Annotated in this window: 108 protein-coding genes and 1 other RNA gene (2 of these 109 only partly in view); 29 read left to right on the top strand and 80 right to left on the bottom strand. The window is 56.0% G+C overall.

The window, feature by feature from the left end; translation table 11 throughout:
* Positions 1-318, bottom strand: the 5' portion of a protein-coding gene (locus YERSI8AC_RS09615; RefSeq protein WP_041158158.1) for a YceD family protein. It extends 213 nt beyond the left edge of the window; the window shows 318 of its 531 coding nt (coding positions 1-318); the start codon lies at positions 316-318; its stop codon lies beyond the left edge, outside the window.
* A 202-nt stretch (positions 319-520) separates the two neighbouring features.
* Between YERSI8AC_RS09615 and YERSI8AC_RS09610 the strand changes: the two genes are divergently transcribed.
* Positions 521-1,162, top strand: coding sequence for a Maf family protein (locus YERSI8AC_RS09610; RefSeq protein ID WP_171051135.1), 642 nt, complete (start codon positions 521-523; stop codon positions 1,160-1,162).
* Between the two features lie 22 nt (positions 1,163-1,184).
* Here YERSI8AC_RS09610 and sppA read toward each other — a convergent pair whose 3' ends face one another.
* From sppA to YERSI8AC_RS09595, 3 genes are read right to left on the bottom strand one after another with little or no spacing between them, the layout of a single operon-like run.
* Positions 1,185-2,306, bottom strand: a complete 1,122-nt coding sequence (sppA, locus tag YERSI8AC_RS09605) for a signal peptide peptidase SppA (RefSeq protein ID WP_159176650.1) — start codon at positions 2,304-2,306, stop codon at positions 1,185-1,187.
* Positions 2,307-2,315: 9 nt separating this feature from the next.
* Positions 2,316-2,960, bottom strand: a complete 645-nt coding sequence (locus YERSI8AC_RS09600) for an HAD family hydrolase (RefSeq protein WP_159176649.1) — start codon at positions 2,958-2,960, stop codon at positions 2,316-2,318.
* A gap of 38 nt (positions 2,961-2,998) precedes the next feature.
* Entirely contained in the window at positions 2,999-3,940 is a 942-nt protein-coding gene (locus YERSI8AC_RS09595; protein WP_071692872.1) for an RluA family pseudouridine synthase, read from the bottom strand.
* Positions 3,941-4,647: 707 nt separating this feature from the next.
* Between YERSI8AC_RS09595 and rne the strand changes: the two genes are divergently transcribed.
* On the top strand, positions 4,648-8,088 hold the full coding sequence (gene rne / locus YERSI8AC_RS09590) for a ribonuclease E (protein ID WP_159176648.1): 3,441 nt from the start codon (positions 4,648-4,650) through the stop codon (positions 8,086-8,088).
* Positions 8,089-8,179: 91 nt separating this feature from the next.
* Here the strand turns inward: rne and murB are convergent, their stop codons facing one another.
* The 7 genes from murB to YERSI8AC_RS09555 form a co-directional block, all read right to left on the bottom strand.
* Positions 8,180-9,190 carry a UDP-N-acetylmuramate dehydrogenase gene (gene murB / locus YERSI8AC_RS09585; protein WP_138800088.1) on the bottom strand — a complete coding sequence of 337 codons (1,011 nt, stop codon included), beginning with the start codon at positions 9,188-9,190 and terminating at the stop codon, positions 8,180-8,182.
* Between the two features lie 25 nt (positions 9,191-9,215).
* Positions 9,216-9,680: a low molecular weight protein-tyrosine-phosphatase gene (locus YERSI8AC_RS09580; RefSeq protein ID WP_041158064.1), complete on the bottom strand. Its 465-nt coding sequence runs from the start codon at positions 9,678-9,680 to the stop codon at positions 9,216-9,218.
* 74 nt (positions 9,681-9,754) lie between these two features.
* A complete protein-coding gene (gene kdsB, locus YERSI8AC_RS09575) occupies positions 9,755-10,543 on the bottom strand; it encodes a 3-deoxy-manno-octulosonate cytidylyltransferase (protein ID WP_009286405.1) in 789 nt (262 codons plus the stop codon).
* Complete coding sequence (locus YERSI8AC_RS09570) at positions 10,543-10,776, bottom strand: Trm112 family protein (RefSeq protein ID WP_022523886.1); 234 nt, start codon at positions 10,774-10,776, stop codon at positions 10,543-10,545. The genes kdsB and YERSI8AC_RS09570 overlap by 1 nt, the downstream gene beginning before the upstream one ends.
* A gap of 13 nt (positions 10,777-10,789) precedes the next feature.
* A complete protein-coding gene (gene lpxK, locus YERSI8AC_RS09565; RefSeq protein WP_009286404.1) occupies positions 10,790-11,818 on the bottom strand; it encodes a tetraacyldisaccharide 4'-kinase in 1,029 nt (342 codons plus the stop codon).
* A gap of 38 nt (positions 11,819-11,856) precedes the next feature.
* Complete coding sequence (gene msbA, locus YERSI8AC_RS09560) at positions 11,857-13,593, bottom strand: lipid A export permease/ATP-binding protein MsbA (protein WP_041158063.1); 1,737 nt, start codon at positions 13,591-13,593, stop codon at positions 11,857-11,859.
* A gap of 55 nt (positions 13,594-13,648) precedes the next feature.
* Positions 13,649-15,928, bottom strand: coding sequence for a DNA internalization-related competence protein ComEC/Rec2 (locus YERSI8AC_RS09555; protein ID WP_041158062.1), 2,280 nt, complete (start codon positions 15,926-15,928; stop codon positions 13,649-13,651).
* Between the two features lie 95 nt (positions 15,929-16,023).
* Here YERSI8AC_RS09555 and YERSI8AC_RS09550 point away from each other — a divergent pair, with 95 nt between their 5' ends.
* On the top strand, positions 16,024-16,581 hold the full coding sequence (locus YERSI8AC_RS09550; protein WP_009286403.1) for a DUF2062 domain-containing protein: 558 nt from the start codon (positions 16,024-16,026) through the stop codon (positions 16,579-16,581).
* A gap of 16 nt (positions 16,582-16,597) precedes the next feature.
* Here the strand turns inward: YERSI8AC_RS09550 and YERSI8AC_RS09545 are convergent, their stop codons facing one another.
* The gene (locus YERSI8AC_RS09545; RefSeq protein WP_022523890.1) at positions 16,598-17,311 is read right to left on the bottom strand and encodes an ABC transporter ATP-binding protein; all 714 of its coding nucleotides are present in this window, start codon (positions 17,309-17,311) and stop codon (positions 16,598-16,600) included.
* Between the two features lie 25 nt (positions 17,312-17,336).
* On the bottom strand, positions 17,337-18,578 hold the full coding sequence (locus YERSI8AC_RS09540; protein ID WP_022523891.1) for a lipoprotein-releasing ABC transporter permease subunit: 1,242 nt from the start codon (positions 18,576-18,578) through the stop codon (positions 17,337-17,339).
* 179 nt (positions 18,579-18,757) lie between these two features.
* Here YERSI8AC_RS09540 and YERSI8AC_RS09535 point away from each other — a divergent pair, with 179 nt between their 5' ends.
* Together YERSI8AC_RS09535 and YERSI8AC_RS09530 are read left to right on the top strand one after the other, a co-directional pair.
* Positions 18,758-19,825, top strand: coding sequence for an agmatine deiminase family protein (locus YERSI8AC_RS09535; RefSeq protein ID WP_159176646.1), 1,068 nt, complete (start codon positions 18,758-18,760; stop codon positions 19,823-19,825).
* A 10-nt stretch (positions 19,826-19,835) separates the two neighbouring features.
* Positions 19,836-20,738 carry a carbon-nitrogen hydrolase gene (locus YERSI8AC_RS09530; RefSeq protein ID WP_159176645.1) on the top strand — a complete coding sequence of 301 codons (903 nt, stop codon included), beginning with the start codon at positions 19,836-19,838 and terminating at the stop codon, positions 20,736-20,738.
* Positions 20,739-20,852: 114 nt separating this feature from the next.
* Here YERSI8AC_RS09530 and YERSI8AC_RS09525 read toward each other — a convergent pair whose 3' ends face one another.
* The 4 genes from YERSI8AC_RS09525 to YERSI8AC_RS09510 all read right to left on the bottom strand — a co-directional run bounded on the left by YERSI8AC_RS09525 (position 20,853) and on the right by YERSI8AC_RS09510 (position 26,412).
* Positions 20,853-21,809: a Nudix family hydrolase gene (locus YERSI8AC_RS09525; RefSeq protein WP_138800082.1), complete on the bottom strand. Its 957-nt coding sequence runs from the start codon at positions 21,807-21,809 to the stop codon at positions 20,853-20,855.
* Positions 21,810-21,930: 121 nt separating this feature from the next.
* The gene (gene argJ / locus YERSI8AC_RS09520) at positions 21,931-23,160 is read right to left on the bottom strand and encodes a bifunctional glutamate N-acetyltransferase/amino-acid acetyltransferase ArgJ (protein WP_027959100.1); all 1,230 of its coding nucleotides are present in this window, start codon (positions 23,158-23,160) and stop codon (positions 21,931-21,933) included.
* A 67-nt stretch (positions 23,161-23,227) separates the two neighbouring features.
* Positions 23,228-25,960 carry a preprotein translocase subunit SecA gene (gene secA / locus YERSI8AC_RS09515; protein ID WP_159176644.1) on the bottom strand — a complete coding sequence of 911 codons (2,733 nt, stop codon included), beginning with the start codon at positions 25,958-25,960 and terminating at the stop codon, positions 23,228-23,230.
* A 101-nt stretch (positions 25,961-26,061) separates the two neighbouring features.
* Positions 26,062-26,412, bottom strand: coding sequence for a hypothetical protein (locus tag YERSI8AC_RS09510; protein ID WP_022523897.1), 351 nt, complete (start codon positions 26,410-26,412; stop codon positions 26,062-26,064).
* A gap of 110 nt (positions 26,413-26,522) precedes the next feature.
* Between YERSI8AC_RS09510 and YERSI8AC_RS09505 the strand changes: the two genes are divergently transcribed.
* Entirely contained in the window at positions 26,523-26,984 is a 462-nt protein-coding gene (locus YERSI8AC_RS09505; RefSeq protein ID WP_009286397.1) for a DUF721 domain-containing protein, read from the top strand.
* Positions 26,985-27,120: 136 nt separating this feature from the next.
* On the opposite strand, the gene lpxC is transcribed toward YERSI8AC_RS09505, so the two are convergent.
* The 17 genes from lpxC to rsmI form a co-directional block, all read right to left on the bottom strand.
* Complete coding sequence (gene lpxC / locus YERSI8AC_RS09500; RefSeq protein ID WP_159176643.1) at positions 27,121-28,032, bottom strand: UDP-3-O-acyl-N-acetylglucosamine deacetylase; 912 nt, start codon at positions 28,030-28,032, stop codon at positions 27,121-27,123.
* A 134-nt stretch (positions 28,033-28,166) separates the two neighbouring features.
* Positions 28,167-29,342 (bottom strand): cell division protein FtsZ, encoded by a 1,176-nt coding sequence (gene ftsZ / locus YERSI8AC_RS09495; protein WP_022523898.1) that lies wholly within the window; start codon positions 29,340-29,342, stop codon positions 28,167-28,169.
* A 34-nt stretch (positions 29,343-29,376) separates the two neighbouring features.
* A complete protein-coding gene (gene ftsA / locus YERSI8AC_RS09490) occupies positions 29,377-30,666 on the bottom strand; it encodes a cell division protein FtsA (RefSeq protein WP_022523899.1) in 1,290 nt (429 codons plus the stop codon).
* 313 nt (positions 30,667-30,979) lie between these two features.
* A complete protein-coding gene (locus tag YERSI8AC_RS09485; protein ID WP_009286395.1) occupies positions 30,980-31,693 on the bottom strand; it encodes a cell division protein FtsQ/DivIB in 714 nt (237 codons plus the stop codon).
* A 40-nt stretch (positions 31,694-31,733) separates the two neighbouring features.
* Positions 31,734-32,675 (bottom strand): D-alanine--D-alanine ligase, encoded by a 942-nt coding sequence (locus tag YERSI8AC_RS09480; protein ID WP_159176642.1) that lies wholly within the window; start codon positions 32,673-32,675, stop codon positions 31,734-31,736.
* Positions 32,672-34,117 carry a UDP-N-acetylmuramate--L-alanine ligase gene (gene murC, locus YERSI8AC_RS09475; protein WP_159177922.1) on the bottom strand — a complete coding sequence of 482 codons (1,446 nt, stop codon included), beginning with the start codon at positions 34,115-34,117 and terminating at the stop codon, positions 32,672-32,674. The genes YERSI8AC_RS09480 and murC overlap by 4 nt, the downstream gene beginning before the upstream one ends.
* 17 nt (positions 34,118-34,134) lie before the next feature.
* The gene (murG, locus tag YERSI8AC_RS09470; RefSeq protein ID WP_138800078.1) at positions 34,135-35,232 is read right to left on the bottom strand and encodes an undecaprenyldiphospho-muramoylpentapeptide beta-N-acetylglucosaminyltransferase; all 1,098 of its coding nucleotides are present in this window, start codon (positions 35,230-35,232) and stop codon (positions 34,135-34,137) included.
* Between the two features lie 33 nt (positions 35,233-35,265).
* Entirely contained in the window at positions 35,266-36,447 is a 1,182-nt protein-coding gene (gene ftsW, locus YERSI8AC_RS09465; RefSeq protein WP_022523903.1) for a putative lipid II flippase FtsW, read from the bottom strand.
* Positions 36,444-37,832 carry a UDP-N-acetylmuramoyl-L-alanine--D-glutamate ligase gene (gene murD, locus YERSI8AC_RS09460; protein WP_022523904.1) on the bottom strand — a complete coding sequence of 463 codons (1,389 nt, stop codon included), beginning with the start codon at positions 37,830-37,832 and terminating at the stop codon, positions 36,444-36,446. Before murD ends, ftsW begins: the two co-directional genes overlap by 4 nt.
* A gap of 72 nt (positions 37,833-37,904) precedes the next feature.
* The gene (gene mraY / locus YERSI8AC_RS09455) at positions 37,905-38,987 is read right to left on the bottom strand and encodes a phospho-N-acetylmuramoyl-pentapeptide-transferase (RefSeq protein ID WP_022523905.1); all 1,083 of its coding nucleotides are present in this window, start codon (positions 38,985-38,987) and stop codon (positions 37,905-37,907) included.
* 14 nt (positions 38,988-39,001) lie between these two features.
* Entirely contained in the window at positions 39,002-40,354 is a 1,353-nt protein-coding gene (locus YERSI8AC_RS09450; protein WP_159176641.1) for a UDP-N-acetylmuramoyl-tripeptide--D-alanyl-D-alanine ligase, read from the bottom strand.
* Positions 40,354-41,847, bottom strand: coding sequence for a UDP-N-acetylmuramoyl-L-alanyl-D-glutamate--2,6-diaminopimelate ligase (locus YERSI8AC_RS09445; RefSeq protein ID WP_159176640.1), 1,494 nt, complete (start codon positions 41,845-41,847; stop codon positions 40,354-40,356). Before YERSI8AC_RS09445 ends, YERSI8AC_RS09450 begins: the two co-directional genes overlap by 1 nt.
* A gap of 17 nt (positions 41,848-41,864) precedes the next feature.
* Positions 41,865-43,571: a peptidoglycan D,D-transpeptidase FtsI family protein gene (locus YERSI8AC_RS09440; protein ID WP_022523908.1), complete on the bottom strand. Its 1,707-nt coding sequence runs from the start codon at positions 43,569-43,571 to the stop codon at positions 41,865-41,867.
* Entirely contained in the window at positions 43,568-43,903 is a 336-nt protein-coding gene (gene ftsL / locus YERSI8AC_RS09435) for a cell division protein FtsL (protein WP_022523909.1), read from the bottom strand. Before ftsL ends, YERSI8AC_RS09440 begins: the two co-directional genes overlap by 4 nt.
* Before the next feature lie 8 nt (positions 43,904-43,911).
* Positions 43,912-44,868: a 16S rRNA (cytosine(1402)-N(4))-methyltransferase RsmH gene (rsmH, locus tag YERSI8AC_RS09430; protein WP_159176639.1), complete on the bottom strand. Its 957-nt coding sequence runs from the start codon at positions 44,866-44,868 to the stop codon at positions 43,912-43,914.
* Positions 44,869-44,942: 74 nt separating this feature from the next.
* Positions 44,943-45,301: RNase P RNA component class A (gene rnpB, locus YERSI8AC_RS09425), an RNA gene on the bottom strand.
* Positions 45,302-45,333: 32 nt separating this feature from the next.
* Positions 45,334-46,191, bottom strand: coding sequence for a 16S rRNA (cytidine(1402)-2'-O)-methyltransferase (gene rsmI / locus YERSI8AC_RS09420; RefSeq protein WP_159176638.1), 858 nt, complete (start codon positions 46,189-46,191; stop codon positions 45,334-45,336).
* Positions 46,192-46,305: 114 nt separating this feature from the next.
* Between rsmI and YERSI8AC_RS09415 the strand changes: the two genes are divergently transcribed.
* The 4 genes from YERSI8AC_RS09415 to YERSI8AC_RS09400 all read left to right on the top strand — a co-directional run bounded on the left by YERSI8AC_RS09415 (position 46,306) and on the right by YERSI8AC_RS09400 (position 49,489).
* Positions 46,306-47,814, top strand: a complete 1,509-nt coding sequence (locus YERSI8AC_RS09415; protein ID WP_159176637.1) for a penicillin-binding protein activator — start codon at positions 46,306-46,308, stop codon at positions 47,812-47,814.
* The gene (locus YERSI8AC_RS09410) at positions 47,804-48,175 is read left to right on the top strand and encodes a YraN family protein (protein WP_022523915.1); all 372 of its coding nucleotides are present in this window, start codon (positions 47,804-47,806) and stop codon (positions 48,173-48,175) included. Before YERSI8AC_RS09415 ends, YERSI8AC_RS09410 begins: the two co-directional genes overlap by 11 nt.
* Before the next feature lie 86 nt (positions 48,176-48,261).
* On the top strand, positions 48,262-48,852 hold the full coding sequence (locus YERSI8AC_RS09405) for a phosphoheptose isomerase (RefSeq protein ID WP_007114714.1): 591 nt from the start codon (positions 48,262-48,264) through the stop codon (positions 48,850-48,852).
* 64 nt (positions 48,853-48,916) lie between these two features.
* Entirely contained in the window at positions 48,917-49,489 is a 573-nt protein-coding gene (locus tag YERSI8AC_RS09400) for a BON domain-containing protein (protein ID WP_022523916.1), read from the top strand.
* Positions 49,490-49,577: 88 nt separating this feature from the next.
* Here YERSI8AC_RS09400 and YERSI8AC_RS09395 read toward each other — a convergent pair whose 3' ends face one another.
* The 8 genes from YERSI8AC_RS09395 to zapE all read right to left on the bottom strand — a co-directional run bounded on the left by YERSI8AC_RS09395 (position 49,578) and on the right by zapE (position 55,973).
* The gene (locus YERSI8AC_RS09395) at positions 49,578-50,084 is read right to left on the bottom strand and encodes a ClpXP protease specificity-enhancing factor (protein WP_009287785.1); all 507 of its coding nucleotides are present in this window, start codon (positions 50,082-50,084) and stop codon (positions 49,578-49,580) included.
* A 66-nt stretch (positions 50,085-50,150) separates the two neighbouring features.
* Complete coding sequence (gene sspA / locus YERSI8AC_RS09390; RefSeq protein ID WP_007114711.1) at positions 50,151-50,777, bottom strand: stringent starvation protein SspA; 627 nt, start codon at positions 50,775-50,777, stop codon at positions 50,151-50,153.
* Between the two features lie 149 nt (positions 50,778-50,926).
* Positions 50,927-51,694, bottom strand: a complete 768-nt coding sequence (locus YERSI8AC_RS09385) for a cytochrome c1 (RefSeq protein WP_159176636.1) — start codon at positions 51,692-51,694, stop codon at positions 50,927-50,929.
* Positions 51,694-52,953, bottom strand: coding sequence for a cytochrome b (locus YERSI8AC_RS09380; RefSeq protein WP_009287783.1), 1,260 nt, complete (start codon positions 52,951-52,953; stop codon positions 51,694-51,696). Before YERSI8AC_RS09380 ends, YERSI8AC_RS09385 begins: the two co-directional genes overlap by 1 nt.
* The gene (gene petA, locus YERSI8AC_RS09375; protein WP_022523917.1) at positions 52,953-53,552 is read right to left on the bottom strand and encodes a ubiquinol-cytochrome c reductase iron-sulfur subunit; all 600 of its coding nucleotides are present in this window, start codon (positions 53,550-53,552) and stop codon (positions 52,953-52,955) included. Before petA ends, YERSI8AC_RS09380 begins: the two co-directional genes overlap by 1 nt.
* Positions 53,553-53,760: 208 nt before the next feature.
* A complete protein-coding gene (gene rpsI, locus YERSI8AC_RS09370; RefSeq protein ID WP_022523918.1) occupies positions 53,761-54,150 on the bottom strand; it encodes a 30S ribosomal protein S9 in 390 nt (129 codons plus the stop codon).
* Between the two features lie 13 nt (positions 54,151-54,163).
* Positions 54,164-54,592: a 50S ribosomal protein L13 gene (gene rplM / locus YERSI8AC_RS09365; protein ID WP_022523919.1), complete on the bottom strand. Its 429-nt coding sequence runs from the start codon at positions 54,590-54,592 to the stop codon at positions 54,164-54,166.
* A gap of 184 nt (positions 54,593-54,776) precedes the next feature.
* Complete coding sequence (zapE, locus tag YERSI8AC_RS09360) at positions 54,777-55,973, bottom strand: cell division protein ZapE (protein WP_138800073.1); 1,197 nt, start codon at positions 55,971-55,973, stop codon at positions 54,777-54,779.
* A 210-nt stretch (positions 55,974-56,183) separates the two neighbouring features.
* On the opposite strand from zapE, the gene YERSI8AC_RS09355 reads away from it, so the two are divergent.
* Entirely contained in the window at positions 56,184-56,642 is a 459-nt protein-coding gene (locus YERSI8AC_RS09355) for a YhcB family protein (RefSeq protein ID WP_022523921.1), read from the top strand.
* A gap of 54 nt (positions 56,643-56,696) precedes the next feature.
* On the opposite strand, the gene YERSI8AC_RS09350 is transcribed toward YERSI8AC_RS09355, so the two are convergent.
* On the bottom strand, positions 56,697-57,458 hold the full coding sequence (locus YERSI8AC_RS09350; RefSeq protein WP_022523922.1) for a Nif3-like dinuclear metal center hexameric protein: 762 nt from the start codon (positions 57,456-57,458) through the stop codon (positions 56,697-56,699).
* Positions 57,459-57,586: 128 nt separating this feature from the next.
* Here YERSI8AC_RS09350 and YERSI8AC_RS09345 point away from each other — a divergent pair, with 128 nt between their 5' ends.
* A complete protein-coding gene (locus YERSI8AC_RS09345; RefSeq protein WP_022523923.1) occupies positions 57,587-58,852 on the top strand; it encodes a Do family serine endopeptidase in 1,266 nt (421 codons plus the stop codon).
* Between the two features lie 46 nt (positions 58,853-58,898).
* On the opposite strand, the gene hisD is transcribed toward YERSI8AC_RS09345, so the two are convergent.
* The 9 genes from hisD to YERSI8AC_RS09300 form a co-directional block, all read right to left on the bottom strand.
* Complete coding sequence (hisD, locus tag YERSI8AC_RS09340) at positions 58,899-60,215, bottom strand: histidinol dehydrogenase (RefSeq protein ID WP_236557280.1); 1,317 nt, start codon at positions 60,213-60,215, stop codon at positions 58,899-58,901.
* 25 nt (positions 60,216-60,240) lie between these two features.
* Positions 60,241-60,894 (bottom strand): ATP phosphoribosyltransferase, encoded by a 654-nt coding sequence (hisG, locus tag YERSI8AC_RS09335; RefSeq protein WP_022523925.1) that lies wholly within the window; start codon positions 60,892-60,894, stop codon positions 60,241-60,243.
* Between the two features lie 61 nt (positions 60,895-60,955).
* Positions 60,956-62,218, bottom strand: coding sequence for a UDP-N-acetylglucosamine 1-carboxyvinyltransferase (murA, locus tag YERSI8AC_RS09330; protein ID WP_027959090.1), 1,263 nt, complete (start codon positions 62,216-62,218; stop codon positions 60,956-60,958).
* 10 nt (positions 62,219-62,228) lie between these two features.
* A complete protein-coding gene (locus YERSI8AC_RS09325) occupies positions 62,229-62,480 on the bottom strand; it encodes a BolA family protein (protein WP_022523927.1) in 252 nt (83 codons plus the stop codon).
* 93 nt (positions 62,481-62,573) lie between these two features.
* On the bottom strand, positions 62,574-62,912 hold the full coding sequence (locus YERSI8AC_RS09320) for an STAS domain-containing protein (protein ID WP_159176632.1): 339 nt from the start codon (positions 62,910-62,912) through the stop codon (positions 62,574-62,576).
* On the bottom strand, positions 62,909-63,550 hold the full coding sequence (locus tag YERSI8AC_RS09315; protein WP_081742670.1) for an MlaC/ttg2D family ABC transporter substrate-binding protein: 642 nt from the start codon (positions 63,548-63,550) through the stop codon (positions 62,909-62,911). The genes YERSI8AC_RS09320 and YERSI8AC_RS09315 overlap by 4 nt, the downstream gene beginning before the upstream one ends.
* A gap of 90 nt (positions 63,551-63,640) precedes the next feature.
* On the bottom strand, positions 63,641-64,105 hold the full coding sequence (gene mlaD / locus YERSI8AC_RS09310; protein WP_022523930.1) for an outer membrane lipid asymmetry maintenance protein MlaD: 465 nt from the start codon (positions 64,103-64,105) through the stop codon (positions 63,641-63,643).
* 16 nt (positions 64,106-64,121) lie between these two features.
* Positions 64,122-64,922 carry a lipid asymmetry maintenance ABC transporter permease subunit MlaE gene (gene mlaE / locus YERSI8AC_RS09305; protein ID WP_035539165.1) on the bottom strand — a complete coding sequence of 267 codons (801 nt, stop codon included), beginning with the start codon at positions 64,920-64,922 and terminating at the stop codon, positions 64,122-64,124.
* A gap of 67 nt (positions 64,923-64,989) precedes the next feature.
* The gene (locus YERSI8AC_RS09300; RefSeq protein ID WP_159176631.1) at positions 64,990-65,802 is read right to left on the bottom strand and encodes an ATP-binding cassette domain-containing protein; all 813 of its coding nucleotides are present in this window, start codon (positions 65,800-65,802) and stop codon (positions 64,990-64,992) included.
* A 325-nt stretch (positions 65,803-66,127) separates the two neighbouring features.
* Here YERSI8AC_RS09300 and YERSI8AC_RS09295 point away from each other — a divergent pair, with 325 nt between their 5' ends.
* From YERSI8AC_RS09295 to YERSI8AC_RS09250, 10 genes are all read left to right on the top strand, one after another.
* Positions 66,128-67,114, top strand: coding sequence for a KpsF/GutQ family sugar-phosphate isomerase (locus YERSI8AC_RS09295; RefSeq protein ID WP_022523933.1), 987 nt, complete (start codon positions 66,128-66,130; stop codon positions 67,112-67,114).
* Positions 67,115-67,166: 52 nt separating this feature from the next.
* Positions 67,167-67,709, top strand: a complete 543-nt coding sequence (locus YERSI8AC_RS09290; protein WP_159176630.1) for a KdsC family phosphatase — start codon at positions 67,167-67,169, stop codon at positions 67,707-67,709.
* Positions 67,710-68,279, top strand: coding sequence for an LPS export ABC transporter periplasmic protein LptC (gene lptC, locus YERSI8AC_RS09285; protein ID WP_159176629.1), 570 nt, complete (start codon positions 67,710-67,712; stop codon positions 68,277-68,279).
* An 11-nt stretch (positions 68,280-68,290) separates the two neighbouring features.
* Positions 68,291-68,809 carry a lipopolysaccharide transport periplasmic protein LptA gene (gene lptA / locus YERSI8AC_RS09280; protein ID WP_159176628.1) on the top strand — a complete coding sequence of 173 codons (519 nt, stop codon included), beginning with the start codon at positions 68,291-68,293 and terminating at the stop codon, positions 68,807-68,809.
* Between the two features lie 11 nt (positions 68,810-68,820).
* The gene (lptB, locus tag YERSI8AC_RS09275) at positions 68,821-69,570 is read left to right on the top strand and encodes an LPS export ABC transporter ATP-binding protein (protein WP_022523936.1); all 750 of its coding nucleotides are present in this window, start codon (positions 68,821-68,823) and stop codon (positions 69,568-69,570) included.
* Positions 69,571-69,699: 129 nt separating this feature from the next.
* Positions 69,700-71,115, top strand: a complete 1,416-nt coding sequence (locus YERSI8AC_RS09270) for an RNA polymerase factor sigma-54 (RefSeq protein ID WP_159176627.1) — start codon at positions 69,700-69,702, stop codon at positions 71,113-71,115.
* A 97-nt stretch (positions 71,116-71,212) separates the two neighbouring features.
* Positions 71,213-71,521: a ribosome hibernation-promoting factor, HPF/YfiA family gene (gene hpf, locus YERSI8AC_RS09265; RefSeq protein WP_007114683.1), complete on the top strand. Its 309-nt coding sequence runs from the start codon at positions 71,213-71,215 to the stop codon at positions 71,519-71,521.
* A gap of 4 nt (positions 71,522-71,525) precedes the next feature.
* The gene (locus YERSI8AC_RS09260) at positions 71,526-71,996 is read left to right on the top strand and encodes a PTS sugar transporter subunit IIA (RefSeq protein ID WP_039859784.1); all 471 of its coding nucleotides are present in this window, start codon (positions 71,526-71,528) and stop codon (positions 71,994-71,996) included.
* 87 nt (positions 71,997-72,083) lie between these two features.
* Positions 72,084-73,016 carry an RNase adapter RapZ gene (rapZ, locus tag YERSI8AC_RS09255; protein WP_159176626.1) on the top strand — a complete coding sequence of 311 codons (933 nt, stop codon included), beginning with the start codon at positions 72,084-72,086 and terminating at the stop codon, positions 73,014-73,016.
* Positions 73,017-73,061: 45 nt separating this feature from the next.
* Positions 73,062-73,331: an HPr family phosphocarrier protein gene (locus YERSI8AC_RS09250; RefSeq protein WP_027959080.1), complete on the top strand. Its 270-nt coding sequence runs from the start codon at positions 73,062-73,064 to the stop codon at positions 73,329-73,331.
* Positions 73,332-73,347: 16 nt separating this feature from the next.
* Here YERSI8AC_RS09250 and pmbA read toward each other — a convergent pair whose 3' ends face one another.
* Positions 73,348-74,688, bottom strand: a complete 1,341-nt coding sequence (gene pmbA, locus YERSI8AC_RS09245) for a metalloprotease PmbA (protein WP_027959079.1) — start codon at positions 74,686-74,688, stop codon at positions 73,348-73,350.
* A 123-nt stretch (positions 74,689-74,811) separates the two neighbouring features.
* On the opposite strand from pmbA, the gene yjgA reads away from it, so the two are divergent.
* A complete protein-coding gene (gene yjgA, locus YERSI8AC_RS09240) occupies positions 74,812-75,333 on the top strand; it encodes a ribosome biogenesis factor YjgA (protein WP_159176625.1) in 522 nt (173 codons plus the stop codon).
* 37 nt (positions 75,334-75,370) lie between these two features.
* Here the strand turns inward: yjgA and tldD are convergent, their stop codons facing one another.
* From tldD to YERSI8AC_RS09205, 7 genes are all read right to left on the bottom strand, one after another.
* The gene (gene tldD / locus YERSI8AC_RS09235) at positions 75,371-76,822 is read right to left on the bottom strand and encodes a metalloprotease TldD (RefSeq protein WP_041158047.1); all 1,452 of its coding nucleotides are present in this window, start codon (positions 76,820-76,822) and stop codon (positions 75,371-75,373) included.
* On the bottom strand, positions 76,819-80,670 hold the full coding sequence (locus tag YERSI8AC_RS09230) for a YhdP family phospholipid transporter (protein WP_159176624.1): 3,852 nt from the start codon (positions 80,668-80,670) through the stop codon (positions 76,819-76,821). The genes tldD and YERSI8AC_RS09230 overlap by 4 nt, the downstream gene beginning before the upstream one ends.
* Positions 80,671-80,672: 2 nt before the next feature.
* Positions 80,673-82,136, bottom strand: coding sequence for a ribonuclease G (gene rng, locus YERSI8AC_RS09225; RefSeq protein WP_022523945.1), 1,464 nt, complete (start codon positions 82,134-82,136; stop codon positions 80,673-80,675).
* A gap of 71 nt (positions 82,137-82,207) precedes the next feature.
* Positions 82,208-82,789: a Maf family protein gene (locus YERSI8AC_RS09220; RefSeq protein ID WP_022523946.1), complete on the bottom strand. Its 582-nt coding sequence runs from the start codon at positions 82,787-82,789 to the stop codon at positions 82,208-82,210.
* Entirely contained in the window at positions 82,786-83,274 is a 489-nt protein-coding gene (mreD, locus tag YERSI8AC_RS09215) for a rod shape-determining protein MreD (RefSeq protein WP_022523947.1), read from the bottom strand. The genes YERSI8AC_RS09220 and mreD overlap by 4 nt, the downstream gene beginning before the upstream one ends.
* Entirely contained in the window at positions 83,274-84,236 is a 963-nt protein-coding gene (mreC, locus tag YERSI8AC_RS09210; protein WP_009287769.1) for a rod shape-determining protein MreC, read from the bottom strand. Before mreC ends, mreD begins: the two co-directional genes overlap by 1 nt.
* Before the next feature lie 24 nt (positions 84,237-84,260).
* Positions 84,261-85,298, bottom strand: a complete 1,038-nt coding sequence (locus YERSI8AC_RS09205; RefSeq protein WP_007114671.1) for a rod shape-determining protein — start codon at positions 85,296-85,298, stop codon at positions 84,261-84,263.
* Between the two features lie 229 nt (positions 85,299-85,527).
* On the opposite strand from YERSI8AC_RS09205, the gene gatC reads away from it, so the two are divergent.
* The 3 genes from gatC to gatB all read left to right on the top strand — a co-directional run bounded on the left by gatC (position 85,528) and on the right by gatB (position 88,814).
* Positions 85,528-85,815: an Asp-tRNA(Asn)/Glu-tRNA(Gln) amidotransferase subunit GatC gene (gene gatC, locus YERSI8AC_RS09200; RefSeq protein ID WP_022523948.1), complete on the top strand. Its 288-nt coding sequence runs from the start codon at positions 85,528-85,530 to the stop codon at positions 85,813-85,815.
* Between the two features lie 84 nt (positions 85,816-85,899).
* A complete protein-coding gene (gatA, locus tag YERSI8AC_RS09195) occupies positions 85,900-87,360 on the top strand; it encodes an Asp-tRNA(Asn)/Glu-tRNA(Gln) amidotransferase subunit GatA (RefSeq protein ID WP_039859774.1) in 1,461 nt (486 codons plus the stop codon).
* Complete coding sequence (gatB, locus tag YERSI8AC_RS09190; RefSeq protein ID WP_009287767.1) at positions 87,360-88,814, top strand: Asp-tRNA(Asn)/Glu-tRNA(Gln) amidotransferase subunit GatB; 1,455 nt, start codon at positions 87,360-87,362, stop codon at positions 88,812-88,814. Before gatA ends, gatB begins: the two co-directional genes overlap by 1 nt.
* Positions 88,815-88,865: 51 nt before the next feature.
* Here the strand turns inward: gatB and sixA are convergent, their stop codons facing one another.
* The 4 genes from sixA to YERSI8AC_RS09170 all read right to left on the bottom strand — a co-directional run bounded on the left by sixA (position 88,866) and on the right by YERSI8AC_RS09170 (position 93,020).
* Positions 88,866-89,348, bottom strand: coding sequence for a phosphohistidine phosphatase SixA (gene sixA, locus YERSI8AC_RS09185; protein WP_141441284.1), 483 nt, complete (start codon positions 89,346-89,348; stop codon positions 88,866-88,868).
* Positions 89,341-90,471: an NAD(P)H-dependent glycerol-3-phosphate dehydrogenase gene (locus YERSI8AC_RS09180; RefSeq protein ID WP_159176623.1), complete on the bottom strand. Its 1,131-nt coding sequence runs from the start codon at positions 90,469-90,471 to the stop codon at positions 89,341-89,343. Before YERSI8AC_RS09180 ends, sixA begins: the two co-directional genes overlap by 8 nt.
* Positions 90,472-90,600: 129 nt before the next feature.
* Complete coding sequence (gene htpG, locus YERSI8AC_RS09175) at positions 90,601-92,535, bottom strand: molecular chaperone HtpG (protein ID WP_022523953.1); 1,935 nt, start codon at positions 92,533-92,535, stop codon at positions 90,601-90,603.
* A gap of 152 nt (positions 92,536-92,687) precedes the next feature.
* Positions 92,688-93,020 (bottom strand): YkvA family protein, encoded by a 333-nt coding sequence (locus YERSI8AC_RS09170; RefSeq protein ID WP_022523954.1) that lies wholly within the window; start codon positions 93,018-93,020, stop codon positions 92,688-92,690.
* Between the two features lie 139 nt (positions 93,021-93,159).
* Here YERSI8AC_RS09170 and YERSI8AC_RS09165 point away from each other — a divergent pair, with 139 nt between their 5' ends.
* The gene (locus YERSI8AC_RS09165; RefSeq protein WP_138800066.1) at positions 93,160-95,109 is read left to right on the top strand and encodes a transglycosylase SLT domain-containing protein; all 1,950 of its coding nucleotides are present in this window, start codon (positions 93,160-93,162) and stop codon (positions 95,107-95,109) included.
* 35 nt (positions 95,110-95,144) lie between these two features.
* Here YERSI8AC_RS09165 and YERSI8AC_RS09160 read toward each other — a convergent pair whose 3' ends face one another.
* The gene (locus YERSI8AC_RS09160) at positions 95,145-95,801 is read right to left on the bottom strand and encodes a LysE family translocator (protein WP_159176622.1); all 657 of its coding nucleotides are present in this window, start codon (positions 95,799-95,801) and stop codon (positions 95,145-95,147) included.
* 133 nt (positions 95,802-95,934) lie between these two features.
* Here YERSI8AC_RS09160 and YERSI8AC_RS09155 point away from each other — a divergent pair, with 133 nt between their 5' ends.
* Positions 95,935-96,138 carry a cold-shock protein gene (locus tag YERSI8AC_RS09155; RefSeq protein ID WP_007114660.1) on the top strand — a complete coding sequence of 68 codons (204 nt, stop codon included), beginning with the start codon at positions 95,935-95,937 and terminating at the stop codon, positions 96,136-96,138.
* A gap of 58 nt (positions 96,139-96,196) precedes the next feature.
* On the opposite strand, the gene YERSI8AC_RS09150 is transcribed toward YERSI8AC_RS09155, so the two are convergent.
* The 4 genes from YERSI8AC_RS09150 to YERSI8AC_RS09135 form a co-directional block, all read right to left on the bottom strand.
* The gene (locus YERSI8AC_RS09150) at positions 96,197-97,057 is read right to left on the bottom strand and encodes a hypothetical protein (RefSeq protein WP_159176621.1); all 861 of its coding nucleotides are present in this window, start codon (positions 97,055-97,057) and stop codon (positions 96,197-96,199) included.
* Positions 97,058-97,101: 44 nt separating this feature from the next.
* The gene (gene yegS, locus YERSI8AC_RS09145; protein ID WP_022523958.1) at positions 97,102-98,061 is read right to left on the bottom strand and encodes a lipid kinase YegS; all 960 of its coding nucleotides are present in this window, start codon (positions 98,059-98,061) and stop codon (positions 97,102-97,104) included.
* 55 nt (positions 98,062-98,116) lie between these two features.
* Entirely contained in the window at positions 98,117-100,747 is a 2,631-nt protein-coding gene (gene pepN / locus YERSI8AC_RS09140) for an aminopeptidase N (RefSeq protein WP_027959069.1), read from the bottom strand.
* A gap of 67 nt (positions 100,748-100,814) precedes the next feature.
* Positions 100,815-101,300, bottom strand: coding sequence for a YajQ family cyclic di-GMP-binding protein (locus tag YERSI8AC_RS09135; RefSeq protein ID WP_007114656.1), 486 nt, complete (start codon positions 101,298-101,300; stop codon positions 100,815-100,817).
* A 248-nt stretch (positions 101,301-101,548) separates the two neighbouring features.
* Here YERSI8AC_RS09135 and cobO point away from each other — a divergent pair, with 248 nt between their 5' ends.
* A complete protein-coding gene (gene cobO / locus YERSI8AC_RS09130; protein ID WP_141441287.1) occupies positions 101,549-102,148 on the top strand; it encodes a cob(I)yrinic acid a,c-diamide adenosyltransferase in 600 nt (199 codons plus the stop codon).
* Positions 102,149-102,227: 79 nt separating this feature from the next.
* Here cobO and YERSI8AC_RS09125 read toward each other — a convergent pair whose 3' ends face one another.
* The 11 genes from YERSI8AC_RS09125 to YERSI8AC_RS09075 all read right to left on the bottom strand — a co-directional run.
* Positions 102,228-103,523 carry an adenylosuccinate synthase gene (locus YERSI8AC_RS09125; RefSeq protein ID WP_022523961.1) on the bottom strand — a complete coding sequence of 432 codons (1,296 nt, stop codon included), beginning with the start codon at positions 103,521-103,523 and terminating at the stop codon, positions 102,228-102,230.
* Positions 103,523-104,719 carry an ATP phosphoribosyltransferase regulatory subunit gene (locus tag YERSI8AC_RS09120; RefSeq protein ID WP_022523962.1) on the bottom strand — a complete coding sequence of 399 codons (1,197 nt, stop codon included), beginning with the start codon at positions 104,717-104,719 and terminating at the stop codon, positions 103,523-103,525. The genes YERSI8AC_RS09125 and YERSI8AC_RS09120 overlap by 1 nt, the downstream gene beginning before the upstream one ends.
* Before the next feature lie 143 nt (positions 104,720-104,862).
* Entirely contained in the window at positions 104,863-105,759 is an 897-nt protein-coding gene (gene hflC / locus YERSI8AC_RS09115; protein WP_009287760.1) for a protease modulator HflC, read from the bottom strand.
* On the bottom strand, positions 105,760-107,031 hold the full coding sequence (gene hflK / locus YERSI8AC_RS09110) for an FtsH protease activity modulator HflK (RefSeq protein WP_159176620.1): 1,272 nt from the start codon (positions 107,029-107,031) through the stop codon (positions 105,760-105,762).
* 149 nt (positions 107,032-107,180) lie between these two features.
* The gene (gene hflX / locus YERSI8AC_RS09105) at positions 107,181-108,491 is read right to left on the bottom strand and encodes a ribosome rescue GTPase HflX (RefSeq protein WP_009287759.1); all 1,311 of its coding nucleotides are present in this window, start codon (positions 108,489-108,491) and stop codon (positions 107,181-107,183) included.
* A 37-nt stretch (positions 108,492-108,528) separates the two neighbouring features.
* Complete coding sequence (gene hfq / locus YERSI8AC_RS09100; protein WP_007114649.1) at positions 108,529-108,777, bottom strand: RNA chaperone Hfq; 249 nt, start codon at positions 108,775-108,777, stop codon at positions 108,529-108,531.
* 192 nt (positions 108,778-108,969) lie between these two features.
* On the bottom strand, positions 108,970-109,908 hold the full coding sequence (gene miaA, locus YERSI8AC_RS09095) for a tRNA (adenosine(37)-N6)-dimethylallyltransferase MiaA (protein ID WP_009287758.1): 939 nt from the start codon (positions 109,906-109,908) through the stop codon (positions 108,970-108,972).
* Positions 109,909-109,968: 60 nt separating this feature from the next.
* Positions 109,969-111,876 (bottom strand): DNA mismatch repair endonuclease MutL, encoded by a 1,908-nt coding sequence (gene mutL, locus YERSI8AC_RS09090; protein ID WP_159177921.1) that lies wholly within the window; start codon positions 111,874-111,876, stop codon positions 109,969-109,971.
* Between the two features lie 18 nt (positions 111,877-111,894).
* Complete coding sequence (locus YERSI8AC_RS09085) at positions 111,895-113,358, bottom strand: N-acetylmuramoyl-L-alanine amidase (RefSeq protein WP_159176619.1); 1,464 nt, start codon at positions 113,356-113,358, stop codon at positions 111,895-111,897.
* Positions 113,349-113,864, bottom strand: a complete 516-nt coding sequence (gene tsaE, locus YERSI8AC_RS09080; protein ID WP_039859770.1) for a tRNA (adenosine(37)-N6)-threonylcarbamoyltransferase complex ATPase subunit type 1 TsaE — start codon at positions 113,862-113,864, stop codon at positions 113,349-113,351. Before tsaE ends, YERSI8AC_RS09085 begins: the two co-directional genes overlap by 10 nt.
* A gap of 11 nt (positions 113,865-113,875) precedes the next feature.
* On the bottom strand, positions 113,876-114,789 hold the 3' portion of the coding sequence (locus tag YERSI8AC_RS09075; RefSeq protein ID WP_159177920.1) for an NAD(P)H-hydrate dehydratase. Its footprint extends 559 nt past the window's final position; only the last 914 of its 1,473 coding nucleotides appear in the window; its start codon lies beyond the right edge, outside the window; its stop codon occupies positions 113,876-113,878.

Genomic DNA, 114,789 nt, shown 5'->3' with positions numbered 1-114,789 from the left:
ATGACTAGCAGGCAACTCGGCCGCCAAGGCTTCATCAGTGACCATTCCAAGCAGAAAGTCACTACTCACCTCTTGAGGCAGCGGCACTAGGCAGCGTCGGCAGGCAAGCGCCAACGTCGCTTGCAAGTGGCCACGAATTTCACGACGGCCTTGAGCATCGACACCAAACTCAAGCACGACATGACAGTCGCCGGTTTGGTCACCCGCTTCTTCGGCAAGACGTGGCAGCTTATCCAGCGCTACCAAGCCTTCGATTCGTTCGTGGCGGGCTGCGAGCTTATAAGGCTCCACCCGACTGGGGAGTTGTGAGGTCAACATAGGCGCGCAATGATAGGCACTCCCCCTGCTGGTGTCAAAGCTGTCGGTGTATTTCTTCATCGCTTCCTCAATAAATAACCAACATAGGCCTCAATAAACAGCCGACATGGGCACAATTCGCAGCTTTCGCTACACTCTACTGCTTTGCCGTCCCACTAGCGCAACCACATTAGCCAGGAGTTATACTGTGACCTCACCCGCCATGACCGAGCCATCAAGCACTCAGTCATCAACTGCGCAGTCCTTAAGTACAGAAAATACAGAGCTAGTGCTTGCTTCAAGCTCACGCTGGCGGCGTGAGCTGCTGGATCGCCTACAACTCCCCTACCGGTGCCATTCACCGGATATTGATGAAACGCCGCATAATGGCGAAACACCACACGCACTGGTACATCGCCTAGCACTTAGCAAAGCCAACGCCGTGTCGGCTCACTTCCCCCACCACTGCATTATAGGCTCCGACCAGGTTGCGGTATTTGAAGGCGATATTCTTGGCAAACCACATACCACAGAAAAGGCCTGCGCTAACCTTGCCCGCTTTTCTGGCCAGCGCGTCACCTTCCTGACCGGTTTAGCGCTACTGGATACTCGCCACCAGCGCCATCAAGTCCATGTCGAGCCCTTCGAGGTCGTGTTTCGCACTCTTAGCACGCAGGAGATCGAAAACTATGTGGCCAAAGAGCAGCCCCTAGATAGCGCTGGCAGCTTTCGTATGGAAGGCCTTGGCATTGCGCTGTTTGAAAGACTGGAAGGCCGTGACCCCAACGCGCTGATTGGGCTACCGCTGATCGCGCTCTGCGACATGTTGCGCCAAGCGGGCTTGGATCCGCTTGGCGCGCCCTAGGGCCCAGGACGTGAATTGGCGATCAGAAACGAAGCGGGGTGTTAGGCGCCCTAATACCTAGCACTTCAGCGGCAACCTCGGTAAAACGCCGAGTAAAGCGCTCAAATGGATCAAGACTCGGCGTATAGTCCACCCAGTCGATGTTACCTACTTGATCGCGAGACAGCTGTTCGAGGCTACCCAACTGATCGACCAACCCTAGCTCGATGCTCTGCTCGCCACTCCAGATCAGGCCTGAGAAAATGTCCGAGCTATCACTGAGCCGCTCGCCGCGCCCCGCGCGGACGTCATCGATAAACTGGCGGTGAGTTTGGCTCAGCACGCCTTGCCAAAACGTCTCTGCATCATCGTCCAGCGGCTGGAATGGATCTAAGAAGGCCTTATTCTCTCCTGCCGTAAGCACGCGGCGCTCCACGCCAATGCGCTCTATCGCCTCCTCAAAGCCAAAACCAGCGTAAATCACACCAATCGAGCCCACTAAGCTCACTGGCGACGCAATAATCTCATCTGCCGCTGCAGCTATGTAATAAGCGCCGCTGGCACCGACATCCTCAATCACCGCGATAATCGGTTTATCACCCTGCTCGCGCAGGCGCATGATTTCCGCATAGATACGCTGAGACTGAACAGGGCTACCACCGGGGCTATTAATGTGCAGCACCACGGCTGCAGCGCTTTCGGCATCCCAGGCTCGGTTTAACCCTTGGATGATGCGCTCCGCATTGGCTGGCGAATCGCTGGCGATTACGCCATTAACCTCAACAATGCCCAAGTGGCGTTGGGCGGGTGTTGCGACACTCGGCGAATCCCAGAACAGGCTATAAAGCGCAGCAGACAGCGCCACCAGCACAACAGCGAGAAACATCAGCCGGAAAAACAGCTTCCAGCGGCGGGTACGCCGTTGCTCGGTCAAGACACCGCCTATCCAGTGATCCATCATTTCCAGCTGCGCTAATCGCTGGCGTTCGCGCAGGGTTTCGGCATCATCACCTGGCGCCCCAGGGGGCTGCTTAGCCCCCTTACCAGGCGATACCTCGGCCCCTTCAGTCCAAGGATCTTCCTTGAACTCGTTGGGCTGGTCGCTATTAGCCGGGCCATCACGCCCCTCTTGTGCACCCTCTTGGCGGGTTGGATCGTCACTCATAAAATGTCCTTATAACCGATCAAAAAGCTCGTCAACGCTATGGGCAATCCACTTTGGCTCGCTCATTGCCAGGCGCTCAGGCGTATGTACCCCATAGCTTACCCCCACCCGATCCATTCCCACTGCCCTAGCCATTTCCAAGTCATACTCGGTATCGCCGACCATTACCGCTCGCTCGACCGGCACTGCTAGCTCAGCCAACAACTCTGAAAGCATCTGCGGGTGCGGTTTGGAACGGGTTTCATCCGCGGTGCGGCTGGCATGAAACCACGCGCCGCTGCCGGTCTCAGTAAAAATACGGTCAAGCCCGCGACGGCTTTTACCTGTTGCGACCGCTAAACGCTGCTGCTCATGCCCGCGCAAACGGGCGATATGAGCTTCGACACCGCCAAAAAACGCCATCGGCGTGGCGTCGGCCTGCACAAAGTGGTGCGCATAACGTTCGCGAAGCCGCTCGGCCTGGGCAGGTAAAATACCTGGACAAAGCTGGGCAATTGCCTCGGGTAGCCCCAGGCCAATAATATCTTCCACCTCAGCCGCTGTAAGCGCGCCCCACTCGGCTTCCAAAGCAGCCGCCTGCATACACGACACAATCCGCGGCACCGAGTCCATCAAGGTGCCGTCCCAATCAAATATAATTAACTCATACTGCATGGCAGCTCCCTGTAAAAGGCAACGCGGTGAAAAAGAAGTTATTGACGGGCGCGCTTGAGCGTTTCTTCCAGAGCTTCTGGCAGCGGCGCTTTGACGGTAACCGGGCGGCCGTTAGTGGGCTCTGGAAAGGTCAGCGCTCGCGCATGAAGGAACAGACGCCCCAGCCCTAACTGCTTGGTGAGCAGACCACTTTCACGGGTAGCGTACTTATCGTCACCTAATAACGCATGGCCTGCGTGGGCGGCATGTACGCGAATCTGGTGGGTACGGCCCGTGACCGGCTCAGCCTCTATAAGGGTTACTTTTTCGAAGGTTTCGACCACCGAAAAATGGGTGCGCGACACTTTCCCGTTGGGATCTACCCTTACCCTCCGCTCGCCGTTACCGGCATCAAAGCGGTCTAACCGAGCACTCTCATAGGTTTTCCGCGCTGGCCAGCGCCCACTGACCAAGGCCAGATAACGCTTATCCATACCGTGCTTTTTCAACGACTCGTTCAGCGTCACCAGCGCATCGCGCGACTTGGCCAGCAGCAAACAGCCAGACGTATCGCGATCCAAGCGGTGAACCAATTCTAGAAAGCTCAGATCATCGCGCACTTGACGCAGCGCTTCTATTAAACCAATTTTAACCCCGCTACCGCCATGCACTGCCAAACCAGAAGGTTTATTAAGCACCATCCAATCGGGGCCTTCCATAATAACGCTGCCTACCAGGAGGTCGCGCAAATTATCACTGACTTCCTTCACCGCTTCGCGAGGCGCCAAACGCAGCGGCGGAACGCGTACTAAATCCCCCGCTTGCAAACGGTAATCCACCTTCACGCGTTTTTTATTAACGCGCACCTCGCCTTTACGTACGATGCGATAAATAAGCGCGCGAGGCGCCCCTTTAAGCCGCGTCATGAGAAAATTATCAATTCGCTGCCCTGCTTGCTCCGGGGCGATATCCACCCACTGCACTTCACGCCCTTCGGACATTACTACTTACTCCTGCTTAAAAACGGCATTCTAGCGTAGACCCAAGGGCATTGCGTCAATTGCTGGTCGTAGTCTTTACTGTTATATTCGAAATCGTTCACCAGCTAAGCGCAGAAAGCTGTCTTGTCTAGCGCTAGTGACTAGCTGTTCGATAGCTAATTGATTAAATTTGTTAGCAGAGAGCATCACCGCTGAGCTTGGTTAATGCGCCTGCCCGACTAACACGCAGGCCTGAACGCAAAAACGGCACCAGTGTACGCATTGCCCGTTTTCCAGTATTAAAACTGATCTTAAAAATGCAGTAACTCTGCCGCCCGTTTTTTATGCCGGCAGAGGAAAATAAGCCTTGCCCTCAACGGCAGGCAGCAACTAAACAACGCCACGTCCTGAGCAGCTCCGCCTTATTCGTCACAAGGCGATGACTGTCTCCGGGCGAAAAGTTCAACGCTGTGCCGGTGGCCGGCGTTGGTGAATCGATGAATGCCAGGTGTTGGCGGTGTCAGCAGGGCCGGATGGACGTGACAGCCACCGGAACACGTCCTGCCTCCGCCACGTACTCAACGCCCTATCGGCCGGGTTGGCGATGATGCCTTCCCGGCTTGACGCGTCAGCATTGCAATGCGCCGAGCACAAGCACGCAGCACCCAGCGATTCGCCTACGTCACCCAATAGGCAGTTCGCCGGCACGCAACGCTATGCGAGACACTATGAAACGGATGCTTATCAATGCGACCCAGCCCGAAGAGCTGCGTGTCGCTTTAGTTGATGGACAACGCCTATACGATTTAGATATCGAATCCGGCGCAAGAGAACAGAAAAAAGCCAATATCTATCGCGGTAAAATCACCCGCGTAGAGCCCTCCCTGGAAGCTGCCTTCGTTGACTACGGCGCCGACCGTCACGGCTTTTTGCCCCTCAAGGAGATCTCTCGCGAGTACTTTGTCAAAGACGTTTCCGGACGTCCGAGCATTAAAGAAGTGCTTAAAGAAGGCCAAGAGGTCATCGTCCAGGTCGATAAAGAGGAGCGTGGCAACAAAGGTGCCGCGCTAACCACCTTTGTCAGCCTGGCTGGTCGCTTTTTGGTATTGATGCCCAATAACCCGCGTGCAGGTGGCATTTCTCGCCGTATCGAAGGCGACGAGCGCAGTCAGCTCAAAGACGCCATGGGTCAGTTGACCGTGCCGGATAAAATGGGCCTGATCGTGCGCACTGCAGGCATTGGTCGCAATCCGGAAGAGCTCCAGTGGGACTTGGACTACTTGGTTCAGGTGTGGGAATCGATCACCACCGAAGCTGCCAAGCGCCCTGCCCCGTTCCTGATCTACCGTGAATCCAACGTCATCATTCGCGCCATGCGCGACTACCTACGCCAGGACATCGGCGAAGTATTGATCGACAGCCCCGAGATTCACGCCGAAGCGCTGAGCTTTATTCGCCAGGTAATGCCCTCGTATCAACAGAAGATCAAGCTCTACGCGGACGAAGTACCGCTATTCTCGCGCTTCCAGATCGAATCACAAATCGAAACCGCCTATCAGCGCGAAGTGAAGCTGCCTTCTGGCGGCTCGATTGTGATCGATCACACCGAAGCGCTAGTCTCCATCGATATCAACTCCGCCCGCGCCACCCGCGGCAGCGATATCGAAGAGACCGCCCTACAGACCAACTCTGAAGCCGCCGATGAAATCGCCCGCCAGCTGCGCCTGCGTGATATCGGCGGTTTGGTGGTTATTGACTTTATCGACATGGGGCCTGCACGCAACCAGCGTGAAGTTGAAAACCGCATGCGCGATGCCCTCAAGCTGGATCGCGCACGGGTACAGATTGGGCGTATTTCACGCTTTGGCCTGATGGAAATGTCCCGCCAGCGCCTGCGTCCCTCGCTGGGAGAAACCAGTGGCGTGGTCTGCCCGCGCTGTAATGGCCAGGGCACCATTCGCGATGTTCGCTCGCTCTCCCTCTCTATCATGCGCCTGATTGAAGAAGAGGCGATGAAAGAGAATAGCGCACAGATTCGCGCCATTCTACCGGTACCCGTGGCGACTTACCTGCTCAATGAAAAACGCAGCGTGTTGGCAGATCTTGAGTCTCGCCAGAATGTTCGTGTGGTACTGCTGCCCAATCCTGATATGGATACGCCCCACTACGACGTGCAGCGGCTGCGTGATGACCACCTGGACGAGGATGACACTCAAAGCCTATCGAGCTTTGAGCTCTCCACCGACACCGAAGTAGGCAAAGAGCCGACACCTAGCTTCGTGCCGCCCGCTCAACGCGCCGAAGCCGCCGTCAAGAGTGTCACCCACAACGCTCCCGCCCCGGCATCGCTGCAAACGGAAGAGAAAGCGCCCGCTGCAGCCCCAGCGGCCAAAGCAGCACCTGTAGCCAGCGAGCAACCCAGCGTTATTGGGCGCTTTATCCGCGGCTTCGCCAAACTGCTTGGTAGCGACGAAAGCGGCGCCGAAGCCACACCAGAGCCCAAGGTTGAAACACCGGCGCCGCGCAAATCAGGCGAGCGCAAAACCAATCAGCGCAGCAGCGAGTCGCGGCAAAAATCGTCGCGTGGCGACAACGCCAGCCGTAACGAGTCACGCAGCGATAATAGCGCCCGCCCTGAGCCAAAAGCTGAACAAAAAGCCGAGCAGCGCAGCAGCACACCGCGTCCTGCCAGTGACGACAATAGCGATAAGCGGAGCGGCCCCAGCCGTACCCGCAACCGCCGTCGCCACCCCCAGCAGGACGATGCTAACGGTCAAGAGTCAGCCAAAGCGCCTCGTAAAGAGAACCAGGCTGATAGCTCTTCCAAAGACAGCCCTAGCAAAGACAGCTCCACGAAAGAGGGCTCTAAAGAAAGCACCAGCGGCAAAAGTGCAGCGCAGAAAGAGTCGCGTCGTGATGGTGGTGACAAAAACCGCGACAGCCAGCGCGATGCAACGGCCAAGAGCCCAGAGTCCAAGAACTTAGAGACCAAGCAGGATGACAGCAAGCCGAAGCGTACGCGTAACAACCCGCGTAACCGCACGCGCACCCAGGCGATCAACCCTCAGGCAGAAGCTGAGCAGTTAAAACTGCAGGCCGAGGCTCAGAATGAAGCGTCAGCAGTAACACCAGAGCCGGCCGAAGCCCCTGAGGCAGAAGAACAGGCACAGGTGGCTAAAGCAGCGACAAATGACACAACGATTGCACTAGGATCGGACTCGGACGTCACCGCTCAGCCAGAAGCGGCAGCAGCCGATGCGCCTGAGTCCGACGCCGAGCAAGCGGACGACGCAACGACCGCCGACCGCCCCGTGGCAGAAAACGCTAAAGCGCGCAAGTCGACGCACCAGCGCCGCCAGCCTAAAGCGGCTTCACCGGCGGAGCAAACGTCAACTGCCAGCACCGTTGAGCAGGATGAGGCCGCCGCCAAGCCAAGCGAACCGGAGGCCACAGCCAGCGAAGAGCCGTCAGCGCCATCTGAGGTGACCTCAGCAACGGCCAAAGCCAACGCCGAACCAGCTGAAAGTAAGAAAACCGCCGATAGTCAACAGCCCAGTGCTAACGAACAGGCAGCGCCTGAAGCCGTCGAACCGCCTGCGGCCAACGCCGTTGATCCAGCCGCACCTATTGAAGAGGCGGCCTCCCCTGCACCTTTCAATAGTGCGGATACGGATCAAAGCAGCGACGAGCATCAGCCCGAAGCGCCAGCTAGCACCCAAACCCGCCAGGAAGCAGCAAGCCCAGGTGTTTCTGAAAGTACTTCTGAGAACGCTTCTGAGAGTGTCGCCGCAGCCCCTTCAACTGAAGAGCCTGCCAACAGCGAGCCAAAGCAAGACAGCGCAGAAAAAGGTGATGAGCCTAAGAGCGTTAAAGACACAAACTCTGAAGACAGAAGCGTTGAAGAAAGGAGCATTGAAGAGAGTAGCGCTGAACCGAATAGTTCTGAAGACAGTTCTGAAAATAGCTTTGAAAAGAGCAGTGACGAACTAGCAGCGACTGAAACACCTGCGACTGAAGCTGAAGCAGACGCTCAACCGGTCGCCAGTGAAGCACCCGTTGAAGCTGCTGTAACTGAAGAAGCGCCTAAACCGCGTCGCCGTCGCACAAGGGCCCACAATGACCCGCGTGAGAAGCGCAAACAGGCGCAGCAAGACACACGCTCCGAATAGATCGGTTCGCGCGTATTGTAGTAACAAAAATCCCCGCTTCGGCGGGGATTTTTGCGTTATGTGCACCTTAGAGACAGGGCCTAGAGATTAACTAACAGGGATTAATTAACCGCGGCTCGGGCTCTAAACGCACCCCAAAGCGTGCCTCGACCTGGTCCGCGATATAGCTAGCTGTTTTCATTAGCCCCTGACGATCACCGCCGCCAAAGTGCACCAGCACCAGCGCTTGATGCTGGTGTACTCCGAAGGCACCATCACGCATCCCTTTCAAGCCACACTGGTCGATTAACCACCCCGCCGCCAGCTTTGTTTGCCCTCCTTCCTGGGGGAAATGGGGCATAGCAGGATACTGCTGCAACAACTGCGCTGCCAGCACATCAGCTACCAGCGGATTTTTGAAGAAGCTCCCCGCATTGGCCAGCACCTGTGGGTCGGGCAGCTTCTCGCGTCGAATACCACATACCGCTTCGGCTACCGCGAGCGGTGTGGGAGGGCTTGCTAAGCGTGCAGCGAGATCGCCATACCCTAGCCGGGGTGCTGGCGTGCGTGACAAACGCAAGACTAGCTGAGTGATCACAATGCTACCTGCCAACTCGCCTTTAAAAATACTCTCACGGTAACCAAAGGCGCACTCTTGCGCGCTTAGCCAATTCACCCGCCCGGTGGCGAGCTCCATTACCTGCACCGCTTGCAGCGTATCGGCAAGCTCAACACCGTAGGCACCAATGTTCTGCACCGGCGCAGCACCACAACTGCCAGGGATCAGCGCCAGATTTTCAATGCCCCACAAGCCGCGTGCAGCAGTCGCCATCACCAGCGTATGCCAATTAACCCCCGCCCCTACATGGGCAAGCACATGCCCTTGACGCTGACTGAGCCAGTGCTGTTGCAAATCAGGCCGCACCACCAAACCTGGTAGTGCCTCGGGAAGCAGAACATTGCTGCCGCCACCTAGCAGCGTGACGGGCCAGCCTTCATGGCGTGCCTCTGCTAGTGTTTGGCGTAGAGCTGTTAATGTCTTTGGTGACGCGAAGCGCTCTGCTTGGCAGGGGAGCCTAAGTGTATTAGCGGCGGACAAATCCACATTGCTGAGAATATTCATCTGTGCAGCCACACCATTAGCCCCATTACAGCTCTCGCTTAAGGTGTCGAATCAGCCCTTCTGATGCAGCTTCAATCATATCCAGAGCCTTCTCAAATCCCTCATCCCCGCCAAAATAGGGGTCTGGGACTTCAGCACCGGGGGTACCAGCAAAATCTAAAAACAGCCCAACATGCGCCTGGCTATTGGCAGGCTTCAGCTCGCGCATGGCGCGTAAATTGTCCTGATCCATGCCTAGCACGTAGTCGAATTGGGTAAAATCGTGTTCGCTTAGCTGGCGGGCATGCAGGTCGCTTATATCGATACCGCGCAGTAGTGCCGCCTGCTGCGCGCGGGCGTCTGGCGCTTTGCCGACATGCCAACTGCCGATGCCGCAGGAGTCTATCTCGACCTCATCGGCCAACCCTGCTCGCTCAAGAGCACGACGAAAAACACCTTCGGCGGTCGGTGAACGGCAAATATTGCCTAAACATACAAATAATACTTTCACGATAGCTCCTTAAAAACTGAGCTGCCCAAGCAAGCGCCCGCCCCTGCGCTAAACCGGCAACGCCCGAACCCGCGCTAGGCCAGCAGCGCCCGAATCCGCGCTAGATCCTCGGCCGTATCAACACCGGCAGGGTTTACTTCGCAGGCCAATGCCACTTGAATAGCGTGACCATTCTGCAGCGCACGCAACTGTTCAAGCTGTTCAAGCTGTTCGAGGCTTGAGGCTGGCCAGTCTCGGTAGGCAGCTAGAAAACCGGCACGATACGCATAGAGACCGATATGGCGCAGCCAGGCATCGGTTGCCAGCATGGTCGGTGGCGCTTTGAACTGCTCACGATCCCAGGGGATAGGGGCCCGTGAGAAATACAGCGCGCGGCCTTGTAGCGTTCGCACCACCTTGACCACGTTGGGATTAAACAGCGTGTCCACGTCATTGATAGGCTCCGCCAGCGTGGCTATCGACGCTCCGGGATCGTCGGCTAGGCGCAGAGCCACCTGGTCGATCAGCGCGGGAGGAATCAGCGGCTCATCGCCCTGCACATTCACCAGCAGCGCATCATCCGTCAATGCCAATATACCAGCCACCTCGGCTAATCGGTCGGTGCCCGAGGGGTGATCGTCGCGGGTCATGATCACTTCGGCGCCGTAGGGCAGCATGGCATCACGAATACGGCTATCGTCTGTTGCCACGACCACTCGGCTGGCGTGGCTTTGGCAAGCACGGCGCCATACGTGAGCGACCATCGGTTCCCCGGCAATATCAAGCAGTGGCTTGCCGGGCAGCCGGGTAGAGCCGTAGCGAGCAGGTACGACGACGGTAAAATCAGGCACCTTGAAATCAACCATGTCATCAAAGACAGCCATTAAGCGTCTCCTAAACGCTCTTGTGAACGTCCTGGAGAGCGTCCTGGAGAAGTAGGCAGCTTTTCATCAGCATCCATCACGCGAGCCTCTTCCGGCAACATCACCGGAATCCCCTCTTTGATCGGATAGGCAAGGCCATCGTAGTGGCAGCGCAGCTCTTGAGCATCGCGATCATACTTCAGCTTACCGTTACACAACGGGCAGACCAGCATTGCCAGCAGTTCCTTATCCATGCGCTTATCTCCTTTAGGAAAGTGCCGACAGCCGCGCTGCCAGCCAGTGCTCAAATTCGGGTGGAAGGGATGCCTCCACATCTAATACCCAACTGTTAGGCGGGGCCAGGGCGTAACACTTAACGGCGTCTTTAGCGGTCATAATCACTGGGCGGGTATCTGCAAAGCTTAGCGCGCCCGCACTAAAGTGCTGGTGGTCGGCCAACGGGTGCCACTCGCCCTCAACACCCAACGCGGAGAGTGTACGAAAAAAGCGCTCGGGATGCCCGATACCTGCCACCGCGTGCACCGGCAGCGTAAACGGCAGCGGCGCAAGCGGAAAACGTGCGCCGTCATCAAGGCGGCGCCAGCGCAGCGGCGCCAGCTGCATAGTAGTGGCTGCCTGCATAATAGACGGAGTAAGCGACAAAGAGGGCTGTGAGTCGCCGTTAATGATCACCGCGTCAACACGCTGCAACCGGCTGGGCGACTCGCGCAGCGGCCCGGCGGGCAGGCAGCGCCCGTTGCCCAATCCACGGTCACCATCCACAACCACCAACTCAATATCTCGATCCAGTGCCAAGTGCTGTAAACCGTCGTCGCTCAAGATAATATCGCAGCCCTTCTCGATCAGTGCCTGAACACCGCGCACGCGATTGGGGTCTGCGGCCACTGGCAGTCCCGTCTGCTGTGCCAGCATCAGCGGCTCATCACCGCTTTCGACAACGTTCGTGTCGGCGGTGACCAGCAGCGGGTAACTGGGCGCATTTCCGCCATAGCCGCGGCTAACGATACCTGGCGACCAGCCTTGGGCCACCAGCCAGCCAGCTAGCCACGCCACCAGCGGCGATTTACCCGTCCCCCCCAAGGTGATATTGCCTACCACGATAACCGGCACCGGCGCCTTCCAAGTAGCTTTTTGGCCGCTAGAGTATTCCCGCTCCCGCCGCGCCATGGCCCACTGATAAAGCGCCCCTAAAGGCCTCAACGGCGATAGCCAGCGGCTGCCCTGGTAAGCGCCTTGCAGCCAGCGCTCCGCCAGCGTTCTCTTGGCAAAGCTCATAACGATAGGCTCATATCAAAAGGCTCATATCGATAGCCTCATGGCGCTTCTTGAAACTGCAGTTGATGCAGCGCCGCGTAGGCGCCATCGGCATCAAGCAGCGACTGATGCGACCCCTCTTCGATAATGCGCCCCTGATCCATCACCACAATCCGGTCAGCCCGCTCTATGGTAGAGAGGCGGTGGGCGATGACCAGCGTGGTGCGCCCTTCACAGACTCGCTCAAGGGCTTTTTGAATATAGCGCTCGGATTCTGTATCCAACGCAGAAGTGGCCTCATCCAGCACCAGTAGCGGCGCGTCCTTGAAGATCGCCCGGGCAATCGCCAGCCGCTGGCGTTGGCCGCCCGAGAGCATCACGCCATTTTCACCCACGGTGGTAGCATAACCATTGGGAAGCTTATCGATAAACTCATGTGCATAGGCGGCTTCAGCCGCAGCCTGAACAGCCTGGGGATCAGGATTGGCCACCCCGTAAGCAATATTATCGGCAATCGAGGCGTTAAATAGCGTCACCTGCTGCGACACCAGAGCAATCTGCTGGCGCAGTGGGCCAAGCGCGTATTCATCAACATTAATGCCATCGATAGTAATACTGCCTTGAGTGGGGCAGTAAAAACGCGGCAGCAAGCTGACCAGAGTGGACTTGCCGCTCCCCGAACGCCCGACTATCGCCACCAGTTCGCCCGGTGCTATGCGTAGATTAATATCGTGCAGGACTTCGGGCTGGTCGTCGGCATAGCGGAAGCTAACATGATCGATCACGACATCGCCGTTTAAACGGCTGGCAATATGTTTGCCACTATCCTCTTCAGGGGTCATATCCAGCAATCCGAAAAGCTCTGACGCGGCCGCCAGGCCTTTCTGAATTTCACCGTTAATCTCGGTCAGTTGACGTACCGGCTTGATCATCAGGGCAGCCGCGGTAATAAAGGCCACAAACTCACCAGGCGTCATGTTCTCCATCAGCGAGGGTGCCATGGCCAGCCAGACCAGTAGCGCCATGGAGATGGCCACCAACATCAGAATCACAGGGGAACTGACCGCACGGGTCATGGCTTCTTTCATACTTTGGCGGCGATTCTCTTCACTGACCCGCTCAAAGCGCTGCTTTTCATACGGCTCTGCGCCGTGGGTGCGCACTACCCGATAGCCCGACAGCGCTTCCGAGGCAATATGGGTGACATCGCCCATGGAGTGCTGAATGCGTTTTGAAATGCGTCTAAAGCGCTTGCTGACGTAGCTTACCACCACGGCAATGATCGGCGTCACGCCCAAAAACAGCAGCGTTAGCATCCAGTTAGTCCAGAGTAGATAGAGCACCAAGCCGACGACGAACAGGCCTTCCCGAAGAATAATCGTCACCGCTTTGGTGGCCGCCCCCGCGACTTGCTCAACGTGGTAGGTCACCCGTGATACCAGTTGACCGCTGGAGTGATGGTCAAAAAACCAGCCCGGCAGATGGAGTAGATGGGCAAACACGTCGCAACGCAGGGTATGAATCACGTAGCGGCCCACATAGGCCATGAAGTAGGTGCTTAAAAAAGTACCTAACCCCCGGGCGGAAAACATAATAATTACAAACAGCGGTAGAAAGAACCGAAACGCCGCATCTGGGTTTTGAATGCCATCAATTAATCGCTTCATCATTTCCGCCAGCGCGGTACTCGACGCGGCGTAAACCACAAAGCCCACTATCGCTAGCGCAAAAGCTCGCCAATGCGGCTTCACATAGCCCAACAACCGCTTATAAATACCCCAACCTGAATCAGTCACACGCGCTCCTGGCCATAGTGTGCAATCGGAGAATTCTACCTGATGGCGACGCGCTTCAACACTGGTTGCGTCGCCCTGGCAATGGTCGCGTTGTTTCAACCTGGATGGGCTGGGCCGCTTTTAGCCAAAAACGCAGTGCGCCGTCATGCGCCGTGTTCCATAGACAGCTGCCCTGCTGGCGAAAACGGCGCACGACAGAATCTACCGGATGTTGAAACGCATTACTCCGCCCGGCGCTAAATATCACATGCTCAGGAGCGATGGAACGTACGAACTGGATACCCGAGCTGGTGCCGCTGCCATGGTGCCCTGCCACCAATACACTAACAGGCGGCTCCACCTCTCGCAGAAAGCGACGCTCTACCTCAGTGCTCACATCCCCCGTAATCAGCAGTCTCTGCTCACCAGCGCTCACCTCAAGTACGCAGGAGCGATCGTTGGCAGATAAATCGTTATCACCCGCGGGCGGCCAGAGAATACGGTAACTCACCCCATCACGCTGCCATGTTTGACCACGCTGACAATCAATACCGGAAATTGGCAGCGCCTCACCTGCAGGAGCCATCCACTGTTTGACCCGATGATCGGCTAACAATGCGCTGATACCGCCCGCATGGTCATTATCAGCGTGGCTGACTAACACTTGATCAAACAACTGCCCCGGTGACCAAAGCGCCTCCAGAGGCATAAAACCACTACGAAAGCGAGGGCCGGTGTCGTAGAGCAGGCGATAATGCGCGCTGCGCAGTTCTATCAACTGCCCCTGCCCCACATCATGGACGCTGACTCTGAGCGCATTGGGGGGAATCGATGACGGAAGCGACCACCAGGGCAGCGCAACGATCAGCGCTGAGGCTGCCAGCCGTAAGCTTGGCAGCACGGCAGGTAGCCCCCAGCATAACGACAGTAGCAACAGTGCGAGGGAGAGCGGATACGTTAACGACCGATCAGGTTCCCATAGTGGCCAGTGCTGCACCACCAGCGTCAGCAACAGGTGGAAAACGCTTAGCGCCTGCTCAAACAGCCACCATACCGTCTCTCCCACCATGGGCAGAGGTGACAGCAGCCACCCCAGCAGTGCGGTCGGCACCATCACCGAGCTTACCCAGGGTACGGCGACTAAATTGATCAATGGAGCAGCGGGTGCCACTCGCCCAAAGGCCACCAATACGGCGGCGGCCATTAGCGGGGCTAGCAGCAGTTGCGATCTCACCAGCGCCCAGCACCAGCCCTTTATCCCTTGAGGGCGCCGCCGCCCCTGCCAAATAATAATCAGCCACGCCACTGCCACAAACGATAGCCACATCCCTGGACGCCATAGCGCTAGCGGATCGACAATAAGTACCAGCGCGAGTGCCAGCCACCAGCCCTGCCAAGCTCCCGGCGCATGCCGACCACTCAGCACCCACAGCCCGATCAATGTCATCACCATCGCCCGCATAGCCGGTGGCGCCATTCCGGCAAGGGTGGCGTAACTGACACAAGCTAGCGCTGCCAACCACCACGGCCAGGTGCGCATACGCCAGTTGGTGGGCGTTGCAAACCGAGCGACTGATTTGGCTAGCAGCAGTACAAATGAGGCCACCAGCCCGACATGCAAGCCTGAAATCACCACCAGATGCGTGGTTCCGGTAGCATTCAGCAGCGACCAGTCGTCTTGGGTAAGCTGTTCGCTATCGCCTAACGTCAACGCTGCCAGCCAACGTTTGGTTCGATCGTCGAGAGGCTGGCGGGCTAAAAAATCCAGCGCTAGCTGGCGCAAAGAAGGGCCCGCAGAAGAAAGCCGAACCGGCGCTGGCTCCTGGCGCAAGTAGCCGGTGGCGTGGATTCCCTCACGCCACAGCCACTGCTCATAATTGAAGGCATCAGGATTGGCAAAGCCACTTGGGGGACGCAAACGAAGCGTCATTTGCCACTGCTCGCCGGGCCTAAAGCGAACATCGCTATAAGCGGTAATGCGCACCTTGGTGAGCGCGGAACAGCTGGGCCGTTGTGCCAGGCTAGTCGAAGAGCTTTGACACTGATCAACGCTTAACAGCAGGCGCGTGGCATTACCCACCGGTTGGGCGGTCAACACGGTTGCCTCAACAGCAAGATCTTCTCCGCTTAGCCCCGTCGGTAAGCGACTCCCCCACTCTTCTTGTACGCCAGTGAAGACCCAGGCGCCGATCAGCAGCCATATACCAAATCGCGGGCACCGCCCCACTACCAGCAACGCGGCTACCAACACCCAGCCAAACGCATTTGGAGTCACCTCTGCGGTGTGGAAATACCAGGCAAAAATACCTCCTGCAAGTGCTGCAAGCGCCGCGGGCATGGCAACACCTAACCGCATAGAGCCCTCCAGCGAATGTTCATTAATGGCCTAGCATAGCCGAAGAGTGGCTCTATATGGATAATGAGCCACATCGATAGGCAAGAGTATCCGCCATGCCGCGCAGATTCCTGCAGCGCTACATGCCCAAACCCGACACTATCAGGAAACAGCGCTCGCTACGCTTTATTGCACCGCTGATTGCAGACCCGGGGTTGTGGCTTCTAACTCGCCGAAGCGTTGCCAATGCGTTTAGCGTGGGCGTGTTTTGCGCGATGCTGCCCATCCCCTTTCAGATGGTCGTTGCCGCGCTAGGCGCGCGCCTAACACGCTGCAATTTAGCCCTCTCGGTAGGCTTGGTATGGATTACTAATCCATTAACGATGCCGCTGATTTTTTACGGCAACTACTGGATTGGCACCTTTATCCTCGGCGCGCCCGTGCGGGAGGCCCCTTCGCGTATTTCAACGCACTGGATCGCCGAACAGATGCACGACATTATGCCGCCACTGATCGTCGGCTCGTTGGTAACAGCGATCATATTAGCCATCGTGGTCAATATTGGCATTCGCTTGATCTGGCGCTGGCACGTCTCCCATAACTGGAAACGCCGCCGCCAGATACGTCGGCAGCGGCGTGCGCAGATAGAAGCAGAATTTGACGATAAGGTTTAATGATTGAACCCGACGGTTAAAGCGCCGGCGCCTGCTCGACCAACTTACCCGCATCCAGTTTAAGCACGCGGTCTTGATGGGCCGCCAGGCTAACGTCATGGGTCACAATCACGAATGCACAGGCGCTCTCTTTGGCCAGTTCATCCATTAGTGCCAAAATAGTTGCCGCCGTGGTTTGATCCAGATTGCCCGTGGGCTCATCCATCAGCACCAAACTAGGATCGGTGACCAACGCACGGGCAATCGCCACGCGCTGGCGCTCCCCGCCGGAAAGCTCACCCGGCTTATGATCCGCCCGCGGCTGCATGCCTACCCGCTCGAGTATCTGCATGGCACGCTTCTCGGCCGCCTTTTTCGACTGACCGCGAATAATCAGCGGTAACGCCGCATTTTCGAGTGCAGTGAATTCCGCCAATAGATGGTGGAATTGATACACAAACCCGATGTAGCGGTTACGAAAGCTGCCAAGCGCCGCTTCATTCAGCCCTGATAGAGGCTCACCGGCGATAACGACGCTGCCTTCACTAGGGCGGTCAAGACCGCCCAGCAGGTTTAACAGCGTTGTCTTACCTGACCCCGAGCTGCCGACGATGGCCACCCGTTCCCCGGCGCGCACCTGCAAATTGAGCTTATCCAGTACCGTCAGATCCTGGGGGCCTTCGCTGTAGGTTCGTGTCAGCGTCTGGCAATCGAGCATGACGGCAGCTTCTTGCCCTGTATTTATCGACATCGTGTCATCCTTATTCCTGAAGCCATTATTCATAGCGCAACACATCCGCCGGCTGAACTTTTGCCGCCCGCCAAGCGGGATAAAGTGTCGACAGGAACGTCAGACCAAAGGCGGCCAATACGATACGACTGACATCATTCCACTGCAGGCGTGAAGGCAGGTCGCTAATGAAATAGACCCCAGCATCCAGGAACTGAATCCCCAGCGTTCCTTCCACCCAGCCAATCAGATCCGCAATGGTCAGCGCCAGCAGCACACCCACGGCCACCCCAACAGCGATACCAATCAGCCCGATGGCCATGCCCTGAACAATAAAAATCCCCATAATCGAGCTCGGTTTAGCACCGATAGTCCGCAGAATGGCGATATCCGCGCGTTTATCGGTGACGACCATGACCAGCGTCGAGACGATATTAAACGCCGCCACGGCGATAATCACCGTTAACAGTAGCGCGATCATGCGCTTTTCCATCTGTATCGCCTGGAAAAGATTGCCTTGAGAGAAGGTCCAATCGCTGCCCCGATACTCCGGGCCAAGCTCATTGAGAATCGCCTGGGTCTCGCTACTGGCAGCAAACAGATCATCCAGCTGGAGGCGAAGCCCGCCAACCGCATCACCCAGGCGCGCAAGAGTCTGCATATCTTCAATATTGGCGTAGGCCAAATTAGCGTCTAGTTCGGCACCGACGCTAAAAATACCGCTAACGGTAAAGCGTTTTAAGCGTGGAAAGACCCCGGCGGGGGTAATTGATGCTTCGGGTACCAGCAGCGTTACTCGATCCCCCACGCCAACGCCCAAGTTGCGCGCCAGCATTGAGCCCAGCACCACATGCCACTCTCCGGGAACCAGATCGGTCAATTCACCTTGGCGCATGTGCTCACCAATAATTGACACTCGGTCTTCCCATTCCGGGTTGATGCCATTGACCATGGCTCCCTGATTACGCCCGCCCACGGAGAACATACCTTGTTGCTCAACGTAGGGCGCCGCACCAATGACCCGCTCCCTTTGCATAAGCTCTTCAGCCAGAGCCTGCCATTCAACCATGCCCTCCCGGGACTCAATTTTAGCGTGGGGCACCATGCCTAAAATACGTGTGCGCAGCTCATGGTCGAAGCCATTCATCACCGACAGCACCAAAATAAGTACGGCGACCCCCAGCATTAGCCCCAACATTGAGGTGAGCGAAATAAACGAAATAAAGTGGTTCCGGCGTTTAGCGCGCACGTAGCGCAGCCCCACCAGAAAAGGCAAACGATCAAGCATGGCGTCATTCCTTATCAATAAGCGCTCATGGTACGGTTTTTTTAGTCTCTCTGCATGTTCAAACGGCCATTAGAGCGGCCTTCGCCGTGAGCGTTCAGAATAAAAACGTTACGCTTGCAACTTGCCCCGCCACACCCTACATTGCGCCGATTTACTGCTGACAGTGGGGCTGCGCTTTTATGACGTATCGTTTGCTACCCGAATGGTATCCCCAAGATGGGATACAACTGACCTGGCCACGCCCAGACGGCGATTGGGCGCCTCTGCTTGCGCGCATCGAAGCCACCCTCGAGCGTATCGTGATGGCCACCGCGCGCTATCAGTGTGTGCTTATTTGCGTACCAGACGAACTAACCAAGCAGCGCCTGGCCGATACTTTTCACGCCTACGGCGTGCCCGCTGAACGCCTGCAGCTTATTGTCGCACCCACTGACGATACCTGGGCACGGGATCATGGCCCGATCAGCGTGGTCGATGAAGATGGCCAATGTGTCTTGCTCGATTACACGTTCACCGGCTGGGGTGGAAAATTTCCCGCCGAGCGCGATAACTTGCTCACCCAATGGCTTGCCGATGCGGGGGCCTGGGCCTGCCCGGTGGCCTCGCGGAATCTGGTACTGGAAGGCGGCGGTATAGAAACTGACGGCGAAGGCACCCTGCTCACCACCGAAGCATGCCTGCTTAACCCCAACCGTAACCCCACGCTAACCCGAGCAGAGGTAGAAGCGCAGCTTAGCGACGACTTCGGCGTTGACCGTGTGCTGTGGCTGGCCAACGGCCATTTAGAAGGCGACGATACCGACAGCCATATTGATACCCTGGCACGCTTCTGCAACCCAACCACCATCGCCTATGTGCGTTGTGACGACCCTCACGACCCGCACTACGCGGCCTTGGCGGCGATGGAGCAAGAACTGCAGTCTTTCCGGCAACGCAATGGTGAACCCTACCGGCTTGTTCCACTGCCCTGGCCCCAAGCCTGCTTTGACCCGGAAGATGGCCACCGCCTGCCCGCCACCTACGCAAATTTCCTGATCATCAATCAGGCCGTACTGGTGCCTACCTACGGCGACCCGGCGGATGTCACTGCACTGAACGCGCTAGCGGTTGCTTTTCCTGAGCACACGCTAATTCCGATTGAGTGCGTAAGCGTTATTCGCCAACATGGCAGCCTGCACTGTTTAACCATGCAGCTTCCACAAGGCACGCTTGCCCGGGGCACGCCTGCCACGACCGCTATTTGCTAAAGGAGTCACCATGTCGACAACGCTAACCGTCGCTGTTGTGCAGCAACCCGCGTGGCCGGACAAAGCCCAAAGCCTGTCAGCAAGCGAAGAAGGTATCCGTAGCGCCGCTAAACAAGGCGCGCAGTTGGTACTGCTACAAGAACTGCACGCCACCCACTACTTCTGCCAATTTGAAGACCCTGCCCTGTTTGATCTAGCGGAACCGCTGGATGGCCCTACCGGCCAGCGCCTGGCGGCGCTCGCTAAAGAGTTGAATATTGTGCTGGTTGGGTCGCTATTTGAACGCCGCGCTCCAGGGCTATACCACAATACTGCGGTGGTCTATGACCGCGCCAAGGGCCGGGTAGGTCAGTATCGTAAGATGCACATTCCCGATGATCCCGGGTTTTATGAGAAGTTTTACTTCACGCCGGGTGATCATGACAGCACCCGCGGAGAAGGCTTTACTCCGATCGAAACATCCGTGGGCCGTCTCGGCGTCTTGGTCTGCTGGGATCAGTGGTACCCCGAAGCCGCCCGTCTTATGGCGCTAGCCGGTGCCGATTTACTGCTCTACCCCACGGCGATCGGCTGGGATCCCAGTGACGACGGGGAAGAAAAGAGCCGCCAAAAAGATGCCTGGACAGTGATTCAGCGCGCCCACGGTGTCGCCAACGGCTTGCCGGTTCTAGTCGCCAACCGGGTTGGCTTTGAGGCGGATCATTCTGGGGTGGGAGACGGCATTCAGTTCTGGGGCGGCAGCTTCGTCTGCGGACCACAAGGTGAACTATTGGCCCATGCGGGGGAAGAGACTGAACAGTTAGTCGTTCAGCTGGATATGGCGCGCAGTGAAAATACCCGCCGCATCTGGCCCTATCTGCGCGATCGTCGTGTGGACGCTTATGGGGATCTGACTCGCCGCTACCGCGACTAGTAGGCTTGGCCTTAGTCTTAAAGATGAAAACGTAAAAACGCCTGCCTTGGCTAAATACCGAGGCAGGCGTTTTTCATTATATAACGCTCTTTTTATGCGTTCTGGCTTGGCGTGTTATTTCCAGAAATCGCGGATCGATGCGATTCCTTGAGCGCCCACGGCACGGGCATGATTGGCATCAAAGCGCGTCATGCCACCCAGTGCGAATACCGGCATGCCTGCGCGCTCTACCAACTGCTGGAAATCATGCCAGCCGAGCGGGAATACTTCCGGGTGTGACGGTGTGGTGCGCAGCGGCGATAAGCTAACAAAGTCGCAGCCTAACACCGCCGCCTGGGTAAGCTGCGTTTGGTTGTGTGTTGATGCGGACAGCCACTTGCTTTCGGCAATCGGACGACGCTCGAGCTGCATCAAACGCTCGCTGGTCAAATGAATGCCATCGGCGTCAATGTGATCAAGCAGCGTCGGCTCACCATTGAGCAGCAGTCGCGCGCCGTGCTCACGACACAGGCTCAAGGCACGCTGGGCACGAGCCAGATAAGCCGCTTCATCCAACTGCTTGGCGCGCAGTTGTACCAGGCGAATTTTGTCTTCACGCAGCGCGCGTTCCAAAAACGCATCGAAACGCGCCTCATCCAACTCTTCCCCGGTAATTAAATACTCGGTAGGCAACCTTACCGCTCGCAGAATCGGCAAATTAGCCGCCGGGAAGGGGTAGTTGGAGAGCTCGCTCATGGGCACCCAGCGCACCGCCTGCCCTTCACGACCAAAGGGCTCGCCAGCAAACTCATGCACTTGCCATACATCGAGCAAGATATGCTTGTCGGGGTACTCATGGTGGACGCGAATCAACGGCTGGGCACAAACAATCTCAACGCCTAGCTCTTCGTGCAGTTCACGCTTTAACCCTTCGAGACCTGTTTCATAAGGGGCCAGTTTGCCGCCTGGAAACTCCCAAAGCCCGCCATGATCTACGTTTGATGGCCGACGAGCGATCAGTACTTGCTGTTGATCGGCGCTGATAATCGCTGCCGCCGCGACGTGAACCCGTCGTTTTACCTTTATGCTCATAGACTCATATACTCGTTACGTCTTTATCCACTGCGTGCACCAATGCTAAAGGCATCGGTGCTATATCGCTGCGTGTGCCCACTACCCCTGCCAACCAACGCCCCACACAGGGGGAGACTGATTAGCTGCGGTAATCCGCGTTAATAGACACATAGTCATGGGAGAGGTCGGAGGTCCATACCGTGGCACTTTCCTCGCCGCGCCCCAAGTTAATGCGAATGGTAATTTCTGACTCGGCCATGACGGCGCTTCCTGCCGCTTCGGTATAGCCTGCAGCACGCCCGCCATTTTCAACTAGACGTACATCGCCTAAATCAATCACCACACGGTTGACATCAAAGTCGCTTACAGGCGCTCGTCCTACCGCGGCCAAAATACGCCCCCAATTAGCATCTGAAGCGTAAAGCGCTGTTTTGACTAGCGGTGAGTGCGCAACAGTAAAGGCCACATCGAGCGCCTCTTGACGACTTTTCGCTTCGTCGACCTGAAGGGTAACGAATTTGGTTGCGCCCTCGGCGTCGCGAATAATCGCCTGCGCCAGCTCGGTCATTACCCGCTGCAAGGCGTTGCTGAAAACGGCAATCTGCTCATCATCGGCAATGCGGGGGCCTGTGCCGGTCGCTGCCAACATACAAGCGTCATTGGTAGAGGTATCGCTATCCACCGTGATGCAGTTAAACGAGCGATCGACGGTTTCACGCAGTAGCCGATCCAGCAGCGGTGCTTCGATAGTTGCATCGGTCACCACAAAGCCCAGCATGGTCGCCATATTGGGCTTGATCATGCCAGACCCTTTCGTGATGCCGTTAATCGTTACCTGCTGATTGCCTATTTCAACCGTGACACTGGCGCCTTTGGCACGAGTATCGGTGGTTAAAATACCTTGGCCTGCGTGTTCCCAGGCAACACTGTCGCTGGCCATGCTTTCAAGCGCCGGTGCCAATCCCGCTAGCAGACGTTCCATCGGCAGCGGCTCGCCAATTACGCCGGTTGAAAACGGCAGCACGTCCTGCGACGACACACCGGCTTGTTTAGCCAGTTCTGCACAGCTAGCCCTGGCATCCCGCAAACCTGCTTCACCCGTACCTGCGTTAGCATTGCCAGTGTTGATCAGCCAAAAGCGTGGCGAACGGTGTTCTGCCCGGCACTGCTCGAGGTGTTGCTTGGCCACCAAAACGGGCGCTGCGCAGAACGCATTACGGGTAAAGACCCCAGACACCGTCACGGTCTCGGGCAGTTCAATCACCACTACATCACGACGATCCGGCTTTTTGATACCCGCCATTGCAACCCCCAGGCGCACCCCTTTTAGGGGTGGCAACTCTGGAAAGGGAGTGTTTCCAACCGCCATGATTTTCTCCTTTAGACAAAGACCGTTTCACAGACCGTCTCAAAAAACGGTCTCAAAACGGGCGCCGTTAGCTTAGTTTTCCACAGCACTGCTTGTACTTTTTACCCGAGCCACAAAAACAGGGGTCGTTGCGGCCCACTTTCGGGCCTTCGCGACGCACAGGGCGGCCATCAACACCAGGCGCTTCCTGCTCAGTTTCGGGCTGCTCCTGGGCCGGGGTGTCATGACGGCTTGCCGCCGTGGCGGTTTCCCGCGCCAGCGCTTCGCGGCGCTGTTGCTCAAGGGCGTCTACTTCCTCGGGCTGACGAACCTGTACGTGGCTCAGAATACGCGTCACATCGGCTTTAATGTGCTCTAACAGCTGCTGGAAGAGTTCAAAGGATTCACGCTTGTACTCTTGCTTGGGGTTTTTCTGAGCATAGCCACGTAGGTGGATACCGCGACGCAAATGATCCATCGACTGAAGGTGTTCTTTCCAACGCGTGTCCAGTACTTGCAGCATGACTTGCTTCTCAAAGCGACGAATCAGCTTCTCGCCAGCCGCCTCGATTTTGGCTGCATAGGCCTCGCGGTGCATCGTCTGCAGCCGTTCACGCAACTGTTCTTCACTAAAGCGATCATCTTCGGCGGCCCATTTAACCACCGGTGCGTCAAGGTTGAACTCCGTCTTCAAGTGCGCTTCCAAGCCGGGCAGATCCCACTGCTCGGGCAGGCTTTGGGGCGGCACGTAGTCGCTGATGGCCGTCTCCATCACCTCTTCGCGGATACCAATAACGGCATCAGCCACATCGTCCGCGGCCAGAATCTCATTGCGCTGGTCGTAGATCACCCGGCGCTGATCGTTGGCAACGTCGTCGTACTCAAGTAGCTGCTTACGAATATCGAAGTTACGCCCTTCGACTTTCTTCTGGGCACGCTCAACGGCGTTAGAGACCATTTTATGCTCAATGGCTTCGCCATGCTCAAGCCCCAATGCCTGCATCAAGCGTTTGACGCGGTCAGAGCCGAACAGGCGCATCAGACTATCTTCAAGCGACAAGAAGAAGCGCGTTGAGCCGGGGTCACCCTGGCGTCCGGCACGGCCACGCAGCTGGTTATCGATACGCCGGGACTCGTGGCGTTCAGAGCCCACCACATGCAGGCCGCCAGCGGCGAGCACACCATCGTGGCGCGCTTGCCACTCGACTTTTAACGCCTCAACCTGTTCTTGGCTAGGGTTTTGCAGCTTGGCGACTTCGGCCTCCCAGTTACCGCCTAGAACGATATCGGTGCCACGACCGGCCATGTTAGTGGCGATCGTAATCGCCCCTGGGCGGCCTGCCTGAGCAATGATCTCCGCTTCACTCTGGTGCTGCTTGGCGTTAAGCACATTGAACGTAAGGCCCGCCTCGCGCATCAGCTTGGCAAGGTACTCGGATGTCTCAATAGAAGCCGTACCCACCAGCACTGGACGCCCGGCTTCGGTCTCGGTTTTGACATCTTTGATGATCGCTTCGTACTTCTCTTCAGCGCTCAAATAAACCAGATCGTTGAGGTCTTTACGGGCCAGTGGCCGATTGGTGGGAATCACCACCACGTCGAGGCCGTAAATTTGCCGAAACTCAAAGGCTTCAGTATCCGCCGTACCGGTCATCCCGGCGAGTTTTTCATACAGACGGAAGTAGTTCTGGAACGTCGTTGAGGCTAGCGTTTGGCTTTCGCGCTGCACCGTGACGCCCTCTTTGGCCTCGACGGCTTGGTGCAACCCTTCCGACCAGCGGCGCCCGGGCATAGAGCGGCCGGTGTGCTCGTCGACGATCACCACCTGACCTTCAGAGATGATGTAGTCGACATCACGGTTATAGAGATGGCGGGCGCGCAGCGCCGAGTGCATATGCTGAAGCAAGTTAAGGTTTTGCGCGGCATACAGCGACTCGTCATCGCCCAATAAACCTTCAGCGCGCATCAGCTCTTCAACTTTATTATGCCCTTGCTCGGTTAACTCTACTTGCTTCTGCTTCTCGTCGACCAAGAAGTCACCAACAACCGTGGCTTCCTCATCTTCAATCTCTTCGCCTTTTTCAAGCTGCTGGGCAAGTTGATTGACGACTTTATAGAGGTCGGTATTCTCATCGACCGCACCGGAAATAATCAGCGGCGTACGCGCTTCATCGATAAGAATCGAGTCAACCTCATCGACAATCGCATAGTGCAGGCCACGCTGAACTTTATCTTCTAACGAGAACGCCATGTTATCGCGTAGATAATCGAAGCCGAACTCGTTGTTGGTGCCATAGGTAATATCACACTGGTACGCATGACGCTTCTCTTCGCCTGTCTGGCCGGAGAAAATGACGCCAATGGTAAGGCCCAGAAATTCATACAGCGGACGCATCCACTCAGCATCACGGCGAGCCAAGTAGTCGTTCACCGTGACCACGTGCACCCCTTTACCCGGCAATGCATTCAGGTACACCGCCAGCGTCGCCACCAGCGTTTTACCCTCACCGGTTTTCATTTCAGCGATGCGGCCACGGTGCAGGGTCATGCCGCCTACCATCTGCACATCGAAGTGACGCATGCCCATAACGCGCTTACTGGCTTCTCGCACGATCGCAAAGGCGGGCGCTAACAGCGAATCAAGCGACTCACCGGCTTCTAAGCGCTGGCGCAGCTCGGCGGTTTTACCTTGCAGTTCAGCATCGCTAATCGCCTCAAGCTCTGCTTCTAATGCGTTAACCTGCGGCACCTTCTTGTGCATGCGTTTGACATCGCGGTCGTTTTTAGAGCCCACGACTTTTCGTAATAAATTATTAAGCATGAAATATCCAAGTATTCACGAGCGTCCCAGCGGACATTGCCCTTTCAATGCATGCTGTTTATCTCTAGAGCATGCACAAAGTAGATGTATTATCGACAGACTTAGCGGGAAGGCGGGCCGCGCTGGGTCAAGACATCCCGGGCGGCGACCAGCATAGCCATCGGGGCTAGCCAGAGACATAGACGCCGAACAGGCGCAAAGCGCTGGGGGCTTTGAGCAAAACGTTGCAGCGCGCGCCGACGCCTGGCCACCCAGTGGGACTGGGCGCGTAAAATCGCGGGCACCCAGAAACAGATCGTGACGCTACGCTCACCGCCGCGGAATGCATCTGCAGGGCCTAAACTGGCGGGTAAAAGACAACTCACCAACAGACCGGCCAGCCACCAACGCGCTAAACCGTAACGGCGATGGCGCCGCGGCAAAGCTGATTGAACATCAAGCGTAGGTGACATGCTGTAGACCGGCTCCTGAGCGTGGTAGAGTTTACTAATCAGCCATCGGCGAAGGTGGCCGACGTCATTAGTAGCGGTGCCTAAACAGCAGCACCCTAGGAATTAAGCGTATGAGTATAAAGGTTAAGCGTTCTCGCGCACAGCCCATCGCCCGTCTGCTCTCCAAGTCGGGTGATATTAATCAGTTAATGCGCCTATCTCGTCTCATCGATCAGGCCCAGCGACACTTGCGCGCCCACTTGCCCGAAGAGATGCGCGAACATATTTTTGTGGGTGGCTTTAGCGAAGGTCGTTTAACCCTGATTAGCGGTCAGGCAAGCTGGCTGACGTGGTTACGCTTCGAACAGCGGCGCTTATTGGAACTGCTCCATCAACTGCCTGGCTTTGAAGGAGTCAGCGGCTTTACCTTTAAGGTACGCCCTGTACGCCCTATTGTGGCACCAAAGCGTAACACGCGTAGTCTGTCGGCCGACGCGGGCAAAACCCTTTCCGAGTGCGCTGAAGATACTACCAATCCAGCGCTAAAACGTGCCTTGGAACGGCTTGCATCTCATGCTCGGCCAGCCAAGTAACGCTCACACCATTTCTCTTCCCATCAGGCTTAGTGCCTTATCGCCACACTCTTAAAAGCATAAAGCACCGCCTAAGCGATGCTTTATGAATCAAAAAGTAAAAAAGCGCTAATATAAAAAGCGAAGCCTAGCTACATCACGCCATTGCAGGTGCGGCATAAGAGATCGGCGCAACCGCCTTTTCCTCTTCAAAGGTGACAATTTCATAGGCATCGGGCTGCGCCATCAATTCGCGACAGAGCTGATTATTGAGTGCGTGGCCAGATTTCACCCCACGGAACTCGCCGATCAGGCTATAACCCAGCTGGTACAAGTCACCGATAGCATCCAATACTTTGTGCTTAACAAACTCATCTTCGTAGCGCAGGCCGCCTTCATTAACGATGCGGTAATCATCCACCACAATGGCGTTGTCTAGACTTCCGCCTAGCGCCAGATTGTTAGAGCGTAAGAACTCTAAGTCGCGCATAAACCCGAAAGTACGTGCACGGGAAACTTCTTTAACGAAGGACGTGGTCGAGAAATCGATCAACGCGGTCTGTTTCTGCTGCTCAAAAACAGGATGATCAAAGTCGATTGCAAAGGAGACTTTGAACCCTTGATGGGGTAAGAACACCGCTTCTTTATCGCCATCGGTCACCGCTACACGGTGCTTGATACGAATGAATTTCTTCGCAGCATCCTGCTCTAAAATTCCCGCTGATTGGATTAAAAACACAAATGGACTCGCACTGCCGTCCATAATAGGCACTTCAGGTTCACTAACATCCACATAGGCGTTATCGATACCCAACCCAGCAAAGGCCGACATCAGGTGCTCAACGGTAGCTACCTTGACCCCGTTAAACACAAGAGCAGTACATAGCTTGGTATCTTCAACCAATTCTGCCCGTGCGGGAACGTGCGCAACGGGATCCAGATCGGTTCTAACAAACACAATCCCAGTATTGGCCGGCGCCGGACGCAGAACTAAGTGGACTTTTTTGCCAGAATGCAGGCCCACTCCGGTGGCGCGAATGACGTTTTGTAGGGTGCGTTGTCTGATCATGGATAGTAGCCGAGCTCTAATGACGGTAATAACCGCAGGGGAAAAGTTATCAAACAGTGTTCACTTTAACAGCAAACGAGCGTTTTAGCCAATAAAACGCTCGCTCGCTGTTGCAATGAGCCTGATAGCGAGAATCAATCCGCCTGGCGGCGTAGAAACGCGGGGATGTCCAGATAGTCATCGGCTTCGGAAGCGCGACGCTTTTCAGGACGCGGTTTTGCGGCCGCTTCGGGTGCTTCAGCGCGTGCTGTTGCCTGCTGACGCATTACCGTTGGCTGTTGCAACTTGCGGTAATCCGAGGACTCTGCAGCTGACCGACGGGCAGGCTCGCGCGCGGCCGCCTTAGGCTTTTGCCCGTCCAAGCCGGCGGCAACAACAGTGACACGCAGCTCGTCGGACATTTCCATATCAATGGAGGTGCCGACGACAATGGTGGCATCTGGAGACGCAAACTCCTGGACGGTAGCGCCTACATCGTTGAACTCGCCGATCGACAAATCGGGGCCTGCAGTAATGTTGACCAAGATACCGCGTGCGCCGTGAAGGTCGATATCTTCCAGCAGCGGGCTGCGGATCGCTTTCTCGGCGGCTTCGCGAGCACGATTTTCACCCGTGGCACCACCGGTACCCATCATCGCCATGCCCATTTCAGACATAACGGTGCGCACGTCAGCAAAATCGACGTTGATGATGCCCGGGCTAGTGATCAGTTCTGCGATACCTTGAACAGCCCCCAGCAGCACATCGTTCGCCGCACTAAAGGCCGTCAGTAGCGTGGCACTCTTGCCCAGCACAGAAAGCAATTTTTCGTTAGGAATAGTGATCAGCGAATCCACATGCTCAGAGAGCTCTTTCATGCCCTCTTCAGCAGCGCGCATACGCTTTGGCCCTTCAAAGGGGAAGGGGCGCGTCACTACCGCAACGGTGAGAATCCCCAGTTCCTTGGCGACCTGGGCAACCACCGGCGCACCCCCTGTGCCCGTACCACCGCCCATACCGGCAGTGATGAAGACCATATCGGCACCGACCAGCAATTCCGCAATGCGTTCGCGGTCTTCCATTGCGGCTTGGCGGCCCACGTCGGGATTGGCACCTGCGCCTAATCCTTTAGTGATTTCGCTACCCAATTGCAACACCGTCTTTGCTGCACAGCGTTTCAGCGCCTGGGCGTCCGTGTTGGCGCAGATAAACTCAACGCCTTCAATATTGCTTTCGACCATGTGGTTAACAGCATTGCCGCCACCGCCGCCAACGCCAACCACTTTGATGACCGCACTGCTCGAGGGTGCGTTATCTACCAATTCGAACATAAGCCCCGTCTCCTGAACCGCGCTTGCGGCCCTGTCAGAAATTTCCTTTGAACCAGCCTTTAATTCTTGCCAGCGCCGAATGGTCTTCCTTGATATCACGCCGGGCAAGCTCGTTACGGCCCTTATGGGCTGCAACCACTCCCCCGTGGCTTCTTAGACCTTGCCCATGACGCGTTTCCTGCAAGGCATAATGCAGCAGACCAACGCCCGTCGCATAAATGGGATTACAAACGACGTCCGCCAAACCTCTTACATTCTGCGGACATGCGATACGAACGGGCATATGGAAAATCTCTTCTGCCAATTCGCTAACCCCTTCCATGCGCGAGGTACCGCCGGTAAGCACTATCCCAGCAGCCACCATGTCTTCATAGCCACTACGGCGCAATTCGTCTCTCACTAGCGTAAATAGCTCTTCGTAGCGTGGTTCTACCACTTCAGCAAGCGCTTGGCGCGATAGATCACGCGCTGGACGATCACCTACGCTAGGTACTTTAATCATTTCATCGCTGGCGGCTAAATGGGTTAGCGCGCAAGCGTATTTAACTTTGATCTCTTCAGCGTGCTGCGTGGGTGTTCGCAACGCCATGGCGATATCGTTAGTGACTTGATCCCCGGCGATAGGAATCACCGCCGTATGGCGTATGGCGCCTTCGCTGAAAATAGCCATATCGGTGGTTCCACCACCAATGTCGACCATACAGACGCCCAGTTCACGCTCATCTTCAGTCAGCACGGCCATACTAGAGGCGAGCTGCTCTAAGATAATAGCATCAACTTCAAGACCGCAACGGCGCACACACTTCTCAATATTCTGCACCGCGTTTAATGCGGCTGTCACTAAGTGCACCTGTGCTTCCAAGCGCACACCGGACATGCCAAGCGGTTCACGAATGCCCCCCTGGGCATCAATCGAGAACTCTTGGGGCAGCACATGCAGCACTCGCTGGCCTTCAGAGATGGCACGCGCCCGCGCGGAGTCAATCACACGTTCAATATCGGAGGGCGTTACCTCACGCTCTTTAATAGCGACAACGCCATCCGAGTTCATTGAACTGATATGGCTGCCTGCCACGCCAACGTATACCGAGTGAATATCACAACCGGCCATTAATTCCGCTTCTTCAACGGCGCGCTGGATAGACTGCACAGTCGATTCAATATTGATCACTACGCCACGCTTCATGCCACGCGAAGGATGCGAACCAATACCTGCAATTTCAATTCCGCCGTCGTCGGTAGGTTGACCGACTATCGCGACGACCTTGGACGTTCCAATGTCCAGCCCGACCACCATATTGGATGCGTTGGGTGAGCCTGCCATGAGTCGGGAAATCTCCTTGCGTCATTGTTAAAAATAAATATAAATAGGGTGGCGCTTAATCTAACGCTTAACATTGAAAGCGTGCTACCCAAAATAATCAGTGCTGCTTTTCAGACAATCGCTAAGTACCAATAGTCAAAATTAAAAACTATTTAACCCGCTTCTGGCCCATAGTATAGAAACAATAGTCGCAATACGACTAGTACAAATCCACAATAATAGGCTTGGGTAGCAATTTAAAGCCGATTACTGGCTTTTTCAACGATGGCAACCACTCACTTTTACACCTTATTTGCATCAAGTAATAGAAGAGCTACTCATCTTGCACCGTAAATTCACTTTCTCCATGCCAAGCAACAGCAACACCGTTAGGGTAGCGCAGGTCAATATAACGAATCTGATCGCCAAGAGACGACAACTCACGCTGCCATGAAGCCGACAATCGTGCTAAGCGCACTTCATGCTGACGCCGACCTAACATCACCCAAGCGCCATCGTTTAATTGTAGCCGCCAGGCACCGCGCGGCTCTAAACGAAGTTGAGTAAGATTCAACGATAACTGTTCAAAGTGAAGTTTTAACCGGTGGTAATAATCCAGCACTTCTTCACTGCTTCCAGCAGGGCCAGCGAGATCGGGTAAACCTGCAGGTGGTGATAATGGCGCAAAAGCGAAAGGCTCACCTTCAGGGTTAAGCAAGAAGTCATCATTCCAGCGTGCGACAGGCTGCTGTTCAACTAGCTCAAACACCAGTGCATTCGGCCACTCACGGGAAATGCGCACTTCGTTTAACCAACCCACTTGCAGTGCACGGTCGCGTAATTCACCCAAATCAGCTGATAACCAGGTGGCATCAACCACCAGGGGCGCCAACTGAGTACGCAGGTAGTCAGCGCTGACGTACTCCCATTCACCGCGAATAGACACACGTTCAATCGGACGATCCAGCCACAGCCAAAGCGCCCGCCCGCCAGCTCCCATAAGTAGCGCCAGCAGGAGAATTCCCAACCAAGCGTTACGCTTTTTCATAAGGCACTTTTTAAGAAGGCGCTTTTAAACAGGTCATTACTCATGCTGTGAACTGCTCGCCTGCGGTATTGAGTATTCGTAACACTAGATCATCAAAGCTAATGCCCGCATGAGCCGCCGCTTGAGGTACCAAACTATGATCGGTCATACCTGGCACCGTATTGACTTCCAACAGCCAAAAACGCCCTTCACTATCACGCATGACATCAACCCGGCCCCAGCCGACTCCACCGATAGCGGCAAACGCCTGCTGGCAAAGCAATGCAAGCTCAGCCTCATGTTGCGCCGACAAACCGCAGGGCAAGTGATACTGGGTGGTATTAGCGATATATTTGGCCTCGTAGTCGTAGAAACCACCCGGTACTTCAACACGAATCGCCGGCAGCACCTGATCACCTAGCAGCGCAACGGTATACTCTTCACCCACCACAAAACGCTCTGCCATCACGCGGGCGTCGAACTGGGCCGCCTCGTGATAAGCCGCTTCAAGCGCTGCCTGGCTTTTTACAATGCTAATACCCAGCGTCGACCCCTCATGCACAGGCTTCACAATCAACGGCAAGCCAAGTTGCTCGACCACGGCGGACCACTCCGCCGTTGCCTCCAACATAATACTTTCCGGAGTGGGTAGCCCAACTGCGCTCCATACCTGCTTGGTGCGCTGCTTATCCATCCCCAGGGCCGAAGCAAGCACCCCGCTGCCGGTATAAGGAATGTCGAGCAGTTCTAGCGCGCCCTGTAGGGTGCCGTCTTCCCCGCCGCGGCCATGCAGAGCCACAAAGACAAGCGAAGGAGCCAGTTGTTCCAAGCCCACTAGGCCGTTGTCGCGGGGATCATAGCCGCAGGCGTTGACACCTTTACGCTGCAGCGCCGCAAGCACCGCCGACCCGCTTTTCAGCGACACCTCGCGTTCAGCAGAGGTGCCACCGTAAACGACAACGACTTTTTCAAGAGACTGGGGAGTTGCTACGTCAACACTCACAGATCCACCTCGTTCATCGCTAGCTGTGCCTGGGCCAGGCGCAGGGAGATCCCACCCACATCACCGGCACCCTGGGTTATTAAAATATCGCCTGGGCGCAATACGTTGGTTAACAGCGCAGGCAGTTCGTGTTTATGCTCGACAAATAGCGGGTCGACGTCACCACGCTGACGAATGGAGCCCGCCAAGGTTTTTCCTTCGGCACCAGGAATAACCGCTTCACCGGCACTGTAAACATCAAGCAGCACAAGCGTATCGACTTGAGAAAGCACCCTGACAAAATCTTCGTATAAATCGCGGGTACGGCTATAGCGATGGGGCTGATAAAGCATGACTAGGCGACGATCTGGCCAGCCTGCACGAATAGCCTGAATGACCATATCCACTTCACGAGGATGGTGGCCATAGTCATCCACCAGCATGATATCGCCGCCCCCTTGAGGTGCAGGGAAATGGCCATGCACCTGAAAACGGCGACCAACACCGGCAAAACCTGCCAGACCGCTCAAAATAGCGCTATCGCTCACACCGGCATCGGTGGCTACCACAATTGCCGCCATGGCGTTTAGAGCATTGTGGCGCCCCGGCATAGCCAAACGGACATTTAACGGCGCAGCGCCGCCAGGGCGTAGCGCAGTGAACGACACTTCCCCGCCACGCTGGGCAAAATCAACAATCCGGTAATCGGCATCGCTATCAAACCCATAGGTCACGAACTGCCGCTTCACCTGCTCACAAAGCATGCGCACATGGGGGTCATCGATACACAGCACAGCCAAGCCATAAAACGGCAAGTTGTGTAGGAATTCGATAAAGGTACTCTTGAGCCGCTCAAAGTCGCCGCCATAGGTCGCCATATGGTCAGCATCGATATTGGTGACAATCGATACCATCGGCTGTAGGTGCAAAAAGGAGGCGTCGGACTCATCGGCTTCAGCAACTAAATAGTCGCCCTCACCTAAACGGGCATTGGCGCCGGCACTGGTCAGCTTGCCACCAATCACAAAGGTGGGATCGAGCCCCCCTTCAGCCAGCAGTGTTGCCGTCAAGCTGGTCGTGGTGGTTTTACCATGGGTGCCCGCCACGGCAATACCGTGACGAAAACGCATTAGTTCAGCGAGCATTTCAGCCCGGCGCACCACCGGCACACGGTTCTCATGGGCCCAGCGTATTTCTGGATTGGTTTCATCAATGGCGCTCGACACCACCACCACATCAGCGCCCTCGACATTGGCCTCGGCATGCCCGATCGCGACAACAACACCGCATTGCCGCAGCCGCTCCACGACCGAAGAGGCTTTCGCATCACTACCGCTCACGGTGTAGCCTTGATTCGCTAACACCTCGGCAATACCGCACATCCCTGCGCCACCAATGCCGACAAAATGGAGTCGCCGAATTCGGCGCATGCCGGGGCCAGCGGCAGAACGTGAGGGTGTCATGGTTTTGTCTGAATCGATCACGCAGAGTCTCCTAACGGCACCATCGCCAAACACCCTTCAGCCAAGCGCTTCGTGGCGTCTAAATGGGCAGCCTGACGTGCATTCGCCGCCATCGCAGCCAGGGTATTTGGGACGAGCAATTGATTTAAAAATTCACTTAACCGCTCAACGGTGAGCTCAGACTGAACCACGCACTTTGCCGCTCCCGCCTTGACGAGTACCTGGGCATTGATCCGCTGATGGTCATCAACGGCAAAAGGAAACGGCACTAGCAGCGCTGGCTTGGCCGCAGCTGCCAACTCCGCGACAGTCAGGGCGCCTGAGCGACACACCACTAAGTCGGCCCACTCGTAGGCAGCGGCCATATCGTCAATAAAGGGGCTAACCTCGGCGCTCACGCCGTGCTGCTGATAATTTTCAGCAGTGGCCTTTTCACGGTTTTTACCCGCCTGATGGCGCACCTGAGGTCGCCGCTCAATGGGCAGAGCTGCCAGCGCGGGGGCCAAGCGCTCGTTAAGGGCGACGGCACCGAGCGAGCCTCCCACCACCAGCAACCGCAGAGGCCTTGCAGAGAGGCTCTCCGCATCTCTTGGGGTGTTCCCTAAGGCGGCGATATCGTCACGCACTGGATTGCCAATGACATCGGCACGCGCCCCAAAGGCCTCGGGGAAAGCGGCATAGGTACGCTTGGCGAGTCGCGACAGCACGCGATTGGTCAGGCCTGCCACGGCATTCTGCTCATGGATCACTAAAGGAACGCGCGTCAGCCAAGCAGCTAACCCGCCAGGACCACTGGCAAAGCCACCCAAGCCGACCACCACATGAGGCTTGAAGTCGCGAATAACCGCACGCGCCTGCAGTACCGCACGGCTAAGGTTTAGCGGTGCTTTTAGCCAGCCCGTCAAGCCATTGCCGCGCAGCCCGCTAACCGCAATGGTATGTAATGTAATGCCCGCTTCGGGCACCAGGCGGTTTTCAATCCCTCTAGGACTGCCCAACCACTCAACGTCGACCTGCTGCGCCTGCAAAGCGTTGGCGAGTGACAAGGCTGGGAACACGTGGCCGCCGGTGCCCCCCGCCATAATCAGTACTCGTCGGCTAACGTTAGTCGTCACATCAAACTCCTGATAGCACCAAGCGACATAGCGTTACGATAAACGCGGTTCATGGCGCGATTTATAGGGGGTGGACGCGCGTCGGGGGCGATGACGTGTTTCAGCATCCGTGCGTAGCAGTAGTCCAACCATTACGCCTGTTACTAGCAGGCTAGAGCCGCCATAGCTCATCAGCGGCAGCGTTAGCCCTTTAGTCGGCAACAGCCCGGAACTTACCGCCATGTTAATAAACGCCTGAGCGGCTACGACAAAGCCGATGCCGTAGCTTACATAAGCGCCAAATAGGTGCCCTGCCAGCTCAGCTTTGCGCCCTATCCACATAGCGCGGGCAATAAACAGCGTGAACAACAGCACGACGATAATCGCGCCGATCATGCCCAACTCTTCAGCGATGACGGCAAAGATAAAGTCGGTATGCGCTTCGGGCAGGTAATGCAGTTTTTGCACACTGTTACCCAAGCCAGTACCGGTGACGTGCCCCCGTCCGAAGGCGATTAACGCTTGAGTTAACTGGTAGCCGGTCGCAAACTGATCGGCCCAGGGGTCTAAAAAACTGGTCCACCGGGCCAGCCGGTAGGGCTCGATCAACACCATTACAACCGCCCCGGAGCCGAGCAGCAGCCCGCTGCCAACCAGCAGCACCAGCGAGGCACCGCACATCATCAGCATGCCAATCACGCAGACGGTAAAGACCACCATCCCGCCGAAATCAGGTGCTAAAAATAGCAGCCCAACCGGTACGGCCAGCACGGCCAGAGGGCGCCACATGCTGAACGCTCGACGACGCAAATCGTAGGTAAAACGCGACATAAACGCCGCCATATAGAAAATCAGCCCGACTTTGGCAAATTCAGAGACCTGCAAACTCGGCAAGGGCCCCGGCAACGCTATCCAGCGCTTACTACCATTGATCTCCTGACCAACAATCAGCACCAAAACCAATAGAAAAATAGTGGCGAGCAGAATTAGCGCTGCGTTTTGGCGCCACACTTCAAGCGGCACACAGAGCATAAATACGCAGGCGATGATGGCAAGCACCAGGAAAACGCCGTGCTGACGTGAGTAGTGATAGGTATCTTCCAGCAAGCCAATCGACGCCGAGCTGACCATGACCCAACCCAACCCCGCCAAGGCCACCGCCGCTACAATGAGCCACACGTCGCAGGGTAGATCCCGAGTGGTAAGCACCGCGCGCAGACGCTGAATTCGACTCATGGCGCTTCCTCGGCTGTAGTCGATGCTTTATCCAGCACCCAGCGACGAAACGCCTCGCCGCGCGCTGGGTAATTGGCAAATTGATCCAGGCTTGCACAGGCGGGTGAGAGCAGCACACAGTCACCCGGCTGGGCGAGTTCAAACGCTGCCTGCATGGCCTGGGTTAAATCGTCAACTTGCTGGGTCGTTACGTGCCCATGCAGCGCCTCGGCCAGTAGCGGAGCGTCTCTGCCAAACAACAGCACGTGACGCGCGCAGGCTGTTAAGGGTTTGGCCAACGGGGTAAAATCTGCGCCTTTGCCAATCCCGCCCGCGAGTAAAATCAAACGGCCTTCCAGCGTTGCGCCAATGCCGTTAATCGCCGCCAGCGTGGCCCCAACATTGGTGCCTTTGGTGTCGTTAACCCAGGTGACGCCGTTAATTTCTGCAATCACTTCGCTGCGGTGTACCAAGCCTTTAAATTCCCGCAGCGCGCTGCACATGGGCTCAGCCGCAAAGCCCAGCACCTGCCCCATGGCCAGTGCCGCCAAAGCATTGAGATAGTTGTGCTGGCCGGCCATTTTTAACTCATCAATAGCCAACCAAGGGGTGAAGCCCTGCATTAACGTCAGCTTCTCGTGGTGAAGCGCCAGCCCCCACTCGCTCCCCTTTGAGGCTGCTTGCGTAAAGTAAGTCACTTGGTCAACGGGATATTCAGGCCACGTGTTAGGATCATCGGCATTCACCACGGCGTGCTTGGCACCCATAAAAATACGCTGTTTGGCGGTACGATAGCCGTGCATATCCCCATGGCGATCCAGGTGGTCTTCGGATAAGTTCAGAAAGGCAGCACAACTGGCATTCAGGTGGGGCGTCATTTCAAGCTGAAAGCTTGAAAGTTCTAAGATATAGAGCGCGGCATCGGGATGGCTGGCCAACAGATCCAGCGCGGGGGTACCAAGATTTCCCCCTACCGCCGCATTAACACCGGCAGCAGCGGCCATTTCTCCCAGCAGCGAAGTGACTGTTGACTTGGCATTGGATCCGGTAATAGCGGCGATGGGGGCGTTAGCGGCGCGTACAAAGAGGGCTATCTCGCCCACCACCATCGGTTCACCTGTGTGCGGGTTTAGTTGATCCGCCAGCTCTATCAAACCCGGCATTCTCGGATCAAGACCAGGGCTAACCACTACCTCTTCAACATCACGCAGATCCAGCGACGTTAACGGGCCACAGTGAACTTCAACATCCGGATGAGCGGCTTTAAAGTCATCCAACCCCGGAGGTTCGGCACGTGTATCCGCTACCATGTAGGGCACTTTCAAGCGGCTTAAATGGCGGCATATCGCTCGACCCGACAGCCCCAGCCCCACCACTAGCGTTAATCCTTTAGCAACTCGAACCATCACCGGCTTCCTCTCGCCTCATGCTCTCGACCCGTCGATCCACTCTTGGCCATTTGCATCAACGAACTTTCATTAACGAACCTTGAGCGTTGCGAGGCCGAGCAGCACCAGCACCACGGTAATGATCCAAAAACGCACGATTACCCGCGGCTCAGGCCAACCTTTCAATTCATAGTGGTGATGCAGTGGCGCCATGCGAAAGATGCGCCGCCCGGTAAGCTTATAGGACCCCACCTGAAGAATGACCGACACCGTCTCCATGACAAAAATACCGCCCATAATAAACAGCACGATCTCCTGACGCACGATCACTGCCACCACGCCCAACGCAGCCCCTAACGCCAAGGCACCTACGTCGCCCATAAAGACCTGGGCGGGGTAAGTGTTGAACCATAAAAAGCCAAGCCCGGCACCGGCAATGGTGGCACAAAAAACCGCCAGCTCACCGGTACCGGCAATAAACGGAATATGTAAATACTCGGCAAACACCGTATTGCCGCTGGCATAAGCAAACACTGACAAGCCCATGGCCACCAGTACCGTAGGCATAATTGCCAAGCCATCCAGACCATCGGTCAAATTAACCGCATTGGAACTGCCCACAATCACTAGGTAGGTGAGCACGATATAGAATAGGCCCAGCGGCAGTGCGACCTCTTTGAACATTGGCACTAACAAGCTGGTTTCGACCGGCGTTGAGGCAGTCAAATAGAGCAGCACTGCCGCCCCAATCCCCACCACCGACTGCCAGAAATACTTCCAGCGGGCGGGTAAGCCACGCGGATTTTTCTCCACTACTTTGCGGTAATCATCGACCCAGCCGATGGCACCAAAACCTAGAGTGACGCCTAACACCACCCAAATATAAAGATTGGTTAGGTCACCCCATAGCAAGGTACTCATGGCAATGGCCAACAGAATCATCGCCCCACCCATGGTCGGGGTACCCGCCTTGGAAAGATGGGACTGAGGGCCATCGTCACGCACGGATTGACCGATTTGCCCCTCGACCAGTTTGCGGATCATCCATGGCCCCAGCCATAAGCAGAGCATTAATGAGGTGAGAGCGCCTAAAATCACGCGCAGGGTTAAATAATTGACTACCTGAAAATCAGATTGGTACTGCGACAGAAAATTCGCCAAGTGAAGTAACATGAACGGCGTTTACCTTATTTATCCGAACGCAGTGCATTGATGACATGTTCCATGCCCGCACTGCGCGACCCTTTCACCAGCAAGGTGGTGTCCGGCGGCAAAGTATTAGTGACATGACGCGTTAGCGCCTCGTGATCGTTAAAATGCAGCCCACGACCAAAGGCCTCGCTGGCAGCGCGTGCCGCGTCGCCCAGCGTCAACAGCTGATCAATGCCAAGCTCTGCAGCGTAACGGCCAATGTCCGCATGCAGCGCTGCCGACTCGTCTCCCAGCTCGCCCATTACGCCCAACGCACACCAGCGTGGAGCCGGGAAACTTGCCAGCGTATCCAGAGCGGCTTTGACCGCCCCGGGGTTGGCATTGTAAGTATCATCCAGTAGCTTGCCCCCCCGCAAACCGGGCACTACGGTTAGTCTACCCGCTAGCGCTTGCAATGCACCCAAGCGCGTAATGATCTGCTCTGGCGGCACGCCCAGCGCTAATGCCGCGGCAGCCGCAGCTAAGGCATTGCTGACATTATGCTTGCCAAGTAGCGGTAAACGCACTTGGCCCAGCGCCTGACCATGCTGCAGTAGCGTGAAAGCATACCGCCCTTGAGGATCACAGGAAAGCGCTGAGGCGCTGACATCTGCCTGGGGATGAAAGCCAAAGCTAACCACTCGCCTTGGGGCCGCACGCGAAGCCCAAAAGGAGTAGTAGCGATCATCGCGGTTCAATATGGCCGTACCCTGCTCGCTTAGCCCGGCGAGCAGTTCACTTTTCGCCTGGGCGATCTGCCCCATGCCGCCAAACTCACCCACATGGGCGCCGGTGACATTGGTGATAATCGCAATATCGGGCTGTGACAGCGGCGCCGTCCAGGCGATTTCACCCAGATGATTAGCGCCTAACTCTATCACGGCGACTTTGTGCTGTTGGCGCAATCGTAATAAGGTCAGCGGCGCACCGAAATCGTTGTTCAGATTCCCCTCAGTCGCTAACACCTCGCCCAAAGGCGTCAGCAGTGCCGCACACATCTCCTTAACCGTGGTTTTACCACTATTGCCGGTGACCGCTACCAAGGGCCCATGCCATGCACGTCGATGTGCACCGGCTAGCAATCCCAGGGCTAAGCGCGTATCGGGACACACCAACTGGGGTAAGTCGCTGGCAACAGGTGCATCGACCAACGCCGCTGCCGCGCCGAGCGCATGGGCACGCTCGACAAAATCGTGGCCGTCAAAATTGACGCCTTTTAACGCGACAAACAGGCAGCCAGGCTCAATTTTACGGCTATCGGTAACAACAGAGTGAATGATTAACCGAGCACTGCCTGACGGTGCTTCGATGCCGAGCGCGGCGGCCACTTGACCAAGAGCCCAATGCATTACTGCGCTCTCCGCTGGGCAAAGGCGCGCTGAATCTCTTCGCTATCGGCGTAAGGATGGCGTACCCCCTGTATCTCCTGATACGCCTCATGCCCTTTCCCGGCGACCAGCACCACATCCTGGGCGCCAGCTTGTTGAATAGCCGCGGCTACAGCCTCGCGGCGCTCAGCGATTTCAATCGGTTGCACCGCCGTTGAGAACCCGCTCAGAATCTGCTCACGGATTTGCGCGGCAGATTCATTTCGCGGATTATCGTCAGTGACAACGATGTGATCTGCCAACTGCTCGGCGACCCGGGCCATCTCGGCTCGCTTACCCGCATCACGCTCCCCGCCGCAGCCAAACACACACCACAATTTACCCGCGTCCCCCAAGTGAGCACGTAGCGCCTGAAGGGCACTCTGTAGGGCATCGGGTGTGTGGGCATAATCCACGACCACACTGGGAGCACCCACATCGCCATAGCGCTCCATACGCCCCGGCACCGGAGAAAGCGTTGTCGCTGCATCAAACAGCGCATCGAGGGATTCACCTAACCCATACAGCACAGCCATCGCTAGCAGGACGTTATCTAAATTAAAGCGCCCCATTAACGTTAAGCGCAGCATTTTCTCACCGTCGGGGGTCGCAATCATCGCCTGCTGCCCCTGCTCGAATGCCTGCCAGTCCAGCACCCGCAGGGTAACGGCCTCGTCTTGCCCGGTGGCCAGCACACGTACGCGGCTACTAGCACCAGCCAGCATTAAGCGCGCCAAGGGGTCATCACCATTCACCACCACCAAGCTAAGTTCAGAACGGCGAAACAGCTTGGCTTTCGAGGCCGCATAGGCCGCCATGCTGCCGTGATAATCTAAATGGTCGCGGGTCAGATTGGTAAACACCCCTACGCTGACGTTGACCGCTTCCAACCGGTACTGATCCAGAGCGTGGGAAGAGGCTTCGAGGGCAACGCGCTTCACCCCCTGCTGGGCCAACTCACCCAGCGTCGCCTGCAGCGCCAAGGGGCCAGGCGTGGTTAAACCACTATCGCTCAGTTCGCCAGGACGCCCCACACCTAAGGTGCCGACAAGACCCGCAGGTGTTCCCAACGCTTCGCTGAGGGCAGCAATATAGTGAGTAACAGAGCTTTTACCATTGGTACCGGTCACCGCAATGACTTCCAGATCACTAGGCACCTGGTACAGTGCCCTACCTAGCTCGCCTAAGCGCGACGACAAATGCGGTAGCTTCAACACCCGCCCCTCAAGCTGTACATCGCCGTGAGACCCCTGCGCTAAAACAAGCGAAGCCCCAGCCTCAAGGGCTTGCTCGATGAAATCGCGTCCGTCACGCTGGCTACCAGGCACGGCCACAAAAATGTCGCCCTTGGCAAGCTTGCGCGAGTTCATTTCAATGCGCACCTGATCCGGCAGCTTGGGCAGGTCAGCGGGCAGTGGTGACTTGGGCCATACTTTCGCGAGCGCCGTTAATATTTCGCCTGGACTCAGCGTCATGCCATCTCCTTAAAAAACTACTCCGCCTCGTGATCCGGCGGGACGTCCAGCAAGCGTAAAGCATTCCCCGTCACGCTGGAAAAAACCGGTGCGGCAACAGCGCCGCCATAAAATTCGCCTGCTTTGGGGTGATCAATCATTACCACTGTGACAATACGCGGGTCGGAAATAGGCGCAATACCGGCAAAAACGCTGCGGTAGGCATCGGTGGTATAGCCCTGCTGGCCTATTTTGCGCACCGTGCCCGTTTTTCCGCCAACACGATAACCCTCGACACGAGCTCGCCGCCCGCCGGTATAGGCCGCAACGGAAGTTTCCAGTATTCGCAACAGGTCATTGGCAACCGTGGGCTCTATCGCGGGGATGCCTTGGGGTGGCTCAGAAAGGCGTAACAGCGAAGGCGGCAAACGCACGCCATCATTGGCTAGCGCCGTGTAAGCACTCGCCAACTGCACCGCTGACACGGATAGGCCGTAACCGTAGGAGAGCGTCGCCCGCTCGCTGCGCGACCAGCGAACCGGCGCCGGTAAGCTGCCAGTGGACTCGCCAGGAAAACCGGTTCCGGGTGCCTGCCCCAGCCCTAACTGGTTATACTTTTCCCAAATCGCCGTATCGCTCAACCGCAGCGCTAGTCGGGACATCCCCACATTCGAAGAGTGTTCCAGAATGCCAGCCAAATCCAGTTCGCCATAATTACGGAAATCGCGAATGGTGAACTGATCCAATCGCATCCAACCGGGCGAGGTATCGACCACAGCGTCGCGGTCCACCACGCCACTCTCTAACACGGCAGCCATGGCCAGCGGCTTCATCACCGAACCGGGCTCAAATACATCGACCAACGCTTGGTTACGTAACCCACGCGGATCAAGCCCCGCTCGGTTGTTAGGGTTGTAGGAGGGCAAGTTAGCCATAGCCAACACCTCTCCCGTACGGGCATCCATCATCACCAGCACGCCGCCATCAGCCTCATTCTCAGCCACCGCTGCGCGCAGCTCCCGGTAAGCCATATACTGGATGCGTTGATCAATAGAGAGGGTCAGTTCGCCCCCTGGCTGGGCTTCGTCAATAACGCCCAGCTCGCGCACCAGGCGCCCGCGGCGATCTTTAATGACCCGCCGCTGACCAGGTCGCCCTGCCAGGTAAGGCTGATAAGCAAGCTCCAGCCCCTCCTGACCAACATCGTCAACGTTGGTTACCCCCAGCAGTTGGGCGGCGACCTCGCCAGCGGGATAGTAGCGTTTATATTCACGCTGCGGGTAAACGCCGGGCGTGCGCAGGTTTAGAATCTGCTGGGCCGCCGCGGGGGTCATCTGACGACGTAAATACATGAACTCATGCTCGCTGAAGCGCGCTACCCGCGCCTCAAAGTCACCCAGCGTCATACCTAGCGCCTGAGCCAGCATTACACGCTGTATAGCATCGTCGGGCAGTTCTTGCGGATTGGCCCAGAGGGTGACCACTGGCGTGGAAATCGCCAACGGTTCGCCATTGCGGTCTGTAATCATGCCGCGGTGGGCGGGGATAGTTTCGTGACGAAGAGTACGCGCGTCGCCCTGGCTTTGCAGAAAGGGACGGTCAATGACCTGCAGCAAGGTAATCCGACCAATCAAAATAGCCGATGCCAAGCCAATCGCAAGCAGAATAAACATGAACCGCCCGCTGCCGAGCGGAGGGGCAATCGGCGCCTGACGCGAGGTACCGCCTCGACGTTCGCTTCTCATGGTCGAATCACCTCAACATCATGGACATCGGGGATTCGCATACCCAGGCGATCAGTGGCAATTTGTTCAATACGGGCAGGTGTCGACCATGCGCCCTCCTCGAGCAGCAGTTGCCCCCACTCCGTTTGCAGCTGGTTCTCTTCTTGCTCCAGCTGTTGCAGCTGAGCAAATTGAACCCGCGTCATATGGGTAGTGACAACCACGCCCAGCCCGGAGGCCATGCAGAGTAGAAAGAGTAGCGTAATAGCTACCGGCCAGGCGCGTAAACGCAGCCTGAAAGGCCATTCGGTGCGTAGCGTGGTTGCCCACTGCTCAATCCGATCCATGCTCATGATGACATTTACATCCGTTTGCGTGCAGCCCGCATGACGGCACTACGTGCGCGGGGATTGGCATCCACTTCCTCCTCGCTTGGCCGCACACCTTTGCCTAGCGCTTCAAGACGCCGATTCATTTGATCATCGCGAATCGGCACCCCTCGCGGCAAGTCGGTATCGCCGCGGATATGGTGGCGAATAAAGCGCTTCACGCGACGATCTTCCAACGAGTGAAAGCTGATAACCACTAAGTGACCACCAGGTGCCAGCGTCTCTAGCGCGGCGTCTAAAGCACTGTCTAACTGCTCCAGCTCGCCGTTGACGAAAATACGCAGCCCTTGAAACGCTTTGGTGGCAGGATGGCGTCCCTTTTCCCAGGCGGGGTGGGCTACTTTTAATACCTCGGCCAAATCCACCGTGTGGGTAAACGGCTTCTCGACCCGGCGAGTGACCACAGCGCGGGCCAAACGTTTGGCATAGCGCTCTTCGCCGTAGGTTTTAAACACGTAGGCAATGTCTGCTTCACTGGCCCGGGCCAGGAAATCAGCCACACTTTGCCCTTGGGTAGGATCCATACGCATATCTAGCGGGCCATCGCGCATAAAGCTGAAGCCGCGCTCGGGGTCATCTAGTTGAGGCGACGACACGCCAACATCGAGTAACACACCGGAAAGCTTGCCAAATACGCCCTGTTCACGGGCAAACTCGGCGAGCTGAGCAAATTCTCGCTGGGCAATCTGAAAGCGTGGATCGTCTATGTCAGCGGCCGCGGCAATCGCTTGGGGATCGCGATCCATCGCAAGCAGTTGGCCCTGAGCATCCAGACGATCAAGGATCAAGCGTGAGTGACCGCCCCTCCCAAAGGTGCCATCTAAATAGACGCCTCGCGCATCGTGCACCAGAGTATCGACAGCACCTTCCAGTAGTACGCTGGTATGGCGAAAGCAGTTAGCAACCTGTTCAGCGTCAGGAGAAGGCATGTTTTTCTCACACAAAATGATAGTGACAGCGTACAGCGTAATAAAGAGCGTGCGGACACGCTCTGGTACGTAAGTGGGGGAGTCGGCCGATAAGCCGGGTTCTGTCGTGGACAGCCATTCCTCTAGGCGCTGCGTTACCACAGCGCTCAAGCAACCTACCCGGATCCAGCGCGGGCCACGCCATTGGATCCCTATTTGGTCTTGCTCCGAGTGGGGTTTACCATGCCACGCACTGTTACCAGGCGCGCGGTGCGCTCTTACCGCACCCTTTCACCCTTACCGGCCCCGAAAGGCTTAGGCGGTCTACTCTCTGCTGCACTTTCCGTCGGCTCACGCCGCCCAGGCGTTACCTGGCACTCTGCCCTATGGAGCCCGGACTTTCCTCCCCCAACACCTTTTAAGGGGTATTAGCGGCGACTGTCTGGCCAACTCCGGCGGCAAGCATACCAGCGCCCTCGACTTGCCTCAATGCTCACCTTTGATTGCTTGCAAACGCGCGTACCAGACTTGCTTACGACCACCAAGCATTCGCGCGGCAATTGCAGCGCCCTGTTTCACGCCAACCCCCTCTGACAGCAGTGCCTCCAGCAAGGCGTCCGCTGATATATCCTGATGCTCACTCTGCTCAACCGGCGGAGCCCCGGCAACAATCACCACGAATTCACCGCGGGCTTGATTAGGGTCGGCAGTCAATTGCTCCAGTAACGATGCAGGCGTACCGTGCAAAAACGTTTCGAAGGTTTTAGTTAGCTCACGCGCCAATACCACATCGCGATCCGCCATTTGCGCCTGTAACGCTTCAAGGGTATGCACGATACGATGGGGAGATTCATAAAACACCAGCGTCTCTTCGCGGGTTTTCCAACCCTCCAATGCTTGGCGCCTTGCGCCTGGCTTGGCAGGCAGAAAACCGGCAAATACAAAGCGGTCTGTCGGCAGGCCCGCCCCTGACAGCGCAGTAATCAGCGCACAGGGGCCGGGAATTGGCACAATATGGCGATTGCGTGCCCGCAACTCACGTACCAGCACAAAGCCGGGATCGCTAATCAACGGTGTCCCGGCGTCACTGATCAGGGCAATATCTTCACCTGCAGCGAGATAGCTATCCAAAGTATCTACCCGGCGCGCTTCGTTGTGTTCATGCAAAGAGAGCATCGGCTTGTTGAGCCCCAAGTGCGCCAACAGGCGGCCACTATGGCGGGTATCTTCAGCAGCAATACGTGTCACTTGGCCCAGCACCCGAGCGGCACGCGCGGTTAAGTCATCCAAATTCCCAATTGGCGTAGCAACCACGTACAATGTGCCCGGATTATCGTCTGTCATTGTTGACTCTCAATTCGTTGATGGCTTGCCCTGCTGGTGCGCTATGCTTGTGCAGTGGCTTGGTCAATCGCTGACAAGCAGCGACAGCGCAAATGGAAACCTAAGGAAGGATACATGAAACAGTCATTACGTGGCTTACTCGCCGCTGCCCTTGTGGCATTTCTCGTTGCTGGCTGTGCGATGCAATCGCCTAGCGTGGTAGATCGAGTGCCCGATGAAAACCCTGGCCAGCTACTCAGCCAAGCGGAACAGCAAGCGCCAGAGCAAGCCGCAAAAACACGCCTGGAAGCGGCTAATATTCTGGCCCGTCAAGGTGAGCGCGACAAAGCCTTCGAAACCGCCGATGGGATTGATGAAAGCTTGCTCTCAGAACCCGACCGGGTACGCTGGGCACTGCTATTTTCCGAGCTTGCCCGCGCGTTGAATGAACCCCGTGCCGTGCTGCGCGCCACTCAGGTACTCGGCGACGAGCTGCCGATGCAGGCTAACCAGCAGGAGCGGCTTGAAGAACGCCAGCGCTGGGCCCGTGAGGCGCTTGATCAGCCCAGCGGCGCAGTGAGCGTTGCGCTGCCAGAGCTTGAGGGTCAGGAAATACGCCGCATCGTGGTAGCACTGCCCGAATCAGGCCCGCTTAGCAGCGTCGCCAATACTATCGCTTCGGCTATGCGGCAGCACCATGACGCCAAGGGCAGCAACGTCGAGCTAAGCTTCCTGGACACCTCGCGCTACTCGATGGATGAGCTCTATGACCGCGCCCAACAAATGAATGCGCAGTTAATTATTGGCCCGCTGGATAAGGATCGAGTTACCCAGCTAGAACAGCGCGATAGCGTGCCGCTCCCTACACTGGCACTCAACTATGGTAGCGGTGATAACAATCAAGCCCAGCGACTCTTCCAGTACGGCCTTTCAGCTGAAGACGAAGCACGCCAAGTTGCCCGCCGCGCCTGGCAGGACGGGCACCGCCAAATGTCCATGATGGTTCCGGATAACGGCTGGGGCCGACGCGTAGGCGAAGCCTTCTGGAATGAGTGGCATAGCCAGGGTGGCGAAATCACCAACGCCGTGCGCTATAACCCGGATAGCTCGGTCTCCAATGCCGTACAAACCGCGCTCAGTGTTAGCGGTGATCGCGCGCGCCTAGGCAATATTGACGCCCTATTCCTGCTCGCACTGCCCGAGTATGCGCGCCAGGTACCGCCGACTATGGATTACTACTACGCTCCCAATCTGCCAATCTATGCCACCTCACACTTGCATGAAGGACGCCTACAGACTCGCCTCGATCAAGATCTAAACGATGTCATGTTCGTTGATATTCCCTGGCAAATCCCCGACGCCGCCGTTGGTGGCGAAGAGGCTCTGCCCTTTGCATCTACCTACCAAAGCCTGCGGGATGAATCAGACGCTTCCATGTTCCGCCTGATGGCAATGGGCGTTGATGCTTACGAGCTGGCTATCCGCTTTTCCAACCTTGGCGAGCTGAACGGCCTTCATGGCAGCACCGGCACTCTCTACTTAAGCGACGATGGCCGCATCTACCGCGAGCTGCCCTGGGCTAAATTCCAGAATGGCGTTCCATCACCTATTTTAATTCCTAACCTGATCGAAAGTGACGACTAACGCCCACACTGCCCGTGCCCGCGGCGCAGCCATTGAGCAGCTTGCCGCTCAATGGCTGCGCCAACAGGGGCTCACCCTTGTCACGCAGAATCATTACGTGAAAGGGGGTGAGCTTGACTTGGTAATGCGCGATGGCGATATTCTCGTCTTTGTTGAAGTCAAACACCGCACCACGACGCGCTACGGCCACCCGCTGGAAACCGTCACTTATCAGAAGCAACAGCGCCTGGTGCGTGCAGCACGGCTTTATATCGCCCGCGGCGGGCTTTCTTCACCCTGCCGCTTTGATATCCTGGCCATAACGGGTAAGCCGCCCAACCTGGAGTTTCACTGGGTAAAAGCTGCCTTTGATGCCTTTTGACTGTTTTTTAAAGCTGTTTGTATAAACTGGCTTTAAAAACGGTCTTTAAAAAACACTCTTTATCACTATTCAACCAGGAAGCCCTGATGGACTTTCAATCTCGGATACTCGGCCACTTCAACGCTAGCATCGACACCAAGACGTACGCCAGCGAAGTACTTCCGCCGTTCATTGAAGTGGCTAGCCAAATGATGGTGCAGTGCCTTGTCAGCGAAGGAAAAATTCTTGCCTGCGGCAATGGCGGCAGCGCTGGTGACAGCCAACACTTCTCCTCTGAACTGCTCAACCGCTTTGAGCGAGAACGCCCTAGCCTACCCGCACTGGCACTCACCACTGATACGTCCACGCTCACTTCAATCGCAAACGACTATAGCTACAACGAGGTGTTTTCAAAGCAGATTCGCGCCCTCGGGCAGCCCGGTGATGTACTCTTGGCCATCTCCACCAGTGGCAATTCGGGCAATATTGTGCAGGCCATTCAAGCCGCCCATGATCGCGATATGACCGTAGTTGCCCTTACCGGCCGCGACGGTGGCGATATGGCGTCACTGTTAGGCCAGGATGACTGCGAGATTCGCGTCCCGGCGACATCAACGGCCCGCATCCAGGAAGTTCACCTGCTGGTGATTCACTGTTTATGCGATCTTATCGATGAACAGTTGTTTGGCAGCGCTTAGTCGCCATTTGTACTGTGTTAACAACCACGATGTCTTTAACTGCTAGCATCAAAGGAGTCATACGATGACCCAACGCCTCTCCCCCCGCGGCTTCATGGCCGTTGCGCTTTGCGCGGCACTCTTCATTACCGGCTGCGCTAACAACTCAGCCTCCAATCAGTCCAACTATGCTCAGCGTAGCGACGATGTTGAAGCCATCGACACCACCATTGAGCGTGAAGTTGATGACGCGTTAAAGCGTGCTGACGCCCGGCTAGGCGATGCCCGCATTCGTGCCCACAGTTATAACGGCGTTGTGCTCCTGGTGGGCCAAGTACCCAGTGAAGAGCTTCGCGATATGGCGGGTGAAGTTACCAGCAACCTACGCGGTGTTACTGACATCCACAACGAACTCACCATCGCCGCTCGCCTACCGGCCAGCCAGCGCCTGACCGACACATGGCTCACCACGAATGTCGTCAGCCACCTGGCAACCAACGACCGCATCGACTCTTCAAAAATCAAAGTCACAACCGAAAATGCCAGCGTATATCTGATGGGCCGCGTGACCCGGGAAGAGGCTGACCGTATCGTCAATGCCGCTTCCTCGGTTGGTGGTGTACAACGAATCGTAAAAGTATTTGATTACCTAGACTAATCCACTGTTTTCCCATTGCGTTTTAGCAGCCACAAAAAAGCCTCGCTTAATAAGCGAGGCTTTTTTGTGGGCGGCACACCCCAGGGTGTTATTTAACGACCCGCAGGGTGGGTTTTTTCTTCGTCTTGCTCTTAGCTTGAGACTCTTTTTCAGACGTATCCGCTGACGCCGTTGAGTCACTGTCACTCTTTTCGGAGACGGGCTCTGTGATCGACAGCTCAGGCTTACTAGAGGGCTTCTCTTCGTCCTCAATAGCGCCAAAAGAGTCGGCTCCATCACCTAGCTCAGGCTCATGACCAAAGACCATTCCTGCACCGTTCTCACGGGCGTAAATAGCGATTAAGGCCGGAGTCGGTATCATTACCTGCATAGGCTGCCCGCCAAAGCGCGCATTAAAGCCTATCGCCTGATTCTCCATAAAAAGATCACGTACCGCAGTCGGCGCCACGTTCAAAACGATCTGACCGTTTTGAACAAACTGACGGGGCACCTCAACGCCAGGCAAGGTAGCATCAACCACCAGGTAAGGCGTTAGCTCATTATCCAGCAACCACTCATAGAGTGCTCGGGCGAGATAGGGGCGACTCGATTTCATCTAGACTCCCTCCTCCTTACAAGAAAGGCTCCCTGCCCTTATCAAGCACAAAGGAGCCAAATGAATTCAAGCGCGCATCTCTTTTTCACGCTCACTTAAAGATGCCTTGAACGCTTCACGCTCGAATACTCGCGACATGTAGGACAGCAGCGGCTTAACCTGCTTCTCGGGCAATTCGATATTGAGTTCCGGCAAACGCCACAATACAGGCGCTAAACAACAATCCACCAGCGTAAACTCTTCGCTCATGAAGTAAGGCATATCCTCGAAAATTGGCGATATGCCGATCAGACTTTCACGCAACTCTTTACGCGCTTTATCTGCCTCTTTCTTTCCACCACTGCGAATCAGGTCGACCATTGGGCACCACTCGCGCTCAATGCGGTGCATCCATAGGCGGCTTTGCGCACGCGCTACTGGATAAACAGGCAATAGCGGAGGATGCGGGAAACGCTCATCCAGGTACTCCATCATAACTTTGGACTCATACAGCACCAAGTCACGATCTAACAGCGTCGGTACGCTGTTGTACGGATTGAGGTCTGCCAGCTCTTCCGGTGGTTTTTCGTCGAGTACATCGACGATGTCGACGGCAACCCCCTTCTCGGCCAGCACAATGCGCACACGATGACTGAAATGATCATCACTGCCTGAGTAAAAGATCATCGACGACCGTTTGGCCACAACACCCATGAAAGCATCCTCACATCAAAACAATCTTGGATAATAACACGCCAGCGCTACCTTAGGGGAAGCCAGCTTGCTTTGCTTTACTGCCATGCTGACAAGCAAAAGGCGCACGACTTACGCCGTGCGCCCCACTGACCATCAGCTACTGCTAATTAGTGGATATCTCGCCAGTACTCGCGCTTGAGCAGGTAAGCAATCACACCAAAAATGAAAATAAAGATCAGTACTTTAGGTGCCAGCGCCTGTGCTTGAAGCTTGGAGGGCTCACCTACATAAGCCAGGAAGTTAGTAAGATCATACATCGCCTCCTCAAATTCCGCAGGTTCGAGCTCCCCCGGCTCGGTCACTTGCAGCACGTTACAAGACTGATACTTGCCCGATAACGCATCCGGTTCTTGCCCTTCTACCGGGTGATCGGTTTCAGCACATACCAGCTCTTGCACGCCCTGCAGAGGCTCTAACACGTTCGGCATTGCCACTAGGTCAAACACCGTATTGTTAACGCCCGTGGGACGGCTAGGATCTTTGTAGAAACCGAGCAAATAAGAGTAAATCCAATCGGTCCCACGCACACGCGTCTTGAGCGACAGGTCGGGCGGCGGCGCACCAAACCAACCCTCCGCATCACCGCTGTTCATGGCGTTATGCATTTGATCGTTGTAAGCCAAATCTGACGAGAAAATCAAATTCTCTTCAACCAAATCCTGAGGCATCCCCAAGTCGTCTGCCGCACGCGAAAAGCGTTGATAGTTAAGCGAGTGACAGCCCATGCAGTAGTTAACATAGAGCTTCATGCCATTTTGCAACGAGGCCTGATCATGCAGATCAGGATCCATCGAGTGAGGCACACTTCCGCCCCCCGCAGCCATCGCGGTTACTGGCACTAAGGCGAAAAGGAGTCCAAATAGATACTTTTTCATTAGCCAGTCACCCTTTCCGGAACGGGTTTAGTCTTCTCCAGCTTGGTGTAGAACGGCATCAAGACAAAGAAGGCGAAATAGATCACGGTGCACGCCTGGGCTAGCAGTGTTCTACCCTCTGTCGATGGCAACACACCTAAAACACCCAGGATGACAAAACTGATAGCAAACAGCAGCAGCATGACTTTCGACATCCAGCCTTTGTAACGCATAGAGCGCACGGGGCTACGATCCAGCCAGGGCAGAACAAACAGGATTGCAATCGCCGCGCCCATAAAGATAACCCCTAGGAACTTGGCGTCTAAACCAAAGACCGAGAAGGTGATGGCGCGGAGAATGGCGTAGAACGGTGTCATATACCAAACGGGGGCAATGTGATCTGGTGTCTGCAGCGGGTTCGCCTGATCAAAGTTAGGCCGCTCAATAAAGTAGCCACCACCTTCGGGGAAGTAGAACACCACTACGCAGAAAACGAACAGGAACACTGCCACACCGACAAGGTCTTTCACCGTGTAGTAAGGGTGGAAAGGAATTCCATCCAACGGCACACCAGCCTCATCCTTCTTCTGCTTGATATCAATGCCGTCCGGGTTATTCGAGCCCACCTCATGCAAAGCAATGATGTGCAGCACAACCAGTGCCAGAATAACGATTGGCAGCGCAACCACATGCAGTGCAAAGAAGCGGTTTAGGGTAATGCCTGAAATCAGGAAGTCACCACGCACCCACTGTGCCAGGTCAGGGCCGATCGCCGGAATCGCTGAGAACAGCGAGATAATCACCTGCGCCCCCCAGTAGGACATTTGCCCCCACGGCAGCAGATAACCCATAAAGGCTTCCGCCATTAGCACCAGGTAAATAGTCATGCCGAAGACCCACACTAACTCGCGCGGGGCTTTATAAGAACCGTACAAAAGGCCACGGAACATATGCAGATAGACAACGAGGAAGAAGGCGGAGGCCCCCGTGGTGTGCATATAGCGAATCAACCACCCCCATTCCACATCACGCATGATGTATTCGACGGAATCGAAGGCACCTTCAGCTGAGGGGTTAAAGCTCATGGTCAACCAAACCCCGGTGAGGATTTGGTTGACCAGCGCCAGCAGCGCTAACGAGCCAAAGAAGTACCAGAAATTGAAGTTTTTCGGCGCGTAATATTTGGAGAGGTGCTCTTGCCACATCTGAGTAGCAGGGAAGCGATCATCCACCCAACGCATGAGGCCTTTTTCCGCCTTGGCTTTATTCGGATTACCCATTAGGCAGTCTCCTCATCTTCGCCGACGATAATGATATCGTCATTCTCAAAGCGGTAGGGTGGAACCTCAAGATTGGTCGGCGCAGGAACGTTGTTAAATACGCGACCAGCCAAATCAAAGCGGGAACCGTGGCATGGGCAGAAGAAACCACCCGGCCAGTTATCAACGCCTACGCCCTCTGCGTCGGGTTCAGGCCGGAATAACGGCGAACAGCCTAGGTGAGTACAAATACCGATCAACACCCCAATCTCGGGCTTGATAGAGCGCAATCCACCCTCGATATAAGCGGGCTGTTGTGGCTCTTCCGAATCCGGATCGGCCAGTTGCTCACCGCTCAGCGACTCAGTACGCTCGATCATTTCCGGCGTGCGATTAATGATCCATATTGGCCGACCACGCCACTCAACGGTCATACGCTGCCCAGGCTCAAGCTTGGAAATATCTGCTTGAACGGGAGCACCCGCCGCTCTTGCTTTGGCACTAGGCTGCCAAGAAGCCACAAAGGGTACCGCTACCCCGACAGCACCTACCGCACCCACAACGGAGGTGGCGCCTACGAGGAAACGGCGTCGGCCTTTGTTTACGCCGTTATCTGCCATTTCAGGTTTCTCCCATCAGCTTACCCGTTCCGCCACAAAGGCGTCTTGCGGCGACGAATATTAATTACGCTCTATGGTAAAAAAACAAAGCGCTGTGCACAAGAACAACCGCTCGTGACCATAGTGGTACGAGCAATATAATTTTTTGATATTCCAATAAAAAACGCCCAGGTCGATGACCTGGGCGTTTTTCCGCATAGCGTAAAAATTAACGCTTCGAGAACTGCGGACGACGACGTGCTTTGCGCAGACCGACTTTCTTACGTTCAACTTGACGTGCATCACGCGTTACGTAGCCAGCGGCACGTAGCGAAGGACGCAGGTCTTCATTGTAGTTCATCAGGGCACGTGTAATGCCGTGACGGATCGCACCAGCTTGAGAAGAACCACCACCACCAGCGACAGTCACGAAGATGTCAAACTGGTTCAGGGTTTCAGTCAGTTCAAGCGGCTGGCGAACAACCATACGACCGGTAACACGACCAAAATAGAGGTCAAGGTCTTGGTTGTTGACAGTAATTTTGCCAGAGCCCGGCTTCATAAACACGCGAGCGGTGGAAGTCTTGCGGCGCCCGGTACCGTAATACTGCTGTGTCATGGCGAAGATTTCCTCAGAGGTTCAGTTCAAGCGGCTGTTGGGCAGCATGCGGATGCTCGTCGCCAGCGTACACTTTCAACTTCGTGTACATGGCACGGCCCAAGGGACCTTTCGGCAACATACCTTTAACGGCAGACTCAATGATACGCTCGGGCGCATGATCAAGCATTTTGTCGAATGTCATAGAGCGCAGACCGCCCGGGTAACCAGTGTGGCGGTAATAGGTTTTAGCCTTCGCCTTATTACCAGTTACGTGGACTTTCTCTGCGTTGATCACGACGATGTAGTCGCCAGTATCAACGTGAGGGGTAAATTCGGGCTTATGCTTGCCACGTAGGCGGCGAGCAATCTCGGTTGCCAGACGACCGAGCGTTTTGTCCGTAGCGTCGACTACATACCAGTCGCGCTGGACGGACTGCGGCTTAGCACTGAACGTCTTCATGGATGAAATCACCAGATTAAATGTATTGGGTGACTTACACCGTTGTACGGCGAAGCACCATCCCTATTCTTTTTGGTTGCTGGTTTAACCCAGCAACATGCAGCGAGGCGGCATTCTACAGTAAGGCTACTGACAAGTTAAGCCGTATCGTGACTTTTTTACTGACCCGACACCCCGTCAGGCTTTAAGGCTTATGCGCCAGCGCCAAGTACTCCTTGGACTGCATCTCTTGTAGACGCGACAAAGTCCGCTGGAACTCGAACGTGAGCTTGCCATCGCTATACAGCTCTTCAATCGGCGCTTCCGCGGACATCAGTAGTTTGACGCCACGATCATAAAACTCATCGACCATATTGATGAAGCGGCGCGCCTGATCATCCTGCTTGGCATTCATACGCCTCACATTGGAAACCAGCACCGTATGAAATTCCCTGGCCAGTTCAATATAGTCATTTTGACTGCGCGGCCCGTCACACAGCTCAAGAAACTCAAACCAAGCGACATCATCATGCAGCCGACGCGTTTTCAACACACGGTGATTTACCTCTAGCGACGCCTCTGACTCGCCTTTGTGCCCGGCTATTTCCCGAAAGCTACGCGATAGTTCGCGCTCAGCCGCTTCATCCAGCGGCGAGTAGAAGATGGCCGCACGCTCCAATGCGCGCAGTCGATAATCCACCCCTGAATCGACATTAACCACCTCACAATGACGATTCACAAGCTCAATGGCTGGCAAAAAGCGCGCCCGCTGCAGGCCATCTTTATATAAATCATCAGGTACGATATTAGAGGTCGCCACCAATACCACTCCGCGCTCAAATAACGCCTCTAGCAAGTTGGCAAGAATCATCGCATCGGTAATATCTTTGACGAAAAATTCATCAAAGCAAATAACACGCGCCTCAGTGGCAAACTTACCCGCGATTAGGGTCAGTGGATTCTTTTCACCTTTATAGTGGGTCAGCTCGTTATGGACACGCTGCATAAAGCGGTGAAAATGGGTACGCATTTTGTCGGGAAAGGGCAAGGCTTCATAAAAGGTATCGACCAAGTAGGTTTTGCCCCGCCCTACCCCACCCCAAAAATAGAGGCCTTGGATATCAGGCAAGACAGGCTCATCAGCCAATGAGGATTTCTTGCCCATGAAACCCGCCATCTTGGCTTTTAACCCTTTATGGAGCCCCTTATTCGCAACCAGAGCTTTGGGAACGGTTGTTGGCGCAGCGACAAGCTCATCATAGAGCCGCTGTAGATGCTTTACGGCCAACTCCTGCGCTGCATCATATTGAAAATCATCGCGCTCTAAGTCCGCCCGATAGCGCTCTATAGGCGATGCAGGGCGCGTTTTTGACGATGCCCTACTCGCAGTTGTTGATAACATGCACTCGCCTCCCACAGCATGTAAGGCAGCCGCCAGTACATGACTGGCAACCTTGAAAGGGTTGTGATTATACCTGTAGAGACATCTAAGCGCATGAGCGGATTGACCCAACCGGCTGAGTGACGCCTATAATGGCAGCCTGTTTGATTCTTAAGCTGCTAGCATATGCAGCCTCTAAATCATTATATTCAAGGCGCCAGGGAGAACACTGTGGACGCGAGCTCACCATTAACGTTTGCCATAATCGGTTTTATCGTCGGCCTGATCATTGGAGCGGTTGCTTATCGCCTCTTCAGCAAAAGCCAGCGTGAAGCGGCTTCCATGCGCCAAAAGCTACTCGAACGCGAGCACCAGATTGCCGAGATGAAGAGCAGCGTGGGCAGCCATTTAACGGGTATTTATCAACGCCTAAGCAATATACGCGATGAAGCCAACCAGCTTGAGCTTCAACTGAAAGAGGACGCCGCGGAGTGGGATATTCGCGACGCTGCTATTCAGCCTAGCCTTGATCTCTCGGGTATTGATCCAGCGCGCGAGCAGCAGACGACGGCAGACGCCAGCTCCCCTTCGACGCCACGTGACTACGCGGATGGTAAGGGCGGCACGCTGTCAGAAGACTTTGGCTTGAAGAGCAATGAGGCGGCGACACCACAGCCACCGCGCTACTAATAATGATTGATCAGCCCCGGCTTCTGTTATCGGTGATCCGGGGCATTTAATGCGTTAAGCGGGATTATCAATATCCACAAAGCGGTGCTCAACGTCATACTCATCGCTTAGCCACTCGCCCAGCGCCTGAACACCATAACGTTCAGTGGCATGGTGCCCGGCGGCGATATAATGAATACCCATCTCCCTCGCCAGGTGAGTGGTTCGCTCGGATATCTCACCCGATACAAATACCTGTGCGCCCGACTCATAGGCGTCGGTGATCATGTCCTGCGCACCACCGGTACACCAGGCGATGCGCTCAATATCTCCCACCTGCGGGGCTTCAATGACCAACGGCTTGCGCTGTAAGGTTTGCGCTATTTGCGCTGCCAGCTTACTGACTGAGTGTGGCTGCGGTAATCGTCCTGACCACAAAAGCCCCTCCCCCAGCGCGCCATCAATGCATCCCTCTACTTTCCACCCCAAGTGACGGGCTAACTCCGCGTTATTGCCCATCTCGGCATGCGCATCCAGAGGCAGATGATACGCTAACAGACTAATGTCATGATCAAGCAGGGTTTTAATCCGCCGCTGCTTCATACCAGTAATCGCCACGGGCTCGTTTTTCCAAAAGTAACCGTGATGCACCAGCACCATATCTGCCTGCCAGGCAACGGCTTCGTCCAGCAGCGCTTGGCAGGCAGTAACACCGGTCATGATGCGCTTGACGTGCTCACTGCCCGCCACCTGTAAGCCATTAATGGTAAAATCTTTAAACTCTGCCGCACGTAACTGATGGTCACAAGCCGCTACTAGTTGATCACGATGAATCATATTGAGTCCTTTATTGATTTAACCGCACCCGTGAGGTAGCTGCTAAGAAAGTGTTACCATAAAACCATTGTAAAACTCGCTGCTTTATATCGCGAACAGCGAGACTGACCCGTTAAGGAATTGATTGCATGCGACGCTACGTGCTGCCTTATCTCTGGCCTGTTATCACTGGCGTACTGCTCGCGGTGGTGATTCTCTTCGCACTCCCCGAGCAGTTGCCCAACCCGTTTCGTGACTCGTCGCCTCAAGCCCCCCAAGTCGCCGCGCCGGTCATCTCGACGACACCAGAAGTGGTAGAACCCAACCCTAGTCGCCCTGCGCCTGAAATTCATCAGGCAGCGCCGCTTTCCCGGAACAAAGGCCCCGTCAGCTATGCTCAGGCAGTGGAGCAAGCCGCGCCGGCGGTAGTAAATATCTACTCATCGCGCATCGTTGAGCGCGACCAGCACCCACTGATGTCAGATCCATTTTTTCAGCAATTTTTTGATAACCAGGGAGATGACGCGACGACCCATCAACGCATGCTCTCAAGCTTGGGCTCTGGCGTTATAGTCAGTGAGGACGGCTACGTACTAACCAATCACCACGTCATCAACGGCGCCGATGAAATCCAGGTCGCTCTGCGCGACGGACGCGAAACCCTGGCAGAGGTGATCGGCACAGATCCTGAAAGTGATTTAGCCGTGCTAAGAATTAACCTGGACGATTTGCCAGTCATTGAACTCACAGACTCAGCCGACGTAGCGGTAGGCGACGTAGCGCTCGCTATTGGCAACCCTTTTGGTGTCGGTCAGACGGTCACCATGGGTATTATTAGTGCCACGGGGCGCAATCATTTAGGGCTAAACGCCTATGAAGACTTTATTCAAACAGATGCGGCTATCAACCCGGGTAACTCAGGTGGCGCGCTGGTCAATCCTGAGGGCGCCATGGTCGGCATTAATACGGCTATTTTCTCGCGCTCAGGTGGCTCCCAAGGCATTGGCTTTGCCATTCCTGCCAACCTTGCCCACAGCATTCTGGATGAACTGGTCACTCAAGGACGGGTAATTCGTGGCTGGTTAGGCATTGAAGCGCAAGCACTATCACGGGAACTGGCAGCCTCTTTTGGACTGCAAACACCCCAAGGTGTGATCGTCGCGGGGGTGGTCAGCGGAGGGCCTGCCGCGGAAGCGGGGCTAGAGCCAGGCGATGTGCTTCTCTCTGTCAATGGCCAGCCGATTCTGGATGCCCGCACCACGATGAGTGAAATCGCCTCTATCGCCCCCGGCACCTCGCTACCACTCACCATCGTCCGTAGCGGCGAGCGCCTGGAGATGACCCTCGAAGTGGGCGAACGCCCACTCCCTACCATCCCAATTAATGAAGAGACTCCTGGCCCACGCGACTCGTAGCCTGTTTACAAAACGCGCTGGCGTAGCGCAAAGCGCATTGGCAGTATCAATCGCGAATCCGGTACTCCGCGGAGCGGGCGTGGGCGGTGAGTGATTCACCTCGCGCCAATACCGAGGCGATTTTGCCCAGCTCAGAAGCACCGTCTGCGGAGCAGTGAATAATCGAAGAGCGCTTCTGGAAATCGTAAACCCCCAACGGTGAAGAGAAGCGCGCCGTGCCAGAGGTAGGCAGCACGTGATTTGGCCCAGCACAGTAATCACCCAGCGCTTCGGCGGTGTAACGCCCCATAAAGATTGCCCCGGCATGGCGAATATCGTCCAACCATGTCTCGGGGGCAGACACCGAAAGCTCCAGGTGCTCAGGAGCAATCCGGTTAATCAACGTAATCGCTTCTTGGGCGTCCTGGCAGAGCACTAACGCTCCTCGCTTACGCAGCGACTCACGCACGATCTCTTCCCGCTCTAAGGTCGGCAGTAGCCGCTCAATTGCCGACTCCACAGCATCTAAGTGTCCGGCATCCCAGCTCACCAAGATCGCCTGGGCATCTTCGTCGTGTTCGGCTTGAGAAAATAGATCCATTGCCAGCCAATCGGGATCAGTCTGACCATCGGAAACCACCATAATCTCCGAGGGCCCGGCAATCATATCAATGCCCACTTGACCAAATACTGCACGCTTCGCCGTGGCCACATAAATATTGCCCGGCCCAACTATTTTATCGACTCGGGGGACACTTTCAGTGCCGTAGGCAAGCGCGGCTACGGCCTGAGCGCCACCGATGGTAAACACATAGTCGACTCCCGCCAGGTGGGCCGCTGCCAGCACCAACTCATTGAGCACGCCATCCGGCGTAGGCACGACCATAACGATTTCGCGCACACCGGCCACATGGGCCGGAATCGCATTCATCAGCACTGACGAGGGATAGGCAGCCTTGCCACCAGGAACATAAATACCGGCGCGATCCAGGGGGGCAACTTTCTGCCCCAGTACCGTGCCGTCTGCTTCTTCGTATTGCCAGGAGCTGGGCTTCTGACGCTCGTGGTAGCACTTAATCCGCTCGGCGGCGCTGGAAAGCGCCTCGCGCTGCTCAGCAGGCAAGCTATCAAACGCTCTTTTCAACTGCTCGGGCGTTAACTGCAATTCGTCCATCGAGGTAGCCGCAAGTCGGTCAAAACGATTCGTGGCTTCCACTACCGCAGCATCGCCGCGCTGCTTTACACTGGCAAGAATTTCTTCGACCCGCGCCTGCACCGCTTTGTCAGACACCCCTTCCCAATCTAACAGCGCATCAAGTCGATGGTTAAAGGCATCATCGCTTGTCGATAGGCGTGAAATCGTTGCAGTCGTCTGTTTGCTCATGGGTTCACTCATGGGTCACCTCACATCATTCGGCAAGCTGGGTCTGACGCTTTTTGACCGCACTGTCCAAGCGCTCTAGTAACGGCTTAATACGCTCATGCTTCATGGTCATGGCGGCCTTATTCACCACCAGCCGGGTGCTGATATGGGCAATAAGCTCACGCGGCTCCATACCATTCGCCCGCAGGGTATTGCCAGTATCGACGATATCGACAATTTCATCGGCGAGATTCATTAACGGCGCCAGTTCCATAGCGCCATAAAGTTTGATCACCTCAGCCTGAATTCCCTGCTCGGCGTAGTAGCGTCGCGCCACGTTAACAAATTTCGTTGCCACCCGACGCCGGGCACGGGCTGGCAACTGGCCGGTCACACCCGCAGTCATCAACTTACAGCGGGCAATTTCCAAATCCAACGGCTCATAAAGCCCTTCGGCACCGTGCTCAAGCAGCACATCTTTACCTGCGATACCGACATCGGCTGCCCCTAGCTGAACGTAGGTGGGCACGTCGGTGGCACGGATAATCACCAGTTTTACGTCGGGCAAGTTGGTATCAAATAGCAGCTTACGACTTTTGCTTAAATCCTCTGCAGGTGTAATACCCGCATCGGCCAGTAGTGGCAGCGTCTCTTCCAGAATACGGCCCTTCGAGAGGGCTAAAATCAATTGCTTACTCATCGTGTTGCCCAGTGGTTATTAGCATGCAGGGGCTTAGCAGCAGAGACTCAGTAGAAATGGTCTAGCCAGGAATACGGCGAATGCGCGCACCCAGCAGCTGCAATTTCTCTTCGATACACTCGTAGCCACGGTCAATGTGATAGATGCGGTCTACTAGAGTTTCCCCCTCGGCCATCATGGCCGCAATCACCAGCGAAGCCGACGCGCGCAGATCGGTTGCCATTACCGGTGCACCGGAAAGCTTCTCAACCCCCTCAATCAAGGCGGTGTTGCCCTCCAGCACGATATTGGCGCCCATTCGGTTAAGCTCTTGAACATGCATAAAGCGGTTTTCGAAGATCGTCTCGACCACCCGAGAGTGCCCCACGGCCACAGCGTTCATGGCCACGAACTGCGCCTGCATATCGGTTGGGAACGCTGGATAAGGCGCAGTACGAATATTCACCGCCTTAGGACGCTTGCCGTGCATATCCAGGGCGATCCAGTCGTCTCCACTGGTGACTTCCGCACCCGCCTCTTCCAGCTTGGCAATGACCGCGTCCAGGATATCGGCCCGGGTGCGCTTGACCTTCACCCGTCCGCCAGTCATGGCGGCGGCAACTAGAAAGGTGCCTGTCTCGATACGGTCGGGCATGACATCGTGCTCGCAACCGTGCAGTTTTTCGACGCCTTCGATAGTAATGGTGTCAGTGCCTTGACCGCTGATTTTAGCGCCCATTTTGATCAAGCACTCAGCCAAGTCGACAATTTCAGGCTCGCGGGCAGCGTTTTCCAGAACGGTTTTGCCATCGGCTAGGGTCGCCGCCATCAGCAGGTTTTCGGTACCGGTCACTGTCACGGTATCAAAGTAGATAGTTGCCCCTTTTAGACGACCGTCCACCCGCGCGCGGATATAGCCAGCCTCAACACGAATCTCAGCCCCCATGGCTTCTAAACCACGAATGTGTAAATCCACCGGGCGAGAGCCAATGGCGCAACCGCCAGGCAGCGATACATCAGCTTTACCGAAGTGGGCAAGCAGAGGGCCCAACACCAGGATCGAGGCACGCATTTTTTTAACCAGCTCATACGGTGCGTGACACTGAGTCACCTGGGAACCATCCAACTGAATACTCAGCTTTTCGCCCATCACCGGCTCAACGCCCATGCGGCCGAGCAGTTCTAAGGTGGTGGTAATATCCTGCAAGTGCGGCAAGTTACCAATCACCACGGGGCCATCGGCCAACAGGCTGGCACACAAAATAGGCAGCGCCGCATTTTTAGCGCCACTCACCCACACTTCACCGTCTACCGACCCATTGCCGGTAATGATTAATTTATCCATGGGGCGACCGTTATTGAACGTTTTCCGGTGCAGTTTGCCACTGCACCGGGGTAAACGTTTTGATGCTAATAGCGTGGAGCGCACCCGAGGCGATCTCATCGCTCAGCGCAGCGTAGACAAGCTGCTGACGTTTGACCGGAGAGAGACCTTCAAAGGCATCGCCAACCGCAATCACCTGAAAGTTACAGCCTTCACCCTGGATATGGAACTGGCATCCGTCGATACGGGATTCAAGCAGTGCTTTTACCTCGTTGGGTTGCATGGCGCAGAAAACTCCTTTGGGGTCATCGTTATTAATGAACGTAATTGGGTCGACATAATAAAGAAAAGCAGCGCGCTTGGCGATGCCGGTGCGTTAAACGGCCAGAGTAGCCGCAGGCTGATCGATCAAAGCATCCAACTCAGCCAGGGAGGCAAGTCGGCGTAGCGGCGCTGAAAAAAGAATGGCTTGGATATGGATACCGCGCTGCCGACAAACTCGAAGCCATTCAAACAGCACACTAATGGCAGCGCTGCTAGCCTTTTCAACGCGACTAAAATCTAAACTGAGCGAGGTTAGCTCGGTGTGCTTGAGCCATTTAACACCACTGGCGGCCAAATCGGCCGCCAAGGTTACCTCCACATCACCTTCCACCAGCAAGGTAGTGTTTTCTACACTAACCGTTACACTGGGGCGTGAAAACAGCACTGTCACGCATCGCCTCCCTGCTCAAGCTCTTCAACGCCCACTTCAGGTGACCATCCGTCAATAACCGCGTCATAATCACGATTGTTATCGCGCATGGCTTGGTCAAACTGATTGCGGAACGTCAGACCCAGATTAATACCGTTAACGATCACGTTAACCACCCGCCATTCGCCGTCGGAGAGTCTTAGGCTATAGCTTACGGGGTACACCTTGCCGTTATTGGCCACCACTTCCATGGCAACGCTGGCCTGGTCGTCATAGCGCTGAGCCTGCTGGGCATTCAGCACCCGCAGCTCATCATAATCAAACGTCACCAGCCCGCGGGTATAGGTATCAATCAGCGTTTGGCGAAACACATCGACAAAACGACGGCGCTGTTCCGGGGAAGCGTTGCGGAAGTAGTTTCCCATCACGCTGGCCCCGATATAGCGGAAATCCGCCACTTGTTCGAGGTTGCTATCCACTAACGCCTCAAGCTCGCTAAGATTATTGGCGTAATAATCCTTGCGACCTTCGAGTTCCGACATCAGTGACTCAACGTTATCGCGAATCATCGCTTCTGGCGTCTGGGACTGCGCCTGTGACTGCAGTGGCACCATTAACGCTGCCATCATCATTACCACCAATAACCAACGACCCATCATCAAGTTCACTCCATTCATAACCATCATCTCCCCACCCGGTATTGCACTGGGCCCGTTATTACACTGGATTAGTGCCTGCCGTTTGAAACACTAGTTAGTTGCCATATTGGACACAAACTGCTGGATAAGTTCTTCCAGCACCAGCGCCGACTGGGTGTCGCGAATCGTATCGCCATCCTCCAGCATTTCAGGGTCGCCACCCACGCTAAGGCCAATGTACTGCTCACCTAATAAGCCTGCGGTCAGGATCGAGGCAATCGAGTCTTTGGAAAGCTGACCCTCAAGCTCGCTATCCAGGCTAAGAACGACCCGCGCATCGAACCACTGCGTATCCAGCTCAATGGCTTCTACCCGCCCCACTGTCACACCCGCCATGGTGACCCTGGCACGGGGTTTTAAACTACCAATATTGGCGAAGTTGGCCTCTAACTGAAACGACTGCGTGGGCGCTGAGAGCGTCAGTCCACTCACACGTAGGCCGAGGAACACCAGCCCCAGAATGCCCGCCACCATAAACAGGCCCACACCGAACTCCATGGTTTTACTGCGTTTCATGAAACTGCTCCAGCCATTAAAGGCCGCCAAACATAATGGCGGTCAACACAAAATCAAGCCCCAATACTGCAAGCGACGAATACACCACCGTGCGCGTAGTAGCGCGGGAAATGCCTTCAGAAGTGGGCACCAAATCATAACCTTGAAATACCGCGATCCAGGTCACCACCAAAGCAAATACGGCGCTTTTGATCATGCCGTTACCGATATCACTGATAAAGGCTACATTGGCCTGCATGTTGCTCCAGTAAGAGCCCTCGAAGACGCCTAGCCACTCCACGCCCACCAAGTAGCCGCCCCAGATGCCCACGACACTAAACCCAACCGTTAAAATAGGCAGTGACACAAAGCCTGCCCATAGGCGTGGCGCCACCACGCGGCGCAGTGGGTCAACACCGATCATCTCCATGCTGGTGAGCTGCTCTGTCGCTTTCATTAAACCGATCTCGGCGGTGAGCGCAGATCCCGCCCGGCCAGCAAACAGTAGTGCTGCCACCACTGGGGCTAACTCCCTCAATAGCGACAGTGCCACCATTTGTCCCAGCGCCTGCTCAGCCCCGAAATCGACCAAAATGGTATAGCCCTGCAGTGCCAGCACCATGCCGATAAACAGCCCCGACACCAATACAATGGCTAACGAAAGCACGCCAACAAAGTGCATCTGGTGCAACCATAATCGCCAGCCTTCCCGGGAAGGCACGCCGACCACCGACTGGAATAGAAACACGCCCGCGCGACCCAATGCTTCCATTAAGTCGCACCCTCGGCGCCCCAGCCGTGTAACACGCGCGGCGCTATTAGAGAACTTTGACTGCATTAACTCTGCCCTTTATTTACCCTGCATTGGTGCATTTAAGCGCCTTGTGTCACCCACCCCAGCAGTTCTATTTAACCGGAGCCTCGCCCAGAATATCGCGATAAAACGCCTCAGCGGGGTAGTGAAATGGTACCGGGCCATCAGGTTCGCCATGAATAAACTGGCTAACCCGGGGATCTTGATTTGTGTCCAAGGTTTGCGGCGTGCCATGGGCTACCACCTGGCCATCGGCGATCAGATAGAGATAGTCCGCAATGCTCAAGGTCTCCTTGATATCATGGGAGACCACCACCGAGGTTAGCTGCAGCGCTTGATTAAGGCGCTTGATTAGCTGCACCAACACGCCCATAGAGATGGGATCCTGACCAACAAACGGCTCATCATACAGAATCAGTTCTGGATCCAGCGCCACCGCACGAGCCAATGCGACCCGGCGCGCCATCCCTCCGGACAGCTCCGCAGGCGTTAAGTGTCGCGCTCCGCGCAGGCCGACCGCCTGTAGCTTGAGCAACACCAGGTCACGCACCATGGTATCGGGCAAATCCGTATGCACCCGCAGCGGAAAGGCAACGTTTTCAAACACATCCAAATCAGAAAACAGCGCACCACTCTGAAACAGCATTCCCATCCGCTTGCGTAGCGTGAATAGTGCCTTCCGGGACAGTTTATGAACATCACGCCCATCAATGAGTATTCGACCACTCTCCGGGGTTAGCTGGCCGCCGATCAGCTTCAGTAGCGTGGTTTTACCGGTACCACTTGGTCCCATGATCGCGGTTACTTTACCCCGCGGTATGGTCATATTCACGCCACGGAAAATTTCGTGATCACCACGCGAAAAGTAAAGCTCTTCAATTTCTATAAAGGGTGCATCTGTCATGGATCAGTTGACTCTTAACGAGGCGCGACTAAAGCTGTATAGCATACCCTACTTGCGGCTATCGCAATTAGAAAACAGCGTTTCTAAAACATTATCGAACATTGTACTATAACGCTACAAGGCATTACTGCACGAATGGGCTTTCCTATTGTTCAGGGTTATCAAAGTTGCAAAGGCTTGCTTACCCTCGCCTAAACCTGCTCTCGACACTGGTGATGCGGGTATGCCCCCAGGGAGTCGCCTCAATTACTGCCTATTAGAGGTGTCGAGATGTTATTCTTACCGGTTACTACTTGTATATTTTCATTTGTTAAGAGAAAACGCTATGCGCCAGCCTATCGCCCCCTCCAGCCTACTACGTGAAAGCGCACTGCGTACGCTACAAATCGAGCAGGCAGCGATTGGAGGCCTTCAGGCTAAGCTAGACGAAAGCTTTGATCGCGCCTGTGAGCTAATTCTCGCCTGCCAAGGTCGTGTCGTGGTGACCGGTATGGGCAAGTCGGGGCATATTGCTGGCAAGCTAGCGGCGACACTTGCCAGTACCGGCACGCCGGCTTTTTTCGTTCACCCCGGCGAAGCCAGCCATGGCGATCTAGGCATGATTACCCGCGCAGATGTAGTGTTGGCGCTCTCTAACTCGGGCGAAACTGCCGAAGTCACTGCTCTGCTACCACTGCTTAAACGCCTGGGCACACCGCTGGTCAGCATGACGGGGCGGCCCCACTCCACGCTTGCCAAGCACGCTGATGCGCACCTAAACAGTGGCGTCGAGCGTGAGGCTTGCCCGCTCGATCTAGCCCCCACCAGTTCCACCACCGCTGCCCTCGCCCTGGGTGATGCACTGGCGGTTGCGTTACTGGAAGCACGCGGCTTTACCGCTGAAGATTTTGCCCTCTCCCACCCCGGCGGCAGTTTGGGCAAGCGCTTACTGCTACGCGTTAGAGACCTCATGCACGACGGCGCACGCCTGCCCCAAGTCGCATTGGGCAGCCCGCTGCGCGACGCATTACTCGAAATTACCCGGCAAGGGCTTGGCTTTACCTGCGTAGTGGATAGCGAAGGACGATTAGCGGGGGTCTACACCGATGGCGATCTACGCCGCACGCTGGATCAATTCCATAATCTGCGCGACGTGCGCGTTGATGATGTCATGACCCGGCCGGGCAAGCGCATAGGCCCCGATATCCTGGCGGCCGAAGCGGTACGTATCATGGAAGAAAGCCGTATTACCGCGCTAGCGGTGGTTGATGAACAACAGCGCCCAATTGGGGCTCTACATATGCACGACCTGCTCGCCAGCGGCGTTATTTAACCCAGCGGCGCCAACACGACCTGCTTTACGAACTGATTGATATGGAGGTTCTATGACCCTACCTGCCTCGCTACTCGACCGACTCCGCCGTGTACGCCTGCTAGCACTGGATGTTGACGGCGTCCTTACCGATGGGCGCCTCTACTTTCAGGCCGATGGTATCGAAATCAAAGCATTCCACACCCAGGATGGCCACGGGCTAAAGCTTCTCAAACGCGTGGGCGTACATGTCGCGTTGATTACCGGGCGCGACTCCCCCATGGTTAGCCAACGCGCGGCGGCACTCGGCATTGACCATGTTCACCAAGGCTGTGAAGACAAGCTGGCCACACTGCGCGGGCTCTGCCAGCGCCTCGATATTGAACTAGAGCAGGTGGCTTATTGTGGCGACGACCTACCCGACCTAGCGGCTATCAAACGTTGCGGCGTCGGCATTACCGTGCCAAACGCGCCGGACTATATGCATACCCACGCCGACTGGACTACCGAACGCCTGGGTGGCCACGGTGCCGTACGTGAGATCTGCGATACGCTGCTTGAATCTCAAGGACACTGGGGCGCGGTGCTCGACACCTATCTGCACGGCCGCACGTAAATGTTTAAACGCTTTAAAGTACGCCTCTGGTTAGCCGGGCTAGTCATCGCGCTGGGGATTCTGCTGGTATGGCTTGACCCCCGCGGGCCTCAAGACACCAGCATCGATCCCGAAGCACAGGCTCAGGAACCTGGCCACGTGCTGGAAAATGCCGAGATTACCCTATTCGGGGATAACGGCAGTGTCATGCAGTCGCTAAAAACACCGCGCCTTATCCATACCCCGCAGCGCAGCGAAACCTGGACGGAAGAGCCCGAGGCAGTACTGTATGACAGCGAAAACCGTCAGTGGCTGGCCAGCGCCGCTGTAGGCACGCTCAACACCGCTACCCAAGCCCTGCTGCTGTCAGGTTCGGCTCGGCTGTTTGCACCAGATGAAGGCTGGCAGCTAGATACCGAGCTACTGCACTATGATGGCCTCGAGCAGCATGCATGGAGTGACACACCGGTATTGATGCAGCAACCGCCACAGCAAATGAGCGCTTCACATATGGACGTTTGGCTTAACACCAGCCAGGTTCGCTTAACGGATAATGTGCGCGGCACGCACCCCCCGGCCACACAACGCTAATAGGAACCGCCATGAAAGCCATGATTTCCCCAGCCCTGCTCTACACTGCACTGTTCGGTTTAGCGATACCTTTATCAGTGTTAGCCCAAACCAACTCATCTTCCCAACAAGCCCCAGTGGAAGTGGAAGCCGACCGTTTAGATCTTGATCAGCGGGCAGGCACAGCTGTTTATACTGGGGATGTGGACATTCGCCAAGGCGAAATGCAGCTGCGCGGCGAGCGGGTAGAGATCGAACGCAACGACGCGGGCGAACTCTCGACAGCCACCGCTACCGGTGAGCGCGCCTACTTGCGCCATCAAGGCGAAGGGCAAGAAGGCCCCACGGAAGGCTGGGCGCGGCGGATTATTTATCACGTCGCCGAGCGTCGCGTAGAGCTGATCGACCAAGCCGAACTGACCCAGCAAGAGGACACCTTTAGTGGCGGTCGCCTTGAGTATTTTATTGACCGAGAAGTGATTCAAGCGCGCTCTGACGTTGATGGCAGCGAGCCCCAGCGCATACGCATGACCCTTCAGCCTGAACAATAGGGAGCCTAGCTGTGGCCACTGCTGACACTGCGCCGATCAAAACCCTTTATGCCCACCACCTGGCTAAAAGCTACAAACGCCGCCGAGTGGTCAAAGACATCAATCTAGAGATATCCCAAGGCAGTGTCGTTGGCCTTTTGGGCCCCAACGGCGCGGGCAAAACCACCTCATTTTATATGATTGTTGGGCTGGTCAAATCCGACGCTGGCAAGGTGGGTATCGACGATGTGGATTTAACGCGCGCCCCCATGCACGAGCGCGCAGCTGCGGGGATTGGCTATCTACCTCAAGAGGCGTCTATTTTCCGCAAACTCTCGGTTGCCGAGAATATTATGGCGATACTCGAGACCCGCAAAGAGCTTAACCGCAGCGATCGCGAACAGCGCCTGGAAGCGCTACTCGAAGACTTCCATATCACCCATATTCGCGACAACCTGGGCATGAGCCTTTCGGGCGGCGAGCGCAGGCGTGTAGAAATAGCCCGCTCGCTAGCCACAGAGCCCGCTTTTATACTGCTCGATGAGCCTTTTGCGGGCGTTGACCCCATCTCGGTAGGTGAGATTAAAACCATCATTCGTGCACTGAAACAGCGCCATATCGGCGTGCTGATCACCGATCACAACGTGCGTGAAACACTAGACATTTGCGATATCGCCTATATCGTCGGCGATGGGCAAATCATCGCCAGTGGCTCGCCCGCCTCGATTCTCACCAACCAAAAAGTAAGGGATGTGTATTTGGGCGCCGATTTTCGCCTGTAATGTTTTTGCCTTAATCGCCCCTAAATAGCGCTTTAAAACAACTTTACGACCAATGGCATGCTTATTGCACTTGCGCCAAGCACTCACTCGCACTAGGGTGGAGCATTCTGATTAACGAGTGGTTCTCAGATGGTCATGAAAGCTTCTCTCCAACTGCGTATCGGCACACAGCTGACCATGACGCCCCAGTTGCAGCAGGCCATTGCGCTGCTGCAACTCTCTACGCTGGATCTTCGTCAAGAAATTCAGCAGGCCCTCGATGCCAATCCCATGCTGGAGCAGGAAGATGAATTTAGTGAACAGGCTGTCAGCGAGCCTAAGGAAGAAGAGTGGTCAGAGAGCATCCCTACTGAGCTCTCGGTAGATAGCGACTGGTCAGATACCTATCAAGATATGGGAAGCCAGGGGGGCAGCAGCAGCGAAGGCCCCGACTTTGAGCGCCAGGCAGCCGGGCAGAGCCTTCATGGCCACCTGCTGTGGCAACTCGCCATGACCGATTTTAGCGCTCGCGAGCAGCTTGTCGCGGAAAGTTTAATCGACGCGCTAGACGCCAACGGCTACCTGACCCAGCCGCTCAACGACATCCGTGAAGGGCTTCGTGCCCAGGGCATTGACGGGCTAAGCCAACGCGAAGTGGAAACCATTCTACTCAAGCTCCAGCAGTTTGAGCCGACCGGCATATTTGCCCGTGACTTGCGTGAATGCTTGATGCTGCAGCTCGCCGCTCTCCCCGATAATACGCCACTGCTGGTTCCCGCCCGCCGCTTGGTGCGGCAGTTTCTCGAAGCGCTTGGCAAAGACGATATGCGTCTGCTGAAACGCCGTCTAGGGCTCGACGACGAACAGCTGTCCGATGTCATCCTGCTTATTCGCAGCCTAGACCCACGCCCAGGCAGCGCCTACGGCGACACCGATGACAGCTATGTCACCCCCGATCTAGTCGTCCGCCACGATAATGAAGGCTGGCATTTAGAGCTCAACCCCGAGGCCCTGCCACGGCTGCGCATTCAGCCCGACTACGCCAGCTTGATTAAGCGTGCGGATAAAAGCGATGACAACCAGTTTCTCAAAGAGCACTTGCAGGAAGCGCGCTGGTTGATCAAGAGCCTCTCTAGCCGAAACGATACGCTGCTGCGTGTTGGTCGCGAAATCATTACCCGCCAGATTGGCTTTTTAGAGCACGGCGAAGAAGCCATGAAACCACTGATACTGGCCGACATTGCCGAAGCCGTGGAGATGCACGAGTCGACTATTTCACGGGTAACGACGCAAAAATATATCCATACACCCCGTGGTGTGTTTGAACTCAAATACTTTTTCTCAAGCCAGGTGAGCGGTCAAGATGGCGACAGCCACTCCAGCACCGCCATCCGTGCACGACTCAAGAAACTGATTCAAGAGGAGCCGCCCGGCAAGCCGCTTTCAGACAGCCGCTTAGTGACGCTATTAGGCGAAGGAGGGATTCAAGTGGCGCGTCGTACGGTGGCGAAATACCGTGAAGCCATGGGCATTCCCTCTTCCAGTGAACGGCGTCGTTTGCGCTAACTTCGTTAACGTTTCAGGGAAACTCTCGACAAGGGCTTTGCAACGCGGCAAAAAGGGTTACAATCGAAGTACAGTCCGATGGATAAGGAGCACGTCAATGCAAGTAAATATCACTGGTCATCACGTAGAACTGACTGACGCCTTGCGTGACTATGTCAACGAGAAGCTTGAGCGTGTAGAGCGCCATTACGACAATATAACTACGGTGCAAGTCACCTTATCAGTGGAGAAAGAGCGCCAGCAGGCCGCCTGTACGCTGCACGCCGCAGGTGCTGACTTACATGCGGAAGCCCTAGACAGTGATATGTACGCCGCTATCGACGCACTAGCGGACAAAATCGACCGTCAACTCGTTAAACACAAGGAAAAAGCACAAGCTCGCGCCCAAGGCGCCGGTGTGCGTTAATTCAATGACGTTGGAAACCATACTCCCCCCGGAACGCGTTCTGTTCGACGTCCCCGGGGGCAGCAAAAAAAGGGTGCTGGAGTTTTACAGCACCTTTATCGCCCAAAATATCCCCAGCCTGGACAGCCAAGAAGTGTTTAGCCGTTTAATCGGCCGCGAGCGCTTAGGTAGTACGGGTATTGGTAACGGCGTGGCTATTCCTCATGCGCGTAGCCCCCACTGCAACGCCCCTATCGCTGGATTTTTGAAACTGGCTGAAGCGATCGATTTTGACGCTATCGACGGCGACCCGGTAGATCTGGTGTTTGTCCTGTTGGTACCCGAAGAGGCAGATGACACGCATCTCTCACTACTGGGTCAGGTAGCGACCATCATGAATGATGCGGACACGCGCCAGCAACTGCGTAAAGCAGCCAGCCAGCGCGAACTGCTTGAGCTGATTACCGCCAAAATTCGCGAGCAATCAGCGGCCTAAGGGTCTGAAACCCTGTTCAGGGCAGATCACAGCAGGTTATCCGCTCACCACCCTCAACGCAGCTTGATCAAAGCAAAGAGAGACTCTATGCAACTGGTGATCATTAGCGGCCGCTCCGGGTCAGGTAAATCTATCGCCTTGCAAGCGCTGGAAGATCTTGGCTACTACGCGATTGATAACCTCCCAGCTATGTTGCTGGGGTCGTTGGTGGATGAACTGCGTGACCAGGGCGACCGAGCACATTTAGCGGTGAGTATTGATGCCCGCAATTTGCCGGGAGCTCTGGAGCGCCTGCCCTCTTTATTAGACGAGTTGCGCCAGCGTAAAATCGTCTTTCAAGTTATTTACCTGACCACCGATGCGCGCATACTGCTTGAGCGTTACTCAGCAACGCGTCGCCGTCATCCGCTGACCCGCGATAGCGAAATGACGCTGGAAGAGGCGATCAATAAAGAAGAGACGACGCTAGAGGATATTCGCGATCTGGCCGATCTATTGATCGATACATCACGATTATCGGTGCACGATTTACGCCGTCGCATTACCGACCAAGTAGCCCATCAGCGGCGCGACAAGCTGACGCTAACGCTGGAATCGTTTGGGTATAAACGCGGCGTACCGTTAGACGCCGACCTGGTCTTCGATGTGCGCTGCCTGCCAAATCCGTACTGGGATCCAACGCTGCGCCAGTTCACTGGCCGCGACGCGGAAATCGTGGCTTTTTTGAACAGCTATCCGATTGTTGATGCCATGAGCGACGACATCTTGGCCTGGCTAGAGCGTTGGCTACCCGCTTACCAGAATAGCCAACGTAGCTACATGACTATCGCGATTGGCTGTACTGGTGGCCAGCACCGCTCGGTCTATATGGCCGAGAAGTTAGCGGAAAAATTGACTCCTAGCATGGGCGAAGTTCAACTTCGCCACCGCGAACTGGGTCTGCACTACACCATAAGCGAACAGTTGGCCGCTCCCCTCGTCAGCGCTTCCACACCTAACGAGCGGCCAGAGACCTCTTAAGCGCGTCTATCCATTAATGACACCACTCGGCGAAAAGGAACCAGGGTGCCAGAACGCATACTTACACTTACCAATCAACGCGGGCTACACGCTCGCGCGGCGACAAAACTGGTCAAATGCGGCCAACAGTTCACGGCAAAAATACGCGTTTACAAACAGCAACAGGCCGCCGACGCCGCCAATATCATGTCACTGCTGATGCTTGCCGCACCTTGTGGCACCGAGCTTAGAATCACCGCCGAAGGCGATGACGCCGAACAGGCGCTTGAAGCGATTCAAGCGCTGTTCGACGCCCGCTTTGAGGAGGATCAGTAAGCCGCCGCTTGGCTTGTTAGTCCCCCGCCACGGTCATGGCATCAATCAACCAGCTACCCGTGTGAACACTGCCACGGGTATCAGTGTCATCGCCAATACCTACTAAGCCAGCAAACATCCGCTCCAGGTTTCCGGCAATGGTGAACTCTTCGACCGGGTACTGCACCTTTCCATTTTCGACCCAAAAACCTGCTGCACCGCGGGAATAGTCACCGGTCACACCGTTGACACCTTGGCCCATCAACTCAGTCACCCAAATACCCCGCCCCATCTCTTGCAACAAGCTTTCGCGTGATTGCAGTGGCGTTGCTAAACGCACGTTACGTGCCCCACCGGCATTGCCCGTGGTTTGCATATCGAGACGACGAGCGCTGTAAGAAGAGAGCATATAGCTGGCAATGCGTCCCTGATCGATAAAGCGATTATTGCGCGTTTGCACGCCCTCGCCATCAAACGGTGAGCTTGCCGTAGCGCCAATCTCCATTGGCCGCTCTTCAAGACTAAACCAGTCGGGAAACAATGGTGTACCGAGCCGGTCGCACAAAAACGAGGCCTGCCGGTAAAGCGCACCACCGGCTAACCCACCGAGCAGGTGGCCAATCAAGCCACTGGCCAACGATGGGTCAAACAGCACCGGAAAGGTGCCCGTTGGCGGCCGTTTAGCACCTAGCCTGCGCAGCGTACGCATCGCGGCTTCGCGCCCCACCTCAGCGGGGTCACGTAGCGCCTTGGGGTCACGGGCAGAGGTGTAGTCATAATCACGCTGCATACCGCTCGCGTCTTGGGCAATCAGCATGCAAGAAAGAGAGTGACTACTGCCCTTTTGGGTACCTAAAAAGCCGTGGCTATTGGCGTAAACGCGCACCCCTTCGCCACTGGAGAGAGACGCGCCATCTGACTGTGAGATGCCGTCAACGTCTCGCCCCGCCTGCTCGCAGGCAAGCGCTAACTCAATCGCCTCATCCGTTGTGAGCGCCCAGGGGTAGTGCACTTTTAGATCGGGCAACTCAGTAGCCATAAGGGAGGCATCGGCCAACCCTGCGGCCGGGTCTTCGCCGGTATAGCGGGCAATCGCCAGCGCTTTCTCTACGGCTGCCTGGATCGAGGCACTGCTGGCATCAGTGGATGAAGCGCTGCCTTTACGTTGACCCACGTATAGCGTGACGGCAATGCCTTGGTCACGGGATAACTCAACCGTTTCAACTTCGCCCAGGCGTACGCTAACGCCTATACCCTGATCGACGCTTGCGCCTACTTCGGCAGCATCCGCGCCCAAGCGCTTCGCCAGCGCTAACGCCTCTTCGGCGCGCGCGGTCAATAGCGACTGCTGCGCGGATGCATCAAATGCCTGTGCCATATGGCCTCCTATTTCAACCGAATGCCTCTCAACCAAAGTCTTGCAAGAGAGTGTCATCGGCGAATCAATGTTGTACTCGCAGCTGGTATAATGCCGCCACGAATCTTGTCTGTGAGTCACACTATGCGTAAGCAACGTCCCGATCCCGTTGAAGTAGAAGAACAGGAAGAACGCCCTAGCAAGTCGCAACTCAAACGCGAAATGCATGCCTTACAGGCACTTGGGGAAACCTTAATCGCCATGCGACCGGCGGAACGCGCCCGTTTCCCCCTCTCTGACGATATGCTACGCGCTATCGAGGAAACCTCGCGTATTCGCTCCCATGAAGGTCGCCGCCGCCATATGCAGTATGTCGGTAAGCTGATCCGTAAAGAGGATCTTACCGCCATTCAAGCCGTGTTCGACTCCATCGACCAGGAGCAAAAGCAGCGCGACCACGCGTTCCACCGACTGGAAAAATGGCGGGAACGCTTAATTGACGAGGGCGATGCGGCAGTTGACCTGTTTATGGCGGAGCACCCCGACGCCGATCGCCAGACACTGCGTCAATTGATTCGCAACGCCCAGCGGGAACGCGAACAGGGCAAACCGCCGACCAGCTCGCGCAAGCTCTTCAAACACCTGCGCGAAACCCTCGCACTTTAAAAACAGCCTCTTTAAGACGGTTTTTCAAGACCGCCTATCAAGACTGCGTGCCGCCGACGGTCAGCTCATCCAATTTCAGGGTGGGCTGGCCCACACCCACCGGCACGCCCTGCCCTTCTTTACCACACACGCCAATGCCGGTATCCAGCGCCATATCATGGCCAATCATGGAAACACGCTGCATCGCTTCCGGCCCGTTACCAATCAAGGTGGCGCCTTTCACCGGCACCGTCACCTTACCGTCTTCAATCAAGTAGGCTTCGCTGGCAGAGAACACAAATTTGCCAGAGGTGATATCCACCTGCCCGCCCCCAAAGCTCACCGCGTAAATACCGCGCTTAACGCTTTTGATAATATCGCTGGGCTCATCTTGGCCCGCAAGCATGACCGTATTCGTCATGCGCGGCATCGGCAGGTGGGCAAAGGATTCGCGTCGCGCATTGCCTGTGGGAGCCATACCCATTAAGCGGGCATTGAGTTTGTCCTGCATATAGCCGGTCAAAATGCCGTCTTCGATAAGCGGCGTGTATTGGCCCGGCGTGCCCTCGTCATCCACGCTCATCGAGCCACGGCAATCCGATAGTGTCGCATCATCGACAATCGTCACGCCTTTTGCGGCCACGCGCTCGCCCATTTTGCCAGCAAAAGCGGAACTGCCCTTACGGTTGAAATCCCCTTCCAAACCATGGCCGACGGCTTCATGAAGCAAAATTCCCGGCCACCCCGACGCCAGCACCACAGGCATTTGCCCCGCGGGCGCATCGACGGCTTCCAGGTTGACCAGTGCCTGACGCACCGCCTCTTTGGCGTACTGCTCGGCAACTTGGTCATCGCGCAGCTTGGCCATGGAGTAACGGCCACCGCCGCCCGCACTGCCACGCTCACGACGACCATTTTTAACCGCGATAACGCTGACATTAAAGCGCACCAGCGGGCGAATATCCGCCGCCAAGGTGCCATCGCTTGCCCGCACCAGCACTACTTCGTAGGTACCTGAAAGAGAAGCACTCACTTGACTGATGCTCGGGTCTGCAGCACGCGCGATTTTGTCAGCCTGTTTTAGCATGGCGACTTTGTCTTCCGCGCTTAGCCCGGCCAGGGGGTCGATTCCCGCATAGCGCGACATGGCGGATACCGGGCGCACCAACTGTCCAGGCAGACGTTGACCGCTGCGGACGATGCCTGCCGCCGTGCGGCCGGTGTCCATTAGCGCATCGGCCGTTATTTGGTTGGAGTAGGCAAAGCCAGTCTTTTCACCTGCCAGTGAGCGTACGCCGACGCCACCGTCAATATTGTAGCTGGCCTCTTTTACCTCTCCATCCTCCAGTACCCAGCCCTCTTGCCAGGTACGCTGGAAATAGAGATCGGCATAGTCAATGCCCGCGCCCATGGCGTAGCCCAACCCCGTTTCCAGAGCCTCTAAATCGAGCCCTCCGGGGGTCAACAGAATGGCAGCGGCCGTATCTACATCACTTTTATATGCGGTCATTGGGGGCCTTCTAAAGTAACCTGCGGCGAAGTCCAAGGGCCTCGCACGCGATAATGGAGTGTCGTGGCGCGATCTAAGGCGTCGCCAAACAGCTGGTCAGCAAGGAACAGCGCGCCACCCACGATGGGTGCGCCAACGGCAATCGCCGCGATCGGTAAACTTTGCGTCACTGGTAGTGTGACGCCAAGCCGCTGGTCAAGTTCACGCGTCACCAGGTTGACACTGCCGGTAAGCGTTAGGGTGGTGGCCGGAGTATCAATTTGCAATGGCCCGCGCAGCGTCAGCAACTCACCAGTAACATCAGCCGTCCCCTTAACACGGTCAAATGCCGTGCCGCGGCCGGTAACGTCGGAAAAATCCAAGCGTAGACGACGTAAAATATTATCGAAATTGAGCAAGCCAATTAAGCGCGCAGGTGCCGATTCCAGAGTGACAAAGCGGCCATCACGAATGTCGGTACTGATATAGCCATCTGAGCGGCTTAACTCCAACTGCCAGGGCGCCCCCGGCCAATCAAGCGAAGCAGCCACATCGGTACTTCGGCTACGCATGGCCACCGGTTGGTCAAGACGCTCAAGGGCGGTGCCGATGTCGCCACCCTGAATCGTAATGTCCGCACGGGTATGACTGGAAACAGCGTCCCCCTCCCAGTAAAGCTCACCTCGCGCAGAGAGCTGACCCAGGGTTAAGCCAACGGGGGTAAGCGAAAAACGCTCGCCGTCAGTTTTCCAGTAAGCAGTCAAAGGGCCGAAGCGGCGCGGCCCCATAGCAATTTCGGCTAAGCGTAATCGTCCATTGGGCACATCGGCTAGCCAATCAGGAATGGCCACAGGCACCTTGCGCTGGGTGTCGACCGTTTCCATCCAGGAGTCTGGCATCGGAGCATCGCTGTCGTGTTCAACATTGGCTAACGCCAGCAAGCGATCAAGCGCCAGCGCTTCAATGGCCACATCTAACGGTTGCGGTGATTGAGCATCGTACAGTAAATGCCCAGTGACCAGATTACCGCTTAGCCCCAAATCGATCCGGCCATCGTTCACGCCTCCCGACGCGTTAAGGCTGCCTAAACACTCCCTTTGGTAAACCACACAGGGTGTGGCTAACGAGACCGCCAACGGTATTTGAGTACCTCCACCCGACGCACTGAGCAACCCGCTGGGCATTAGCGGTGAAATCGCCTGCTGCCACGCTAGCGGGTCAATGCGAGGTAGGGCAGCATCGATACTAACCCCTGGCTGGGAGGGCCAGTCGGGCAGGCGCACCGCCTGGCTGCCTAAATTTAGCGTCCCGGCAAGCGAGCCATTAAGCTGTTGCAGTCGTGCAGAAGCGATATCGGCTAGGCGGCTTTCGATACGTTTTGTGTCCATATCGGCGGTTAATGTCCAGGGCCAGGCCTGCTGTGGCGATTTTGCAAAGGGCTCGGGAAGATGACTGGTGACGCCGACTAAACGACTCTCCAAGCGCAGGATGGGCGTTGGCGTTAGGGCGACACTGCCCTGCCACTCTAGCGGTCCTTCTAGCGGCATACGCCCTTGACTATCCAACCCTGCAAGCCCAAAAAGCGCCCCAGTGGCGACACTCCCCTGCAGCTGTATGTCGTTGCGTTGAGTATCAATATCAGCGTTGATAGGGCCTCCCAGCAACTGCCCACTAACCTCACCGACGAGACCTGAACTCTTCCCGTTTTGAAGCCAGGCGAGATCCCCCTCAACCGATTGAAGACGTAGATCGAGCGGTTTATACACCACTTCCGGAAAGCGTGGCCGAGCATTGATTTCCAGTTGCAGCGCTTCAGGGTTTGCCAACGGCAACGACAACGCAATATCGCCGTTAACGCCACCCGTTACGCGCAAATCACTTAGTGGGGAAAGATCAATCTCGGGCATTGCCTGTAAAAATGATATCAGCGCTGGCCCATCCGATGTTAACTGCCCCGAAAGGTTGAGCGTCTCATCCTCCATCACCACCTCACCCTCTGAAGCAGTGATGCCATGGCTCTGAGCGTTATCAATTTCAGCTTCTAACACTCTGTTTTGCCACTTTAAACGCCCCTCGACGTCGTCAAGACGTGGCCAGCCTGGCGCAATCGGCAAATGTCCTTGGGTCACCGCCAGAGCGAGCGTTGCAGTAAAGTCGTTGGCGGTCGCCCCTTCGCCTAACGGTTGGCTAAGCTGTAGGGAGCCCTCGCTCACGTAGCCACCAATATCATTAAGCAGCCATTCGCGAAGCTCGTCATCCATGACGCTGAGCGGCAACCACTGGGCCAGCGGACGCTCAACAGCATCCACGTCACTGAAATTGAGGTCTAAACCAAAATGCCCGCGCTGATTACCCGTCACCAAACCAAAGCCGCCCGCTATCTGGGCGCCGTCCCAGTCGACGCTTAGGCGCTTGCCACTCACCATGGTATTGGGGCCGTCGTATACCCACTCCACTTCCCCTTCAGCACGTCGCAGTTGCATGGGAGCGGCAAAAAACTCAGGAAAGTAGAGGGTGCTTTCACCGTTGCTGCTAAACAGCACGCGGCCGCGTAAATCCCGCGCCTGTACCCAGGCATCCAGCGGGCCTCCGCCCGGTGCCTGCTGCCACGGTGAGACCTCCACGCCGGTTAGCGCCGCATCCACTCCCCAGTGGCCATCCTGCTGCCCCACGTGCAAACCCTCGACTTGCCCACGGGGAGCGAGGGTTTGTAATACCCGGGTGACGGATTCAGGGAGCAATACGTAGTCACGCCAAGCGGTCAGCGAGGCAAGCTCAAAGGCGCTGGTGCGCACTTCCCACTGTCCTGGTTGGTGGGTGGCATGCCAGTGGCGTGGCAACGCTGGCCCAACGTTACCTCCAGGGGGCTGGGCCCACTCAACGCTCTCCGCGTCGCCGCTTAGCCACGCCTCACCACCTTCGCCGTCGCGCTGCCACAGGCCATTAGCCTTAATATCTCTTAACACCGCGTACTGAACCTGGTGGCGAAGCGTCAACTGTGGAACGTCGACGGCAACACGAGCTTCCTCAAGGCGCCCGGTGGTCCAACGCCCCCATAGCCGCGCACTGCCCCCGGCTTGCTCTAAATAGGCGGCATGATCAGGTCGAAACATATCCGCCAGAACCACTAACTGATCAAGCTGAATATCCAACTGCAGTGCTGCCGAAAAATCGCTAAAACCTCGTCGGCCGGGCTGCATTTCGACCTTCATTTCCGCCGCAGGAAGGTCTATATCGCGAGCCTGCTCTAACGATGGGGCAATATTGATGGCGCCCTCTAACCTTGTGCGCCGCTCATCACCGGTCAGCAGCAGTGTCTGAGCATGCAGCATCACGGTGTCGTCTTTGCCGTGCAGTACAACCCGCGTGTCATCCACCCACAGGCGTTGGCGTAGAATCAAGCCCGCCCAGCTATCAATTGTGGCCAGATCCACATCGGGTTCTGCCGCCATCAATAGCGGTAACTCCGCAGGCTCAGGCCACTGTAAAGACCTCCCCGAACCTTGATAGAGGTGAACCTGTGTACCACTGATACGCGCATCACTAAAAATCGGTGCCAGATTGGCAAACGACGCCCAGGTATCTAAGCGCAGTCCCGCATGCTCAAGGGAAAAGAGTGCTTGGCCATCGGGGGTTTCCGCGTTCACCCCGTCAAGCCGTAGCAGTAGATCGCTACGCGCTAGCGATAGCGATAAGCGATCGATGGTCACCGGCACGCCAATGCGCGCCTCGAGTAACGCTTCAATGTGGGGGGTAAGGGCATCGGATTGGCTGATCGCTAGACGCAGCAGCAACAGCAGCACAGCCGCGCTGCCCAAAAGCCAGGCCGCTATCAGCAAACTCCAACGCACCAGCGAACGAGTCAGCATGGTTACATCAGCACAATATCGTACTGCTCTTGGGAGTAGTGTTGCTCAACCTGAAAACGGATCGTTTTATTGATAAACGTCTCCAGGTCAGCCACTGCCGCTGACTCTTCATCTAGTAAGCGGTCAACAACGGGCTGCGATGCAAGCACCATATAAGTTTCAGCACTGTAGGCACGCTCTTCGCGCAGAATTTCACGGAAAATTTCGTAGCAGACAGTCTCAGGCGTTTTAAGTGTGCCCCGGCCACTACAGGTGGGGCATGCTTCGCAGAGCGTTTGCTCCAGGCTCTCCCGGGTGCGCTTGCGGGTAAGCTGAACCAAGCCAAGCTCGGTGACACCGGTACACTTGGTTTTAGCGTGGTCGCGCTCTAAGGCTTTTTCCAATACTCGCAACACTTGCCGCTGATGCTCAACATCGCTCATATCGATAAAGTCGATAATGATGATGCCGCCCAGGTTGCGCAACCGAAGTTGGCGGGCAATCGCCGTGGCCGCCTCAAGGTTGGTTTTGAAAATGGTCTCTTCAAGGTTGCGGTGACCTACATAGCCGCCGGTATTAACATCAATGGTGGTCATTGCCTCGGTGGGGTCAATCACCAGATAGCCACCGGATTTCAGCTGCACCTTGCGACCCAAGGCTTTCTGGATCTCATCCTCGACACTGTAGAGATCAAAGATGGGGCGCTCACCTGGGTAGTACTCAATCCGCTCAACGGCATCGGGCATAAACTCTTCGGCAAACTCGACCAGTTTGACGAAGTTTTCCCGCGAATCGATACGCACTTTTTCAATATCGTCGCGCATTACGTCGCGCAGAGTGCGCATAAAGAGCGGCAAATCATCATAAATGACGCTTTGTGGCGTCGCGGTGACTTTACGCTCACTCACCTTACGCCACAGCCGCAACAGAAAGTGCATATCGCCTTTTAGCTCTTCGTCACCTACGCCTTCCGCGGCAGTTCGGACAATAAAGCCACCCGTCACTTCCAGCGTCTGCTCCGCCACGCTGTTATCCAGCAGGGCTTTTAAACGCTCGCGTTCACGCTCATCCTCGATGCGCTGCGAAACGCCGTGATGCGGCGAGTCGGGCATATACACCAAATAGCGGGAAGGGATCGAGAGGTGCGTGGTTAAGCGCGCACCTTTACTTCCAATAGGGTCTTTGGTCGCTTGCACCACCAACGCCTGACCTTCATGAAGCAACTGGCCGATGGTCTGCTGCTCATCGAGCGGCGTGCCGGGTGGCATCACTTCGTGGGCATGAATAAATGCCGCCCGCTCTAAGCCAATATCAACAAAGGCAGCCTGCATACCAGGCAACACACGCACTACTTTGCCTTTGTAGATATTGCCCACGATGCCACGCCGACGGGAACGCTCGATCAGTGCCTCTTGCAAAACGCCATTTTCAACCAGCGCGACGCGGGTTTCCATTGGCGTTAAATTGATGAGAACTTCACCGCTCATGCAAAATTCCTTGTTGGTTGACGTATTCCTTGCCAGCGATACAGGCGGCGTTGCCCTCTATATCTAGAGAATTAAACGCGCTGCCAGATAGGAACTCCCTGTCGGCATAGCAAGTGCGTCGTCTCATACAGCGGTAGCCCTACCACTGCTGAGTGACTGCCTTGAATCTGTTTTACAAATATGGCGGCTAACCCCTGTATTGCGTAGCCACCAGCCTTATCAGCAGGTTCACCCGTGCGCCAATAGGCAACGATTTCATCAGCGCTTATCTCACGCATTGTCACCTGAGTAGTCACGCAGGAGGAGAGCATACCTTCTGGCCCACTTATCGCCACAGCGGTAAGCACCTCGTGGCACCGCCCCGAAAGCAGCCGCAGCATCTCGGCGCCCTCCTCAGCATTCGCTGGTTTACCTAGGATACGCCCATCGACCACCACAGCGGTATCTGAACCTAGGATAGGCAAGTGGGTAAAAGGGGCTGCTGCCTCGGCTTTGGCAACTGCTAAGCGCTGCACATACGCTTGAGCCGACTCACCCACCTGCGGAGTCTCATCAATATCACAAGGGTGAACCGCGACCGGCACACCAATGGATGCCAGCAAAGCTCGACGGCGTGGAGAGGCAGACGCTAAACACAAAACAGGCGCAGTCATGAAGCGGCCAACCGACGTTCTAATGCTTGAAACATCGTCGCTAGCCATGGCCATAGCAACGCACTGATCAGCGCGGGAATCAAAAAGGCTAAATGAATCGAAAAATCACCCACGATAGTGCGTAGCCATTGAGCGACTAGCTGCATCAAGCCCAACAGCACCAGCACCAGCGCTGATTGCTGTACTAGTGAATAAGCACGGAAGCGGGGATAGACCAGCGCACACAAGAAGGCCAGCAGTGCATAAATAAGCGCATGCTGGCCCAGCACGGTGCCTTCAATTAAATCCATCAAAATCCCCAGCACAAAGCCATGAAAAACGCCGACTCTGTCGGGTGTGCGCATACACCAGTAGATCAGCATCAGCCCTAACCACTCGGGGCGATATACCTGCCAGCCATCGGCCAGCGGCATCACCTGCAAGCAAAGAGCCAAGACCAAACTAAACCAAATAATCACTAGCGGAACAATCGGTGCTCGTGGCATCAGGGCACCTCTTGAGATGATGCATTTGAGTCGCGCAACGCATTGTTGGGGCTTGTTGAAAGCTGGAGTGAAGAGCGCAAGGCCTCTGCGGAGATATCCAGCGTCTCATCCCAGGCATGTTCTTCTACCTCCTCTCGCGGGGGCGGAAAAAGTAGCAAGAAATGACGCGAGCGCTGCAGTTGAGCCATCGGTTCGGCCGTCACGCGAGCAAAAGGCTGCCCCGGATCGTGAAACACCTCGGTGACTCGCGCCACGGGGTAACCCGGAGGAAAGCGTCCAGCCAAGCCCGATGTGGTCAGTAAATCACCTTCACGGATATCAGCCGTATCAGGTACGTGCATCACATTAACGCTGCTGTAACGCCCCGCCCCTTGGACGATAAAACGTAAGCCATTGCGGTTTAACTGAACCGGCAACGCATGACTGGCATCAGCTAACAGCAGTACCCGACTTGAGTAGGCAGAGACCGCGGTAATTTGCCCCACCAAGCCCGAGGCATCAATCACCGGCTGCCCCACGTAGGTGCCATTGCGATGGCCGCGATTAATCACCATCTGATGACTAAAGGGGTCGTTATCAAGCGACAACAGTTCGGCGGTGATATAAGGAATATCACGCCGCTTCGCGGCTTTTAGCAATTCGCGCAGCTCGCTGTTTTCCGCGGTCAAATTCGCCATTCGCTGACCACGATGGGAAAGGGTGAGAATCTGCTCACGCAGGCGACGGTTTTCATCCACCAACGCCTGCTGATCGGAGAGCGCAAGCGACCCCCAATTCAACAGGTCGCTAGGCACACTGACGACCCATTGAATAGGAGCAACGACCATCGACATTTGCGCGCGCACTTTCTCCATACGCGTGAAATGCTGGTCGACAAACATCAATGCACTGGCGGCCAAGACGCAAAAAAACAGCCGGTAGCCCGGCAGTGGCCCGTGCGAAAACAGCGGTTTAATAGGCAATCCCCCCGCAATTAACCGCTGCGATTAGTCGCTCGACAGCAACTCAAAGGTGTGCTGATCAATCATCTCCAGCGCCTTACCACCGCCGCGAGCAACGCAGGTCAACGGGTCTTCGGCAACAATTACTGGCAACCCTGTCTCTTCAGCGATCAGCTTGTCCAGGTCGCGCAACAGCGCCCCACCGCCCGTTAGCACCAAGCCTCGCTCAGCGATGTCGGATGCCAACTCAGGCGGTGACTGCTCAAGGGCGCTCTTAATTGCGGCCACGATAGAACCCAGGGTTTCTTGCAATGCTTCCAGGGTTTCGTGGGAATTGAGCGTGAAGCTGCGTGGAATGCCTTCGGCCAGATTACGACCGCGCACGTCAATTTCGCGCAGTTCGCCACCGGGGTAGGCGCAACCAATCTCTTCCTTGATGCGCTCGGCTGTCGCTTCGCCTATCAGGCTGCCGTAGTGACGACGTACATAGGCGGTAATGGCCTCATCAAAGCGGTCGCCGCCCACCCGAATCGATTCGGAGTAGACCACGCCGTTGAGTGAAATAATCGCGATTTCAGTGGTACCACCACCGATATCCACCACCATCGACCCCTGCGCTTCATCAACCGGAAGGCCAGCGCCAATTGCCGCCGCCATGGGTTCTTCGATCAAGAACACCTCGCGGGCACCTGCCCCTTCGGCAGACTCACGAATCGCCCGACGTTCTACTTGTGTTGACATGCAAGGAACGCATACCAGAACGCGTGGACTGGGGGTTAAGAAGGTGCTTTGGTGAACTTTACGGATAAAGTGCTGAAGCATCTGCTCGGTGACGGTGAAGTCGGCAATAACGCCATCTTTCATCGGCCGAATCGCGGTAATATTGCCGGGCGTACGCCCCAGCATTCGCTTGGCATCAGTACCAACTGCCGCGACGCTGCGCATATTGCCAGACTGGCGGATAGCAACCACGGACGGCTCATCGAGCACGATACCGCGACCGCGAACATAAATCAGTGTGTTGGCCGTACCCAAGTCGATCGATAGATCGCTGGAAAACAGCCCCCTCAAACGTTTAAACATGGATGTTGTTACCTAGTGCAGACCGGGAACCCTGTGCGGATGCAAACGGTATCACCGCAACCCCCTGGCAGCAAGCACGAGTCACGCCTAACACTGCCCGTTAAGGCCAAGATGTGGTACCTTTTGCGGCTATTTTCCACGTCTGCAACACAAGACGTTTTTTTGATATCGGTATGTATACCGCTTAAAGCCGATTATGTTCCATCACGTTTATGAGGAAATATCGATCATGGCGCTTGAAGAATCTCATGTGCGCCGGGCCGCTCACTTGGCCCGACTCGCTGTCAGCGATGACCAAGCCAGCGGCTTTGTAGACGACCTAAGCCGGATTCTGGACATGGTCGACCAGCTACAAAGCCTCGATACTGAAGGCGTTACGCCGCTCGCCCATCCGCTAGATGCGACCCAGCGACTGCGCGCCGATGAAGTGACGGAAACCAACCAGCGCGACACGTTTCAGCGCTGTGCTCCGGCAGTGGAAAATGGCCTGTATCTCGTGCCCCGCGTCGTTGAATAAGTACGCTGAGTAACAACGCACGAATATTTAATCAAGCCACCACTATTGCCTCTTTTTTTCTCCCCTGAACGGAGCTTCTGGGTCATGTACGAGAAAACCTTAACGCAACTCGCCGCCGCGCTAAAAAGCGGTGAGTTCTCAAGCCGCGAGCTGACCGCTCACTATTTGCAGCGTATCGAACAGGCTGACGGCAAGCTGAATAGTTTTATCAGCGTGACCGCCGAGCAAGCGCTGAAACAGGCTGAAGTAGCCGACAACGCCCGAGCGGCGGGCAACGCCGGGCCGCTGGCAGGCATTCCCCTAGCGCTCAAAGATATTTTTTGCACCCAGGGCGTGAAAACCAGCTGCGGTTCAAAAATGCTGGATAATTTTATCGCCCCCTACAACGCCACAGTGGTTGAAAAGCTCAACGCGGCGGGCACGATCAGCCTGGGCAAAACCAATATGGACGAGTTCGCCATGGGCTCCTCCAACGAAAACAGCTACTACGGCCCGGTCAAAAATCCCTGGGATCTGACAGCGGTGCCCGGCGGCAGCTCCGGCGGCAGCGCAGCAGCAGTCGCGGCTGGTTTGGTGCCCGCCGCCATGGGTACCGACACCGGCGGCTCGATTCGCCAGCCCGCGGCATTTTGTGGCATCACCGGTTTAAAGCCCACCTATGGTCGTGTGTCGCGCTTCGGCATTATTGCCTACGCCTCAAGCCTTGATCAGGCTGGCCCCATGGCGCGCAGCGCCGAAGATTGCGCCCACCTACTGGGTGTTATTGCGGGCCATGACGGCCGCGATTCCACCAGCGTTGCCCGCGGCGTACCCGACTATGTGGAAGGCCTCAATGCCCCCCTTTCGGGCCTCAAGATCGGGCTTCCCAAAGAGTATTTCGGCGATGGTTTAGACCCTGATGTCGAAAAAGCCGTCCGTGAGGCGGTAAAAGTTTACGAATCCCTAGGCGCGACGGTTCGTGAGGTCAGCCTACCGCATACCCACTATGCGATTCCGGCCTACTACGTGATCGCCCCCGCGGAAGCCTCTTCCAACCTGTCCCGCTACGACGGTGTGCGTTTTGGTCACCGCTGCGACAATCCCAGCGATTTGATCGATCTCTACACACGTTCGCGGGCTGAAGGCTTCGGCGAAGAAGTTAAACGACGCATCCTGATCGGCACTCACACGCTCTCTGAAGGCTTCTTTGACGCCTACTACACCAAAGCCCAGCAGGTGCGCCGTTTGATCCGTCAGGACTTCCTGGACGCCTTTGAAGACGTCGACGTGCTGATGGGCCCCGCCTCGCCTACCCCCGCGTTTGACCTGGGTGCCAAAAAAGATCCGGTGTCGATGTACCTGCAGGATATCTACACTATCGCGGTGAACCTAGCGGGCATTCCCGGCATCAGCGTGCCGGCGGGTTTGGCCGGTGGCCGCCCCGTTGGTCTCCAGATTCTGGGCACCCACTTTGCCGAAGCGCAGCTGCTTAACGTCGCTCACCAGTTTCAGCAAGCGACCGACTGGCACTTACAACGTCCTGCCTTTGCCGAGGAGTACGCCTAATGCAATGGGAAACCGTGATTGGGCTTGAAGTCCACGTTCAGCTCGCAACGCGTTCAAAAATCTTTTCCGGTGCCTCAACGGCGTTTGGCGCCGAGCCAAACACCCAGGCCTGCGCGGTGGATTTAGGCCTACCTGGCGTGCTGCCAGTGCTCAATGAGCAGGCCGTGGCCATGGCCGTGCAGTTTGGCCTGGCGGTGCATGCGGATATCGCCGAAGTCTCGGTGTTTGACCGTAAAAATTACTTCTACCCCGACCTGCCCAAGGGTTATCAAACCAGCCAGATGTACCATCCCATCGTCGGCCCTGGCGATGTTGAGATTACGCTGGAAGATGGCAGCACCAAGCGTATCCGCATTCACCATGCCCACCTTGAGGAAGATGCCGGTAAATCGCTGCATGAAGATTTTCACGGCATGACCGGTATCGACTTGAACCGTGCTGGCACGCCGCTACTGGAGATCGTCTCCGAGCCGGATATGCGTAGCGCCAAAGAGGCCGCGGCGTATCTCAAAGCGATTCACTCGATCGTTACTTACCTGGGCATTTCCGACGGCAATATGGCGGAAGGCTCCATGCGTTGCGACGTTAACGTCTCGGTACGCCCCAAAGGTCAGGAAGCCTTTGGCACCCGCGCTGAGATTAAAAACGTTAACTCTTTCCGTTTTGTCGAGCGCGCCATTGCCTTTGAGGTTGAGCGACAAATTGAGCTGATCGAAGATGGCGGCAGCGTGGTTCAAGAAACCCGCTTGTTTGACCCAGACCGTGATGAAACCCGCAGCATGCGTACCAAGGAGGAGGCCAACGACTACCGTTACTTCCCCTGCCCTGACCTGCTGCCGGTGGTGCTTGACCAAGCTTATCTTGACCACCTGCGTGGCCAGTTGCCCGAGCTGCCAGCAGATAAGCGTGAGCGCTTCCAGAACGAGCTGGGTCTGTCTGCTTATGACGCCAATGTCATCTCCGCCAGTCGCGATATGGCCGAATTCTTTGAAGCGGTGCATAGCGAGTGCGGCGATGCCAAGCAGGCAGCTAACTGGGTACAGGGTGAACTTTCCGGGGCACTTAACCGCGAAAACCTGAGCATTGCCAATAGCCCGATCTCAGCGCGCCAGCTAGGCGAGCTGATCAGCCGCGTACTGGATGACACCATTAACGGCAAAGCCGCTAAAGAGGTTTTTCAGGCGCTGTGGAACGGTCAGGGTGAGTCCGCCGATGAGGTGATTGACGCAAAAGGCCTCAAGCAGGTGACCGACACCGGCGCCATTGAAGCAATGATCGACCAAGTGATTGCCGACAGCCCCGCTCAGGTCGCCCAGTACTGCGACTCGGAGCCGGAAAAACGCGGTAAAATGATCGGCTACTTTGTTGGTCAGGTGATGAAGGCGTCACGCGGCACCGCCAACCCACAGCAGGTGAACGGCTTGCTAAAAGAGAAGCTCGACGCGCTGCTGTAAAACCTAAAAACGGCTGCCTAGGCAGCCGTTTTTTAATGACACACATTTGAACTAGGCCAACTGGCTGGGCTGGGTAAATCGCTTCAACTGCGCACAGCCTGCCGCCCATACGTCGGCCTCAAGCTCGGCGATGGCGGCGGTAGGGAAGCCAAGCCCCTGAGCAGGGCTGCCCTCTACTAACAGCCCCGCCAGCTCGCCTACCAGCGGCATATGGCTGACCAGCATGATCGGCGCACCTTCAGGCTGCTCAAGCAACCAGTCGCTTACTGCATGAGGCGAGTCATCCGGAGTGATAAAATCCAGCGTTTCCAGCGAGGCTCCCAGCGCATCACATAGCGTTTGCGCGGTTTGCTGCGCGCGAGAATAGGGGCTGGCATAAATTTGCGGCATAAACAGCTCCCCATCAGCCACGCGCTCAGTCAGCCAGCGGGCCATTTTTTTGACCTCCTGCTCACCATGAGGCGTTAATCGACGCGCTTGGTCGGGATACCCCGGTGCGGCCTCAGCGTGGCGCATAATCAACACATCAGGCATTCCTGCCTCCATTGCCCTTAGAAACCTGGTTCTTAGAAGCGTGGTTGTGAGGAGCTTGGTCTCGATGGGCCTGCTGTACGGCTTCACGGGGCAGAATAAACTCTACATCGCTACTCTGCTCACCCATCATAAGGGTGCGCGCCATCTCCTGGGCGGGCACGCCGTCAAACAGCACATGATTGAGACCTTCCGCCAGCGGCATATAAACACCCATTTCACTCGCTTTAGCGCATACCAGCTTAACGGTATTCACCCCTTCTGCGACCTGGCCAAGGGCATCAACCGCCTCTTCCAACGTGCGCCCTTCGCCCATGGCGTAGCCAACACGGTAATTGCGCGATAGGTTAGACGAGCAGGTAACGATCAAATCCCCCACCCCCGCCAGTCCTAAAAAGGTCATCGGGTTAGCACCCTGGGCGACGGCAAAGCGGCTCATTTCGGCTAAGGCGCGAGTCATCAGCATACTGCGGGTGTTTTCGCCCATGCCCAGCGCCGCCGCCATACCGGCGGCAATCGCATAAATATTTTTCAGTGCACCACCCAGTTCAACACCATGACGGTCATCGCTAGCGTACACACGAAAGTAACGGCAACCCAATACTTGCTGTACGCGGGTGCGGGTAAGCGGGTCAGCGCTGGCAATCACGGTAGCAGTTAACTGCTTATCGGCAATTTCAGAGGCCAGATTTGGGCCCGCAATCACGCCAATGTGACTAAAGCCCGTTTCCTGCTCGAGTACTTGGCTCATCAACAGAAAGCCTTCTTGCTCGATCCCCTTGGTGGTACTGACCAGTATCTGCTCGGGCCTCAACCACGCTTTCGCCGCCTGCACAACGCTGCGAAAGGCCTTTGATGGAATAGCGATGAGTACTAGCTCCGCGTCGGCCAGCACGGCTTGAAGGTCGGTTGAGGCCTCCACGGCCGGATTCATTGCATAGTGGGGCAGATAACGACCGTTACGGTGCTCTTGGTTGATTTGTGTGACCAGCGTTTCGTCACGCATCCACTGACGAACGCGGGCACCATTATCGGCGGCAATGCTCGCTAGCGCCGTACCAAAACTACCGCCTCCCAGCACCGCTACGTTGGTTGTCACTGGGACATTGGTTTGCTGCTCAGCCATGACGATATCCTGATCGTTAGTCTCTTACATTTACTGGGTACTTTAGCATCTTCACCCATAGCATCTTCACTAACAGATGCGGCCCGCTTGGAAATCCAAGCGGGCCGCATGTCTGACGTTATTGGCTCATTAAGCCGTCAAGACGCTATTCAGACGTTTCACGTAGGCAGCCGGGTCATCCAGATGGCCGCCCTCTGCAATAATTGCCTGATCGAGCAGGATGTGGGCTAACTGTCCAAATTGATCGCCTTCAGCCCCTTCCAAACGCGCTACCAGCGCGTGGCTAGGGTTAAGCTCAAGAATCGGCTTCACCTCGGGCAGCGGCTGACCGGCGGCTTCCATAATGCGGCGCATCTGGTAGCCCATTTCATGCTCGGGTAGCACGACGCAGGCCGGTGAATCGGTAAGGCGGTGAGTCACTTTTACCTCTTGAACACCATCGCCCAGCGCTTCTTTTACGCGCTTCACCAGTTCCTCTTTGGCTTTAGCGGTCTCCTCCTGAGCTTTTTTCTCTGCTTCGTCTTCCACATCGCCAAGATCAAGCTCGCCCTTGGCCACATCAGCAAAGGTTTTACCGTCGAATTCAGTCAGATGGCTCATCAACCAGTCATCGATACGGTCAGACAACAGCAGAACTTCGATGCCTTTTTTGCGGAAGATCTCGAGGTGAGGGCTGTTTTTCGCCGCATTGAAGCTATCAGCTACGACGTAATAAATCTTCTGCTGCCCCTCTTTCATGCGCTCGACATAGTCCGCCAGCCCGTGCTCCTGGGCAGCCGTATCGGTATGGGTTGAGGCAAAGCGCAGCAGGCCAGCAATTTTTTCCCGATTAGAGGGGTCTTCGCCCGGCCCTTCTTTCAACACGCTACCAAAGGTATTCCAGAACGTCTGGTACTGCTCTTTATCTTTGGCCAGCTTCTTCAACATATCCAAACCGCGCTTAGTAAGCGCCGATTTGATCTTATCAACATTGGGATCCTGCTGGAGCAGCTCACGGGATACGTTTAGCGACAGCTCGCGGGTATCCAGTACGCCTTTGATAAAGCGCAGGTAGAGCGGCAGGAACTGTTCGGCGTCGTCCATAATAAAGACACGCTGAACGTAGAGCTTAACGCCCCGGGCACCGTCGCGCTCAAACAGGTCAAAAGGTGCCCGCCCCGGTACATAGAGCAGGCTAGTGTATTCGAGCTTGCCTTCGACCTTGTTGTGGCTCCAGGTCAGGGGGTCAGAGAAATCGTGGGCAACGTGCTTGTAGAACGCCTTGTACTCATCGTCGGAAACCTCGCTCTTGGGACGCGACCACAGCGCCGTCGCCTCGTTAACGGTTTCCCAGGTAGTCACTTCACTACCCTCGATAGGATTGCCCTCGTCGTCCTTCGCCGTTTCTGTTTTCGGCATGCGCACGGGGACTTCGATATGATCCGAGTACTTACGAACCAAGCCCTGCAGCCGATAGTCGTCAGCAAACTCTTTGGCGTCCTCTTTCAGATGCAGAGTGATTTCTGTGCCGTGCTGAGCACGCTCAATATCGGCAACGGTAAATTCACCTTCCCCTTTCGAGCGCCACTCAACGCCTTCTGAAGCGTCTGTACCCGCCTTGCGGGTGCGCACCGAAATTTCATCAGCGACGATAAAACCCGAGTAGAAACCAACGCCGAACTGACCGATTAGCTTGGCGTCTTTCTGCTGCTCACCAGAGAGCTGCTTGAGAAACTCAGCGGTACCGGAACGCGCAATGGTACCCAAGTTGGCGATCACGTCTTCCCGGTTCATGCCAACGCCATTATCACGTAGGGTGATAGTGTTGGCATCGCGGTCGTGTTCGATTTCAATGCGTAGTTCGCTGTCGCCTTCGTAGAGCGCATCGTTATCGAGAGCCGCGTAACGTAGCTTATCGCAGGCGTCGGCGGCGTTTGAGATAAGCTCGCGTAAGAAAATCTCCCGGTTAGAGTACAGGGAGTGAATCATCAAATTCAGCAGTTGCTTAACTTCCGTTTGAAAGCCTAGCGTTTCTTCGTGGTTAGCCGATTTATCAGTCGCTTGTTCGTGGGTAGCTGTAGTCATGCGCTTAGCCCTTATCAATCACGTTGAGTCGCATCCCTCTGCGTGTACATGCAATGGGATAAAATGGTTTCGTGGAGTAGATATGGGGATAGGCAGCGATTTTTCAAGCAACCTTGATCAAGAAGCCACTGGGGGGTAGCAAGCCGCTGGGGTCAAGAAGGCGTCATATCGGGATCGGTATATTTCCAGGCTCGATAGCCTTCCAGGCGCTGATCGATACGATTGAGCAGCCAGCCGACAATCAGCACGTCATCCACCACGCCGATTAGCATCAGAAAATCGGGTATCAGATCGAACGGCAGTACCAAATAACCCAGCGCTAATGCCATCATGCCGAATGCCGACCAGGGAATAGGCCGAAAATCGCCACGCATGACGTCTCGCGTCATGGGGATAAACAGTTTTAAAGCACGCACTATACGTTTTGTCGCCCAAACGCGTGATTTGAGTCGACGCAGCAACGACCAAGTGGATAATGGGGCCATAGGTAATTAAATCCTTTTAGTATCTGGGCTGTCAGATCATGACGGCTAATATTCGTTCAGTATAGCGGTTGCACCGCAAACTGCGTGGGCTGCTCCCGAGCCCCGATTAAGTGACACCGATTTACAGAGAGAGAGCACCATGTTGGTTTCGCCATTTCGCCATACCGCCCGCGTGCTGTGTACAGCACTACTGGCGGGATTACCTGCATTTTCGTGGGCCGCATCCGATAGTGAGTTACGCGATGCCCTCGCTGCTGCCCGCGAGCAGCAGTGGGCACGGGTCGATGAGCGCTCAATTGAAGACCACCCGCTGCGTGGCTATGTGGAGTACCACCGCTTAAGGGGGCAATTGCCTAACGTGGCTCCTGAAAGGGTGCATCAATTTATCGACCAGCACGCAGACTCTCCTCTAGCAGGGTGGCTGCGTGGTCAAGCGATCGCAAAGTATGGCCATGCGGGCCGCTATAGCGACCTGCTGGCAGTGGCCGATGGCGAGCCTGCGGGCACGGTTCGCCAGTGCTACTACTACACGGCGCTGCTGGATGAGCAGCCTCAGCAGGCGAGCGAAGCGGGGTTGGCTTTATGGCGCGTAGGCAGCTCGCAGCCTAATGCTTGCGACCCGCTATTTGCACGCCTGCGGGCCAATGGCACTATTGATGCCACAGCTATTTGGGAGCGTAAAATGCTCGCCTGGCAGGCGGGAGAAACACGCCTGTCGAGCTATCTTGGTGGGCTATTAAGCAGCCAGTGGCAAACCGCTCTAGAGACGGTGGATAGTGTCACCGCGCGCAGCAGCGCCATTACCCAGGCGCCCAGTTGCCTAGGCCCCGAGTGTGCCGCCACGGCAAGCTTCTACCGGGCCGCCATGCAGCGTTACACCCGTGAAGATACGCCTGCAGCCTTTGCCGCCTGGCAGACGCTCTCGTCGCGTTTAAACCTGCTGCCCAGTGACCGTCAAGCTATTGAAGAAGAACTGGCTTTTTACGCCCTGGTGCGCAATGTACCGGGCACGCTAAGCTGGGTTGACAGCGTGCTACCGGGCCTGGAAAGCGAGCGCGTATTAGAGCTGCGTGTCCGCAATGCGCTGGCTAGCCGGGATTGGAACGGAGTGCTCTACTGGATTGCCGAAATGCCCGCTATCCAGCAGGAGAATAGCCGTTGGCAGTATTGGCTGGGCCGCGCCAATGAGCAGCTTGGCAACCAGGCGGCCGCCGAAGCACGCTACCAACAGGCTGCGCAGGATCGCAGTTTTTACGGCTTTGCAGCAGCAGAAAAGCTCGGCCAACCCTATCAACTGAATCTTGAACGCAATCATTTTGACGAAGCGTCGCGTCAACGTATTGCCCAACTACCCGCCGTTCAGCGCACCGAGGCCTTGCTACGCATTGGTGAGGATGGTCTCGCCAACAGTGAGTGGCTGCACGCGGTGCAGAGCGGTTCGCCGCAACAGGCACGAGCGCTAGCCGACTATGCCGCTCAACAGCAGTGGCATGCGCGCCTGGTGCAAACCACCATTGCCGCTGAAATGTGGGACGCCTTGGATTGGCGCTTCCCCCAGGCCTACCACGATAGCTTTCAACATTGGGGCCGTCTCACCGGCGTGGATCCATACCTATTGATGGCCATTACCCGACGTGAAAGCGCTTACAACCCTAACGCCCTTTCACCCGCAGGGGCGCGTGGATTAATGCAGCTAATGCCCGGCACCGCCAGCCAAGTCAGTCGCGAATTGGGCATTAGCGATCCTGGCCCCTACGGCGTTCTCGACCCAGAGCTTAATATACGCCTGGGCAGCACCTACCTGCGCGACAAGCTGCAACGCTACCAGGGCAATCGACTGGCCGCCGCAGCGGCTTATAATGCGGGCCCTGGCCGCGTCGATCAGTGGCTGGGCGATGGCGTAGAGGCCTTTGATCTCTTTGTAGAGAGCATCCCCTTCCGCGAAACCCGCGACTACGTGCAGGCGGTGCTTAGCTATCGGGTGATTTTTGAAAGCCTCGCTAACGGTGGCAGTAGCGAAGGCGTTTCACTGCTTAGCGATAACGAGCAGCAGGTACGCTACGACCGAGCCCTGCTCGCCCGCCGCTAAGCCCTTCTCTACCTACCACATTACCAGCGTCCGGTTTATACCGGGCGCTGTGTTAATGCCAGCCGAATACCAAACACCACCAATACACTGCCCGTAGCGGCATTAAGCGCTTGCGCAAAACGTGCGTTAGCCAACCATTTGCCGGCACTTCCCACCATCATGACCACGCTGATTTGCCAAATATTGGCGATGATAAAGTGCACTCCCGCCAGCCATAGCGACTTCAGTAGCGCAGGATCGCCAGGAGCAATGAACTGAGGCAAAAAGGCCATGTAGAACACCACGGTTTTGGGGTTCAACACATTGGACAAAAAACCCTCTTTGACCGGCTGCCAGCGCGAAACGGCAGGCACACCTTCTAGCACACCATTAACCGGCAGTGGCTGGCCTTTCCGCGCTGCTAACAAGCTGGTAATACCCAGCCAAATTAGGTAGCCCGCCCCCACCAGCTTCAGCATATGAAACGCCCAGGCCGACTGGAGCAGGATCAACGAAATGCCCAATGCAGAAATCGTGGCATGCACAAACAGGCCGCAGCAGATAGCTAAACTCGTGGTGACCCCATCGCGGATGCCTCCGCGGGCCGTATTGCGTATCACCAGCAACGTATCAACACCGGGGCTTATCGTCAGCAACGTGATCGCTACCAAAAAGGAAATAAACTGCGCATCAATAAAACCTAACTGCATCATTTGTGCTTGCTCGCAACCAAATAAAAAATCTTAGGAATGTCGCTGGACGACAGCCGTGTTTACATCTAGAGTAATTGTAGCGGGTGGACAATAGAGTTGCCCGTGATTACTAAGCACGTTAAGGAAATAGAAAATGGCAACTGGCACTGTTAAGTGGTTCAACGACACTAAAGGCTTCGGCTTCATCTCTCCTGATGACGGCGGAGACGATCTGTTCGCCCACTTCTCCGAAATTCAAGCTGAAGGCTTCAAGACCCTGCAAGACGGTCAAAAAGTCAGCTTTGAAGTGACTCAGGGTAAAAAAGGCCTTCAGGCTTCCAACATCCGCCCAGCTTAATTGCTAACGGATGGACAAAGGCCCGCAAACGCGGGCCTTTTTTATTGCCTAACGACCATCACTCAAGCGATCCTCCCTCACTCCGCGACTCTCCATTAGCACCGGTTTCCTGGCTATCTTCAGCGCTATCGACATCACGATTATCAGAATCACCGCTATCGGAGTCATTGCTGTCAAAGTCATTGCTATCAAGCTCGCCTGACGGCTCGACCACAGCACCACTCTCCGCCTCACGATTCTCCAACTCTTGGAATTGTTCCTCAAGCCGCTGCTGCGCTTCTTCAAAGCGACGTTCGGTGTCTTCAATCAAGGCGTCAACATCGGTTACATCACTGTCATCCTGCAAGGGTGTGCGCTCGGGCAGACTGCTTTCGGTGTCCCAGCTAGGCGGTACATCCTCGTTCTCCATCGGCTCCAAGGTCGGCGCCTGCTGCTCTACCTCCTGAAACTGCTCTTCCAAACGCTGCTCGGCCTCTTCAAAACGGCGTTCAGTTTCGGCAATGATGTCATCTACATCGGAACGTGTAGCTTCACCCGGCATAGCGCTCTCTTCATCGAGCACCTCTTCAGGATCCGCCGCCAGGGTGTCTTCACCAGCCTCAACCTCTTCACCGCCAGCCGTCGCACTGCCACTAGCCTGAGTGTCGCTATCCTCGCGCAGCGCTTCCGCTCGCTCAAGCTCCTCAGCAGCTTGGCGCTCCTCAATATCATCCTCTACTTCTTCAGGACTGGACATCTCAGTCGCGTTTTCAGCCGTGGCCGACGCTTCTTCGCCCGCCCCCTCATCGCGAGCCGTTTCTTCATCCGTCACCGCAGCATTATCATCGGGTGTCACGGTGGGATCTTCCTGGGAGTCACCGCAGGCACTCAGCAAAAGTGCCACGGCGGCGAGCGCGGGTATCCACACGCGATTTGCCATTTAATTCTTCTCCTTTATAACGTTAACAATGTGAGCCAAAAGAACTAAGGCCGGCTGGTCGAGGAGAGCAACGGGCACTCCTCAGGCAGTAACACACGCAGAGCAAGGGGCACTACTTCCGCGCAGAACTGGTCATAGTAGCGCGCTTCGCCGTCTAACGTGAGTGGCCAGGGCGAACCATTTGCCTGGGTGGTCACGGTTAGTTGGGTCGTGGTGAAGTAGCGCACGAATCGCCCGTCATAGGGGAAACTCTGCAGCTCGCTAATGAGTTTGGTCAGTTCCGTTATCGACCGAAAGTCTTTGACCAGCAGCACGTCCAGACGGCCATCATCCAGCTTGGCACGCGGCCCCAGTACCTGTCCCCCGCCCGACTGGCGGCCATTACCTAGCGCCAGTAGCAACAAAGACGCACTCTCCTCTTTTTCGTCCCAATGGAGCGTGCCGCGATAGCTGCGGTGGCGCCAAGCCTTCAGCGCGCCCATCACTGAGTAAGCCCCGCCCCCGAGCAGCCGCTTAAGCGTTTTCGGTGTCGACGAGGTAACTTCAGCGCCAAACCCACCGGTGGTCATGTTGATATAGTAGCTGGTGGACGATTCGCCACCTGCACCTGCGGTCACGCGCACAACATCAATGGGATAGGCGCTTAACTCCCGTGCAGCGGCCAAAGCGGCGCCTGGCTCCAGCGGTAAACCAACGGAGGTAGCAAAATCATTGGCACTGCCTAGGGGCACAATGCCCAACGCAGGACGCCGGTCATGAGGCAAGCGCATCAGCCCGTTCATGACTTCACTGACGGTGCCATCGCCACCACAGGCAATCACGTGGGTAATGCCCATGGCGCCAGACTGCTCTGCAATATCCGCAGCGTCGCCCCCTTCCCAGGTAGCGCGAACCGTAATCAGCATCCCTGCCTGACGTTGTTCATTGACTGCTTCACGCAATGCCGGGTTACCGGCGGATTTACCATTGATAATCAGTAAATAGTGTTGCTGTGAGTCTGTCACTATTGTTATTCCTTTCCATGGTTTAACTGCGGTTGTTCACTACTGCGCTAAACGCTTATGCCAGTGCTTTCTCGACCACCTCGTATACATTTGAAGATAGCGGCTGTTGTTTGATCCGCTCAAGCTCAGACCGCATTAGTGCTTGGCGGGTTTCATCAAAGCGCTGCCAGCGGGTTAACGGGGTGATTAGCCGCGCAGCAATTTCCGGGTTAAGCCGGTTGAGCTCGATGACCACATCAGCCAGCAGTTGGTAGCCTTGACCATCCAAACGGTGGAAATTAACCCGGTTCTGAGCAAAAGCGCCGACCAATGCACGGACTCGATTGGGATTCTTGAGTGAAAAGGCGGGATGCTGCATCAGGTACTTCACCCGCTCAAGCACATCTGGCTGAGGGCGCGATACCTGGACGGTGAACCACTGATCCATCACCAACGGGTCATGCGCCCACTTCTCACCGAAGGCTTTGAGTGCTGGCGAAGCCAGGTCGTCGCGGTCGCTGTGCACCAGCAGGGTGAGCGCCTGACGCACATCGGTCATATTGTGGTCAGCAGCGAATTGGCTTTCACACAGTGCCAAGCCCTGCTCATCTTCAATCGACATAAGATAAGAGAGCGCCACGTTTTTCAGGCTACGCTGAGCTATTTGCTCCGGTGTCGGCGCGTACGCTTCTTCCGTCACATTGGCTTCATAGATAGCCAGAAACTCATCCCGCAGAGCCACGGCTAATGACTGACGGACAAATTCCCGCGCGGCATGGATAGCATCTACATCCACAATGGGCTGCTGCTCGGCGATATATGCTTCAGAGGGTAGCGTCAGCATCTCTGCCAATACCGCCTTATCGCTCATTGGCCCGCTCAGCAGCGCTCTAAAGGCATCGACAACGCGGCTATCCATGACCTTTTCGACGCCATTCCTATGGGCAGCAATCAAGTCATCCAAGGCCAAAAGCGCTAGGCGTTGACCCGCATCCCAGCGGTTGAAACCATCGCTGTCATGGGTCAATAAGAAGGCGAGATCTTCCCTTGAATAGGGATAATGCAGCTTCACCGGGGCGGAAAATTCGCGTAGCAAAGAGGGCACCGGCGCTTCGGCAACATCGGTGAATACAAACGTTTGCTCATCGTCACGTAGATGAATAACCGCGTCTTTGCCGAGCTTTTCGCCATTGAGCGTCAGGGTGAGATCCTGCCCCGACTTGGTACCTACCAGCCCCATACGCACCGGGATATGCAACGGCAGCTTATCTGGCTGGCCGGGTGTTGCAGGCGTACGCTGACGCAGCGTCAAGTGGTACTCGCCCTGAACATAATCATACTCACCGTGGGCATCAATATCCGGCGTTCCCGCCTGGGAGTACCAGCGCATAAACTGGCTGAAGTCTTCACCGGAGGCTTCAGCCATACAGCCGACAAAGTCTTCAATGGTCACCGCTTGACCGTCGAACCGCTCGAAGTAAAGGTCTGAACCGCGACGAAAGCTCTCCTCCCCTACTAAATTACGCAACATGCGTACGACTTCGGCCCCTTTCTCATAAATCGTCAGGGTGTAGAAGTTGGTAATTTCGATAAAGTGGTCGGGACGAATCGGATGCGCCGTGGGGCCAGCATCTTCGGCAAACTGGGCCGTGCGGAAAAAGGAGACATCCTGAATGCGCTTAACCGGCGCTGAATTGGTATCCGCCGAAAAGCACTGGTCACGAAAGACCGTAAAGCCCTCTTTCAGCGAGAGCTGGAACCAGTCGCGGCAGGTGACGCGATTACCCGACCAGTTGTGAAAGTATTCGTGGGCGACTATGCCTTCCACGTTTTGGAACGCTGCATCGGTGGCGGTCTGGGGGTGGGTCAAGACCGCGGCGGAGTTAAAGATATTGAGGCCTTTGTTCTCCATCGCTCCCATATTGAAATCATTGACGGCCACGATCATAAACAGATCCAGGTCGTACTCGCGCCCATACGCCTGCTCGTCCCACTCCATGGCACGCTTTAACGAGGCCATGGCATGCTCGGTCTTATCCAGGTTCTCTTTTTCTACCCAAATCTGCAGCGTGACATCCCTTCCGCTCATGGTGGTGAAGTGATCTTCTACGCTATGCAGGTTGCCTGCCACCAAAGCAAACAGGTAACAGGGCTTGGGGTGCGGGTCTTCCCAAGTAACAAAGTGGCGACCGCCCTTCAGCTCGCCGCGCTCAATCGGGTTACCGTTAGCCAGCAAAATCGGCTCTTGCTGCTGATCGCCGATCACAGTGACCTTAAAGGTCGCCATGACGTCTGGGCGGTCAGGGTAAAAGGTAATCCGCCGGAAGCCTTCGGCCTCGCACTGGGTGCAGTACATACCGTTGGATTGGTACAGCCCCTCTAACGCCGTATTCTCCTGCGGGGCGATCTCCACCTCGCTCTCCAACACAAAACGCTCGGGCACCTGAGCAATGCGCAGGACTTCATCATCTAGTTCATAAGCAGCGACATCCAGCGGCGTTGCATCAATCGCCAGGGAGATAAGCTTTAGGTGCTCGCCATTTAAGACGAGCGGTGCCTTAGCGTCAGCTTCTGGATGTCGCTCAATCAACAGTCGCGCTTTCACACGGGTCGCGGCGGGGTCAAGATCAAACGTCAGCTCGGTATGAGTTACCCGGTAGGCGGGTGGCTGGTAGTCGCTTAAATAAACCGGCTGCGGATCAGACATAGTGCGTGACTCCTGTATAAAACGAATATTACATAGTTCAAAATGTTCGACAGCTTAACACCGCTACCTAGTCGCGGAAGTTATCGAATTGGAGCGGTAAATCCGGCCCCTCTTCGCCGCGCAGCAATGCCATAACAGCTTGTAAATCGTCGCGCTTTTTACCCGTTACACGCACTTTCTCACCTTGAATTTGCGCCTGCACTTTGAGCTTGCTGGCCTTGATGCGCTTGACCACATCTTTGGCTTCCGCCGCGTCGAGCCCCTCCTTAAGAGCGACTTCCTGGCGTGCTTTCACGCCGGAGAGCACCGGGTCTTGAACATCCATACAGCGGGCATCGATACCCCGGGCGATTAAACGGGCTCGCAGCACATCGAGCATCTGCTTGAGCTGGAAATCGACTTCCGCCTCTAGCTGCACTTTGTCACCTTCAAGGGTGAAGCTGGCATCGACCCCCTTAAAATCGAACCGTGACTGCACTTCCCGGTTAGCTTGGTCTACGGCGTTAGCGCCTTCGTGTTTATCGAACTCTGAAACAATATCAAATGAGGGCATGATGTAATTCCTGAAAAGACATGACCACCTATTCTAGAGCAGCCAGCCCCCTAGGGGCCAATCCTGTTCTTTTTTGTTGGATTTTAGGGTACATTATTGAGACAAATATTCACAAAACACCGAAAATACCTGTACAAAAATTATCTTCAAGTACCTCCATAAAGATGTTCAACCCTGTGCTGATAGCTTAGGCTAGCGGATTATGAATATTGGCTATTTTTCAGCTTTCCGCTTTATCAGGAGATACCATGAGTGACCGCGACACCCGCCACAAAGCCTCTATGGAGAAGCTTAAAACGCGCGTAGAGGAGAAAGTCGCCAGTGCTAACGAGCAGCGCGGCCTAATCATCGTTAACACCGGTAACGGTAAAGGCAAAACAACCGCTGCCTGGGGCACGGTCACCCGCGCTTTGGGTTATGGCTATAAAGTGGGCGTAGTGCAGTTTATCAAGGGGTTGTGGGAGTGCGGCGAACGCAATCGATTGGAGGAGGATGCCAATCTAGAGGTGGCGATAATGGCTACCGGTTTCACCTGGGATACGCAAAATCGCCAAGCGGACACCGACGCCTGCCAAGCAGTGTGGAAAGAGGCTGAGCGTATGCTCGCAGACCCAGAGACCTATCTGGTGGTGCTCGACGAAATCACCTATATGCTCAAGTTTGGCTACCTGGAGATCGAAACCGTTAAACAAGCACTGGAGAATCGTCCTAAAGAACAGACAGTGATTATTACCGGCCGCAACGCTCACCGCGAACTCGTCGCTATGGCCGATACAGTGACTGAAATGCAGGAAGTGCGCCATGCCTTCAACAATGGCCTGCAGGCGCGTCGGGGTATCGACTTTTAATCCTGACCATCAATGCAAAAGGGGCAACTAAGTTGCCCCTTTTGCTCATCTGCTCACTAATGGCCCGCTTAAAGCATGCTTAGCTATCGAACGGGTTACGTAGCACGATGGTTTCCATGCGGTCTGGACCGGTGGAGATAATATCGATACTGGTACCTACCTGCTCTTCAAGGTAACTGATATAAGCGCGGGCATTGGCAGGTAAATCCTCTACCTTTTTAGCCCCTAGAGTCGACTCTTTCCAGCCTGGCAGGTCTTCGTAGAGGGGTTCAACAGCTTCATAGCCTTCTGAATCCACTGGCGTTTCCAGCACGTCACCATCTTTACTGCGATAGCCAACGCACACGCGGATATTTTCCAGCCCGTCCAGTACGTCCAGCTTGGTCAGGCAGATACCGGTGACCGAGTTGATTTGCACCGCGTGACGCAGTGCCACAGCGTCAAACCAGCCACAGCGGCGGGCACGGCCAGTGGTAGCACCAAACTCGTGGCCACGCTCGGCAAGGTGGCGGCCATCGACATCGAACAGCTCAGTGGGGAACGGGCCTGAACCAACACGGGTGGTATACGCCTTGGTGATACCCAGCACGTAGTCCAAATAGAGCGGGCCGACGCCAGAGCCGGTGGCTGTGCCGCCTGCGGTGGTGTTAGAGCTGGTTACATAGGGGTAGGTACCGTGGTCGATATCCAACAGCGAGCCCTGAGCCCCTTCAAACAGGATATTCTCACCGGCTTTTCGCAGGTCGTGCACCATACTGACGGTATCGCACACCATGGGACGCAGCTCTTCGGCCATTTGCATCGCCGTGTCCAGCACTTCCTGGAAGTCGACCGCCGGTTCACCGTGGTAATTCACCAACACGAAGTTGTGGTAGTCGAGCACTTCGCCCAACTTGGAAGCGAAACGTTCGCGATGCAGCATATCGCCTAAGCGCAGGCCACGACGGGCGACTTTGTCTTCGTAGGCAGGCCCAATGCCCCGGCCAGTGGTGCCAATTTTGGCAATGCCACGGGCTTTTTCACGGGCCTGATCCAGGCGCACATGGTAGGGCAGGATCAGCGGACAAGCTGGCGACAGACGCAGGCGTTCGCGTACTGGCACACCTTTGGCTTCCAGCTCACGGATCTCTTTGATCAGCGCTTCCGGCGAGAGCACCACACCATTACCAATCACGCAGGTTTTGCCTGGACGCAAAACGCCGGATGGAATCAGGTGGAGAACGGTCTTTTCACCGTCGATGACCAGCGTATGACCCGCGTTATGGCCACCTTGAAAACGCACCACGGCGGATGCGGACTCAGTCAGCAGGTCAACGATTTTACCCTTGCCTTCGTCACCCCATTGGGTGCCCAGCACTACGACATTCTTACCCATTATGATGCACTCGTCTCTTGTGTCAGGGCCGTTGGCTGCCAACGACCATCGATAAGCTCAAGACGGCGGTCACACTCATGCTCCGCCGGCCCAGTACGCTGCCCTGGCAGCGCTTGAATCACGCGTTCCCCCTGCTCACGCAGCGCGACAATGGCAGCGTTGAGCGACTCATCCTGCACAGCGGGCGACCAAATAGCCCCGCGACTCGGTGATGCCAGCGCCAGCGACGCCAGCTGTTTCAGATCCATCGAGAAGCCGGTGGCCGGGCGCGCACGACCAAAAGCCCGCCCGGTATCGTCATAACGTCCGCCTTTAGCCAGCGCATGTCCGTAGCCCGGCACATAAGCGGCAAACATCATACCCGTGTGGTATTGATAGCCGCGCAGTTCCGCCAAGTCAAAGTAGAGCGACACATCAAAGCGTGCCAGCACCCCTTGATAGAGCGCATCCAACTGATCCAGTGCCGCCGTGACCGAGGCCGGCGCACCGGCAAAACGCTCCCGCGCCTGGCGTAAAACATCCGCACCGCCGTGCAGATCACCCAGAGCTAACAGCATGTCCGCTAAGGCCGGGTCGCTGACGCTGGCATCTACATGCTGCGCCAGTTGACTGGGTGATTTTAGCGCTAACGCCTCAAATAACGCACGCTCCTGCTCGTCACTGAGCGCTGCCGCTTCTGCAAGGCTTCGATAGATGCCGATATGCCCTAACGCCAAGTGAATCTCCTCAGCGCCCGCGGCCTTCATACTGGCCAGCGCCAAGTGAATTATCTCACTGTCCGCTTCTAGCCCGGCATGACCAAACAGCTCAGCACCCACCTGCACCGGGCTACGGCCACCCTGATGCTGGTCTGCCTTAGCACGCAGTACATTAGTGCAGTAGCAAAGGCGCACCGGCCCCTGACGCTTTAGCGAATGGGCATCCATACGCGCAACTTGCGGCGTAACGTCCGCCGAGGCGCCCATCATGCGACCCGTTAACTGGTCGGTCAGCTTAAAGGTCTGAAGATCCAGATCCGTGCCGGTGCCTGTTAACAGTGAGTCCAGAAACTCCACTGGGGGCGGCATTACCTGGTCATAGCCCCAGCAGTGGTAAAGATCGAGCAGCGCGCGGCGCAGCTCTTCCATACGGCTTGCCTGAGGCGGGAGCACCTCATCCATGCCGTCGGGCAGTAGCCAGCGGTCAGCGATGGTCATGACGATTGCCTTGAACTTGAAGAAATAGGAGCCACAAAAAAACCGGGCGACGCCCGGTCAACAAATTCTATCACGTTTATTGGCCGGGTGAACCCCGCTTGGCTATCAACAAACCAAGACGAGGAGCACCGGCCAACGGCGGTTTACTCGCCGCTGTCTTCACCGCTTTCTGGTTCAGCGCTGCGCAAATAGCGGAAGAAGTCGCTACTCGGCTCCAGCACCATCAGATTGCCATCGTCGGCAAAGCTTTCGCTATAGGCATTAAGGCTACGCCAGAAAGAGTAGAACTCCTGATCCTGACCATACGCTTCAGAGAAAATCGCAGCGGCTTGGGCATCACCTTCACCGCGCAGCGTCTCGGAGCGCTCATTGGCCTGGGCAAGCAGTACTTGGCGACGACGATCCGCATTGGCGCGAATACGCTCAGCCTCTTCCTGACCCTGAGCACGCCATTCACGAGCTTCACGCTCACGCTCGGAGCGCATCCGCTCAAAAACAGCGGCTGATACGTCTTCGGGCAAATCGATGCGCTTGATACGAATATCGCGAATTGCCACCCCGAGCTCTTCACGCATCAGCTCGTCGAGTTCTGCGGTGGGGCCCGTCATCAGGTCATCACGACGCTCGGCGATAATTTCCTGAAGATTCAAGCGACCAAATTCATTACGCAGGCTCTCATCCACCCGCGGCTGAATCAGGCGAATGGCCATCAACTCATCGCCGGCAGTCGCCTCGTAGTAGCGAGTAGGATTAACCACCTGCCACTTAACATAGGAGTCAACGATAACCGCTTTCTGCTCAAGGGTCAGATAGCGGCTGGTATCGGTGTCCAGCGTCAACAAGCGCGTATCAAACTTACGAATCGTTTGCGCGATCGGCACTTTGGCATGCAAGCCAGGCTGAATATTCTCTTCAATGACTTCACCAAAGCGCAGTTTAACGGCACGCTCGGTTTCGTCTACCACGTACAGAGTGTTGCTTGCCAGCCACGCCACGGCAGCCAGACCACCAACAATCAGCAGGGATCGATTATTAATCATTTACCGGCCCTCCCTGCGGATGGAGCTACTATTGGTATTCGATGAAGAGCTGGAACTGCCCTGGGTGTTGCGTAACCGCTCAAGCACACTCGGGTCTAGCTGTTCATCGCTATTGGCGCTTCCGCTCGAAGAGTTATTTCGACTACTGCTCCCACCGCTAAGCTGATCGAGGGGCAGATACATCAGCGGCGCGTTTTCGCTTACATCCAACAGCACCTTCGGCGAATTACTAAACACTTCTTCCATTGTGTCCAGGTACATACGTTCACGCATGATATCCGGGGCATTTGTGTACTCGGAGAGTAGCGAGTTAAAGCGGTTGGCTTGACCTTGCGCTTCAGCAACGACCGACTCACGGTAACCCTGGCCCTGCTCAACGATACGCTGCGCCTGACCTTGCGCTTCCGGAATAATCGCGTTGGCGTAAGCAATACCCTGGTTGATCGTACGCTGACGATCTTCACGGGCCCGGATAACGTCATCGAAGGCGTCAATCACTGGCGCGGGCGCCGAAGTGGACTCGATGTTAATGGTTTGCAGGCGAATACCGGCACCGTAGTTGTCGAGATAGGACTGTAGACGACTAGCAACCGAGCTACCCAGAATCTCACGGCCAGAGGTTAGGATATCGATCATATCGGTACCGCCGACGACGTGACGTAGTGCCGAATCCAGCGCATTCTCAATCGAGATAGCAGGATCGCGTACGTTAAGCACAAAATCGCGTGGATTAGCTACTTGGTACTGAGCAGAAATTTCCACTTCGACAATGTTTTCGTCGCGGGTCAGCATCGACTGGGTCTGCGACAGAGAGCGCACACGGGTCACATTGACCATACGTACATCGTCAATCAGCGGCGGATTCCACTGCAGGCCTGGATCTACGATGCCCTGAAACTCACCAAACCGCAGCACAACGCCGCGCTCGGATTGATCCACGAGGTAGAAGCCCATTGCAGCCCAAATAGCCAGCGCAACAATAATCAGCAGGCCTGGCAGCGCGAAAGGGTTGCGGTTCTTATCACTACCGCCACCACCGGTTTTCTTGCCGCCGCCTTTTTTGCCGCCACCCAACATGCTGTTGAGCTTGTCCTGAAACTTTTTCAGCGCTTCATCCAGGTCAGGTGGACCTTGGTTGTTGCCCCCTTTATTGCCATTGTTGCCGCTGCCATTATTACTGCCACGGTTTCCATCGCCGTCGTTTCCACCGCGTCGGCCGCCACTACTCCAAGGGTCGTGCTGGTTGCCACCACCAGGCTCATTCCAGGCCATACTTCGTCTCCACTAAGGTATTCGCTAACGCTAATGGCATCACACTTAGGCGGCACCACCGCGTTTTGATATTATTGCTCTATAAACCTTGTACCATTTTTATACAAAACTGCATACATGCAGCGTACTAGGATGGGTAATTAAGTCGCTTACCACTCATTGGTTTCACGCAGCGCTTCAGGTAAATAGGTGTTGGCTCGCTCGCCCAGTTGGGCCATCAACTGATTAAAGTCACGCCGCGGCAAACGCACATCAAGCACTGAATGCCCCTGCTCATCAAAGGCTTCCTCGCGAACGGCATTGAGCTCGTGCAACCCTGCCCGCAGCTTACCCTGCTCGGGAGTCAGTGTCAGCGAAAAGCCAATGACATCATTTGCCAAGCGCTCGGTCAGCGCCTCATGGAGCAGCTCAAGCCCCTGGCCCTGCTGGGCCGAAAGCCAAACCACTTCGGGCACACCATGCCCATCACGCTCTATACGTGGGGCACTATCGAGCTTATCAATTTTATTCATGACTTTGAGTACCGGCACATCATCGGCGCCGATCTCTTTGAGCACTAGCTCCACCTGCTCCACGTTTAACTCGCGGTCAGGATCTGCGGCATCGATCACGTGTACCAACAACGACGCTTCAGAGGCTTCCTGGAGCGTCGCTTGAAACGCCTCAACCAACTTGTGCGGCAAGTGGCGAATAAAGCCCACGGTATCGGCCATCACTACCGGACCAACGTCTTCAATCTCAAGCCGCCGCAAAGTAGGGTCAAGTGTCGCAAACAGCTGGTCGGCTGCATACACCTCAGAATTGGTTAAGGCGTTAAATAGCGTTGACTTACCGGCGTTGGTGTACCCCACCAGCGATACGCTATGAATTTCCGCGCGCGCACGCGCTCGGCGATTCTGGTCGCGCTGGCTGCGCACTTTATCGAGCCGTTTGTGAATCGATTTGATCCGACCACGCAGCAGACGACGGTCAGTTTCTAACTGCGTCTCGCCTGGGCCGCGCAGGCCAATCCCACCTTTTTGCCGCTCTAGGTGTGTCCAACCACGCACGAGGCGAGTCGACATATATTCAAGCTGAGCAAGCTCTACCTGCAGCTTACCTTCATGGGTTCTTGCCCGTTGCGCAAAGATATCGAGGATCAAACCAGTACGGTCGAGCACTCGACACTTGAGCTCTTGCTCTACATTGCGCTCTTGAGAGGGACTTAAGCTATGGTTGAAGATCACCAGCTCTGCCTCATGAGCCGCGAGCAGTGCCCGCAGCTCTTCCAACTTACCTGACCCAATAAAGGTGCGCGAGTCAGGTCGGTGGCGGCTAGCAGTGAGAAGAGTCGCAGGCTCTGCACCAGCAGAGCGTACGAGCTCTAAAAACTCACCCGGGTCTTCACGTTTTTGTTCATCATGAAAATCGACGTGAACAAGAACTGCCGTTTCACCGGCGTCTGGGCGTTCGAAAAACAATCAATACCTCGTGGACTCTCTTGCTTCTCCAGCGGTGTTAAATCTCCGCATCCTGCTCTGCCGGGTCTTGCGCAGGCAAGCGTACGTTGCGAGATGGAACAACCGTGGAAATAGCGTGTTTATAAACCATCTGACTAACGGTATTGCGCAGCAGGATAACAAACTGGTCAAACGATTCGATCTGGCCCTGCAGCTTAATGCCGTTGACCAAAAAGATAGAGACCGGAATGCGCTCCTTGCGCAGAATGTTCAAGTACGGGTCTTGAAGGGACTGCCCTTTGGACATGTTGCTCTCCCTAAAACTGTCGTTGGGGTTAATTATCAAATGGCGTGCCCTACTGGTGCTACGCCGCACTATTTTATTACTGCCCGAAAGGCCGAATGATGCCCGAAGAGCCTAGTGATATTCGAAAGGCTCAAACACCCAGCCAATCGAAAACACACTACCTAAATTACCAGCTTAGCGAACTATCTTACGCTAAGCACTGCTGTCACGCACGAGTTTCAACACCTGATCCAGTGCATCTGAGCGCTGTGAATCTACCCAGTTAAGTTCTGGCCAGCTTCTTAACCAGGTTAATTGTCGCTTGGCTAGCTGACGAGTTGCGATCACGCCTCGCTCAACGAGGGAGGCATAATCATACTCACCTTCCAGGTACTCCCACACTTGGCGATAACCAACACTCTTCATCGCCGGTAGGCCTAAATGTAAGTCATTACGCTTTTTGAGGGCGGCGACTTCATTTATCAAGCCCTCACCCAACATTACTTCGAAACGCTGGGCAATACGTTGATGCAGCAAGCTGCGATCACTGGGCGCCAAAGCTATCGACAACACGCGCCAGGGAAAGGTTTCCGGCTGTTGCTCCGCCCACAGCTCACTCATTGGCCGCCCACTGGCGTAGTACACCTCCAGCGCGCGCATGACGCGCTGCGGGTCATTGGGGTGAATGCGCTGGGCGGATAGCGCATCCACCTCTGCCAGGCGTTGATGTAGCGACAATAGTCCTTCGTTTTGCCACTGTGCTTCAAGCCGCTGGCGAATAGCCGGGTCGGCAGAAGGCAAGTTTGCCACCCCTTCGACCAGCCGCTTGTAGTAAAGCATAGTACCGCCGACCAGCAGGGGGACTTTGCCCGCCGCGCTGATTTGTCGCATAAGAGAAAGCGCATCTACACGAAAATCGGCCGCCGAATAGGGCTCTGCTGGATCGCGAATATCAATCAAGTGGTGAGGCGCACGGGCAAGCTCACTCGCGCTGGGCTTGGCACTGCCAATATCCATACCGCGGTACACCATGGCCGAGTCAACGCTAATCAGCTCATGCCCCAGGTGCTCGTGTAGCGCCATCGCAGCATCGGTTTTCCCAGCGGCCGTGGGGCCCATTAAAAAAATCGCCCAGGGGCGGGTATCAGCCATGCGCGGTTCCATTAGCTAAGAAAAAGGTGATTACTGATCGCGCAGCTGTTGTTCAAGCATCTATTGGCCGCGCAAGAAGAGCCGATCAAGCGCTTTGAGCCCCATCTGCGTCCAGGTGGGACGACCGTGATTACATTGGTCGCTGCGCTCGGTGCGCTCCATGTCGCGCAGTAGCGCGTTCATCTCGTCGATAGTAAGCCGACGGTTGGCACGCACGCTGCCATGACAGGCCATAGTAGAGAGTAGTTCATGCACCCTAGCCTCGACTTGATGGGTACGCCCATAGCGCGCCAGCTCTTCCAGCATCTGACGCACCAGCGCCTCAGGATCAGCCTGGGCAAGTAACGCCGGCAGTTGGCGTACCAGCAGCGTCTCTGGCCCGGCGATATCCAGCTCAATACCCAGCTTGGCAATTGCCTCTTGCTCGCTCTCTGCCGTGGCCACTTCGGCCCGGCTAGCAGCAATGGAGACAGGCACTAGCAGCGGCTGCGCATCCAACCCTTTGGCAGCGGCCAGCTGTGTCTTCATGCGCTCATAGACGATTCGCTCATGGGCGGCATGCATATCCACCAGCACCAATCCCTCAGCGTTCTGGGCCAGAATATAAATGCCGTGCAACTGCCCTAGCGCAAACCCTAGTGGTGGTGGCGCAGTGGGGTCGTTATCAGGCATCGCCAGGGGCGCTTCACGCACCTCACTACCTCGCTCACTGGGAGGGCTCGGCTGAGGCGTTAACAGCGTTTCTTCGTGATTGGGGTGTAGCGCCTGATAACCCTGCATAAAGCGGCGCACGCGCTCAGCACCGGGGTGGCGATCCGGCGAGTGGGTCAGCGCAATCCCCTGCTGCTGCCAGCGGGGTTGTTCAGCCCCCATTTCTGAAGCTTCGCCCTGTGGCGATGCGCCTGACGTATCAGCCACCTCGGCATCATGCTCCTCTGCACTCTCAGCGGGTTTAGCCGACGCCAGGGAGTGATGGAGGCTCGAATAGAGAAAGTCGTGAACCATACGACCATCACGAAAGCGCACTTCATGCTTGGTGGGGTGGACGTTGACGTCCACAACGTCTGGATCAAGCTCCAGATAGAGCACAAAGACCGGATGACGGCCGTTAAACAGCACATCACGATAGGCCTGACGCACCGCGTGGGCGACCAAACGATCACGCACCACGCGTCCATTGACAAAAAAGTACTGTTGGTCAGCCTGTGAGCGCGAGTGGGTGGGCAAGCCAACCCAGCCGCTTAGCCGTATACCGCCCGCTTCGCGCTCGATATAGCGAGCATGCTCGATAAAATTCTTGCCCAACAGCGAGGCAATACGCCGCTCCCGGGCCGCCGCAGAGTGACCGGCGGGCAACTGGTGAATGACTTTTTGGTTATGGCGCAATACCCAGGCGATGTCGTAGCGGGATAGCGCCTGACGGCGAAATGCCTCTTCTACATGGGCAAATTCGGTCTTTTCTGTACGCAGAAACTTGCGCCGGGCGGGGGTATTAAAAAACAGATCGCGCACGCCAACGCTGGTACCACGGGGGTGTGGCGCAGGTGTCACCCGTGCTTCCATGCCCCGCCCTTCCGCAACCACCCGCCAGCCATGGCGGGGGTCGTCTTCGGCATTGGAGATCAGCTCCAGCCGCGAGACGGAGCTAATTGATGCCAGCGCTTCACCGCGAAAGCCTAGCGAACTAACGCCCTCTAAGTCTTCCAGGCTGCCAATCTTACTGGTGGCATGGCGGGCCAGGGCCAGCGGTAAATCCTCTTCGCCAATGCCAATCCCGTCATCGCGCACTTTGATCAGCCGCGCGCCCCCTTGCTCGATCTCTACTTCGATACGCTGGCTGCCAGCATCAATAGCGTTCTCTATCAACTCTTTGGTGACCGATGAGGGGCGCTCAACCACCTCCCCGGCGGCAATCTGGTTGGCCAACCGCGGGTCGAGTACCTGTATACGCGGTGCGGTAGCGGTCATATCAGTCAACACGGCACCTCATGAACGGGGAATCTGTAACACTTGGCCAACACGAATCACGTCACCATTCAGGTCATTGGCCTGCCTCAACTGATTAACCGGCACGCCATGACGCACAGCAATCGCTGACAGGGTGTCTCCCGACTGAATACGGTACTCGTTACCCGAAGGGCGATGCTGATTATCACGCTGCCAGGCAAGCAGGCTGGCCGGCGGTGGGAAGCGCTCGAAATGCTCGCGCAAACCGCTGAAGATAGCCTGAGAAAGCCCTGATTGGTGTACTGGGTCGCGTAGCCGACGCTCTTCGTCAGGGTTAGAGATAAAGCCAACCTCGATCAACAGCGAGGGGATATCGGGAGACTTCAGTACCATAAACCCAGCCTGCTCGACCCGCGACTTATGCAGCCGGTTAATGCGGCCTAACTGCTCCAATACCTGACCACCGATCGAGAGCGAGTCATTCAGCGTGGCAGTCATGGTCAAATCCAACAACACGCCGCGCAGCACCTGGTCTTTATCACGCAAGGAGAGACTGCCATCGACACCGCCGATAAGGTCGGAGCGGTTCTCACTATCCGCCAGCCACTGGGCGGTTTCCGAGGTGGCGCCGCGCTGAGAAAGCGCATAGACCGAGCTCCCTTGGGGTCTTGGGCTGGTGAAAGCATCGGCGTGTATCGAAACAAAAAAGTCGGCTTTCTGCTCACGTGCCAGTGCGGTACGCTGACGCAACCCTATATAGTAGTCACCATCCCGCACCAGCACGGCTTTAAAGCCCTCAGTACCGTTCACTTCAGCGGCTAGGCGACGGGCAATTTCCAGCACTACGTCCTTTTCCCGTGTGCCTGAAGGGCCAATCGCCCCTGGGTCTTCACCACCATGACCGGCGTCGACGGCAATAATAATATCGCGCCTTGGGTGCGGCTTGGCTTCCTGCACTTCTGTCGGCGCTGCCTCGCTAGGCGGCGCCACGCTGTCCGACAGCTGGCCTTGAGCAGATGCCCGCTGGGCCTGAATTTCCTGGTCCCGAATCATCGCCTCAATGGGGTCAATCGGATTCTCGACGGCACTCTCACCAGGATATTCGAGATCAACGACCAGTCGGTGACCGTACTGGTCGTTAGGTGTCAGGGTAAAATGGCGTGGCTCAATTTCTCGATTGAGTTCAAGCACTACCCGCAGGCCCCCACCCTCCCGCACGCCGGTACGCACCGAGGTAATTGCACTGTCGTGCAAAGGCAGCGTACTGGGGTCGGTATCCATTTGGGTATCATCTAAATCAATCACCAACCGCGCCGGGTTCTCCAGCGAAAATACGTTGGCATTAGTCGCAGCGGAGAGATCAAACACCAGCCGGGCATGATCTGGCGCCGCCCAAAGCCGCATGCTCTCTACGCTGGACGCTTGTACATCAACCGCCGCCAGGGCAAAAAAACCGGCGGCTAATAAGCGATATACGCCTGCCGCTATGCCCTTCATTTCCATTGAATCACACCGTTCTCCAACTGGTCGGAACCTTCTTTACTGACTGCACTTACCTTACTTCGCAATAATTCAAGCATACGCTGACCGTTATCACTACCCGCAGCTAATGAGACTAAACGCCCTTGCGCCACTACTTCCAAGGTTAGGCGCAGGTCAGGCGCTGGCAACCACCCTTCACCGCGGCTGGGCCACTCAATAATGGTGACTGCATCGTCGGCCAGCACGTCTCGACCACCAATAAACTCAAGCTCTTCTGGATCCGCTAAGCGGTATAAATCCAGATGATAAACCCGCTGATCGTTCAACTCATAAGGCTCTACCAAGGTGTAAGTGGGGCTTTTAACCGCCCCTTGATGGCCGTAAGCCCGCAGGATGCCACGCGTTAACGTGGTTTTACCGGCACCTAGCTCACCCTCTAGATAGACGAGCCCGCGTCCTTGCAATACGTGCCCGAGAGTTTCGCCAAAAGCGACCTGGGCCTCTTCGTTGTCTAATTGCACCTGCATGTGGGCTGCCTTCACGGATTAATCAATTTTCGCGCATAGGATGCCAGATCGCTGGCCAGCAGGCCACGCTCGCCTTCTTCCGCTGCCGCGCGATCGGCCGCTAACGCATGCACCATGGCACCTAGCCAGACACTAAACTCCACCTCGCCCCGCTGAGCAACCAACGCCCCCAGCATGCCGCTGAGCACATCGCCCATGCCGCCGCTGGCCATACCGGGGTTCCCGTAAGGGCACACCACCAAACCGCTAGGCCCAGCAATTAAACTGCCCGCGCCTTTTAAAATCACCACACCACCCCGAGCGCGTTGCAGTGCCTGGGCAGCAGCGGGCCGGTCGGACTGGATATCGGCAACGGAACAGTTCAATAGTCGCGCGGCCTCACCGGGGTGTGGAGTCAAAATCCAGTTATCACGGCGAACCTCCGGCCACTGGCGCGCCAGCAGGTTAAGCCCGTCGGCATCCACCACCAGTGGGGTATCTGACTGCAACGCACTCTGTAGCACCGCCTGCCCCCAGGCAGACTGACCAAGCCCTGGCCCTACCACCACAACGTCAGCGTTACTGGGCAGCTCAGCGGCCTCAGCGCCACCGCGTACGCCATGAGCCATCACTTCCGGGCAACGTACCAAGCTGGCGGTGATATGCTCAGGAGCCGTCGCCAAACTTACTTTACCCGCTCCCAAACGCGCGGCTGCTTGGCAAGCCAGTAGCGCTGCGCCACCAAAACCTGGAGCGCCCCCCATCACCAGCACATGCCCCATGTCACCTTTATGGTTAGTGCGTAGGCGTGGTGCAAAAGCCTCTGCCAGCAGCGAATCATCCAGCCGCCAAGCCGTGGGGGGAATATCGAAATAGGCCTGGGCTTTGACACCCAGGGGTCGAAAGTCGATCTCGCCAGTATAGGCAGGGGCATCACCTGTATGTA

It is taken from the genome of Halomonas sp. 113 (genome assembly GCF_904067645.1).
GTDB lineage: Bacteria > Pseudomonadota > Gammaproteobacteria > Pseudomonadales > Halomonadaceae > Vreelandella > Vreelandella titanicae.
Note: the sequence above shows the minus strand (reverse complement) of the source record. Positions and strands in the feature narration are given on the sequence as shown.

Bases quoted from the DNA above. Each gene is read 5' to 3' on its own strand.
- YERSI8AC_RS09610 (WP_171051135.1), top strand. From the start codon at position 521: ATGACCGAGCCATCAAGCACTCAGTCATCAACTGCGCAGTCCTTAAGT.
- sppA (WP_159176650.1), bottom strand. From the start codon at position 2,306: ATGAGTGACGATCCAACCCGCCAAGAGGGTGCACAAGAGGGGCGTGAT.
- YERSI8AC_RS09600 (WP_159176649.1), bottom strand. From the start codon at position 2,960: ATGCAGTATGAGTTAATTATATTTGATTGGGACGGCACCTTGATGGAC.
- YERSI8AC_RS09595 (WP_071692872.1), bottom strand. From the start codon at position 3,940: ATGTCCGAAGGGCGTGAAGTGCAGTGGGTGGATATCGCCCCGGAGCAA.
- rne (WP_159176648.1), top strand. From the start codon at position 4,648: ATGAAACGGATGCTTATCAATGCGACCCAGCCCGAAGAGCTGCGTGTC.
- murB (WP_138800088.1), bottom strand. From the start codon at position 9,190: ATGAATATTCTCAGCAATGTGGATTTGTCCGCCGCTAATACACTTAGG.
- kdsB (WP_009286405.1), bottom strand. From the start codon at position 10,543: ATGGCTGTCTTTGATGACATGGTTGATTTCAAGGTGCCTGATTTTACC.
- YERSI8AC_RS09570 (WP_022523886.1), bottom strand. From the start codon at position 10,776: ATGGATAAGGAACTGCTGGCAATGCTGGTCTGCCCGTTGTGTAACGGT.
- lpxK (WP_009286404.1), bottom strand. From the start codon at position 11,818: ATGAGCTTTGCCAAGAGAACGCTGGCGGAGCGCTGGCTGCAAGGCGCT.
- YERSI8AC_RS09555 (WP_041158062.1), bottom strand. From the start codon at position 15,928: ATGCGGTTAGGTGTTGCCATGCCCGCGGCGCTTGCAGCACTTGCAGGA.
- YERSI8AC_RS09550 (WP_009286403.1), top strand. From the start codon at position 16,024: ATGCCGCGCAGATTCCTGCAGCGCTACATGCCCAAACCCGACACTATC.
- YERSI8AC_RS09545 (WP_022523890.1), bottom strand. From the start codon at position 17,311: ATGTCGATAAATACAGGGCAAGAAGCTGCCGTCATGCTCGATTGCCAG.
- YERSI8AC_RS09540 (WP_022523891.1), bottom strand. From the start codon at position 18,578: ATGCTTGATCGTTTGCCTTTTCTGGTGGGGCTGCGCTACGTGCGCGCT.
- YERSI8AC_RS09535 (WP_159176646.1), top strand. From the start codon at position 18,758: ATGACGTATCGTTTGCTACCCGAATGGTATCCCCAAGATGGGATACAA.
- YERSI8AC_RS09530 (WP_159176645.1), top strand. From the start codon at position 19,836: ATGTCGACAACGCTAACCGTCGCTGTTGTGCAGCAACCCGCGTGGCCG.
- YERSI8AC_RS09525 (WP_138800082.1), bottom strand. From the start codon at position 21,809: ATGAGCATAAAGGTAAAACGACGGGTTCACGTCGCGGCGGCAGCGATT.
- argJ (WP_027959100.1), bottom strand. From the start codon at position 23,160: ATGGCGGTTGGAAACACTCCCTTTCCAGAGTTGCCACCCCTAAAAGGG.
- secA (WP_159176644.1), bottom strand. From the start codon at position 25,960: ATGCTTAATAATTTATTACGAAAAGTCGTGGGCTCTAAAAACGACCGC.
- YERSI8AC_RS09510 (WP_022523897.1), bottom strand. From the start codon at position 26,412: ATGTCACCTACGCTTGATGTTCAATCAGCTTTGCCGCGGCGCCATCGC.
- YERSI8AC_RS09505 (WP_009286397.1), top strand. From the start codon at position 26,523: ATGAGTATAAAGGTTAAGCGTTCTCGCGCACAGCCCATCGCCCGTCTG.
- lpxC (WP_159176643.1), bottom strand. From the start codon at position 28,032: ATGATCAGACAACGCACCCTACAAAACGTCATTCGCGCCACCGGAGTG.
- ftsZ (WP_022523898.1), bottom strand. From the start codon at position 29,342: ATGTTCGAATTGGTAGATAACGCACCCTCGAGCAGTGCGGTCATCAAA.
- ftsA (WP_022523899.1), bottom strand. From the start codon at position 30,666: ATGGCAGGCTCACCCAACGCATCCAATATGGTGGTCGGGCTGGACATT.
- YERSI8AC_RS09485 (WP_009286395.1), bottom strand. From the start codon at position 31,693: ATGAAAAAGCGTAACGCTTGGTTGGGAATTCTCCTGCTGGCGCTACTT.
- murC (WP_159177922.1), bottom strand. From the start codon at position 34,117: ATGACACCCTCACGTTCTGCCGCTGGCCCCGGCATGCGCCGAATTCGG.
- ftsW (WP_022523903.1), bottom strand. From the start codon at position 36,447: ATGAGTCGAATTCAGCGTCTGCGCGCGGTGCTTACCACTCGGGATCTA.
- murD (WP_022523904.1), bottom strand. From the start codon at position 37,832: ATGGTTCGAGTTGCTAAAGGATTAACGCTAGTGGTGGGGCTGGGGCTG.
- mraY (WP_022523905.1), bottom strand. From the start codon at position 38,987: ATGTTACTTCACTTGGCGAATTTTCTGTCGCAGTACCAATCTGATTTT.
- YERSI8AC_RS09450 (WP_159176641.1), bottom strand. From the start codon at position 40,354: ATGCATTGGGCTCTTGGTCAAGTGGCCGCCGCGCTCGGCATCGAAGCA.
- YERSI8AC_RS09445 (WP_159176640.1), bottom strand. From the start codon at position 41,847: ATGACGCTGAGTCCAGGCGAAATATTAACGGCGCTCGCGAAAGTATGG.
- YERSI8AC_RS09440 (WP_022523908.1), bottom strand. From the start codon at position 43,571: ATGAGAAGCGAACGTCGAGGCGGTACCTCGCGTCAGGCGCCGATTGCC.
- ftsL (WP_022523909.1), bottom strand. From the start codon at position 43,903: ATGAGCATGGATCGGATTGAGCAGTGGGCAACCACGCTACGCACCGAA.
- rsmH (WP_159176639.1), bottom strand. From the start codon at position 44,868: ATGCCTTCTCCTGACGCTGAACAGGTTGCTAACTGCTTTCGCCATACC.
- rsmI (WP_159176638.1), bottom strand. From the start codon at position 46,191: ATGACAGACGATAATCCGGGCACATTGTACGTGGTTGCTACGCCAATT.
- YERSI8AC_RS09415 (WP_159176637.1), top strand. From the start codon at position 46,306: ATGAAACAGTCATTACGTGGCTTACTCGCCGCTGCCCTTGTGGCATTT.
- YERSI8AC_RS09405 (WP_007114714.1), top strand. From the start codon at position 48,262: ATGGACTTTCAATCTCGGATACTCGGCCACTTCAACGCTAGCATCGAC.
- YERSI8AC_RS09400 (WP_022523916.1), top strand. From the start codon at position 48,917: ATGACCCAACGCCTCTCCCCCCGCGGCTTCATGGCCGTTGCGCTTTGC.
- YERSI8AC_RS09395 (WP_009287785.1), bottom strand. From the start codon at position 50,084: ATGAAATCGAGTCGCCCCTATCTCGCCCGAGCACTCTATGAGTGGTTG.
- sspA (WP_007114711.1), bottom strand. From the start codon at position 50,777: ATGGGTGTTGTGGCCAAACGGTCGTCGATGATCTTTTACTCAGGCAGT.
- YERSI8AC_RS09385 (WP_159176636.1), bottom strand. From the start codon at position 51,694: ATGAAAAAGTATCTATTTGGACTCCTTTTCGCCTTAGTGCCAGTAACC.
- YERSI8AC_RS09380 (WP_009287783.1), bottom strand. From the start codon at position 52,953: ATGGGTAATCCGAATAAAGCCAAGGCGGAAAAAGGCCTCATGCGTTGG.
- petA (WP_022523917.1), bottom strand. From the start codon at position 53,552: ATGGCAGATAACGGCGTAAACAAAGGCCGACGCCGTTTCCTCGTAGGC.
- rpsI (WP_022523918.1), bottom strand. From the start codon at position 54,150: ATGACACAGCAGTATTACGGTACCGGGCGCCGCAAGACTTCCACCGCT.
- rplM (WP_022523919.1), bottom strand. From the start codon at position 54,592: ATGAAGACGTTCAGTGCTAAGCCGCAGTCCGTCCAGCGCGACTGGTAT.
- zapE (WP_138800073.1), bottom strand. From the start codon at position 55,973: ATGTTATCAACAACTGCGAGTAGGGCATCGTCAAAAACGCGCCCTGCA.
- YERSI8AC_RS09350 (WP_022523922.1), bottom strand. From the start codon at position 57,458: ATGATTCATCGTGATCAACTAGTAGCGGCTTGTGACCATCAGTTACGT.
- YERSI8AC_RS09345 (WP_022523923.1), top strand. From the start codon at position 57,587: ATGCGACGCTACGTGCTGCCTTATCTCTGGCCTGTTATCACTGGCGTA.
- hisD (WP_236557280.1), bottom strand. From the start codon at position 60,215: ATGAGCAAACAGACGACTGCAACGATTTCACGCCTATCGACAAGCGAT.
- hisG (WP_022523925.1), bottom strand. From the start codon at position 60,894: ATGAGTAAGCAATTGATTTTAGCCCTCTCGAAGGGCCGTATTCTGGAA.
- murA (WP_027959090.1), bottom strand. From the start codon at position 62,218: ATGGATAAATTAATCATTACCGGCAATGGGTCGGTAGACGGTGAAGTG.
- YERSI8AC_RS09325 (WP_022523927.1), bottom strand. From the start codon at position 62,480: ATGCAACCCAACGAGGTAAAAGCACTGCTTGAATCCCGTATCGACGGA.
- YERSI8AC_RS09315 (WP_081742670.1), bottom strand. From the start codon at position 63,550: ATGATGGGTCGTTGGTTATTGGTGGTAATGATGATGGCAGCGTTAATG.
- mlaD (WP_022523930.1), bottom strand. From the start codon at position 64,105: ATGAAACGCAGTAAAACCATGGAGTTCGGTGTGGGCCTGTTTATGGTG.
- mlaE (WP_035539165.1), bottom strand. From the start codon at position 64,922: ATGCAGTCAAAGTTCTCTAATAGCGCCGCGCGTGTTACACGGCTGGGG.
- YERSI8AC_RS09300 (WP_159176631.1), bottom strand. From the start codon at position 65,802: ATGACAGATGCACCCTTTATAGAAATTGAAGAGCTTTACTTTTCGCGT.
- YERSI8AC_RS09295 (WP_022523933.1), top strand. From the start codon at position 66,128: ATGCGCCAGCCTATCGCCCCCTCCAGCCTACTACGTGAAAGCGCACTG.
- YERSI8AC_RS09290 (WP_159176630.1), top strand. From the start codon at position 67,167: ATGACCCTACCTGCCTCGCTACTCGACCGACTCCGCCGTGTACGCCTG.
- lptC (WP_159176629.1), top strand. From the start codon at position 67,710: ATGTTTAAACGCTTTAAAGTACGCCTCTGGTTAGCCGGGCTAGTCATC.
- lptA (WP_159176628.1), top strand. From the start codon at position 68,291: ATGAAAGCCATGATTTCCCCAGCCCTGCTCTACACTGCACTGTTCGGT.
- YERSI8AC_RS09270 (WP_159176627.1), top strand. From the start codon at position 69,700: ATGGTCATGAAAGCTTCTCTCCAACTGCGTATCGGCACACAGCTGACC.
- hpf (WP_007114683.1), top strand. From the start codon at position 71,213: ATGCAAGTAAATATCACTGGTCATCACGTAGAACTGACTGACGCCTTG.
- YERSI8AC_RS09260 (WP_039859784.1), top strand. From the start codon at position 71,526: ATGACGTTGGAAACCATACTCCCCCCGGAACGCGTTCTGTTCGACGTC.
- rapZ (WP_159176626.1), top strand. From the start codon at position 72,084: ATGCAACTGGTGATCATTAGCGGCCGCTCCGGGTCAGGTAAATCTATC.
- pmbA (WP_027959079.1), bottom strand. From the start codon at position 74,688: ATGGCACAGGCATTTGATGCATCCGCGCAGCAGTCGCTATTGACCGCG.
- yjgA (WP_159176625.1), top strand. From the start codon at position 74,812: ATGCGTAAGCAACGTCCCGATCCCGTTGAAGTAGAAGAACAGGAAGAA.
- tldD (WP_041158047.1), bottom strand. From the start codon at position 76,822: ATGACCGCATATAAAAGTGATGTAGATACGGCCGCTGCCATTCTGTTG.
- YERSI8AC_RS09230 (WP_159176624.1), bottom strand. From the start codon at position 80,670: ATGCTGACTCGTTCGCTGGTGCGTTGGAGTTTGCTGATAGCGGCCTGG.
- rng (WP_022523945.1), bottom strand. From the start codon at position 82,136: ATGAGCGGTGAAGTTCTCATCAATTTAACGCCAATGGAAACCCGCGTC.
- YERSI8AC_RS09220 (WP_022523946.1), bottom strand. From the start codon at position 82,789: ATGACTGCGCCTGTTTTGTGTTTAGCGTCTGCCTCTCCACGCCGTCGA.
- mreD (WP_022523947.1), bottom strand. From the start codon at position 83,274: ATGCCACGAGCACCGATTGTTCCGCTAGTGATTATTTGGTTTAGTTTG.
- YERSI8AC_RS09205 (WP_007114671.1), bottom strand. From the start codon at position 85,298: ATGTTTAAACGTTTGAGGGGGCTGTTTTCCAGCGATCTATCGATCGAC.
- gatC (WP_022523948.1), top strand. From the start codon at position 85,528: ATGGCGCTTGAAGAATCTCATGTGCGCCGGGCCGCTCACTTGGCCCGA.
- gatA (WP_039859774.1), top strand. From the start codon at position 85,900: ATGTACGAGAAAACCTTAACGCAACTCGCCGCCGCGCTAAAAAGCGGT.
- gatB (WP_009287767.1), top strand. From the start codon at position 87,360: ATGCAATGGGAAACCGTGATTGGGCTTGAAGTCCACGTTCAGCTCGCA.
- sixA (WP_141441284.1), bottom strand. From the start codon at position 89,348: ATGCCTGATGTGTTGATTATGCGCCACGCTGAGGCCGCACCGGGGTAT.
- YERSI8AC_RS09180 (WP_159176623.1), bottom strand. From the start codon at position 90,471: ATGGCTGAGCAGCAAACCAATGTCCCAGTGACAACCAACGTAGCGGTG.
- htpG (WP_022523953.1), bottom strand. From the start codon at position 92,535: ATGACTACAGCTACCCACGAACAAGCGACTGATAAATCGGCTAACCAC.
- YERSI8AC_RS09170 (WP_022523954.1), bottom strand. From the start codon at position 93,020: ATGGCCCCATTATCCACTTGGTCGTTGCTGCGTCGACTCAAATCACGC.
- YERSI8AC_RS09165 (WP_138800066.1), top strand. From the start codon at position 93,160: ATGTTGGTTTCGCCATTTCGCCATACCGCCCGCGTGCTGTGTACAGCA.
- YERSI8AC_RS09160 (WP_159176622.1), bottom strand. From the start codon at position 95,801: ATGATGCAGTTAGGTTTTATTGATGCGCAGTTTATTTCCTTTTTGGTA.
- YERSI8AC_RS09155 (WP_007114660.1), top strand. From the start codon at position 95,935: ATGGCAACTGGCACTGTTAAGTGGTTCAACGACACTAAAGGCTTCGGC.
- YERSI8AC_RS09150 (WP_159176621.1), bottom strand. From the start codon at position 97,057: ATGGCAAATCGCGTGTGGATACCCGCGCTCGCCGCCGTGGCACTTTTG.
- pepN (WP_027959069.1), bottom strand. From the start codon at position 100,747: ATGTCTGATCCGCAGCCGGTTTATTTAAGCGACTACCAGCCACCCGCC.
- YERSI8AC_RS09135 (WP_007114656.1), bottom strand. From the start codon at position 101,300: ATGCCCTCATTTGATATTGTTTCAGAGTTCGATAAACACGAAGGCGCT.
- cobO (WP_141441287.1), top strand. From the start codon at position 101,549: ATGAGTGACCGCGACACCCGCCACAAAGCCTCTATGGAGAAGCTTAAA.
- YERSI8AC_RS09125 (WP_022523961.1), bottom strand. From the start codon at position 103,523: ATGGGTAAGAATGTCGTAGTGCTGGGCACCCAATGGGGTGACGAAGGC.
- YERSI8AC_RS09120 (WP_022523962.1), bottom strand. From the start codon at position 104,719: ATGACCATCGCTGACCGCTGGCTACTGCCCGACGGCATGGATGAGGTG.
- hflC (WP_009287760.1), bottom strand. From the start codon at position 105,759: ATGATTAATAATCGATCCCTGCTGATTGTTGGTGGTCTGGCTGCCGTG.
- hflK (WP_159176620.1), bottom strand. From the start codon at position 107,031: ATGGCCTGGAATGAGCCTGGTGGTGGCAACCAGCACGACCCTTGGAGT.
- hfq (WP_007114649.1), bottom strand. From the start codon at position 108,777: ATGTCCAAAGGGCAGTCCCTTCAAGACCCGTACTTGAACATTCTGCGC.
- miaA (WP_009287758.1), bottom strand. From the start codon at position 109,908: ATGGCTGATACCCGCCCCTGGGCGATTTTTTTAATGGGCCCCACGGCC.
- mutL (WP_159177921.1), bottom strand. From the start codon at position 111,876: ATGACCGCTACCGCACCGCGTATACAGGTACTCGACCCGCGGTTGGCC.
- YERSI8AC_RS09085 (WP_159176619.1), bottom strand. From the start codon at position 113,358: ATGGAAATGAAGGGCATAGCGGCAGGCGTATATCGCTTATTAGCCGCC.
- tsaE (WP_039859770.1), bottom strand. From the start codon at position 113,864: ATGCAGGTGCAATTAGACAACGAAGAGGCCCAGGTCGCTTTTGGCGAA.